Genomic DNA, 114,029 nt, shown 5'->3' with positions numbered 1-114,029 from the left:
AGGGCGCGGGAATTTAAACCTCGGGCGCGTCGAGCAGGTCGGTACCGTAGGAGTTATCCACGGTGCAGAGCCAGCGTTCGCCCTGCTGACGAAAGACATAGGTTGCGCGCCGCGTGACCTGTGTTATCCCGGCTTCCGTCGGGATATCCAGCCGGGTTTCCATAATCACCAGCGCATTGCCGCCGCCTTCGATGATCTCCATTTTTCCCTGCGTCACCACCAGCCGGTGCTGAAAATAGTCGGCAATGGCGATAAACGCGTTGCGGATATTTTCTTTGCCTCTGGCCACCATGCCTGGTTTGACGACCAGCGCGGCGTCTTCAGCGTAATACTCCATCAGTGTCGCGTAATCTTCCTGGGAGATAGCGCGATCGCAGGCTTCGATGGCGGCTTTAAGCTGTAGGTTGGGATTGTGCATTTGTGGCGATTCTCGCATTGTCGGGCTTGAATAAAAGCGTTTTGCTTACTTTGCCGTCAGCTTATCAAGGAACACCCATAGCTTCTCATTCATTTCGCGATAATCCCAGGCGCGCATCTCCTGTTCACTACGAATGAAACGCCTGCCTCTGGCGGCGCTAAGCTCCTGCTGTGAATGGGCGATAAGCAGCTCGATGACCTCAGCGTCAAACTCCATGTGGCACTGGAAGCCATAGACCCGGTCGCTGTATTTCACAATTTGCCGCGGGCAGCCTTCGCTGGAGGCCATCACTTCCGCCTCTGGCGTCAGGCCCGGCATATCGTTATGCCAGTGGCCGACGACCAGCGAGGGGCCAAAATGGGCCAGTTTGTCATCCTGCAGGCCCGCGGTGGTGAGCGTGATGGGATAGTGGCCGACCTCTTTTTCCGGGCTCTGCATGACCGGCGCGCCCAGCGCTTCACCGATAAGCTGCGAGCCGAGGCAAATCCCCACCACGATCCGTCCTGCGGCAATGGCCTGCGCAATCAAACGCTGCTCGGCGTGGCTATCAAACCAGGGGCACTCAGTTAATGTGGTGCGCGGCGACTGCGGGCCGCCGAGCACAACCAGCATATCAAAGGCGTTGGCGTTTTCCGGGAGCGCATCTCCCGCATATACCCGAGACCAGCTGATACCGTAGCCGCGCGCCTGCGCCCAGCGCAGGTAAGCTCCCGGCGCTTCAAAGACTTCATGGACGATAAAGTGGATCTGCATAGCGTTAACTCCCGTCACTGTTGTTGTAATATCTGGTATAAGTCATTGGCGAGCTTATTAATTTCATTCTCGCTTAGCGTCGCAAGCGACAGCCGTAGCCCGTGCGCTGGTTCGCGGATACCGAACGTTTCGCCTTCGCGAACCAGCCAGCCGGCGTGCGCCAGACGAAGCGCCACCGGCTGACTCGGCTCCTCCAGCGGGAACCAAAAATTAAGCCCGTCTCCTGGCGTCAGGTGGGTGATTCCGCGGCTGGCGAGGGCGGCAATCAGCTTTTCATGCTGTTGACGATAGTGGCGCCGGGTTTCCGCCAGAGAGGCCATAAAGGCGTTGTCGTTAAGGCAGGCGATGACCAGATCCTGCAACAGATGGCTGACCCACTGGCTACCGGAATTAAGCCTGAGGCGCAGCGCCGCCGACGTGTCGGCGTCGCTGGCGACGATGGCCAGACGTATATCCGGCCCCAGGGTTTTTGACAGGGAGCGTACCAGCGCCCAACGCTGGCTTTCCGCGGCGATAGGGGAGTACCAGGGCGTGGCGGAGAGCAGCGCGAAATGATCGTCAACAATCACCAGAACCTGCGGATAGCGGGCCAGTATTTCGCGTATTGCCCGGGCGCGGGATTCGCTGAGGCTACAGCCGGTCGGATTGTGCGCGCGCGGGGTGATAATGACCGCCCGGGCGCCGTTGCGCAGCGCCTCTTCAAGGGGCTCAGGCTGCATGCCTTCCCCGTCGACCGGCACCGGCGAAGGGTGAAAACCGGCATAGCGCAGCATATTGATGCTGCTGAGAAAGCAGGGATCTTCAATGGCCACGCTATCGCCGGGCAGCAACAGGGCGCATAGCAGGCGCTCAAGCGCATCGACGGCGCCGCTGGCGAGGTTAATCTCGGCGTCCATCTCCAGATCCGGGTTAACCCAGCGACTGGCCCACGCGGCCAGCCGGGGCTCAACCGCCGCATCGCCGTACAGACGTGGCGCTAAAGCAATCGCGCCGAGGGAGTGCTTGAGGTTCGCCAGGCGAGCGGGATCGGGATTGCCGCTGGAAATATCCTTCAGCGGGGAAGAGGGATCGCCCCCTTCAAGGGCGGGAAGAGTATTATGCGTTTTAATGGCGGTGCCATTACGCCCCTGACTGACGGCCAGACCGGAGGTTACCAGGCGCTTATAGGCGGCAGCGACGGTATTGCGGTTAACCGCCAGCTTGCCCGCCAGCTCGCGGACCGGCGGCAAAATATCGCCAGGCTTGAGCGCGCCGCTTTGTACCAGATGGCGGATATTATCGAAGATCTCACTGGCAGTTTTTCCAACGATCATTATTGACCTATGACAAAATGAATTTTAGCATAGGACGAATGATAATCAGAGTCTGACTCGCTGTCCAGCGGGAGGAGAAAGGATGGATCAGCAAGATGAAATACAATCGGTGCTCTTTAGCGATAAAAGCCGTGCGCTGCAGGTCGATATTGTGGCCGTGCAGTCGCAGGTGGTTTACGGCAGCGTAGGCAACAGTATTGCGATACCGGCGATAAAGCAGCACGGCCTGCGGGTGATGGCGGTGCCGACGGTGCTGTTTAGCAATACGCCGCATTACGATACCTACTACGGCGGGGTGATCCCGGAAGAGTGGTTTGCCGGTTATTTAAAGGCGCTGGAGGAGCGTGACGCGCTCCGCGAGCTGCGGGCGGTAACGACCGGCTATATGGGCAGCGCCGTGCAGATTAAGCGTCTGGCGCAATGGCTGCAGCGCATTCGCGAGCAGCGTCCTGAACTGTGTATTCTCGTTGATCCCGTCATTGGCGATGTGGATAGCGGTATCTACGTCAAGGCCGAGATCCCTGAAGCCTATCGTACGCATTTGCTCCCGCTGGCTCAGGGGATCACGCCCAATCTGTTTGAGCTGGAGACGCTAAGCGGCCTGCCTTGTCATCATCAGCAGGAGGCGATTATTGCCGCCCGTAGTCTGCTCTCTGATTCACTGCAATGGGTGGTTATTACCAGCGCGCCGGGAGCGGATAGCGCCACGATCAACGTGCTGGTGGTTAGCGCAGAGTCGGTCGAGGTGATCGAACATCCGCGTGTAGAAACCGACCTTAAGGGAACGGGCGACCTTTTTTGCGCCGAACTGGCGAGCGGCCTGGTTTGCGGGATACCGCTGGGCGATGCCGCTAAAGCCGCCGCGCAGCGGGTGCTGGCGGTCATGACATGGACCGAGGAACAGGGCTGCGATGAGCTCATTCTGCCGCCGCGAGGGGAGGGAGTATGAAGAGCTATCGCTTAGTGGTGCGCCAGCAGGGAAGAGTCGTCGGTCATTTTGAGACGACCGGCAGCGAAGCGCTGGAAGATGTTTGCGAAGTGGGGTCGCTATTTGGCGCCGTGGGCGGATATCAGTGTGATTTACAGGTTTCTGACAGCGAGAAGCGGATTCTGGAAAGCGGCCCTGAGGGGATGAAAATACTTTCGCGGGAGAAGTGCTATCGGCCGTTTAAAGCGGCGAGATAAAAAAATGGCGCCCTGAGAGGCGCCATTCTTCTGCGGCAAGAATTACTTCTTGATGCGGATAACCGGCGTTTCACCCACGGTTACGCTACCGGACAGTTTGATCAGCTCTTTGATCTCGTCCATGTTGGAGATAACAACCGGAGTCAGGGTAGACTTGGCTTTCTCTTCCAGCAGCGGCAGATCGAATTCGATAACCGGGTCGCCGACTTTCACACGCTGGCCTTCTTCAGCGATACGTTTGAAGCCTTCGCCTTTCAGTTCAACGGTATCAATACCGAAGTGAACGAACAGCTCGATGCCGCTATCAGATTCGATTGAAAAAGCATGGTTGGTTTCAAAAATTTTACCGATGGTACCATCTACCGGCGCAACCATTTTGTTGCCAGTAGGTTTGATAGCAATGCCATCACCCACAATTTTTTCCGCGAAAACTACATCCGGCACGTCTTCAATGTTGACGATCTCGCCAGAGAGCGGGGCAACAATCTCAATAGTTCCGGTGTCTTTTTTGTCATCAGAAACCAGAGATTTCAATTTATCGAACAAACCCATGATCTTCTCCTAAGCAGTAATTTGGGCCGCGCATCTCGTGAATTAGCAGATTGTTTTTTCTTCAATGAACTTGTTAACCAGCGTCATTAACTCGTCCGTTGTCGGTTGAGCAAGAGCCTGCTCTGCTAATACTTTCGCATCTTCGAAGTTCGTGTTACGGATAATCTTCTTGATGCGCGGGATGGAAATGGCGCTCATAGAGAACTCGTCCAGACCCATACCCAGCAACAGAAGTGTAGCACGTTCATCGCCCGCAAGCTCACCGCACATGCCAGTCCATTTGCCTTCAGCATGAGAAGCATCAATAACTTGCTTAATCAGCGTCAGCACGGACGGGGACATTGGCTGGTAAAGATGTGAAATCATATCATTACCACGGTCAACTGCCAGAGTATACTGCGTTAAATCATTAGTACCGATACTAAAGAAATCAACTTCTTTGGCTAAGTGACGAGCAATTGTCGCAGCGGCTGGGGTTTCCACCATCACGCCAATCTCAATGGACTCATCAAAAGCTTTACCTTCGTCGCGCAGTTCCTGTTTGTAGATTTCGATCTCTTTTTTCAGTGCACGCACTTCTTCAACAGAGATGATCATCGGGAACATGATGCGCAGTTTACCGAAAGCGGAAGCACGCAGGATTGCACGAACCTGGTCACGCAGAATCTCTTTGCGATCCATGGCGATGCGCACCGCGCGCCAGCCGAGGAACGGGTTCTCTTCTTTCGGGAAGTTCATGTACGGCAGCTCTTTGTCGCCGCCGATGTCCATGGTGCGAACGATAACCGCCTGCGAGCCGCACGCTTCGGCAACGGCTTTGTAAGCGGCGAACTGTTCTTCTTCAGTTGGCAGCGAGTCGCGGTCCATGAACAGGAATTCTGTACGATATAAGCCAACGCCTTCTGCACCGTTACGCTCGGCACCTTCAACGTCGCGTACGGTACCGATGTTGGCGCAGACTTCAACCTGATGGCCGTCCAGCGTGATGGCCGGCAGGTCTTTCAGCTTAGCCAGTTCCGCTTTTTCTTCAGCGACCTGAGCCTGCAGGTTGCGCAGTTCTTCGATTTGTTGGTCGCTCGGGTTAACCAGAACCTGATTATTCACCGCGTCGAGAACCAGATAGTCGCCGTTTTTCACCTGGCTGGTCACGCTGCCGGTGCCCACGATGGCCGGCAGTTCAAGGGAACGCGCCATGATGGAGGTGTGGGAAGTACGACCGCCCGCGTCGGTAATGAAACCCAGCACCTTGTTCAGGTTCAGCTGCGCGGTTTCAGACGGAGTGAGGTCAGCGGCAACCAGAATAACTTCATCCTGAATCGCGCTCAGATCGATGATGGCCAGACCGAGGATGTTGCGCAGCAGGCGCTTACCGATGTCGCGTACGTCAGCCGCACGCTCTTTCAGGTATTCGTCATCCAGTTCTTCCAGGGCAGTAGCCTGACCTTCGATAACTTCATTGGCTGCCGCATCGGCAGTCATATGCTTATCTTTAATCAGGGCTATGATTTCCTGCTCAAGCTCCTCATCTTCCAGCAGCATGATGTGCCCTTCGAAGATGGCTTCTTTTTCTTCACCGAAAGTTTCACCAGCTTTGGTTTTGATGACCTCCAGCTGGGCGGAGGCCTTGGTGCGGCCGTTCAGAAAACGTTCAACTTCCTGATCAACCTTATCGGCAGAAATTTTCTTCCGGTCGATGACAATTTCGTCTTCTTTCAGCAGAAGAGCTTTGCCGAAAGCGATACCCGGGGATGCTAAAATGCCTGAAATCATAACCCTACCTTACTTGTGACTGATATTAAAAAGAACCCGTGAACTTACTCGAGTTCAGCCATCAGTTTAACCAGATGCTCAACTGCTTTCTGCTCATCTTCGCCTTCGGCAGAGAGAGTCACAACGGTGCCCTGGGTCAGGCCCAGAGTCTGCAGTTTGAACAGGCTTTTGGCGCTGGCGCTTTTGCCGTTGGAGGTTACAGTGATCTCAGAAGTGAAGCCTTTTGCTTCTTTAACAAACTGAGCAGCAGGGCGGGTGTGCAGACCGTTCGGAGCGGTAATAGTAACTTCTTGCTGGAACATTATATTTCCCCAACTTATAGGTTTAGTGTTGTGGACCTAAAGTTTAGCCTAACGGCCAAACTTTAGCCTGTATCGTTAGCGCCGGCATCACGTATCCGGCTCCGGCACCAGCAGCAGCGAATCGCTGTGGAAACCTTCAGGCCGTTAACGTCTACCACGTCATTAAACATTATGCCGCTAAAGGAAGACTTGAACCAAATCATAAAATCGATTCAGCTTATGGAAATCCAAATCGGAATAATTTCGCGCATCGAAATAAATGTGCTGGTTAAATACCAGACCCAACGAAGTGAATCAATGCCAGGAGGGGTAAAAGTTTGATGTGCGCCACAAAAAAGCACCTGAAAAGGTGCTTTTTTACACGATATTAACAAGCTGGCATTACTGTTGCAGTTCTTTCTCAGTGAAAAGATCGGCAAACAATGCGGTGCTTAAATAGCGCTCACCTGAAGAAGGTAGGATAACCACAATATTCTTATTGGTAAAGGATTCATCCTGCTGCAGCTTCAGCGCAGCGGCAACGGCGGCGCCAGAAGAGATCCCGGCCAGAATGCCTTCCTCTTCCATCAGGCGGCGCGCGGTGGAAATGGCTTCTTCGTTGGTGATCGCAACCACTTTATCCACCAGCTTCAAATCCAGGTTGCCTGGGATAAAGCCTGCGCCAATACCCTGAATTTTATGCGGGCCGGGCTTCAGCTCAACGCCTGCCAGCGCCTGGGCGATAACCGGGGAATCGGTGGGTTCAACGGCAACGGTAATCAGATCTTTTTTACCCTTGGTGCCTTTGATATAGCGGCTCACGCCGGTCAGCGTACCGCCAGTACCGACGCCGGAGATGAAGACGTCAACCTGACCATCGGTATCTTCCCAGATTTCCGGGCCGGTGGTTTTTTCATGAATTTCCGGGTTGGCCGGGTTGCTGAACTGCTGCAGCAGCAGGAATTTCTCCGGATTGCTGGCGACAATCTCTTCGGCTTTCTGGATGGCGCCTTTCATGCCTTTAGCGCCTTCGGTCAGCACCAGATTGGCGCCCAGGGCCTTCAGCAGCTTGCGGCGTTCGATGCTCATGGTCTCCGGCATCGTCAGCGTCAGTTTATAACCGCGCGCCGCAGCCACGTAGGCCAGAGCGATACCGGTATTACCGCTGGTCGGTTCCACCAGCTCAACGCCGGGTTTCAGCACGCCGCGTTTTTCGGCATCCCAAATCATATTGGCACCGATACGGCATTTTACGCTAAAGCTCGGGTTACGAGATTCTACCTTTGCCAGGATGCGCCCGTTACCGATGCGGTTCAGTCGTACCAGCGGCGTATGGCCGATAGTCAGGGAGTTGTCTTCAAAAATCTTACTCATGGCCCGTCCTTAACTGTATGAAATTTGGGAGTACGGCTTCAGCATACCCGCTTAAAGAATATGCGGAAGTAAGGATTTAGCATATCTATATTCGGAAGAGAAATAATGACAAGCCAGAAGTAATAAGGAGCGGCATAAGCCGCTCCGAAAGCGATAGCGCTACTTCCACATCGCGTGTTTGTCGCGGTAGCAGTCGACCCACATTGCCGTCGCGCCGCAAATAGCGACGGGCAGTATCACCAGGTTCAGTATCGGGATCATGGTAAACAGGCTGGTTAAGGCGCCAAACTGCATATTGGTCACTTTACGCGTGCGCAGCGCCTGGCGCATCGTTTTAAACGGCACCTTATGGTTATCAAAAGGATAATCGCAGTACTGAATCGCCAGCATCCAGGCGCTGAACAGGAACCACAGCACGGGAGCTATGGTCTGGCCGATACCGGGAATGAAGTAAAGGATCAGCAGAACGATGGCCCGCGGGAGATACCAGGCGAACTTCTGCCACTCACGCTTCATGATGCGCGGCACATCTTTCATGATGCCGAAAATCCCGACGTCCGGCGGCGTCGCGCCCGTCAGGCGCGCTTCAAGCTGCTCGGCCAGCAGGCCGCTAAAGGGGGCGGCAATCCAGTTGGCGATTGTCGAGAAGAAGTAGCCGAAGACAAGCAGTATAGAAATGACCACCATGGGCCACAGCAGATAGTTAAGCCATTGCAGCCATTCAGGAACATGGCTCATCAAAGAGGGGATCCAACTGCCCAGACGCGTGAACAACCACCAGAATGCGCCGCCCATCAGAATAATGTTGACGAGCAAAGGGAGGAATACGTATCGACGGATCCCCGGCAGCCCGATCAGCTTCCAACCCTGCGAAAAGTAGTAGACGCCACTGCGCGGGGTCGTTACGGATGATGAAACCATAGTCAGGTAATGCTCCTTTTTTGACATCCAGGCTGAATGCCGGGCTATTTTATCGGGTTAGCAGACAATAACCAGTTAGGAAATGTTCGAAAAAACAGCAAAAAGCACGATTTAGTTCATCTTTATGTAGTGAAAGCCCCAGACGCACTTGCACTTGATGTAATCGGCAAATACTCTTAGTGAGTAAATGTTTGCCGTGGTGGCAAGGTGTTAGAACAACAGAGAATATAATGATGCAGGATTTGCGTCTGATATTAATCATTGTTGGCGCGATCGCCATAATCGCTTTACTGGTGCACGGTTTTTGGACCAGCCGTAAAGAGCGCTCCTCGATGTTTCGCGATCGCCCACTGAAACGTATGAAGTCACGCGACGATGAAGAGTCGGAAAGCGACGACTTTAATGACGATGTTGAAGGCGTTGGTGAAGTCCGGGTTCATCGGGCCAGTCATGCGCCGAATGGCGTTCATGGGGAGCATGAAGCACCTCGTCAGCCGCAGCACCAGTATCAGCCTCCTTATGAGCGTCAGGCGCAGCAGCCACCTGTGCGCCCGGAAGAGCCTGTCCGTGCAGCGCAGCCGCCGCAACAACAGCCTGTTCGCCCGCAGGCCCCGGTTCAGCAACCGCATCACGCCGTGCCGCCTCAGCAGCCGGTAATGCAGCCGGTACAGCCTCCGCAGCCACAGCAACCCGTTCAGCATGTGCAGCAGCCGGTTCAACAACCCGCCATCGCTCCAGAGCTTCAGCCGACGCCAGAACCTCAGGCCCCTGAGCCGCAGCAGGCCGCGCCGCAGCCTAAAGAGCGTAAGGAGACGGTCATCGTGATGAACGTCGCCGCGCACCACGGTTCGCAGCTTAACGGCGAGCTGTTAATCAACAGCATCCAGCAGGCGGGTTTCAAATTTGGCGATATGAATATCTTCCATCGCCACCTCAGCCCTGACGGCAGCGGTCAGGTGCTCTTCAGCCTGGCCAATATGGTTAAGCCCGGCACCTTCAATCCGGACAGCATGGCGGATATGATGACGCCTGGGGTAACTATCTTTATGCAGGTTCCGTCCTTTGGCGATGAACTGCAAAACTTTAAGCTGATGCTGCAGTCCGCGCAGTACATTGCCGATGAAGTCGGCGGCGTAGTGCTAGACGATCAGCGTCGGATGATGACGCCGCAAAAACTGCGCGAATATCAAGACCGTATTCGTGAAGTGAAAGAGGCTAACGCCTGATTCATCTTCTTGCGTTTCATCTACTCATCCTGAACCCCCGCCCGTCGGGGGTTTTTTATCATTGATGGTGTGATATGGAATCGAACGAACAAAAACTGACTGAACTGCGAACCACGCTTCGCCATCATGAATACCTGTACCACGTCATGGATACGCCGGAAATTCCTGATGCTGAATACGATCGGCTGATGCGTGAACTACGTGAACTGGAAGCTCAACATCCTGAATTGATTACGCCCGATTCACCTACCCAGCGCGTCGGCGCCGCACCGCTAGCCGCATTCAGCCAGATTCGCCATGAAGTGCCGATGCTGTCGCTGGATAACGTTTTCGATGAAGAGAGCTTCCTTGCGTTTAATAAGCGCGTTCAGGATCGGTTGAAAAATACCGATGATCTGACCTACTGCTGTGAGCTCAAGCTGGATGGCCTGGCGGTCAGTATCCTGTATGAAAACGGCTTGCTGGTACAGGCGGCGACCCGCGGCGATGGAACGACCGGTGAAGATATCACCTCCAACGTACGCACCATTCGCGCTATCCCTCTGAAGCTTCGCGGCGACAATATTCCGCAGCGGCTTGAGGTTCGTGGAGAGGTTTTCCTGCCGCAGGCGGGGTTCGAAAAAATCAATGAAGAGGCGCGGCGAACCGGCGGGAAGGTATTTGCTAACCCGCGAAACGCCGCTGCAGGTTCTTTACGCCAGCTCGATCCGCGGATTACCGCGAAGCGTCCACTCACTTTCTTTTGCTACGGCGTGGGCGTGCTGGAAGGCGGCGAGCTGCCGCGAAGCCACTCAGCGCGCTTGCAGCAGTTTAAGTTCTGGGGGCTGCCGGTCAGCGAGCGCGTAAAGCTCTGCCATTCTCCAGAGGAAGTGCTTACTTACTATCGCAAGGTTGAAGAAGATCGGCCGAATCTGGGGTTTGATATTGACGGTGTGGTTATCAAAGTGGATTCGCTTGCGCTTCAGGAACAGCTTGGCTTCGTGGCCCGCGCGCCGCGCTGGGCGGTGGCGTTTAAGTTTCCGGCCCAGGAGCAGATGACTTTCGTGCGCGATGTCGAGTTTCAGGTCGGGCGTACCGGCGCCATCACGCCGGTAGCGCGTCTGGAGCCGGTACAGGTCGCCGGCGTCCTGGTCAGCAACGCGACGCTGCATAATGCTGATGAAATCGAGCGTCTGGGGCTGCGCATCGGCGATAAGGTGGTTATTCGCCGCGCCGGTGATGTTATCCCTCAGGTCGTGAACGTCGTTCTCTCAGAACGCCCGGAGGAGACGCGTGAAATCGTGTTTCCCACCCATTGCCCGGTATGTCATTCCGACGTTGAACGCGTAGAAGGCGAAGTGGTGACCCGCTGTACCGGCGGTCTGATCTGCGGCGCCCAGCGTAAAGAAGCGCTCAAGCATTTTGTCTCCCGTCGCGCCCTGGACGTGGAGGGAATGGGCGATAAAATTATCGATCAGCTGGTTGAAAAAGAGTACGTGCATACGCCTGCCGATCTCTTTCAACTGACGCCGGGTAAGCTTACCGGGCTCGATCGCATGGGGCCAAAATCAGCGCAAAACGTGGTGGATGCGCTGGAGAAGTCAAAAGAGACCACCTTTGCCCGTTTCCTTTACGCGCTGGGGATCCGCGAAGTGGGTGAGGCGACGGCAGCCGGTTTAGCGGCCCACTTTGGCACCATTGAGGCGCTGGAGCAGGCTTCAATTGACGATCTGCAAAAAGTGCCCGATGTCGGGATTGTGGTCGCCACGCACGTGCGTAATTTCTTTGCCGAAGAGAGCAATCGCGAAGTGATTGCTCAGCTGCGTAAAGAAGGCGTCCGCTGGCCGGCGCCGGTGGTGGTCAATGCGGAAGAGATCGATAGCCCCTTTGCCGGCAAAACGGTGGTTCTGACCGGTAGCCTGAGTCAGCTCTCCCGTGATGATGCGAAAGCCCGGCTGGTTGCGCTCGGCGCGAAGGTGGCGGGCAGCGTGTCGAAGAAGACCGACCTGGTTATCGCCGGGGAGGCGGCGGGCTCTAAGCTCGCCAAAGCGCAGGAGCTAGGGATTGCGGTGATCGATGAAGACGAAATGCTGCGTCTGCTCGGAGAGTCGCGTGGATAAAGAGCAGCTTATTGAGATTGCCAATACGGAAATGCCGTTTGGTAAATACAAAGGGCGGCGCTTAATCGATGTGCCGGAAGAGTATTTGCTGTGGTTTGCCCGTAAGGATCAATTTCCCGCCGGGCATCTTGGCGAGCTGATGGCATTAACGCTATTGATTAAAACGGAGGGGCTGACCAGCCTGGTCGAGCCCCTTAAGCGTCCGCGTTAGGCTTCGGAGGCGCGATTTTTCTCCTGCGCCTGTAACGCTTCGGCCTGGCGCTTATAGCGCCGCGCCAGCACCGCACAGACCATAAGCTGAATCTGATGGAAGATCATCAGCGGCAGCACCATTATTCCCAGAATTGAGGTCGGGAAGAGAATATTGGCCATCGGAATGCCGTTCGCCAGGCTCTTCTTCGACCCGCAGAAGACAATCGTAATTTCATCCGCTTTATTGAACCCGCACCGGCGCGCCACAAACACGTTGATAGCAATGACAATCGCCAGCAGCACGATGCTGACAATAACGATAAACAGCAGCGAACCAACGCCGACTTTGTGCCAGATACCGTTAACCACCGCCTCGCTGAACGCCGAATAGACCACCAGCAGGATGGAGGTCTGGTCGGTTTTCGAGATCCACTTTTTATGTTTTGCCACCCAGTTGCCAATCCATGGACGCGAGAGATGTCCCAGCACAAACGGCAGCAACAGCTGCAGCATAATCTTGCCGACCTGCTCCAGACTCCCGCCCGCGCCGTGCAGATTCATCAACAGGCCGACCAGCAGTGGCGAAATGAAGATCCCCAGCAGGCTTGAGGCCGAAGCCGAGCATACCGCAGCCGCCACGTTGCCGCCCGCCAGAGAGGTAAACGCAATGGCCGACTGGACGGTGGCGGGAAGAATGCAGAGATAAATAAACCCGGTATAGAGCGCCGGATCGACGTTAACGGGCGCCCACCAGGCGAACAGCACGCCAAGCACGGGAAAAACGATAAACGTGCTGCACATAACCCAGAGATGCAGACGCCAGTGGCTGCCCCCGGCAACGATCGCCTCACGGGAGAGCTTGGCGCCGTGCATAAAGAACAGCAGCGCGATGGCGGCGGTGGTTAAATGTTCAAAGAAGGGGACAAATCCGCCGCGCGCAGGAAAAAAGGAGGCCAGCAGGACGACGGTGACTAACGTTAGGGTGAATGGATCAAGAATGCGGAAAAATTTCATAAACGCTCCTGAAAATCGATGTCGCTATTGTGCTTTCTTTAGTTTGAGAAATAAAATCGATTTATTGCATCTATTCATGAAAAAAAGAGATGAATTATTCGCTGCGTCAGTTAAAAGTTTTTGTGACCGTTGCCCGCGTTAAAAGCTTTAGCCGGGCAGGGGAGAGTATTGGTCTTAGCCAGTCTGCGGTCAGCCATAGCGTAAAAGAGCTGGAGTACCAGACCGGCGTACGCCTGCTTGACCGAACGACGCGTGAAGTGGTGCTCACGGAGGCAGGACAGCAGCTGGCGGCCCGGCTTGAGCGCTTGCTGGATGAACTCAATAGCACGCTGCGTGAGGCCGGTCGAGTCGGGCAGCAGCTGATGGGCACCGTGCGGGTGGCGGCCAGCCAGACCATTTCCGCCCATCTGATCCCGCAGTGCATTGCCTACAGCAACCGGCGCTATCCGGAGATAGATTTCGTTCTGCACGATCGCCCCCAGCAGTGGGTGCTGGAGAGCATTCGGCAGGGAGAAGTGGATTTTGGTATCGTTATCGATCCCGGCGCCGCGACCGATTTACAGTGCGAGACGGTTCTCGCTGAACCATTCCTGCTGCTTTGCCGCAGCGATCACCCTTTTGCCGGACGGGACGCGGTGAGCTGGCAGGACCTACAGCACCAGCGGCTGGTTTTGCAGGATTATGCTTCTGGCAGCCGTCCGCTGATTGATGCTGCGCTTTCAGGATTCGCCGTTACCGCGAACATCGTGCAGGAAATCGGGCATCCGGCCACGCTATTTCCGATGGTTGAGTCGGGGATAGGCATCAGTATATTACCCGCATTAGCGCTGCCGCTCCCGCAGGGGAGCCGTTTGCAGGTGAAGCGGCTGACGCCGGTAGTGGAACGCCAGCTGATGCTGGCGCGGCGTAAAAACCGCTCCCTATCGACAGCCGCAGAGGCGCTGTGGGAGGTGGTGCGGCTGCAGGCGGCCCGGCTTACCGCCTTACGCGAAAACGATCCCTTGTATCAGAAATGAAATCAATAGCTTTTTGATATCAAACGTCCGGGAAAACTGTATTGGTAATCGATTGCGTCGCATCGTTATAACAAGATGGTAGCCAATCATTTTATCCATTCTTCAGTTTTTAAGGACAGCTTATGAGCGACACGCTTTTCTCACAGAACCCCTGGTATAGCGCCGATATTATTCGCGGATATAAGCCGGATTTTACGCCGCGCGTGGCTTTTATTCTTGGTTCTGGTCTAGGGGCGCTGGCGGAACAAATTGAAGATGCGGTGGCGATATCTTACGAGAAGCTGCCCGGCTTCCCGGTGAGTACGGTTCACGGCCATGCCGGCGAGCTGGTGCTGGGAAATCTGGCCGGCGTACCTGTTGCCTGCATGAAAGGGCGCGGGCACTTCTATGAAGGACGGGGCATGCCGGTGATGACCGATGCTATCCGCACGCTAAAGCTGCTGGGGTGTGAACTACTGTTTTGTACTAACGCGGCCGGTTCGTTGCGCCCGGAGGTCGGGCCGGGTAGCCTGGTGGCGCTCAGCGATCACATTAATACGATGCCGGGCACGCCAATGGTTGGCCCGAATGATGAACGTTTCGGCGAGCGCTTTTTCTCTCTGGCCAACGCCTATGATGCGGATTATCGCGCCGTTCTGCAGAGCGTGGCGGCGGAGGAAGGGTTTCCGCTGACCGAAGGCGTATTTGTTTCCTATCCCGGGCCGAATTTTGAGACGGTGGCAGAGATTCGCATGATGCAGATTATCGGCGGCGATGTGGTGGGGATGTCCGTGGTGCCGGAAGTGATTACCGCCCGTCATTGCGGGTTAAAAGTGGTGGCAGTCTCAGCGATTACCAATCTGGCTGAAGGGCTGGGCGATGTGAAATTATCTCACGCGCAAACCCTGGCGGCGGCCGAACTCTCCCGGCAGAACTTTATCAACCTGATCTGCGGCTTCTTGCGCAAACTGGCCTGAAAAAAATAATAAATATGACCCCGCTTGCGGGGTTTTACTTTAATGGCAAGGAACGGAAAAATGGGTATCGCCTCTCGCTTAAAGCTCATGTCGTTTTTGCAATATTTTATCTGGGGAAGCTGGCTGGTCACCCTGGGTTCTTACATGATAAACACGTTGCATTTCACCGGCGCAAACGTCGGTATGGTCTATAGCTCCAAAGGGCTGGCGGCTATTATCATGCCCGGCGTTATGGGAATTATTGCCGATAAATGGCTACGTGCAGAACGGGCCTACATGCTCTGCCATCTGGTCTGCGCAGGAGTGCTTCTTTATGCGACGACCGTTACCGACCCGGATACCATGTTCTGGGTAATGCTGATTAACGCGATGGCCTACATGCCGACCATCTCCTTGTCTAATAGCGTCTCCTACTCCTGCCTGGCGCAGTCCGGTCAGGATCCGGCGACCGCGTTTCCGCCTGTTCGCGTGTTTGGCACGCTCGGCTTTATTGTCGCCATGTGGATGGTGAGCCTGATGGGGCTGGAGCTGAGCAGCGCTCAGCTGTATATCGCCTCTGCCGCGTCGTTATTGCTGGCGCTCTACGCGTTTACGCTACCGAAAATTCCCGTGACCGAGAAGAAAGCCAGCACCACATTGGCCGCGAGACTGGGGCTGGATGCATTCGTATTGTTTAAAAATCCGCGGATGGCCATTTTCTTTTTCTTCGCAATGATGCTCGGGGCGGTACTGCAAATCACCAACGTCTTCGGTAACCCCTTCCTGCATGATTTCGCCCGCAACCCGGCGTTTGCCGACAGCTTTGTCGTGCGCTATCCCTCTATTTTGCTTTCTGTTTCGCAGATGGCGGAAGTCGCCTTTATTCTCACTATTCCGTTCTTTCTGAAACGCTTTGGCATTAAAACGGTCATGCTGATGAGTATGCTGGCGTGGACGCTGCGCTTTGGCTTTTTTGCCTTTGGCGATCCGTCTCCGTTCGGTTTTGTACTGCTGTTGATGTCGATGATTGTTTACGGCTGCGCATTCGACTTCTTTAATATTTCAGGGTCGGTATTCGTTGAGCAACAGGTGGGAGCGAATATTCGCGCCAGCGCGCAGGGGCTGTTTATGACCATGGTGAACGGTGTCGGCGCGTGGGTTGGTTCGGTTCTCAGCGGCTTGGCCGTGGACTACTTTTCTCTGGACGGCGTAAAGGACTGGCAGACCATCTGGCTGGTGTTCGCAGCCTATTCATTAATGCTGGCGGTCATTTTTGCCCTGTTCTTCCGCTATAAACATGAACCTGAGCAGCGAATGGAGAAAGAGCTGGCCCATTAATCCTCTTCAGCGGCGGGGCATGTCCCGCCGTTTCATTTTCTCTGATGTAATGTGGTAACTTTGCGCATTATCCTTCGCCCCAGGAGCGCATGAGCCATGGAACGCACGCATCGTATCGATCTGAAGTTATTGCGCTATTTTCTGGCTGTCGCAGAAGAGCTGCATTTTGGTCGTGCGGCGGCGCGGCTGAATATGTCGCAGCCTCCGCTCAGCATTCACATCAAAGATCTGGAGCAGCAGCTCGGCACGCTACTGTTTGTTCGTCACTCCCGCAGCGTGGCCTTGACCCACGCAGGAAAAATCCTGATGGAGGAGTCCCGTCGTCTGCTTTCCAGCGCGAATCAGGCTCTGGCGCGCGTGGAACAGATTGGGCGGGGTGAGGCCGGGCGGGTGGAGTTGGGCGTGATAGGCACGGCAATGTGGGGAAAAATGCGTCCGGTGATGCGTCGTTTTTTGAAAGAGCATCCTAACGTGGAAGTGCTTTTCAGAGAGAATATGCCCGCGATGCAGATGGCGATGCTGGAACGACGCGAGCTGGACGCCGGCGTCTGGCGAATGGCGACGGCGCCTTCTCCTGGCTTTACCAGCCTGCGCTTGCATGAGTCCTCTTTTCTGGTGGCCATGCCGGAAGAGCATCCGCTAGCTGCGCGTAAGGCGATCCCGCTTGCGACGTTGCGTAACGAATATTTTGTCACTATGCCCTCAATACATACCGACTGGACGTTTTTACAACGCGTGTGCCAGAGTGCCGGATTCTCGCCGATGATTATCCGTGAGGTAATGGAGCCGCAAACGGTGCTGGCGATGGTCAGTATGGGGATCGGCATTACGCTCATCGCCGATAGCTACGCGCAGATGGCATGGCCGGGGGTTGCGTTTCGTCCGCTGGAAGAGCGGATACCCGCTGATTTGTATATCGTCTATGACCAGCATCAGGCGACGCCTGCGCTGGAGAAACTGGTTGCGGCGCTAGTGAATTAAGCGTCATTGCCGGATGGCAAGGTAAAAGGCTGCTCCGGCTTTGTGTATCGCAGATAGCAAAAAAGCGCCTTTAGGGCGCTTTTTTACATTGGTGGGTCGTGCAGGATTCGAACCTGCGACCAATTGATTAAAAGTCAACTGCTCTACCAACTGAGCTAACGACCCGAAGTGGTGGGTGATGACGGGATCGAACCGCCGACCCCCTCCTTGTAAGGGAGGTGCTCTCCCAGCTGAGCTAATCACCCACTTCGGTACTTCATTTTACGGCAAGAAATCCAGCTGGCGAGAAAATGGTGGGTGATGACGGGATCGAACCGCCGACCCCCTCCTTGTAAGGGAGGTGCTCTCCCAGCTGAGCTAATCACCCACTTCTCAATTTCTTGCTACACGGCGGAGACTACGTAAAGTAGTTGGTGGGTGATGACGGGATCGAACCGCCGACCCCCTCCTTGTAAGGGAGGTGCTCTCCCAGCTGAGCTAATCACCCCCGCTGTGTGGAGTCGCATTATAGGGAGAGTTGGAAATGAGTCAACGCCTTTTCTAAATAATTTGTTTGTTCGTCGTAAAATTAAACAAAACGATCGCAATGTCATCTGTGGCGCATGATTTATAAACAAAAAGGGGAAAGCGTGACGTTGAAACGGTAACAACATTGAGGAATCAGCCCACGGTGTTAGAATATTCCCCCATAAAATCTAACGAACGCTGCCGCGTGTCGGCACCTTTATCAAACGTAAGGCCACTTCATGAAAATCAAAACTCGCTTCGCGCCCAGCCCGACAGGCTATCTGCACGTTGGCGGCGCGCGTACTGCTCTCTATTCCTGGCTTTTTGCACGTAACCACGGCGGTGAGTTTGTGCTGCGTATTGAAGACACCGATCTCGAGCGCTCAACGCCGGAGGCCATTGAAGCCATCATGGATGGTATGAACTGGCTGAGCCTGGAATGGGATGAGGGTCCGTACTTCCAGACCAAGCGTTTTGATCGCTACAACGCCGTCATTGATGAAATGCTGCAGGCGGGCACGGCCTATAAATGCTACTGCTCCAAAGAGCGCCTGGAAGCGCTGCGTGAAGAACAGATGGCGAAAGGTGAAAAGCCGCGCTACGACGGTCGCTGCCGCCATGGCCACGAGCATCATGCTGACGACGAACCTTGCGTTGTCCGTTTTGCCAACCCGGAAGAGGGTTCCGTTGTTTTTGACGACCAGATCCGCGGTCCGATCGAATTCAGCAACCAGGAGCTGGACGATCTGATTATCCGTCGTACCGACGGTTCCCCGACCTACAACTTTTGCGTGGTGGTTGACGACTGGGATATGGAGATCACCCACGTTATCCGTGGCGAAGACCATATCAACAACACCCCGCGCCAGATTAACATCCTGAAAGCGCTGAATGCGCCGGTGCCGGTTTACGCCCACGTCTCGATGATTAACGGCGACGATGGTAAAAAACTCTCCAAGCGTCACGGCGCGGTCAGCGTTATGCAGTATCGCGACGACGGCTACCTGCCGGAAGCGCTGCTGAACTATCTGGTGCGTCTGGGATGGTCCAGCGGCGACCAGGAGATTTTCTCTCGCGAAGAGATGATTAAACTGTTCAGTCTGGGCGCGGTGAGCAAATCTGCCAGCGCGTTCAACACGGAAAAGCTGCAGTGGCTGAACCACCACTATATCAATTCGCTGGCCCCGGAATATGTGGCAACGCATTTACAGTGGCACATTGAGCAGGAAAATATCGACACCCGTAACGGGCCTCAGCTGGCTGAACTGGTGAAACTGCTGGGCGAACGTTGCAAAACGCTTAAAGAGATGGCGGCGAGCTGCCGCTATTTCTATGAAGATTTCGCCGAGTTTGATGCCGATGCGGCGAAAAAACATCTGCGTCCGGTTGCCCGCCAGCCGCTGGAAATGGTGCGCGACAAATTAGCCGCCATGAGTGACTGGACGGCCGAAAACGTCCACCACGCGATTCAGGCGACGGCCGATGAGCTGGAAGTGGGAATGGGAAAAGTGGGGATGCCGCTGCGCGTCGCGGTGACCGGTGCAGGCCAGTCTCCGGCGCTTGATGTCACCGTGCATGCAATCGGTAAGTCACGTAGCGTAGAACGAATCAATAAAGCGCTGGCCTTTATTGCTGAACGGGAAAGTCAACAATCCTGATAGTAATATCGGGATTTATAAAACGGTGGGGCAAGCTAACCCCGCCGTTTTTTTTGCCTATTTTTTAGCATCAGCAATACCCAGCCGGGATAGAAACCCGCTGATCCCTTCGCGGGCAAGAAGATCGCGCAGGTGCAACTGCTCTGCGGGGGTCATCAGGTGCATGGTCTCGACAATCTGGCGCCAGATCGTATCAGCATCATTCACAAAGTATTTAACGACTGGTTCCGCCAGCTGGTTATCAAGGGTTAAATGGCGCAGCGCCGGGATATTTGCCAGGAAATCGATTACCGCTTTGTCGATGACAATCACGCGAGCGCGCCCGCCTTTCACACCGGGTATGGCTTCCGTCCGCCAGTTTTGCTCTCTGGCCCAACGGTTAATGGTTTGCCGGGCGAGATTAAGGCACTCGGCAAGCTCCGCTGGCGTCATTTTTTCTTTGAGTTTCATCATGATTTCACCGATCGCGGATACCCAGTCGGTTGAGTAGCCCGGTGATCCCCTCGCGTAGCAACAGCGACATAAACAGCTTTTGCTCACCCGGCGTCATCTCTTTACATAGCGTAAGCAGCAGAGATTCCAGATCGTTATCCGTTGCGGAATAGGGGACGGGGTTTTCGGCCACGCGCTGTGCGCTGCGGATAAACTCGCGAACCTGCTCATTAACGTGTACGAGGCGCGCTTTACCGCCCTGTACGCCGGGTCGTGGGGAAGTTTGCCATCCCTCTTTGCGTACCCATTTGTTAATCGTTTGCCGACTGAAGCCAGTCAGATGCGCTATTTCTTCAGGTGTCATTCGTTCCTTGAGCATACTATTTCCTGAGTAAATATGTGGGAATTAGTTGCACATGTTATAGCATCCTTTTAAAGGAAAGCGTGACATGTTTAGCTTCTGGCTGCGATAAGGCTCGCAATGCCAGCCGTTTGCCTGCTTTTTCAGCGATCAAATAGCTGGGATTGATTTTGCCGTTGACACCTGGCGAAGGAATTCATATTATGCCGCCCGTCAACACGACACGCTTTACGTTACGGGGCTATAGCTCAGCTGGGAGAGCGCTTGCATGGCATGCAAGAGGTCAGCGGTTCGATCCCGCTTAGCTCCACCAAAACCTGCACCCATCAGGTTTGGTTCGTAAAGAGGTCCTGTGGGGCTATAGCTCAGCTGGGAGAGCGCTTGCATGGCATGCAAGAGGTCAGCGGTTCGATCCCGCTTAGCTCCACCAAATTCGGAACCCTCGCTACGGCGGGGGTTTTTTGTTTGTCTGCTGGAGGAAATGTAAAGCATTCTTTGAATAAGTCAGCAAACCTCTGCGTTAAGTAATTTCAGATTTTTTCACTATTTAAAATCTTGCCTGCCTTTATTAAGCAACATAATATCTGTTGCCTAAATATATTTATTGCAGCCGGAGTTTTAATTAACAATAATGATTGATCATCTTAACATTAAGATCAAAAAAACTCTGCTGGCTTTCCTGGTCTGCCTTATCGCAATTCCGCTGTCCCGATTTATTTCGCCGCAAACCATTATTGACGGAAATCAAATTTATTTGGCATGGTTACCGCTGAGCTTAATGTATTCGGTGCTTTTTATTTTTGGCCGCTACGCCGTTGCGCCATTGATAATCGCGTTTGCGATCACCAACGCCTGGATAATCGATCTGACGCTAGCCCAGGCGCTGATCCTGCTATTCTGCCAGCTCTTTTCGGTTTTCGTCTCCTGCGCTATTGTCCGCTTTCAGCTTGGAAGGCGCTGGCGCGCCGCGCTGACGGCAAAACATATGGGCGCGAGGATTTTTTGGGGAGGCTTTTTCGCTCCCCTCCTGTTGAAGGTCACTATGTACCTGGCGGGGCGTTTTTTTTCGTTTCCGCTGGCGATCTCCAGCTATTTCGGCAATATGTCAGTTATTTACACCATTATCGATATACAAAGCCTGATTAGCGCCGCATTAATTTTTACGACATTCTTTTATTATCCGTTGCGGATGATTATCAGTCCGCATTATGCGCGAGCATTCTGGCGCAATCTTTGTCACGCGTGGCGGACGCGCGAGCAGCGGGTATTTACGTTGTATTGGTTTGTGGCCCTGGCGACAATATTACTGGTGCTGTGTACGCCTTATGATTCTGTTTTTATTGCCGGTTATTTAGTCCCGCTTATTTTCATTTTATACTTCATTGGTATTAGCCGCCTGGGACATACGCTGATTCGCATTTCATGGTCCGTTTCCGCCTTTTTACTCGTGGCGTATAACCAGAATTTTTTACATGGGGTACAAACTGAATATTCACTATCATTTGTTCTTTCAGTACTAATTTGTTTCACTATCTGCCTGTTTTATATGGCGGATATCTATGCTCACAGTGAAAGAATGAAGCTCAGGTGGCGAGATCAGGCGGAAGAAGATCCGCTAACCGGTTTACCGAATCTACGCGCGCTGGAGAGCCACCTGCAGCGAAACCCTGCTGTTGCCATCAGCAGCCTGCGTATTCAGAATCTGGATTTTCTGAGTCGTCATTACGGCATGATGATGAGAGTAGAGAGCAAAAGGCAGATTGCCCGCAAACTACAGCCGCTATTGGCTCAGGGAGAGCGCATATATCAGCTCCCCGGCAGCGAGCTGTTGCTGGTGCTCAATGGCCCGGAGCCAGAGGCGCGTTTAAATCATATTGTTTCCACGCTTAACCATAAAAAGTTTAGCTGGAACAACCAGGCGTTGGATCTGGAATTTGGCGCATCATGGGGCGGCTACGGCGGTAAAGAATCCGAGCTTCATCCGATGCTCGGTCAGCTTAGCTGGTTATCGGAGCAGGCCGGGGCGGGGCGGCGCGTATTAGCGCTGGACGCGGCGCAAGAGCAGATATCCGATCAAACAAGCGAACAGGTACGGCTGCTGGCGAAAATTAAACAGGCGCTTAGCGAGCGTGGAGTGGTGCTGTACGCCCAGCCTATCCGGAATGCCTGCGGAGAAGGGTACTATGAGATACTTAGCCGTATGCGCTGCGGTAATACCATCATTACGCCCGATAGGTTTATTCCACTGATTGCGCAATTTAACCTGAGCCAGCGTTTTGATATGCAGGTACTGGAAACGCTGTTTAGTTCGCTCAAAAACCACCACGGTCGGCATTTCTCCGTTAACCTGCTGCCCTATACGCTGATGCAAAAGGATAGCGCGGCGCAAATCATCGCTCTGTTTAAACGCCATAACCTGTCGGCAGAGGCGATAACGATTGAGGTTACCGAGGAGCAGGCATTTTCCGATGTTGAGACCAGCATGCATAACATCCAGCTGCTGCGAGATTTCGGCTGCGGCATCGCGATTGATGACTTTGGTACCGGCTACGCTAACTACGAGCGCCTGAAAAGCCTGCAGGCCGATATCCTGAAAATTGACGGCTGCTTCGTGCGTGATATCGAGACCGATCCGCTGGATGCCATTATGGTCAAATCTATTATTGAAATGGCCAAGGTTAAGAAAATGAAGGTGGTGGCGGAATATGTTGAAACGCCTGAGCAGCGGGAAAAGCTTCTTGAGTTAGGCGTTGATTATTTGCAGGGGTATCTGATCGGTAAGCCGCTGCCGTTGAGCGAACTGCGGACATGAAAAAGCCGGGACTTGCCCGGCTTTCGCTAATTACAGTACCAGCGCGGCGATAGACGCAGAGAGCACGCTCACCAGCGTAGAACCGTACACCAGCTTCAGGCCGAAGCGGGAAACCACGTTACCTTGCTCTTCATTCAATCCTTTAATTGCCCCGGCGATAATACCGATAGAGGAGAAGTTAGCGAAGGAGACCAGGAAGATAGAGATGATGCCTTCCGCACGCGGAGAGAGCGTGGCGGCAACTTTCTGCAGATCCATCATGGCGACGAATTCATTAGAAACCAGTTTGGTGGCCATAATACTCCCTACCTGCAGCGCTTCACCCGCCGGTACGCCCATAACCCAGGCTACCGGATAGAAGATATAGCCGAGGATCCCCTGGAAGGAGATGCTATAGCCGAACCAGCCGGTGACGGTGGCGAACAGGGCGTTCAGCGCGGAAATCAGCGCGATGAAGCCAATCAGCATGGCGGCAACGATAATCGCCACTTTAAAGCCCGCCAGGATGTATTCACCCAGCATCTCGAAGAAGCTTTGGCCTTCATGCAGGTTGGACATCTGCAGGTTTTCTTCGCTTTCGTCGACGCGGTACGGGTTAATCAGCGACAGAACGATAAAGGTGCTGAACATGTTCAGTACCAGCGCCGCGACCACATATTTCGGCTGCAGCATGGTCATGTACGCGCCCACGATAGACATGGAGACGGTAGACATCGCGGTCGCCGCCATGGTGTACATGCGGTTGCGGGACATCTTGCCAAGAATATCTTTATAAGCGATAAAGTTTTCGGACTGGCCCAGAATCAGGGAGCTGACAGCGTTAAAGGATTCCAGCTTGCCCATGCCGTTGATTTTGGACAGTACGGTACCGATAGCGCGAATGACGATAGGCAGAATGCGAATATGCTGCAAAATACCGATCAGCGCGGAAATAAAGACGATCGGGCACAAAACTTTCAGGAAGAAGAACGCCAGACCTTTGTCGTTCATGTTGCCGAAGACGAAATTTGTCCCTTCATTAGCGAAACCGAGGAGTTTTTCAAACATCTCGGAGAAGCCCTTCACAAAACCCAGGCCAATGTCAGAGTTCAGGAAGAACCAGGCCAACAGCACTTCAATGACCAGCAGCTGAATGACATAACGAATACGAATCTGCTTACGGTTGTGGCTGACCAACAGGGCCAGAATGGCCACCACTACGATCGCGAGAATAAAGTGCAGGACGCGGTCCATATTTGCTCCAAATATGAGGCAGGTTAAATTTCTGTGCACATTCTATGTAACAAGCGCAAAGAAAACGAGAGCTAGCACACACTATTGTAAGGATATGTGACTAATGGCAAAAATAGTGATCAACCATGCATTTTTGTTATGTTACGTAAAGGTTTTAAAAGTTGCTCTCTTGTACTATTCTGGTGATTAATTAAAAGCGTTTATCAGTTCCCCCGGTTTTTCAGTTGCCGACCCGCTATCGTTCCCTCCTATCATAGCAATCATTATCACCATTCCAAATGAACTTGATAATCATTCGCATTTTGATAGCATGAAACATAGCAAAGGCTATATTTCCAGAGGCAGAAAATGACAAACAGTCGCGTTGAGAATAGCAGCGGTCGCGCAGCGCGCAAGATTAAGCTCGCCCTGATGGGGCCGGCGTTCATTGCTGCCATCGGCTATATCGATCCGGGTAACTTCGCCACCAACATCCAGGCCGGTGCCAGCTTTGGCTACCAGCTGCTGTGGGTGGTGGTATGGGCTAACCTGATGGCGATGCTGATTCAGGTGATGTCGGCGAAGCTGGGCATCGCCACCGGAAAAAATCTGGCGGAGCAAATTCGCGACCATTATCCGCGTCCTGTGGTGTGGTTTTACTGGGTGCAGGCCGAAATTATCGCGATGGCGACCGATCTTGCCGAGTTTATTGGCGCGGCTATCGGATTTAAGCTGGTTCTCGGCGTGTCATTGCTGCAGGGCGCGGTGCTGACGGGGATTGCGACGTTTCTGATTCTGATGCTCCAGCGTCGCGGTCAAAAGCCGCTGGAAAAAGTGATTGGCGGGCTACTGCTGTTCGTCGCGGCGGCGTATGTCGTAGAGCTTATCTTCTCTCAGCCCGCGCTGGCGCCGTTAGCGAAAGGGATGCTCGTTCCATCTCTGCCGACCAGCGAGGCGGTGTTTCTTGCCGCCGGGGTGCTGGGAGCGACCATTATGCCGCATGTCATCTATTTACACTCGTCGCTCACTCAGCACCTGCATGGAGGCACGCGCAAAGATCGCTATAACGCCACGCGCTGGGATGTGGCGATTGCCATGACCATTGCTGGTTTTGTCAACCTGGCAATGATGGCGACCGCCGCCGCGGCCTTCCATTTCAACGGCCACACCGGAGTTGCCGACCTCGATCAGGCCTATCTGACGCTTGAACCCTTGCTGAGCCACGCGGCAGCCACCATCTTTGGCCTGAGTCTGATTGCGGCGGGTTTATCTTCTACGGTTGTTGGGACCCTGGCGGGGCAGGTGGTGATGCAGGGCTTTATCCGCTTTCATATCCCGCTGTGGTTTCGTCGGGCGATCACCATGCTGCCGTCGTTTATCGTGATTTTAATGGGCCTGGATCCCACGCGTATTCTGGTGATGAGCCAGGTATTGCTGAGTTTCGGTATTGCCCTCGCGCTGGTGCCGCTGCTGATATTCACCAGCGACTCGCGCCTGATGGGCGATCTGGTCAATTCCCGGTGGGTAAAACTGCTGGGGTGGGCGATTGTCGCAGTCGTTGTGGCGCTTAACGGCTGGCTGATTGTTGGGACGATATTTAGTTAAACGCGACAACGAGAAAGGGAGCCGGATGGCTCCCTTTTACAATAAATATTAATGATGACCGTGGCCGTGGCCGTGGCCATGTCCGCGACCGCCTGGTCCACGACCCCAACCGCCGCGTCGGTCATCACGATCATTCCAGCCTTCACGATAGCCGCGCTCGTAGGCTTTACGTTTATCCCAGCCGCGATGCCAGCCGTTATCGTGACGACGCCAGCGGTTATCGCGCCATTCATAGTGTCTACGCCAATAATCACGGTCGCGCCAGCCGCCACCGTCCCAGTAGTTACCATAATTGTCGCGATCGCCAATTTGTAATTTTATTGATGGCAACAGGGTGATTTCACCAGCATTAGCGACCAATGGCGCTGAAGCCAGAAGCACTGCAGCCAAAATCAGTGACCTGAACATACTCTTCTCCTTCACGATCGGGGCCGTTGTCGGCCTGTTAACCTGATATTACGGGGCGGTAAAGCCCCGTCGTATCGGAGGAACTCCTAAATCGCCAGTGAGAGCACTTTTTGCTAAAGTAACAATGAATTTACACCGCAAGGATCGCGTCGATGGTTGCCCGCTCTTCGGCGCTGAAATGGCGGTTTTCCAGCATGCCAACCGCATCGTCGAGCTGCGAGGTTTTACTGGCGCCAATCAGTACCGAAGTGACTTTCTCATCGCGCAGCACCCAGGCCAGCGCCATCTGCGAAAGCTTCTGTCCGCGGGATTCGGCCAGCGCGTCCAGCTGGCGAACTTTTTCCAGTTTGCTTTCGGTAAGCTGATCCGGTTGCAGGAACCGGCTACCGCTGGCGGCGCGGGAGTCAGCCGGAATGCCGTGCAGGTAACGGTTGGTTAACTGGCCGCCCGCCAGCGGTGAAAACGCTATACTTCCCACCCCCGAGGTGTGCAGGAAATCCAGTAATCCCTCTTCGACCCAGCGTTCAAACATCGAATATTTTGGCTGATGAATCAGGCACGGCGTGCCGAGATCGTTAAGGATGTTGACGGCTTGCCGGGCCTGTTCGAGCGGATAATTAGACAAGCCGACGTACAGCGCCTTGCCCTGGCGGACGATGTGGTCCAGCGCGCGCATGGTTTCCAGCAGCGGCGTTTCGGGGTCAGGGCGGTGGTGGTAGAAAATGTCGATATAGTCCAGGCCCATTCGTTTAAGGCTTTGATCGAGGCTGGCGATCAGGTACTTGCGCGATCCCCAGTCGCCATAGGGGCCGTCCCACATGGTGTAACCGGCTTTGCTGGAGATGATCAGCTCATCGCGATAGGGCAAAAAATCCTCTTTCAGAATACGGCCAAAATTGCTCTCCGCCGATCCCGGCGGTGGCCCGTAGTTATTGGCTAAATCGAAATGGGTTATGCCGAGATCGAATGCGTGACGCAGAAGCTGACGGCTGGTTTCCACCCGCGTTTCATCGCCAAAATTATGCCAAAGCCCCAGAGAAACTGCCGGTAGCTTTAGTCCGCTATGACCGCAGCGGCGGTATTCCATCGTTTGATATCGCGTGGCGTTTGCCTGGTAAACCATACTTCCTCCGCAGATAAAACAGGGTTGTGTATACGTTTACACTAAAGAATCTTTGGCGCCGAGTATACTCCCTGAACGCGTAAATTTTACTTGCCACCGCATTTGTTGGGTGCAATGTGGACAGCGCAACTGCTTATTCAATACTCAACTTATCTGCATGAGAGGAGAGTGGGGATATGCAACCGACTTACACCATTGGCGATTATCTGCTGGATCGTCTCGTAGACTGCGGTATAGACCGCTTGTTTGGCGTACCTGGTGATTACAATTTACAGTTTCTCGACAGCGTTATTGCGCATCGGAATTTAGGGTGGGTGGGTTGTGCAAATGAGCTAAACGCGGCCTATGCCGCTGATGGCTATGCGCGTATCAAGGGCGCAGGCGCGCTGTTGACCACCTATGGCGTCGGCGAGCTGAGCGCGCTGAACGGCATCGCCGGGAGCTACGCTGAACATGTACCGGTCCTGCATATCGTCGGTGCTCCCTGTACCGGCGCCCAGCAGCGCGGCGAGCTGCTGCACCATACGCTTGGCGATGGCGATTTCAGCCATTTTTCGCGTATGAGTGAACAAATTACCTGCTCTCAGGCGGTGCTGGCGGCGGGAAATGCCTGCCATGAAATAGACCGGGTTCTGAGCGAAATGCTCACCCATCATCGTCCTGGTTATCTGATGCTGCCGGCCGATGTGGCGAAGGCAAAGACCACGCCGCCTGCTCATCGTTTGCTTATTCAGGGGCTGCCCGCCGATGAGAACCAGCTGGCGGGTTTCCGCGAGCACGCCGGACGGATGCTAAGAAGCAGCCGTCGCGTATCGCTGCTGGCCGATTTTCTCGCCCAGCGCTATGGGTTACAAAACGCTCTTCGAGAGTGGGTGGCGAAGGTACCCGTTGCTTACGCCACGATGCTCATGGGCAAAGGTCTTTTTGATGAGCAACAGAGCGGTTTTGTCGGGACGTATAGCGGGATAGCCAGTGCGGAGGAGACTCGCGATGCTATCGAAAACGCGGATACCATTATTTGTATCGGTACGCGTTTTACCGACACTATTACCGCCGGTTTTACCCAGCACCTTCCACTGGAAAAAACGATAGAAATACAGCCCTTTGCCGTTCGGGTTGCCGATCGCTGGTTCAGCCGGATTCCCATGGAAAAGGCGCTCGCCATTTTAATCGAGCTCTCTGCCAGCCTGGCGGCAGAATGGGTTTCGCCGAATATTCAGGCGCCCGGCGTGAGTGGCGCGCCAGAGGGGAGCCTGACGCAGAAAAACTTCTGGAATACGGTGCAGAAACAGCTCCGTCCTGGAGATATTATCCTTGCCGATCAGGGTACCGCCGCTTTTGGCGCCGCTGCGCTTAAGCTTCCGGTCGACGCGACGCTGATCGTCCAGCCGTTATGGGGATCGATAGGCTTTACCCTTCCTGCGGCCTACGGGGCGCAAATCGCGGCAGCGGAGAGAAGGGTGGTGCTGATTGTTGGCGATGGCGCTGCGCAGTTAACTATTCAGGAGCTGGGATCGATGCTCAGAGATAAGCAGCGTCCGCTGATTTTGTTGCTCAACAACGAAGGCTATACGGTCGAGCGCGCGATTCACGGTCCCGAGCAACGCTACAACGATATTGCGCTCTGGGACTGGAATCGTCTGCCTGACGCTTTCGCTCCGGACGTCCCCTCCCGCTGCTGGCGAGTGACGCGCACGCAGGAACTACAGGAAGCGATGAATAGCAGCGTCGCCTCAGACAGGCTGACGCTGGTGGAGGTGATACTGCCAAAAATGGATATCCCCGATTTTCTGCGTACGGTCACTCAGGCACTGGAAGAGAGAAACAGCCGCGTTTAATCGTTGGGGCGTTTGGCGATCATCAGCGGTTTCCCGGCAAGTAATAGCCAGGCGGGAAGCATAACGATGCACAGCAGCGGAAGTAACGTGGAGTCTGGCACCACGACCGCTGCCATAAACAGGCTCAACCAGCCATCGCGCGTCACCACCAGCGTCAGTCCGAGGATCGCGCAGGAAACGGTGATAGCGGCCGGGACGGCATCCACGTGCGCGTGAAGCATCAGTCCGAGCGCGACGCCGACGAACACCGCCGGGAAAATCCGCCCGCCGCGAAAGCCGCAGGCGGCAGCCAGCACCAGCGCCGCCATCTTCACCAAAGCAATAAGCATGAAATCGCTGGCGGTCAATGTCTGGCTAAAGGCTAATTGCTGCATTTCTTCGAGGCCTTTGAACAGGGTAATATGTCCACCGATGACGCCCAGGATCCCCAATAAAAATCCGCCAATACCGAGGGTTAAGATCGGATTTTTCAGCCGTTGCATCAGCGCGTGTAAACGCGGTAAGCACCAAACGCCAACCATGCCGACGGCAATAGCAATAAGCGTAACGATAGCCCCGCTAAAGATATCGACAAGCTGCCACTGATTGTACTGCGCGATAGGTAACGAAAAATTGGGGTGGAAAAATAGCCCGGTGGTCAAAGAGCCCGCCGCCGCGGCAAGCAATGGTGCGAAGAGCCGGTCCCAGAGCGGGACATCGTTACTGCTGTTCAGCGTTTGCGAAAAGATCAGCGCCGCAGCAACAGGCGTACCGAATAGCGCTCCGATGGTGCCGGAAGAGGCGAGGATCGTCCAGTCGAGCGCGCTGACGCGGGGGAAAATGCGTGAACCAAGGGCCACCGTCAGAGCGATATTAATTACCATAATAGGATGTTCCGGCCCCAGGCTAACGCCGCCTGCCAGGCCAATTATCAGCGCCGCGAGCAGGCCGGGCAGCGCGCTGGGGCTCACCGGGGCGCCAATGAGCGACTCGGTGGCCGGATCGGGTCCGGCGTGCCCTGGGCTAAAACGTACGACCAGACCTACGGCAATGCCGGTGCAGGTGAGAATAGCGATCGTCCAGAAAGGGCCGCTGGCGTTCATGCCCAGAGCTCCTGGCAGGTTACTCCAGAGAATCTTCTGCAACATGGCTGCCGTTTTCATCGCCACAATCAATACCAGGCTGGCAGCAATACCGATCACGATTGCGGGTATCGATAATAACAGCATCGTTCTGGCGCGCGGGTGCAGCATGAAAATATCCTTCTGAAAATTTCGAAGCACTACTTTGCCCGTACGCGTTTAGGACGTTGGCGCAAATGGTGCTGAAACGATAAAGTAACGAGGTAGCCTGACGATCGTGCCGCACAATATTTTCATAAATTACAGCCTAACTGTGACATAGGTCGCTAAACAAAGGGCACTTATACGTTGGTCGTTGTTGTTAGGTCGTCATGAATTTAGAGTGTGCCAAAGAATCATTTTGACTTTAGCGGAGCCGTAACGGAATGACAAAATTTGCTTTAGTAGGGGACGTTGGCGGAACGAATGCCCGTCTGGCGTTATGCGATCTTACAAGCGGGGAAATATCCCGTGCCAAGACCTATTCCGGGCTCGATTATCCCAGTCTTGAAGCCGTTGTTCAGGTCTATCTGGAAGAGCATAACGTCCAGGTAGAAGACGGCTGTATTGCCATCGCCTGTCCGATTACCGGCGACTGGGTGGCGATGACCAACCACACCTGGGCATTTTCTATCGCTGAGATGAAAAAGAACCTGGGTTTCTCGCATCTGGAAATCATTAACGATTTTACTGCGGTGTCGATGGCAATCCCCATGCTGAAAGCTGAACATCTGATTCAGTTTGGCGGCGCGAAGCCGGTGGAAGGTAAGCCGATTGCCGTCTATGGCGCAGGTACCGGGCTGGGCGTTGCTCATCTGGTACATGTTGATAAACGCTGGGTGAGTCTGCCGGGCGAGGGCGGCCATGTGGATTTCGCGCCCAATAGCGAAGAAGAAGGCATTATTCTGGAAGAGCTGCGTACCGAGCTGGGGCACGTCTCCGCCGAACGCGTATTATCTGGGCCCGGGTTGGTCAATCTTTATCATGCGATCGTTAAGTCTGATGGGCGTCTGCCGGAAAACCTGCAGCCTAAAGATGTCACCGAACGCGCGCTGGCCGATACCTGCATCGATTGTCGTCGCGCCCTGTCGCTGTTTTGCGTCATTATGGGGCGATTTGGCGGTAACCTGGCGCTGACGCTCGGTACCTTTGGCGGCGTGTATATTGCTGGCGGCATTGTGCCGCGTTTCCTCGAATTCTTTAAAGCGTCCGGTTTTCGCGGCGGATTTGAAGATAAAGGCCGGTTTAAAGCCTTCGTCCAGGATATTCCGGTGTATCTGATCGTTCACGACAATCCGGGACTGCTGGGCTCCGGCGCGCACCTGCGTCAGACGCTCGGGCAGGTTCTGTAAGCGCCGAATCTTACCCGAATAAAACGTTTATTTGGGTAAGAAATCCTACAGATGCATGAGCTGGCGAAACTCTTTCACCTTGCTGCGGCTCACCGGAACCTGAAACTCAAGGTCACGAAGCCGCAGAATATAGGTGTTGTTGAACCAGGGTTCGATTTCGCGAATTTTGTTCAGATTGACGCAGTACGAGCGGTGACAGCGAAAAAAGTGTGCGGGCGGCAGCTTGTTGCAGAATTCTGTGATATTCATCGGCATCACGAACGATTCCTTCCGGGTATAAACAAACGTCATCTTTTCATGTGCTTCCGCGTAGTAAATATCGTGGATGCTGGTGACGATAATCCGCTCATCTTTAATCAGATTAATCGTGTCGTTTTCCCGGGTCGGATTGGGCGCTGCTCCGGTAGCTGTGCTAGCCTGCTGCTGTTGCAGCCAGGCGCCGGTCAGCTTTTGCAGCATGTTGATAATGCGCGATTCCTGGTAGGGTTTAAGGATGTAATCGAACGCCTCCAGCTCAAAGGCTTCCACCGCATGCTCTTTCCACGCGGTAATAAAAACGATAAAGGGCTTATGCGCGAACTGGCTGATGTTTTGCGCCAGCAGTACGCCATCCAGCGACGGGATGTTGATATCGAGAAAAATAGCGTCGACTTTGTTGTGCTGTAAAAACTTCAGCACATCGAGTCCGTCGTCAAAGGTACCGACAATCTCCATTTCGCTATGGGTATTAATCAACCAGGTGAGCTCTTGCTGCGCGAGGAACTCATCTTCCACAATGATGACTTTCATTTTATCTCCGCTCATGACAGCAGCGACTCCGTAGCCACCTGAGGCGCGTATTGGGTTGGCACATAGAAAGCGATTTCGGTCCCCGGCGTCAGGCGTCGGATATGCAGGCCTTCTCCGTACAGTAGCTTGACCCGGTGATGAACGTTGAGTAAACCGATTTTATTTCCCGGCATTTCGTCAGCTTCTACCCTTGCTACCACCGCGGGGTCGATACCGTTCCCCGTATCGCGAACGCTAATCCGTACTCGATTCCCGCACTCATTAATGCCGATGGTCACCACGCCTTTTCCTTTGCAGGGCTGAATTCCGTGGACGATAGCATTCTCCACCAGCGGCTGAATAAGCAGGCTGGGGATCATAAAACTGACTTCATCATCAATATCATAAATCACCGTCAGCTTATCGCCGAAGCGAGCCTGTTCAATCGCAATATAATCCTTGATTTGATACAGCTCCCTTTTGATATCTATTTGTTCATCATCTTTTAATTCAATGTTGTAGCGTAAATAGCGCGACAAATTAAAAATTAGCTGACGCGCGGTGTCTGGATTCATGCGAATCGACGACGAAATGGCGTTCAGGGCATTAAATAAGAAATGGGGATTAATTTTACTCTGCAGCGCGCGCAGTTCGGCTTTATTGGCCATTTCTCGGAGCTGTTCAGCGCGGGAGACCTCCAGCTGCGTGGAGATGATTTGCGACAGGCCAATCGCCATTTCCTGCAATGAAGAGGTGATGCGGTGCGCGTGGCAGTAATAGATTTTTAGCGTACCGGTGACGACGCCTTTTTCCCACAGCGGAATGACCAGCATGGAGTGTATTTCCGGCGTCCGATGAGCTTCATCATTGTTTTTGATAATGATTTTTCCATAGCGGATCGCCTGCTGCGTCGTCGGGCTGATAACGTCGTCGTTATCGCGGTAGTTGATTTCCCCGACACCGACGTAGGCCATCACCTGCTGGGTATTGGTAATGGCGACAGCATCGGCATTGATATCGCGGCGGATAATATCGCATACCTGACGCAGGGACTCGCTATTGACGTGGCGAAACAGCGGTAGCGTTTTGTTGGCGATGTCGAGCGCCAGTTTTGCCTGGCGGGCGGCGCTGGCTTCCTTTTCTCCCTCAACGCTCTGCACCAGCAAAACGATAAAGCCGATACATACGCTGCCGAGGATCATCGGAATACCGATTTTTGACACGATATCGATCCCCAACGCCAACGAAGGCGCCCATACGACCACGAGGATCATGGTTAACGTCTCACATAGCATCCCGGCGAGGATCCCCGCTTTCCAGCGCTGCGCTTTCGGTACTTTACGACTGATAAAACCGGAGAGCAGACCGGCGACGATGCTGGTAATAAAACAGGGGACGGCGGTGACGCCATCGATATCGATCAGGTAGCGATGTATCCCGGCGATCGCGCCGACAATCGCCCCAACCCAGGGACCGAATAGGATCCCGCCGGACATGACTGCGATAATACGCACGTTGACCAGCGATCCTTCGACCGGTACGCCTGACCAGGTACTGAACAGGGCAAAGAGAGAGAAGATCGCGGTAACGGCCAGCAGCTCTTTTGGCGTATGCGCGGATTTATGCAGAAGTTCACGAAACAGGCGCAGGCGAATGAGGAAAAAGAGACAAATCAGCATTAATGCCGCACGGTCAAAAACCGCCAGCAGCATAGTAAATATTTCGTGCATGTGTGCGCCGTGTTAATCGCGAGAAAGCAATATGATAGAAAACCTCGCGGCAGAAGGCCAGCTGAAGGGATGAATAGGGAAAAGTATTACAAATAAAAGGGGATTAATGATAAAGGCCTGAGATTCAACAGCGTCTACCGATGAGAAATGATTCAAGTAAAATTATAGATATCAATATGTTAATTTTAATGAGTTAAGCGAGGTGGGTAAAGAACATTGCTGCCCTATTTTGCTGAATTGATGCCCGTTTTTAACGCCAGAATTTTTTTTTGCCTTTCCCCTCGACAGCGGGAATTTTTTCGGGTTATTTTCTAAACGTGCTGCACATGCAGCAGCGTCGCTCGGACGGTCCGGGCGCTAACGTTAATCCGAGGAATCTATGGCTGAATTCAGTCCTGAACGCCGTTTTACGCGTATCGATCGTCTCCCCCCGTACGTTTTTAATATCACCGCTGAACTGAAAATGGCTGCGCGACGCCGCGGCGAAGATATTATTGATTTCAGCATGGGTAACCCCGATGGCGCGACCCCGCCGCATATCGTCGAGAAGCTATGCACCGTTGCCCAGCGTCCCGATACGCACGGCTATTCCACCTCTCGCGGAATTCCGCGCCTGCGCCGGGCGATTTCACGTTGGTATCAAGAGCGTTATAACGTTGAGATCGATCCGGAATCAGAAGCGATAGTGACCATTGGTTCAAAAGAGGGCCTGGCGCATCTGATGCTGGCGACGCTTGACCATGGCGACACCGTACTGGTGCCCAATCCCAGCTATCCTATTCACATTTACGGTGCGGTGATCGCCGGAGCCCAGGTGCGCTCGGTACCTCTGGTTGAAGGCGTAGATTTCTTTAACGAGCTTGAGCGCGCCATTCGTGAGAGTTACCCGAAGCCGAAAATGATGATCCTCGGTTTCCCTTCCAACCCGACCGCGCAGTGCGTCGAACTGGAGTTCTTTGAGAAGGTCGTGGCGCTGGCGAAGCGTTATGACGTACTGGTTGTGCACGATCTGGCCTACGCCGATATTGTTTATGATGGCTGGAAAGCGCCCTCTATTATGCAGGTTCCCGGTGCGCGAGATGTCGCCGTCGAATTCTTTACGCTATCGAAAAGCTACAATATGGCGGGCTGGCGTATCGGCTTTATGGTTGGCAACAAAACGTTGGTTAATGCGCTGGCGCGTATTAAAAGCTACCACGACTACGGCACCTTCACCCCTCTACAGGTTGCAGCCATTGCGGCGCTTGAAGGCGATCAGCAGTGCGTTCGCGACATTGCCGAGCAGTATAAGCGCCGTCGCGATGTGCTGGTGAAAGGGCTGCATGAGGCCGGATGGATGGTGGAATGTCCGAAGGCGTCAATGTATGTATGGGCGAAGATCCCTGAACAGTATGCGGCGATGGGCTCGCTGGAGTTCGCTAAAAAGCTGCTGCAGGATGCTAAAGTCTGCGTTTCGCCGGGTATCGGCTTCGGGGATTATGGCGATACCCACGTACGCTTCGCTTTAATTGAGAATCGCGATCGTATCCGCCAGGCGGTGCGCGGTATTAAATCCATGTTCCGTGCAGACGGACTGCTGCCCGCATCGACGAAGCTAACCAGCGAAAGCAACGAATAAAAAAAGGAGCCGAGAGGCTCCTTTTTTTAACACCGTTACAGCTAGATCATCAGGGCGAAAGTCCCGGCCCAAACGATGACCATAAAAGAAATGCCCATTAAAAAATATTTCACGACTCATCACTCCGCGATCTCGGCGAGACGCCTTAAATGAATTTGACCTTCGTTGTTTGTTCAACTATCGCTCACAAAAAATTCACTTTTTCCGATGGCGATAGCTGTAAATTCTGAGCTCAAACTGCTCCAGATGGCGCTAATGTACGCCTAAAAAATGAGGGAAACAAGAGCCATTTTTTTATTAATTTTTAGTTACTTACGAGTGTCGTGATTCGACGACACATTAATTTCATTCGGTATTAAATTTTATTCTGGCGACGGCCATCAACGATGATTTTCGTATTGATATAGTTGTTTGATTTTGGGCTTTTTTCTGCCTGAAAGCGGGGGAGGGATAGCGGGCGGATTCAGGAAGTTAATCATTTCGAAAGGCGCTATTCGTACGAAGAGCGTGCGAGGGTGAAAAGTAATGCTAAGACACAAGCGCGAAATAAAACCGTAGAGCCGATAAGCGATTAGGCCAGTGCCTTTAAGCCTGGCCAGGATAGGTAACTGAAGCGCTCCGTTAGTTTGGCCGCTGCCCTCTGTACCAGCAGGATGCCGCTGACCAATACCCCTTCGCTTCGTCTGCGGAGTATGACGATGAAACAGGCAATGCTTGCTTCTTCCCGCAATAAGCGTACGCCAACTGAAGATTTGACGGCTTCTGAGCGACTGGAAAGATCCGTCTGGTTGATACAACGTTCAGGGAGTCGGAGGCCATGCTGGTATGCACGAATTTGCCGCTATCGCCAGGCAAAGCGCTATGCTAGTTGATACGAGATAATTTAACTGAAGTAGCTAAAGATCATAGTAAAACAGGGGAGTGAAGTATAAAGCCAGCGAGCAGATGAAAAGATACTCCTGTCCGCATTTTTAGCTATAAATTACCTTATCTTCGGCAGCAGAGCACGGACTATTCTAATTGACATTTTTGTAATATCAGAGGGCGGCTATGGATCATTTATTGTATTTTTCAGCGCCGCGTTAACACTATCTATCTCATTTTTACTCTTTTCGCAAACCTCATATTACACATCAAGATTCTCATTAACGTAGAGGGATTTCTTATCGAGCTCTGGGTTTAATTTCATGAATTCATCAATGAAGTCAGTAAGGGTTTTATTTTGTAAAGTGAATTGAGGTTCATTAATGATCTTTTTATTTAAAATAATCGTGGGCTCCCTGGCGAGCTCAAGGGGGCGACTGCTTATGGTATGCTCATAAATCTTCTCTACATCCTTGCTGATAATGTAAATTTTATTGATCGATATTGGCAGATTACTACTATTATCTGGAGAAAAATGGCAAAAAAGAGTGTTGTTAGCAGGATTTATTGCACTAACCTCTTTTGCTAAATGGTTGTGTTCGGGGCATTCTAGCAGTTCTCCAAGATTTTTTGAGGTAACATACCAAAGCCCAGAAACAATCGCTTTAAGCTGGATTTGTATTGCATGGTTACCTTGCTGCGTCTCTATAGCCGAAACGCTATCTTTCAGCTCTAAAACTCGATCTACCCTGGAATAATACGACCATGTCGCTTCGTTTTTTTTTAAAGTATCGCTTTGATTCACACTATAAAGAGAGCGTTTGTTTATGCTTTCTTTATTCTGAGTCAGAGCAATATTTAACGTTCCTGTGATGCTAGTTAATTTTACGCACAGGTTTATTGCACCGATATCATGCCAGTGGAGTAAATCTTCAATCTCACAATCTAGCAGCTTTTGCGCGCGGGAAATGGAACAATATTCTAACGGCGGGATATTGTTTTGTTTCCATATATTTCTTTCGGTTTTACTAATCATAATTACTTTCTTCTTACGAGATGGTTACTTTTGTGTTGTTGATGTTAATTTGGCAGTGAAAATATCTTATACGGTATTTGTTAGTAATGCTTTGATGAATTAGCACGATTCATATGATTTTTAGCTTGAATTCACATTAATTCGAAGTCCTATAATTTGATATGAGCTATATACTTATTATAATTCATATTATATATTTTTATTATGAATGATTTGTTTGTTATTTATTTGTTGAGGGCATTTAAATCTCATCAATAGCGCGTTCCTTGCTGGAACAACTCAATATTAGATGTTTATTTCCACTAACCGCTCTTACGGCCTGTGGCATGATAATATTCATCTGCCCTGAAGCATCAGGTCTGCAAGAATTTGTAGATCGGTTTCTTAAATCACCACCGGCCAGGCTTTGCTGGTGCGCTGAAAGCGAAAAATGAAGGGCGTTACCTGAAGGGCGTTAACTGTTGGTCTGGAAAAACTGATGAGAATGTCCCCTGCAGGAATCGAACCTGCAACTAGCCCTTAGGAGGGGCTCGTTATATCCATTTAACTAAGGGGACGACGCGCCGCATTATAGCGTTATTTTCGGCGCGCGTTAAGCTTGTGCGGGCCAACTGCTTAATCTATAGCCACTTAGCGTTTATTTCTCTCTTCAGCGGCACGCGCTTTCTTCTCATGGCTCATGTCATTGCGGATCTGCGCATGGCTTAATAAAGCGAAAATAAAGGTCCCGCCGCATATGTTGCCGGCAAGCGTTGGCAGAGCGAAAGGCCAGATAAATTCCTGCCACGGCAGCGCTCCGTTGAACACCAGATAGAAAATTTCGACACTGCCAACCACGATATGAGTGGTGTCTGCCAGGGCGATAAGCCACGTCATCAGGATGATGACGATAATCTTTGCGGAACCCGCGGCAGGAAACATCCATACCATGGTCGCGACCAGCCATCCGGAGATAATCGCATTGGCAAACATCTCCAGCGGCGGATTTTGCATCACCTTCAGGCTAATTTTGAGAAAAGCCTCGCGAGTGGGCTCATCAAAAACAGGCATGACATCGAACGCCCATGCTGCGATAGCGGTTCCGATTAAGTTACCCGCCAGTACGACTCCCCATAGACGCAACAGCAGGCCGATATTGCCGAGCGTGGGCTTATGCATAATCGGCAGGACGGCGGTCACGGTGTTCTCGGTAAACAGTTGTTGGCGAGCGAGGATGACGATTACAAAACCAAAGGTGTAGCCGAGATTTTCCAGCAAAAAACCACCGGGAAGTTCGCTAAGATGGACATGGAAGATACCTTTGGCGACCAGCGAAGCCCCCATTGAAAGTCCGGCGGCAATCGCTGACCATAGTAGCGCCATAGCATCGCGCTCAAGCTCTTTCTCACCTTCCTGGCGAATCACTTCATGGGTAGCCATTGCCTGTGAAGGCAGCCGTTCTTCATCAACCTCAATTTCTTCACCATTCTGTTTTTCATCACTTTCTACCTCAACATCTTCACTATCATGGTGAGTTTGCGGTTTCATCACTTTTCCTCAACGATGGGTCTTTATTATAATCGTAGAGCGGTTTCGGCTGTTCGGGTCGGATAAGCTCCTAAATTCTTCACAATGACAAGATTAGCAATACGGAAATTGCAAAATGTGTATAGAATCGGGACATCAACAATGATGCTAAAAAAGGCTATGCTGAAAGCAGGCACATGCTTACGGGCGATATCTTAATGGAGGCAGCTGTCCCCCGATAACCCCCAGCGATAGCTAAAATTAACAGGGAGACACCTATGAATTTTCGCCTGTCGGCGCTTGCGCTTGGCGCCACATTGCTGGTGGGATGCGCCAGTTCTAGTTCTGGCGATCAACCGCAGGGGCGTTCAGATCCGCTTGAAGGCTTTAACCGTACCATGTTCAACTTCAACTTTAATGTTGTCGATCCCTATGTCCTTCGCCCGGTCGCGGTGGCGTGGCGTGATTATGTTCCGCAGCCTGCGCGTAATGGTCTGAGTAATTTTACCAGCAACCTTGAAGAGCCGGCGGTAATGGTGAACTCCTTCCTGAAAGGCGATCCCTATAAAGGAATGGTGCACTTTACGCGTTTCTTCCTGAACACCATCCTTGGGATGGGGGGCCTGGTTGATGTGGCCGGGATGGCGAATCCGAAACTGCAGCGCGTTGAGCCTGCGCGCTTCGGTAGCACGCTGGGTCACTATGGCGTCGGTTATGGTCCATATGTGCAATTGCCTTTCTACGGCAGCTTCACCCTGCGTGATGAGGGGGGGGATATGGCGGATGACTTGTATCCGGTTCTTTCCTGGCTGACATGGCCGATGTCTATCGGTAAATGGATGGTTGAGGGCGTTGAAACGCGCGCGCAGCTGCTGGATTCAGACGGCTTGCTTCGTCAGTCCTCCGATCCGTATATCTTAATGCGTGAAGCCTACTTCCAGCGTCACGACTTTATCGCCAACGGCGGTAAACTTTCTCCGAATGAGAACCCCAACGCCCAGGCGATTGAGGGCGATCTTAAAGATATCGATTCACAGTAACCGACGGGTTGAAAGTAAAAAGGGTGAACATGATGTTCACCCTTTTTTGTTGCTGCTGAGGATCAGAAACGGTAGTTGAAGTTCGCGCCGTAGAGCCAGGCTTTACCTTCTGATTTAAAGGTATATGGCCCTTCTGTAAATTCAACGTGCTGACCGTGCATATAGGACACACCGACGTCGACTGAGGCATCTTTATTAAAGGCGTAAGTCGTACCGGCGCTGAGCCACAGGCGATCCTGGTCCGGAATAGAGATAGAGCGATTGGAAGCCGGTACCGGGCTATCATCAAAGGCGATACCGGTACGGAAGGTCCAGTTATCGTCATGATAATAGGTGGTACCCAGCGCGATACGGTAGGAATCTTTAAAACCTTCGTCTTTATAGAACAGTGTTTCGCCACCGCTGGTTTTGGTTGCTTTCAGCTCCTGGAACTGGCTCCAACTGGTGTAAGCCAGACTGTAGTGAACGGCCCATTTTGGCGCCACGCGGTTATACCCTGAAATTTCCCACATTTCTGGCAGATTCAACGTCAGAGAACCGCCAATCGTGGAGCCGCCGGTGCCGTACGGCAGGCCCAGGCCCAGAGCAGAGTTGATGGGGTTGAGGGAAGACGGCAGGCTGCTCTTATAATCCCCATCAAAATCAACTTTAATTTCAGAGCGATAGGTCAAACCGTAGCGGTTGTTTTTATCGACTTCATATAAAATACCGGCATTCCAGCCGAAGCCCCATTCATCCCCCTTCAGACGAGCAATTTGGGTGTCGCGGCTGATACCGCCGGCCTGTTGACCAATTGCCGCCGCCTGAGCCGGGGAGAGTTTGCCTGCTTTCACCATTCCCGGTAGCTGAGCGCCGATGATATCCGGTAAATCGCCCGCATAGCGCTCTAATTTCGCCCGCGCGTAGACGGCGTCAAAGCCCAAACCAAAACTCCAGTGGTCGTTGAGGCGATATGCGCCGCTCAGGTTCAGGTTGAGCGTTTCGAGATCGGTCGTACCGCCCATCGAGCCTGCGGCAAAATCGTTGTTGAACTCGGTGGCTAAACCATAGTTCGACGTGAGGGAGGCCCCCCAACCGAACTGGTCGTTAATCGGCGCCACGAAGTGCAGATTCGGCACCCATGCGGTTGGCGCGATATTGTCCTGGCTGGCATCATTACCGATAACTGAACTGCCGGTGACGTTGACATCAGGATCGACGAAAATGGCGCCGCCCGAGAAGGTTGGACGGTCGAACATCATAATTAACGCCGGGTTACGGCTGGCGTTGCCCGCATCATCAGCAATAGCGCCTTCACCTGAATAGGCGCGACCAAGGCCCGATGAAGAGAATTCGTTAAGCTGAAAGCCTGCTGACCAGGCCTGGGTTGAAACCATTGCTACAGCCACTGCAAGGGCAGATTGGGTAAGGCGGGTTTTCTGGCTCATGCCCATAACCTCATAGAGTTATTTTTTATTTAAACAATGTTACATGCTGTAACAGGAGCGCGAAGTGTAGGGTCTGCTTTACAACAGAGAAATCAGACCAGTGCGCTGAGTATAGGTCTGACCAGATGATATGTTGCAAGTTTGTTTATAAGTTTTTTCAATTGTGATCTAAGAAACGCGATCCAGTTGGCAATTTTGCTGGGGCAGCTGATACCCAAAGTGGGCGGTTTTTGTTTTGGATCATTTTTAAGTGTGATTTCGGTCACTTATCCCGTTTGTCGCCATTAACGACTGGAGGCTGGCATGCCCTGGGCGTAAAATAAGCACATTGTTTGTCTGGCACTTTGAGTGCATATACAGAGGAAATCTACGATGAGTAAATGCAGTGCTGATGAAACCCCGGTTTGCTGCTGTATGGATGTTGGCACCATTATGGACAACACCGATTGCACCGCATCCTATAGCCGCGTGTTTGCGAACCGTGCCGAGGCAGAAGAAACGCTCGCCGCATTAAGCGAAAGAGCGCGTAACGTTGAATCTGAGCCGTGCAAAATCACCCCGACCTTTACAGACGTAGAGGGTGGCGTGAAGCTGGATATCGATTTCGTGTTCAGCTGTGAAGCTGAAACCCTGATTTTCCAGCTCGGCCTGCGCTAATCCTTTCCCCGGACGCCCCTCATGGCAGGGGCGTTACCTTTTCTAATCAATGTGTTTTGGCTCCCACTTTTTCGCTTCCCCGATTGGCTTAATGTAAAATATTAGTTAAAACTGTTATCAGGTCAGACCACTTTGTTTTATCGGTTAACAGGGGAGCGTTATGAGTCAGGCATTACCGCTAGTCACCCGCCAGGGCGATCGTATCGCGATAGTCAGCGGTTTACGTACTCCGTTTGCCCGACAGGCGACGGCTTTCCACGGCGTGCCGGCCGTTGATTTAGGTAAACTGGTGGTCGGCGAAATGCTGGCTCGCAGTACTATCCCCGCGGACATAATAGAACAGCTGGTATTTGGTCAGGTGGTGCAGATGCCGGAAGCGCCGAATATTGCCCGGGAAATTGTACTGGGGACCGGTATGAGCGTGCATACTGATGCCTACAGCGTCAGCCGCGCCTGCGCGACCAGCTTTCAGGCGGTGGCCAACGTCGCGGAAAGCCTGATGGCAGGCACTATTCGCGCGGGTATCGCCGGCGGGGCCGACTCCTCTTCCGTATTACCCATTGGTGTCAGCAAAAAACTTGCCCGAACGCTGGTGGATGCCAATAAAGCCCGTACGCTGGGGCAGCGCCTTAAGCTATTTTCCCGTCTGCGTTTTCGCGACCTTTTGCCCGTACCGCCAGCCGTTGCCGAATACTCAACCGGCCTGCGAATGGGGGATACCGCCGAACAAATGGCGAAAACCTGGGGTATCACCCGCGAACGGCAGGATGCGCTGGCGCTTCGTTCGCACCAGCTTGCCGCCAAAGCCTGGGAGGAAGGGAAGCTATCGGCAGAAGTGATGACGGCGTATACGCCGCCGTTCCGTGAGCCGCTGGAACAGGATAATAATATTCGTAAAAATTCAACCCTGGCGGATTACCAAAAGTTACGCCCGGCCTTCGATCGCCAACACGGGAGCGTGACCGCCGCTAACAGTACGCCGTTGACCGATGGGGCAGCGGCGGTGATTCTGATGACCGAGTCCCGGGCGAAAGAGCTGGGTCTTGTCCCGTTGGGCTATCTGCGAAGCTACGCTTTTACCGCGATTGATGTTCGCCAGGATATGCTGCTGGGCCCGGCCTGGTCGACGCCGCTGGCGCTGGAAAGAGCGGGGCTGACGCTGGCTGATTTGACCCTGATTGATATGCACGAAGCTTTTGCCGCGCAAACGCTGGCTAACCTGCACTGTATGGCCAGCGATCGCTTTGCCCGCGAAGTGCTTGGCCGCTCTCAGGCGATCGGGGAAGTGGACGAGAGTAAATTTAACGTGCTAGGCGGCTCGATTGCCTACGGTCATCCGTTTGCCGCCACCGGCGCGCGGATGATTACCCAAACGCTGCATGAGCTGCGCCGTCGCGGCGGAGGATTTGGGCTGGTCACCGCCTGTGCGGCGGGTGGATTGGGTTCAGCGATGGTTCTGGAGGCCGAATAATGGAAACCGTATCGGCATTTACGCTTGAGGTTCGCCCGGACAATATCGCCGTCATCACCATTGACGCGCCCGGCGAAAAAATGAATACCCTGAAAGCTGAGTTCGCCAGCGAGGTTCGGGGGATCATCCGTCAGATCCGTGACAATAAAGAACTGCGCGGCGCGGTGTTTATCTCGGCAAAACCGGATAATTTTATCGCCGGGGCGGATATCAATATGATTGCCCGCTGCCATTCCGCTCAGGAAGCCGAAGCGCTGGCCCGCCAGGGTCAGCAAATCATGGCCGAGATCCACGGGCTGTCGATTCCGGTGATTGCCGCTATCCACGGCGCATGTCTGGGCGGCGGGCTTGAGCTGGCGCTGGCCTGCCACGGGCGGGTATGTAGCGATGACGATAAAACCCGGCTTGGTCTGCCGGAGGTTCAGCTAGGGCTGCTGCCCGGCTCCGGAGGAACTCAGCGCCTACCGCGATTAATTGGCGTCAGCGGCGCGCTGGAGATGATCCTCACCGGTAAGCAGCTTCGCCCGCGTCAGGCCCTGAAGGCGGGGCTGGTCGATGAGGTGGTGGCGCAGACTATCCTTCTGCAAACCGCGGTTGAACTGGCGCTCAAAGGTCGCCCGGCAAGCCGCGCTGTTCCGGCGCGCGAACGTATTCTCGCAGGCCCGCTTGGCCGCAGCCTGCTGTTTCGTCTGGTAGCGAAAAAGACGCATCACAAAACCCAGGGAAACTACCCGGCAACTGAGCGCATTCTGCAGGTGATGGAAACCGGGCTGGCGCAGGGCTGCAGCAGCGGCTATGCAGAGGAGGCTCGCGCTTTTGGCGAACTGGCGATGACGCCGCAATCGCAGGCGCTACGGTCGATTTTTTTCGCCAGCACCGATCTGAAAAAAGATCGTGGCGCGGATGCTGAGCCCGTCGCGCTGCGCAGCGTGGGCATCCTTGGCGGAGGACTGATGGGGGGCGGTATCGCTTACGTCACCGCATGCAAAGGCGGATTACCGGTACGCATTAAGGACATTCAGCCGCGCGGGATAAATCACGCGCTGAAGTACAGCTGGGATCTGCTCGACAAACAGGTGCGTCGCCGCTATCTGCGCGCCAGTGAGCGCGATCGCCAGATAGGATTAATTTCCGGCTCGTTAGATTACCAGGGATTCGCACATCGCGATGTGGTGATCGAGGCGGTATTTGAAGATCTTGCGCTCAAGCAAAAAATGGTCAGCGAAGTTGAACAGCACTGTCGTCCGGAGACGATCTTTGCTTCTAATACATCGTCTTTACCGATCGGCGAGATCGCGGCGCAGGCAAGCAGGCCGCAGCGGGTCATCGGGCTTCACTTCTTTAGTCCGGTAGACAAAATGCCGCTGGTGGAGGTGATTCCCCATATCGGTACGGATCGGCAGACAATTGCGACAGCGGTTAAGCTGGCGAAACTGCAGGGGAAAACGCCGATTGTCGTCGCCGATAAAGCGGGCTTTTATGTTAACCGCATTCTGGCCCCCTACATAAATGAAGCCATGCGCCTGTTGATGGAAGGCGAGCCGGTAGAGCATATTGATAACGCTTTGGTTAAATTCGGTTTTCCGGTTGGCCCGATTCAGCTCCTTGATGAAGTGGGGATCGATACCGGTACCAAAATTATCCCGGTGCTGGAAGCTGCGTGGGGAGAACGTTTCAGCCCGCCTGCAAACATCATTAGCTCGATTCTGAATGACGATCGCAAAGGGAGAAAAAATAACCGGGGTTTCTATCTTTATGCGGCAAAAGGGCGTAAAAGCAAAAAACGGCCCGACCCGGCTATCTACTCTTTACTGGGTATTTCCTCTCCGCAGGCGCGCTTGTCAGAACAGCAGGTGGCGGAACGTTGCGTGATGATGATGCTTAACGAAGCGGCGCGCTGCTTCGATGAGCGAGTGGTTCGCAGCGCCCGCGATGGCGACATCGGCGCCGTGTTTGGCATTGGTTTTCCGCCATTTCTTGGCGGCCCGTTCCGCTATATGGATACCCTGGGAGCGGGGGAGGTCGCGGCGATACTGCAGCGCCTGGCCGCTCAGTACGGCCCGCGTTTTACACCATGTGACACTTTGTTACACATGGCCGAGCAGGGGGCGACCTTTTGGCCCGCTGAGGAACGTAGGACCTAAGTTATGGTCAAAGAAGGTAAATCCGGCAACGTACGGCGCTGCGCTTTGGCGATTTTGTAAGCAATAGTTGACTATACTTACGCCATTGAGGTAAAAAACAGCGTTTCATTCGTTGAATGGATCAGGCACAATGCCCGGCCACCGGGTCACCTGCGTATCGTCTACGTCGGTAAGACCGCGGTGCTTCTGGTTAACAAAAGCGGTGCAATATGCAAGTTTTTATCATGCGTCACGGCGACGCTGCCCTCGATGCAGCCAGTGACTCGGTTCGTCCATTAACCGTCTGCGGTTGCGATGAGTCTCGTCAGATGGCAACCTGGCTGAAAGGTCAAAAAGTGGATATTGAGCGGGTTCTTGTGAGTCCCTTCCTGCGTGCAGAACAGACGCTGGAAATTGTTGGGGAGTGCATGAATCTGCCAAAAGATGTCGACGTGATGCCGGAACTCACGCCGTGCGGCGATGTTGGCATGGTTAGCGCTTATCTGCAGGCGCTGGCGAATGAAGGTGTGGCGACGGCGCTGGTCGTGTCCCACCTCCCTCTGGTGGGGTACCTCGTCTCAGAGCTGTGCCCGGGGGAAACGCCCCCGATGTTCACCACTTCGGCGATTGCCTGCGTTACGCTTGATGCCAGCGGCAAAGGCGAATTCAACTGGCAAATGAGCCCCTGCAATTTGAAGATGGCGAAAGCTATCTGATCCCCTCCGGGGCTGACGTTTTACGGAAGCTCCGGCGGTTGCCACTCTTCAACTTCAATCAGTACCAGCAGTGCGGCGTCGCCGCCGTACTCTTTTGGTGCCTGATGAAACGCCATAATATGCGGGTGCTGAGCCAGCCACAGCGGCGTCTGCTGTTTGAGAATATGCTTCCCGTGCCCGTGCATCACGCAAGCGCAGAATACATGCTCGCGACGACAGGCGGCAATCAAGGCTCCCAGCTCCTGCTTGGCCTGCTGCTGGGTTAACCCGTGCAGGTCGAGAAACAGCTCCGGCGAATAATCACCCCGACGCAGCTTCTTCAGCTCAAAGTGGCTGACGTCCGAGCGCACGTACTTCACCGAGCCTTCAGTATTCAGCAGCGGCTGAAACTCATCGGAAAAGTAGTGGCTATTGTCAGCCTGTTCCTGAAGCAGCCGCTTGGGTGGGACCTCAGCGATTTTTTTGCGTAGCGGGCGATGAACGATAGTGTCCTGCTTAATCTGACGCGTGCCGGTCATCAGCTGCCGGAACAATGCCTGATCCTCCTCGCTTAGCGATGTTTTCTTTTTCATTACCTGATCTCATTTTTTCTTTGTCGGTAGTTTACCCGACTCGCCACGCATCCAGGCAAGGAAAACCTATTTTTCCCCTTCAGCCTGACCTAAGAATGCTGATTTATCCCCGTCTTCGTGGCAAACTAGCCGCCGAATTTATAGCAGAGCGTGCCCTGGGGGATAGCGTGGATAAAATTTTTGTTGATGAAGCCGTTAATGAGCTTCATACCATTCAGGACATGCTGCGTTGGGCGGTAAGCCGCTTCAGCGCTGCAAATATCTGGTACGGACACGGCACTGATAACCCGTGGGATGAAGCCGTACAGCTGGTGATGCCGTCGCTGTATCTGCCGCTTGATATTCCGGAAGATATGCGTACCGCGCGTCTGACTTCCAGCGAAAAACATCGCATCGTTGAGCGCGTCATTCGCCGTATTAACGAGCGCATTCCGGTCGCTTATCTGACCAACAAAGCCTGGTTCTGCGGCCATGAGTTTTACGTTGATGAGCGCGTGCTGGTGCCGCGCTCGCCGATTGGCGAACTCATTAATAACCATTTTTCCGGCCTGATTGACCACTATCCGCAGCACATCCTCGATATGTGCACCGGCAGCGGCTGTATCGCCATCGCCTGCGCATACGCTTTCCCGGAAGCGGAAGTCGATGCGGTGGATATTTCTCTTGACGCGCTGGCCGTGACCGAGCAGAACGTGGAAGATCACGGCTTAATTCATAACGTGACGCCGATTCGCTCCGATCTATTCCGCGATCTGCCGAAGGTGCAATACGATCTGATCGTGACCAATCCACCGTACGTTGATGAAGAAGATATGTCCGACCTGCCGGGCGAATATCGCCATGAACCGGTTCTGGGATTGGCTTCCGGCAGCGATGGCCTGAAGTTGACCCGCCGGATCCTGGCCTGCGCGCCGGATTATCTCAGCGATGACGGTATCCTGATTTGTGAAGTCGGTAACAGCATGGTACATCTGATGGAGCAATATCCTGACGTGCCGTTTACCTGGCTGGAGTTTGAAAATGGCGGCGATGGCGTCTTTATGCTGACCAAACCGCAGCTGATTGCCGCCCGCGCGCATTTCGGCATCTATAAAGACTAAAACAACACGCAAACATAACGACAAAAACGGAGCCGTGATGGCAGGAAACACAATTGGACAACTCTTTCGCGTCACGACGTTCGGCGAATCGCATGGCCTGGCGCTGGGCTGCATCGTTGACGGCGTGCCGCCAGGCATTCCGCTAACCGAAGCCGATCTCCAGCACGATCTCGATCGCCGTCGTCCGGGAACCTCGCGCTATACCACCCAGCGCCGCGAGCCGGACCAGGTGAAGATCCTCTCCGGCGTATTCGAGGGCGTGACCACCGGGACCAGCATTGGCCTGCTGATTGAGAATACCGACCAGCGTTCTCAGGACTACGGCGCCATTAAGGACGTTTTCCGTCCGGGACACGCTGACTACACCTACGAGCAGAAATATGGTCTGCGCGACTATCGCGGCGGCGGTCGTTCCTCTGCGCGTGAAACCGCCATGCGCGTGGCCGCCGGGGCGATTGCCAAGAAATTCCTCGCCGCGAAATTCGGTATTGTGATTCGCGGTTGCCTGACCCAGATGGGCGATATCCCGCTGGCGATAAAAGCGTGGGATCAGGTAGAGCAGAACCCGTTCTTCTGCCCGGATCCGGACAAAATCGAAGCGCTTGATGAACTGATGCGCGGCCTGAAAAAAGAGGGCGACTCCATCGGGGCGAAGGTTACCGTGGTGGCCGATGGCGTACCGCCGGGGCTGGGCGAGCCGGTATTCGACCGCCTGGATGCCGATATCGCGCACGCGCTGATGAGCATCAATGCGGTGAAGGGCGTGGAAATTGGCGATGGTTTTGAGGTGGTGAAACTGCGCGGCAGCGAAAACCGCGATGAAATTACCAAAGCGGGCTTCCAGAGCAACCACGCGGGCGGCATTCTCGGCGGCATCAGCAGCGGTCAGCAGATCGTGGCGAATATCGCGCTGAAGCCGACCTCAAGCATCACCGTACCTGGACACACGATCAATCGCTTTGGCGAAGAAGTCGAGATGATCACCAAAGGGCGTCACGATCCATGCGTCGGTATTCGTGCGGTACCTATTGCCGAAGCGATGCTGGCGATCGTGTTAATGGATCACTTTATGCGTCAGCGCGCGCAAAACGGCGACGTGACGACATCAATTCCACGCTGGTAATAGATGAAAAAAACCGTTATCGCACTGCTGGCGCTCCTCGCCAGCGCTACCAGCCTGGCGGCAACGCCGTGGCAGAAAATCACGCAGCCCGTTAGCGGCAGCCCGCAGTCCATTGGCGCCTTTGCCAATGGCTGTATCGTTGGCGCCCAGGCGCTGCCGTTAAACGCCACCGGCTATCAGGTGATGCGTACCGATCAGAACCGCTACTTCGGCCATCCGGACCTCGTGCAGTTTATTCAACGTCTGAGCAATCAGGTGCACAATAAAGGCATGGGGACGGTGCTGATTGGCGACATGGGTATGCCGGCCGGGGGACGCTTTAACGGCGGCCACGCCAGCCATCAGTCCGGGCTGGACGTCGATATTTTTCTTCAGTTGCCGCAGGCGCGCTGGAGTTCAGCTCAGCTGCTGAAACCACAGGCTCTGGATCTGGTGGCCCGCGACGGCAAGCGCGTGGTACCGTCGCTATGGAGCCCGCAAATCAGCCAGCTGATTAAGATGGCGGCGGAAGATAGCGAAGTCACGCGTATTTTCGTCAACCCGGCGATTAAGCAGCAACTGTGCCTGGATGCCGGTAACGATCGCGACTGGCTACGCAAGGTCCGCCCGTGGTTCCAGCACCGCGCGCATATGCACGTACGCTTGCGCTGCCCGGCCGGCAGCCTCGAGTGTGAAGATCAGGCCCCGCCTCCGGCTGGCGATGGCTGCGGCGCGGAATTGCAAAGCTGGTTTGAACCCCCTAAACCCGGATCAACCCCTCCTGTGAAGAAGACGCCGCCTCCGCTGCCGCCTTCCTGCCAGGCGCTACTGGATGAGCATATTCTTTAATGGATAGTTTTATCGACGTTTTTATGGTGTCACCGACGGTACTGGTCGTACTGTTCTTCGTGGCCATTCTGGCGGGTTTCATCGATTCTCTGGCGGGCGGCGGCGGGTTATTGACCGTTCCGGCCCTGATGGCGGCGGGTCTTCCCCCTGCGCAGGCGCTGGCCACCAACAAGCTGCAGGCCTGCGGCGGGTCGCTGTCCGCTTCGCTGTATTTCATTCGCCGCAAGGTGGTGAATCTGGCCGATCAGAAGCTGAATATTCTGATGACCTTTCTCGGCTCGACCGGCGGCGCGCTGCTGGTTCAGCACGTTCAGTCCGACGTTCTTAAGCAAATACTGCCCATTCTGGTTATCGGTATCGGCCTCTATTTTCTGTTGATGCCGAAGCTCGGCGAAGAGGACCGGCAGCGCCGTCTGTATGGCCTGCCGTTTGCCCTGATCGCCGGCGGCTGCGTTGGCTTTTACGACGGTTTCTTTGGCCCGGGCGCCGGATCTTTTTACGCGCTGGCGTTCGTCACGCTGGCCGGGTTCAACCTGGCGAAATCGACCGCACATGCGAAATTGCTGAACGCGACGTCTAACGTTGGCGGCCTGCTGCTGTTCATCATCGGCGGCAAGGTCATTTGGGCTACCGGCTTTGTGATGATGGCCGGGCAATTTATCGGCGCTCGCGCGGGATCGCGGCTAGTGCTGAGCAAAGGACAGTCACTGATTCGACCGATGATCGTCGTGGTGTCGGCGGTGATGAGTGCAAAACTGCTTTATGACAGCCATGGACAGGAGATCCTCCACTGGCTGGGGATGAACTAATGAACAGCACGCATAAATACGAACAGCTGATCGCGATCTTCGACGGCTGTTTTGCTGACGATTTTAATACCCGTCTGATTAAAGGCGATGACGAACCGATCTATCTTCCGGCAGATGATGACGTGCCTTACAACCGCATCGTCTTTGCCCACGGCTTTTATGCCAGCGGACTGCACGAGATATCGCACTGGTGCATTGCCGGAAAGGCGCGCCGCGAGCAGGTTGATTTCGGTTACTGGTACTGCCCGGACGGTCGCGACGCGATGACTCAGTCTAAATTTGAAGACGTCGAGGTGAAGCCTCAGGCATTCGATTGGCTGTTTTGCGTGGCGGCGGGATATCCATTTAACGTCAGTTGCGACAACCTGGAGGGGGATTTTGAACCCGACCGCATCGCTTTTCAGCGGCGTGTGCATGCCCAGGTGATGACCTATCTGGAGCAGGGGATCCCCGAGCGTCCCGCGCGTTTCATTAAGGCGCTGCAAGAATATTACCAAACGCCGCCCTTGACGGCAGAACAGTTCCCGTGGCCGGAAGACCTGCACTAAGGCCACGCTTTACATACTATGAGGAAAGAAGATGATCGCGGAGTTTGAATCACGCATTCTGGCGTTAATTGATAATATGGTCGACCACGCCAGTGATGACGAACTGTTTGCCGGCGGTTATCTGCGCGGCCACCTGACGCTGGCGGTGGCCGAGCTGGAAGGAGAGGGCGAGCATACTGCGCAAGCGGTGCATGACAAAGTCGCCCAGAGCCTTGCAAAAGCCATCAGCGCGGGCGAACTGTCGCCGCCGGATCAGATTCTGGTGCAGGAAATGTGGAACAGTCTGTATCAGAAGGCGATGCAGAAATAGTTCTGCTTTCTGCCAAAGCCCGGCGATCGCTCCGCCGGGCCCGATTTTCCCTCGATTATTTCACCGCTTTCCCTTTCAGCAGCTTTCTGACCCATAGCCGGTTAGGGTTCAGCGCCGCCAGCGTTTCTTTATCCATCGGTAATGGCTCATTGCTCATTTGCGACGCCAGAATTTCAGCCGCCAGCGGCGCGGAGCACAGGCCGCGTGAACCCAGCGCGCCCAACATATACAGGTTGCGGTAAACCGGCGCTTCTCCGGCCTGCTCCTGGCGTTCAGCCAGCGAGGCATATGCGCTTAAGGTAGCGTCATAATCAGGCACGTTGCCGACCATCGGCAAATGATCGCGGGTTGCGCAGCGCACGCCGCTGCGTGACTGATTCGCGCTCACGTCTACTTCCCGCGTCCATTCCGCCTGCGGGAAGCAGTCAATCAGGCGCTGCCGATTCTGCTGCTGATCGTCGGCGCTAAACGCGGCATCTGCCTGTCCTCGGTGGTAGCTTGCGCCAATGCAGTGCTGCTGATTATGCGGGTTTTGCGGCGTCAGGTAGCCGTTGTAGCACAGGACCTGGCGCAATTTCGATAGCCCTGGCGTTGTCGGAATATGGCTGACCTGACCGGCAACCGGGTACATGGGAAGATGCTCCGTCTGGCTGAAGCGGGTCAACTGATGGCCGTTGGCCAGTATCACGACCTCGTGGTACTGGCGCTGGTTTAACTGCCAGCCGCTATTGTCTGCGCTGAGAGCCTCTACCGGGTAATCGTAGTGAACGCGGAGTCCGCGAGTCGCGGCGAGGGCCAGCAGCTCAGCGGTTAACTGCTGCGGACAAAGCCAGCCGCCTGCCGGATAGGCGATGCCCCCGCAGCCGGTTTCGACACCGGTTTGTTGCTCTGCGGCCTCGGTGTCCACGGCGACGGCGATTTCCGGCGGCAGATTAAGCTCAATCATCTGAGCGATTTTCTGCGCACTTTTGACATCCCAGCCCAGCTGCGTCACGCCGCACCATTCATGATCGAACATCACCGGCAGCGTGTCGTACAGACGGCGGGCGAAAGTAAACGCCGCCGGGAAGAAGCGGGCCAGGGCGGGATCGTGCTGGCTGAGCAGCGGATAGAGCGCGCCCTGGCGGTTTCCGGAGGCGCCTTCGGCCGGCGCGCTGTCGGCGCAGTATAACGTCACCTGCCATCCGCGGCGCAGCAGCGCCAGCGCGAGCAGGGCGCTGGCGATCCCCCCACCGATGATTGCCGCATCGCGCTGTTCCGTACCGCTGCGGGCAAACCACGGCGCGCGTGCGGGGATCTCCAGCGTCTGAAGCATTTCACCGGTGAGCATTTCGCGCTTGCGGCCAAAACCCTTGCGCTTGTGCATGCTGAAGCCGGCTTCCTGCAGCCCGCGGCGCACAAAACCGGCGGAGGTGAAGGTCGCCAGGGTGCCGCCGGGTCTGGCCAGACGGGCCATCGCCGCAAACAGCTCCGCCGTCCACATGTCCGGGTTTTTTGCGGGGGCAAAGCCGTCGAGAAACCAGGCATCCACCTGCCGATTAAGCGAATCATCGAGCCCGTTGGTCAGCTCATTAATATCGCCAAACCACAAGTCCAGCGTGACCCGGCCCTCGTCCAGCAGCAGACGATGGCAGCCCGCGATGGGCAGAGGCCACTGCGCCTGCAGCTGCTCGGCCCAGGTTGCAAGCTCCGGCCAGCGCTGGTGAGCGAGGCGCAGGTCGTCCGCTTTCAGCGGAAATTTTTCGAAACTGATGAAATGTAATCTTTGCAGGGTAGCTTGTGGATTCTCGCGGTGAAAAACGTCATACGCCTGCCACAGCGTGAGGAAATTGAGGCCGGTACCGAACCCGCTTTCGGCAACCACAAAAAACGGGCGGGGATGCCCTGGAAAGCGTTCATTGAGCCGATTGCCGCCGAGGAAGACGTAGCGCGTCTCTTCCAGACCGTTGTCATTGGAAAAGTACACATCATCAAAATCTCGGGAAACAGGTGTACCCTCAGCGTTGAATTCCAGGTTGGCAGGTTGTATGGCGTTTTGTTTCACGTAAGTTACTCGAATCACAAGGCGTAGAACGATCTTAACGATGTGTGCCTGAGGGCGCAAATTTATACACAAATTGGCTGATCGGACTTGTTCGGCGTACAAGTGTACGCTATTGTGCGACTCGAAACTTACTATAGTGCGACTTACAGAGGTATTGAATGAAACGTGCAGTGATTACTGGCCTGGGCATCGTTTCCAGTATTGGTAATAACCAGCAGGAAGTCCTGGCATCTCTGCGTGAAGGACGCTCCGGGATCACTTTCTCTGAAGAGTTTAAAGATTCGGGAATGCGCAGCCACGTATGGGGCAACGTCAAACTGGACACCACCGGCTTGATCGACCGTAAAGTGGTTCGTTTCATGAACGATGCCTCAATCTATTCCTATCTCTCTATGCAGCAGGCTATTGAAGATGCTGGCCTGAAAGATGAAGTCTATCAGCAAAACCCGCGCGTGGGTCTGATCGCCGGTTCCGGCGGTTCTTCTAAATCTCAGGTTTTCGGCGCTGACGCAATGCGTAGCCCGCGCGGCCTGAAAGCGGTTGGCCCTTACGTGGTGACCAAAGCGATGGCGTCAGCGGTATCCGCTTGCCTCGCAACACCGTTCAAAATCTACGGCGTGAACTACTCCATCAGCTCCGCCTGCGCGACTTCCGCCCACTGCATCGGTAACGCCGTTGAACAAATCCAGCTGGGCAAACAGGATATCGTGTTTGCCGGCGGCGGCGAAGAGCTGTGCTGGGAAATGGCGTGTGAATTCGACGCGATGGGCGCGCTGTCCACCAAATACAACGAAACGCCGGAAAAAGCGTCTCGTACCTATGACACCCACCGTGATGGTTTCGTTATCGCGGGCGGCGGCGGCATGGTTGTGGTTGAAGAACTGGAACATGCCCTGGCGCGCGGCGCGCACATCTATGCTGAAATCGTTGGCTACGGCGCAACGTCCGATGGCGCAGACATGGTTGCCCCGTCCGGTGAAGGCGCGGTTCGCTGCATGAAGATGGCGATGGACGGCGTTGATACGCCGATTGACTACCTGAACTCCCACGGCACCTCTACCCCGGTAGGCGATGTGAAGGAGCTGGGGGCGATTCGTGAAGTCTTTGGCGATAACAGCCCGGCTATCTCCGCGACCAAAGCGATGACCGGCCACTCCCTGGGCGCCGCTGGCGTACAGGAAGCTATCTACTCCCTGCTGATGCTGGAACACGGCTTTATTGCCCCGAGCATCAACATTGAAGAGATGGATGAGCAGGCGGCTGGCCTGAATATCGTGACCGAGCCGACTGAACGCGCGCTGAAGACCGTGATGTCTAACAGCTTCGGCTTTGGCGGGACTAACGCCACGCTGGTGATGCGCAAATACAGCGCATAACGAGCACGCTTTACCAGGGGAGCCCGTTGGCTCCCCTTTTTGTATTCTTGACAGACCCCTGCGCGAAAAGGCAAACTCCTGCCACAACATTAGTCTCTCAGATAATGCGTAAGCGTTTAACGTCATCCAACGCGCCTTAACCCTGATAATCAGGTGGAGGGGGCGTGGCTATCACCTCGCCTTACTCTGCGAACTGGAGTAAAGCATGTCCGCAGTCACTGAAACAAAACATACCCCTTCAGCGAATGGTTCGCTGTTTCGCATCACTTTCGCCGTTTTTCTGACCTATATGACCGTCGGCCTACCGCTACCGGTTATCCCCTTGTTTGTCCATCAGGAACTGGGATTCGGCAACACCATGGTTGGCATCGCTGTCGGTATTCAGTTTCTGGCGACCGTATTAACCCGCGGCTATGCCGGCCGCCTTGCCGACCAGTACGGCGCCAAACGCTCTGTCCTGCAGGGGATGCTGGCCTGCGCGCTGGCGGGGGGCGCCTGGCTGTGCGCCGCGCTGCTGCCAGTGCCGGTGATGGCGAAGTTTGGCCTGCTGGTGCTTGGCCGCCTGATCCTGGGGTTTGGGGAAAGCCAGCTGCTCACCGGGAATTTAAGCTGGGGGATGGGGCTGGTGGGTCCCATGCGATCCGGTAAAGTCATGTCATGGAACGGCATGGCGATCTACGGCTCGCTGGCGGCCGGGGCCCCGCTGGGGCTGCTAATCTACAGCCATTACGGCGTCGCGGCGCTGGCCTGCGTCACCATGGTACTGCCGTTAGTGGCCTGGGCGATTAACGGCACGGTGCGTAAAATTCCTGCTCACGGCGGCGAGCGCCCGTCGCTGTGGAGCGTGGTTGGGATGATCTGGCGGCCCGGTATCGGTCTTGGCCTTCAGGGCGTTGGCTTCGCGGTAATTGGCACCTTTGTCTCTTTGTATTTCGCCAGCAACGGCTGGGCGATGGCCGGCTTTACGCTGACCGCGTTTGGCGGGGCATTCGTGCTGATGCGCGTGCTGTTTGGCTGGATGCCGGATCGCTTCGGCGGGGTAAAAGTGGCCATCGTTTCGCTGCTGATTGAAGCGATAGGCCTGGCGCTGCTTTGGCAGGCGCCCGATGCCTGGATCGCGCTGGCTGGCGCGGCGCTAACTGGCTGCGGATGCTCGCTTATCTTCCCGGCGCTGGGCGTCGAGGTCGTGAAGCGGGTACCGCCGCAGGTACGGGGAACGGCGCTTGGCGGCTATGCCGCGTTTCAGGATATCTCCTACGGCGTCACCGGCCCGCTTACCGGGCTGCTCGCGACTTCGTTGGGCTACTCTTCGGTCTTCCTGGCCGCGGCAATATGCGCCGTACTGGGGATCCTGGTTACCCTGGTGTCGCTGCGTAAGTAGCGCTTTCATTCGGCCCGCCATGCGGGCCGATGAGATGTCTTTAAATCACCAGCCACAGCAGGCCAAGCGCCACGATAGCTGCCAGCGCGATAACCCACGGTTTTTTCAATGCCAGCCACGGTGAGGCGGAAGGCGCCTGAACCGGCGGGATCGCCAGCGTCTCCTGGGCTCTGGCGACCCTGAGCACGAAAATTTTGTTAAGCAGCGTCAGCAGCTGAGCCGCGCTGAGCGGCGTTTGCGCCGTCGCGTGCCAGTGGGTTTGGGCAAAATCCATCACTCTTTGCCATTCCGCGGCTTCAAGCGGCTGTTTTAATGCGGCCTGCAGCGAGGTCAGCGTCGGCGCAGCCTGAGAACTGAGCGTTTGCCGCGCGTGGAGCCAGTAGGAGAGGGGCGTAAAGTGGGTCGCCGGGATCAGCTCTCCGCTCTTGACGCCGCTTAGCTCCAGCATGGATTGCCAGATAAGCTTGCTGGACTCGCCGGTGGCCGCGGCGAGTTTGGTCACCTGCTGATTGAGCGTGTTGTGCTCCGCTGGCAGCAGCGGACGATGCGTTGGCGGGCGCTGCTGCGGCTGAGGAATCGACAGCTGGCCGCTTTGCAGGAGTTGCAGAACATTCTCCAGCTGCGGCTGGGTCAATGCATGCAGTGCGGTTTGACCGTCATGCTGACGAATATAATCGCTGACCGCCTGGCGATTGTTGCCCTGGTTCAGCAGTTCGCTCAGCTGCGCCAGGATTTGCCGACGGTGATGATTTTGCTGGGCGAGGATTAAGCGCTGGTTCAGGCTGTGCTCGGCGGCGGCAAAATGGCTTGCCAGCAGCGGCGCGTCGTTTTTCAGGCTAAGATCGTGTTTTACGCAGGCCCACACTTCCGCATTTTGCTGCGAGGTTAAGGCCACCAGGCGCGTAATGAGCCGCTCAAGCGCGGTACGCTGCTGAGTGGTGAGCGGAGGTTCGCCCGATCCCGGAGGGCGTTCGGACATACCTGAAACGGGTTGCGTCATGATTAATCCTTTGCGTATTGCTGTACTAAGGGCCGGGTGATGATGTTCCTGGCGGCCAGATTATGGCACACTTCCCCGGTTTACTCTCGCTCTCAGACAGGTACTGAACCGTGAAAATCCTCGTTGATGAAAATATGCCCTATGCGCGCGAGCTTTTTAGCCGCCTGGGGGAAGTCAAGGCCGTTGCTGGCCGCCCTGTCCCGGTCGATGCGTTGAATGACGCCGATGCGCTGATGGTGCGATCCGTCACCAAAGTTAACGAAGCGCTGCTTTCCGGCAAGGCGATCAAATTTGTTGGCACCGCGACGGCGGGTACCGATCATGTCGATCAGGCGTGGCTGCAGCAGGCGGGAATCGGCTTTTCCGCTGCCCCGGGCTGCAACGCTATCGCGGTGGTGGAATATGTGTTTTCGGCGCTGTTAATACTGGCCGAGCGCGATGGTTTTGCGCTTAGCGACCGTACCGTCGGGATCGTGGGCGTCGGTAACGTGGGCGGGCGCCTGCAAAAGCGCCTTGAGGCGCTGGGAATAAAAACCCTGCTTTGCGATCCGCCGCGCGCCGATCGTGGCGATGAGGGCGATTTTCACACCCTCGACGAGCTGGTGCAGGAAGCGGACATTCTGACTTTCCATACGCCGCTCTATAAGGAAGGGCAGTACAAAACGCTGCACCTGGCGAATGAGGCGCTGATTCGCCGCCTGAAGCCGGGGACGATTTTAATCAACGCCTGCCGTGGGCCTGTGGTGGATAACGCCGCGCTGCTGCAGCGGCTGCAGGCCAATCAGTCGTTAAGCGTGGTACTGGATGTCTGGGAGCCGGAGCCGGACCTGAATACCGAATTGCTCAAGCGGGTGGATATTGGTACGCCGCATATTGCCGGTTATACCCTTGAAGGAAAAGCGCGCGGCACGACGCAGGTTTTTGAGGCCTACAGCGCGTTTATTGGTCATCCGCAGCAGGTGGCGCTGGACACATTGCTGCCGGCGCCGGAATTTGGCCGCATTACGCTGCACGGGCCGCTCGATCAGGCAACGCTAAAACGGCTGGCGCATTTGGTGTATGATGTGCGCCGCGATGATGCGCCGCTGCGAAAAGTCGCGGGCGTTGCGGGCGAGTTCGACAAACTGCGCAAAAATTATCAGGAACGCCGTGAATGGTCTTCGCTGTACGTGCAGTGCAGCGATGTGCAGGCGGCGACGCTGTTGCGCCAGCTGGGCTTCAACGCCGTACATCATCCTGTTCGTTAATATCATCTTAATGCTCCTGCTGGATAATCCGGCAGGGCCGCTTTTTTCTGGAGTACACCACCATGTCTGAAGGCTGGAATATTGCCGTACTGGGCGCAACGGGCGCCGTAGGCGAAGCCCTGTTCGAAACGCTTGCCGATCGTCAGTTCCCGGTGGGGGATATTTATGCCCTGGCTCGAAGCGATAGCGCTGGGGAACATCTGCGCTTTTCGGGCAAGTCGGTTGTCGTACAGGATGCGACCGAATTCGACTGGACCCAGGTCCAACTGGCCTTTTTTGCCGCCGGCGTCGAAGCGACCGCGGCGTATATCGACGACGCCACAAACGCGGGCTGCCTGGTGATTGATTTAAGCGGTCTGTTTGCGCTGGAGCCGGACGTGCCGCTGGTGGTGCCGGATGTCAACCCGTTCGTGCTGGCGGATTACCGCAATCGTAACGTTATTGCGGTACCGAATAGCCTGACCAGCCAGCTGCTGTCGGCGTTAAAACCGCTGATCGATCAGGGCGGCCTGTCGCGCATCAGCGTGACCAACCTGCTGTCCGCCTCCGCCCACGGTAAAAAAGCGGTCGATGCGCTGGCGGGGCAGAGCGCCAAACTGCTTAACGGTGTTCCGATCGATGAGGACGACTTCTTCGGCCGCCAGCTGGCGTTCAATATGCTGCCGCTGCTGCCCGATCGGGAAGGAAGCGTGCGCGAAGAGCGTCGTATCGTCGATGAAGTCCGCAAAATTCTGCAGGATGACGGCCTGATGATCTCCGCAAGCGTCGTTCAGTCGCCGGTATTCTACGGTCATGCACAGATGGTCAGCTTTGAAGCGCAGCGCCCGCTGGCGGCGGAAGAGGCGCGCGATGCCCTTAGCCGCGGCGAAGATATCGAGCTGTCAGAAGAGGGCGAGTTCCCGACGCAGGTCGGCGATGCTTCCGGTAATGGCCGCCTTTCCGTCGGCTGCGTGCATAACGATTACGGGATGCCGGAGCAGGTGCAGTTCTGGTCCGTTGCCGATAACGTCCGTTTTGGCGGCGCGCTGATGGCGGTGAAAATCGCTGAGAAGCTGGTTCAGGAGTATCTGTACTGATGTCTGAGATGGAGCAGCCGCCGGTCTACAAAATTGCGCTGGGCATCGAATATGATGGCAGCAAGTACTACGGCTGGCAGCGGCAGAATGAAGTTCGCAGCGTGCAGGAGAAGCTGGAAAAGGCGCTTTCGCAGGTGGCGAACGAGCCTGTTAACGTTTTTTGCGCCGGCCGTACGGACGCCGGCGTTCACGGCACCGGTCAGGTGGTGCATTTTGAAACGCGCGCGCAGCGTCAGGATGCCGCATGGACGCTGGGCGTGAATGCCAATTTACCCGGCGACATTGCGGTGCGCTGGGTGAAGCCGGTTCCGCAAGATTTTCACGCCCGCTTCAGCGCCACGGCGCGTCGCTATCGTTATGTTATCTATAATCATCGTCTGCGGCCGGCGGTATTGAGCCGCGGCGTAACCCATTATTATCTGCCGCTGGATGCGGAGCGGATGCAGCGCGCCGCTCAGTGTCTGCTGGGAGAGAATGATTTCACCTCGTTTCGTGCGGTACAGTGCCAGTCGCGCACGCCGTGGCGCAACGTGATGCACATCAACGTCACCCGTTATGGTGCATATGTGGTGGTGGACATCAAAGCGAATGCCTTTGTACATCATATGGTAAGGAACATTGTCGGCAGTCTGATGGAAGTAGGTGCCGGTAACCAGCCAGAGAGCTGGATTGCAGAACTTCTGGCGGCAAAAGACAGGACGCTTGCCGCCGCAACGGCAAAGGCGGAAGGATTGTATCTGGTGTCGGTGGACTACCCGGCCCGCTACGACCTCCCGGTCATGCCGATGGGCCCGCTGTTTCTGGCGGACTAACCGGGTTATTAAGGGCTAACGCAAACTATGGACCTGATTCACTTTTTAATTGATTTTATCCTGCATATTGATGTGCATCTGGCTGAGCTGGTCGCGGAGTACGGTATTTGGGTATACGCGATTTTATTTTTGATTCTGTTCTGCGAAACCGGTCTGGTGGTCACGCCGTTCCTGCCGGGGGATTCTCTGCTGTTTGTGGCGGGCGCGCTCTCCGCGCTGCCGACCAACGATCTCAACGTGCATTTAATGGTGCTGCTGATGGTCATTGCCGCGATTGTTGGCGATGCGCTGAACTACACGATTGGCCGGCTGTTTGGTGAAAAGCTTTTCAGCAATCCCAATTCGAAAATTTTCCGCCGCAGCTACCTGGATAAGACCCATAGCTTCTACGAACGCCACGGCGGTAAAACTATCATTCTGGCGCGTTTCGTGCCGATCGTCCGAACGTTTGCGCCGTTTGTGGCGGGAATGGGGCATATGTCCTATCGTCATTTTGCGATGTATAACGTTGTTGGCGCGCTGCTGTGGGTGCTGTTATTTACCTATGCGGGTTATCTGTTCGGCGATTTGCCGATCGTACAGGAAAACCTTAAGCTGCTGATTGTGGCGATTATCGTCCTCTCCGTATTGCCTGGCGTGATTGAAGTCATCCGCCACAAGCGGGCGGCGGCGAAACAGGCGAAATAACGCGGCGACGATCTTCGGGCGGTATGCCGCCGTCCGTAGAGTGAAGTGTGAGCGGTTCGACCACTTTTTTATCCCATGTTACGGGATGTTATGATTTAATGTGCAACATTCATGGTCTGTAAGGGGCAAAAATGGCATTATGCGCCCCTTGCGACAAAACTGGCATCGACCAGGTTCAGGTAGAAAGGTTATCAATGAGCTGGATTGAACGAATTAAAAGCAATATAACCCCCACCCGTAAGGCAAGTATTCCTGAAGGTGTATGGACCAAGTGCGACAGCTGCGGACAGGTATTGTACCGCGCAGAGCTGGAGCGCAACCTGGAGGTTTGCCCTAAGTGCGATCACCACATGCGTATGTCGGCGCGCAACCGCCTGCATAGTCTGCTGGACGAAGGTTCCCTCGTGGAGCTGGGTAGCGAGCTCGAGCCGAAAGATGTGCTGAAGTTCCGCGATTCGAAAAAGTATAAAGACCGTCTGGCGTCCGCCCAGAAAGAGACCGGCGAAAAAGACGCGCTGGTGGTCATGAAAGGCACCCTGCACGATATGCCGGTTGTTGCCGCCGCTTTCGAATTCTCCTTTATGGGCGGGTCAATGGGCTCCGTGGTCGGTGCGCGCTTTGTTCGCGCGGTTGAGCAGGCTCTGGAAGACAACTGCCCGCTGATTTGCTTCTCCGCATCCGGCGGCGCGCGTATGCAGGAAGCGCTGATGTCGCTGATGCAGATGGCGAAAACCTCCGCTGCGCTGGCGAAAATGCAGGAGCGCGGCTTGCCGTATATCTCCGTGCTGACCGACCCAACCATGGGCGGCGTCTCGGCGAGTTTTGCAATGCTGGGCGATCTCAACATCGCTGAGCCAAAAGCGCTGATCGGCTTTGCCGGTCCCCGCGTTATCGAGCAGACCGTTCGCGAGAAGCTGCCGCCGGGGTTCCAGCGCAGCGAGTTCCTGATTGAGAAAGGGGCGATCGACATGATCGTACGCCGCCCGGAAATGCGTCTGAAGCTGGCCAGTATCCTGGCGAAGCTGATGAACCTTCCGGCGCCAAATCCGGAACCCGCTCACGAAGGCGAGGTGGTGCCGCCGGTACCGGATCAGGAACCAGAGGCCTGATAATGGAGAGGGCAGGCCTGACGGCGCTGCCCTTTTTTATACGCGTAGCGATCTTAACTCTTGCCGGACATCATGGAAAAACAACCTATTCCTCAGGCCGCGTCGCCCTTGGCTACGTGGCTTTCTTATCTGGAGCATCTGCACAGCAAAACTATCGATCTCGGCCTGGCGCGCGTCAGCGAGGTCGCGAAGCGGATGGCGGTATTAAAACCGGCGCCGTTTGTCTTCACGGTGGCGGGAACCAACGGTAAAGGCACTACCTGCCGTACCCTGGAGTCGGCGCTGATGGCGGCGGGCTACAAGGTTGGAGTTTACAGTTCGCCGCATCTGGTACGCTACACCGAGCGGGTGCGCGTGCAGGGCGAGGAGCTGACGGAGCTGGCGCACACTACCTCTTTTGCCGAAATTGAAGCCGCGCGCGGTGAGATTTCCCTGAGCTATTTTGAGTTCGGCACGCTTTCCGCGCTGTGGCTGTTTCAGCAGGCGCGGCTGGATGTGGTGATTCTTGAGGTGGGCCTGGGCGGCCGCCTGGATGCGACCAATATCGTCGATGCCGACGTGGCGGTGGTGACCAGTATCGCCCTCGATCATACTGACTGGCTGGGGCCGGATCGCGAAAGCATCGGCCGCGAAAAGGCGGGTATTTTCCGCGCCGGCAAAGCGGCCATCGTCGGTGAACCTGATATGCCGTTGACCATTGCTCAGGTGGCGGATGAAAAAGGGGCGCGGCTCCTGCGCCGTGACGTTGACTGGCGGTACGAGGCCGGGGAACAAGGCTGGTCTTTCTTCGATCGGCAGGGGGCGTTGACCGACCTGCCGCTGCCGCAGGTTCCGATGCCGAATGCGGCTACGGCGATTGCGGCCTTGCGCGCCAGCGGGCTTAAGGTTAGCGAGCAGGCGATTCGCGACGGCGTACAACGCGCGATGCTGCCGGGGCGATTCCAGATAATCAGCGAGGCTCCCCGGACGATCCTTGATGTTGCCCATAACCCGCATGCGGCGGCATATCTCGCGGGGCGTCTCAGAACCTTATCGAAAACGGGGCGCGTGCTGGCGGTTATTGGTATGCTGCATGACAAGGATATCGCAGGTACGCTGGCAAATCTGCAGACGGAAGTTGACGACTGGTACTGCGCGCCGCTGGAAGGGCCGCGTGGAGCCACGGCGGAGCAGCTGCTGGAACATTTGCGCACAGGCAAAGTCTATATTAGCGTCGCGCAGGCGTGGCATGCCGCGATGGCGGACGCCAGACCTGAAGATACGGTGCTGGTATGTGGTTCATTCCACACGGTGGCGCATGTAATGGAAGAAATAGACGCGGGGAGAATCGGTGGCGAGTAAGTTTCAGAACCGTTTAGTCGGGACGATTGTGCTGGTGGCGCTGGGGGTGATTATCCTGCCAGGGCTGCTGGATGGTCAGAAAAAACATTATCAGGATGAGTTTGCCGCGATCCCGCTGGTGCCAAAGCCGGGGGATCGCGATGAGCCGGATATGTTACCTGCAGCGACTCAGGCGCTGCCTTCGCAGCCTCCGGAAGGGGCGGCGGAAGAGGTGCGAGCAGGCGATGCCGCTGCGCCATCGCTGGATCCGTCGCGAATACCGGTGAACAACAACAGTTTTGATGTGGTCCAGGAGCCGGTTGTGACGCCGAAGCCGCAGCCGAAACCTCAGCCGAAGCCTCAGCCTAAGCCGGTAGAGAAACCGCAGACGCAGCAGGTTACGGCGCAGACGCCGCCGCCTAAACCGCAGCAGCAGGCTGAAATTCCGGCGCCGACCGGCAAAGCTTATGTTGTGCAGCTGGGCGCGCTGAAGAACGCCGATAAGGTCAACGAAATTGTTGGTAAGCTGCGCGCTTCCGGCTTTAAAGTTTACACGTCGCCTTCGACGCCGGTGCAGGGTAAAATCACTCGTATCCTCGTGGGGCCGGATACTTCGAAGGATAAGCTGAAAGGCCAGCTTGGCGAGCTGAAGCAGATTTCAGGACTTAGCGGCGTGGTCATGGGCTACAGCCCGAACTAACTCTCTCTTTTTTAAAGGAGTAGAGGGCCGGAACCCCTGTCTGACGCGCCCTGAAGAGGCGAAAGGCAGTATGGCGTTGAATGTTTTTTCAGCGCCATTTTTATTTCTGTAGGGCATGGAAATCCCTACGCAAACGTTTTCTTTTTCTGTTAGAATGCGCCCCGAACCGGACGACAGGGCGTAAAATCGTGGGACGTATATGGTCTGGATTGATTACGCCATAATTGCGGTGATTGGTTTTTCCTCACTGGTTAGCCTGATCCGCGGCTTTGTTCGTGAAGCTTTATCGCTGGTAACCTGGGGATGCGCTTTCTTTGTTGCCAGTCATTACTACACTTACCTGGCTGTCTGGTTCACGGGCTTTGAAGACGAACTGGTCCGAAATGGGATTGCTATCGCGATACTGTTTATCGCAACGCTTATCGTCGGCGCTATCGTTAACTTTGTGATAGGTCAGCTGGTGGAAAAAACCGGCCTGTCGGGAACCGACAGGGTGTTAGGGATCTGCTTTGGCGCCCTGCGCGGGGTGTTAATCGTCTCAGCGATTCTGTTCTTTCTCGATAGCTTTACCGGTATGGCGAAAAGCGAAGACTGGCAAAAGTCTGAGCTTATCCCGCAGTTCAGTTTCGTTATCAGATGGTTTTTTGACTATCTGCAGAGCTCGTCAAGTTTCTTGCCCAAAGCATAAGCGTTGGGATGTAGCTTAACGAGGAAAAGACGTATGTGCGGTATTGTCGGTATCGCCGGTGTTATGCCGGTAAACCAGTCGATTTATGACGCGTTAACGGTGCTTCAGCATCGTGGCCAGGATGCCGCAGGCATCATCACTATTGATGCGAACAACTGTTTCCGTTTGCGTAAGGCGAACGGACTGGTGAGCGACGTTTTTGAAGCTCGCCATATGCAGCGTATGCAGGGCAATATGGGTATTGGTCACGTTCGTTACCCGACGGCGGGCAGCTCCAGCGCCTCCGAGGCACAGCCTTTCTACGTCAACTCGCCGTACGGCATTACGTTGGCGCACAACGGTAACCTGACTAACGCTCACGAGCTGCGTAAAAAGCTGTTTGAAGAAAAACGCCGCCACATCAACACCACCTCTGATTCCGAAATTCTGCTCAATATCTTCGCCAGCGAGCTGGACAATTACCGCCACTATCCGCTGGAAGCAGACAACATTTTTGCGGCGATCGCTGCCACCAACCGCCAGATTCGCGGCGCTTACGCCTGCGTGGCGATGATTATCGGCCACGGCATGGTCGCCTTCCGCGACCCGAACGGCATCCGTCCGCTGGTGCTGGGCAAGCGCGATATCGGCGATGGCCGCACCGAGTATATGGTGGCTTCGGAAAGCGTGGCGCTGGATACGCTGGGCTTTGAGTTCCTGCGCGACGTGGCGCCTGGCGAAGCGGTGTACATCACCGAAAAAGGTCAGCTGTTCACTCGTCAATGCGCGGAGAACCCGGTCAGCAACCCGTGCCTGTTCGAATATGTCTACTTTGCGCGTCCGGACTCCTTCATCGATAAAATCTCCGTCTACAGCGCGCGCGTTAATATGGGCACGAAGCTGGGCGAGAAAATTGCCCGCGAGTGGGAAGATCTGGATATCGACGTGGTCATTCCTATCCCGGAAACCTCCTGCGATATCGCGCTGGAAATTGCCCGTATTCTCGACAAACCTTACCGCCAGGGGTTTGTTAAAAACCGCTACGTTGGCCGCACCTTTATCATGCCGGGCCAGCAGCTGCGCCGTAAGTCCGTGCGCCGTAAGCTTAACGCCAACCGCGCCGAGTTCCGCGATAAGAACGTGCTGCTGGTGGATGACTCCATCGTGCGCGGCACTACCTCAGAGCAGATTATCGAGATGGCGCGCGAAGCCGGGGCGAAGAAAGTGTATCTGGCCTCCGCGGCGCCGGAAATTCGCTTCCCGAACGTGTATGGCATCGATATGCCGACTGCCAATGAGCTGATCGCACACGGGCGTGAAGTGGATGAGATTCGCCAGATCATCGGCGCAGACGGCCTGATTTTCCAGGATCTGGACGATCTGATTGACGCGGTGCGCGCTGAGAATCCGGATATTCAGCAGTTCGAATGCTCGGTGTTCAACGGTATCTACGTCACCAAAGATGTTGATCAGACCTATCTGGATTTCCTTGACTCTCTGCGCAACGACGACGCAAAAGCGGTTCAGCTGCAGAACGAAGTGGAAAACCTGGAGATGCACAACGAAGGGTAATGCCTTGATTCACCAGAAGCCCGCGGTCCGGAGACTGCGGGCTTTTTTATTTTCTCGCGCCAATTGCGGGTCCGCGGTTGCGTCGGGGGCTATAATCCGGCAAAGTCTGCGCCATCGTGGGAAAGGGGCAATCATCGTGAAGCGACTCATTATCGGTATATCTGGCGCCAGCGGCGCAATCTACGGCGTGCGTTTGCTCCAGGTTTTGCGCGAGGTGCCTGATGTCGAAACCCATCTTATTTTAAGCCAGGCGGCGCGGCAGACGCTGGCGCTGGAGACGGATTTCTCCCTGCGGGAGGTGCAGGCGTTAGCCGATGTGGTGCACGATGCCCGCGATATCGCCGCCAGCATCTCTTCCGGCTCTTTTAAAACCGCGGGAATGGTCATTTTGCCGTGTTCGATGAAGACCCTTTCCGGCATTGTTCATAGCTATACCGATGGGCTATTGACCAGGGCGGCAGACGTGGTGCTCAAAGAGCGTCGCCCGCTGGTGCTGTGCGTAAGGGAAACGCCGTTCCACCTTGGCCACCTGCGTCTGCTGGTCCAGGCGGCGGAAATGGGCGCGGTGATTATGCCGCCGGTTCCCGCGTTTTATCATCGGCCAAAGACCCTTGATGACGTGATAAACCAAACGGTCAACCGCGTTATCGATCAGTTTGATATTTCTCTTCCTGAAGACCTCTTTACCCGCTGGCAGGGAGCGTAAAGCGCACTAAGATAGTGCGCTTTATTCACATCTGCATTGCCGCAGTGCAATTTTGTCGCCTCGATCAAATCCTCAACATTTAATTTGTTTTTTTGCGCTGTGACACTGCGGTTTATCCGTTATTGCTGGTATCTTCCCTTTTAAGACAAACTTGCAACCTTTATTTAACAAATTTAACGCCATTTCCAGCACGCACTGAGAAAATGGCATAAAACGTGCAAGATTTTGTCGGCAGCATAAATAACAAAATAACGCATCGCATAACAACATCACGACACTTAAGGGTAACCTATGAAGAAGACGGTCCTGGCTCTCTCTTTAATGATGGGCATTTGCAGCGCCTCCAGCGCGTTCGCCGCGCTGCCGCAGAGTATTCGCATTGGCACCGATGCCACCTACGCGCCTTTCTCTTCTAAGGATGCGAAAGGGGATTTCGTGGGTTTTGACATTGATTTGGGCAATGAGCTCTGTTCGCGTATCAAAGTAAAATGTACCTGGGTTGGCAGCGATTTCGACTCCCTGATCCCGTCGCTGAAGGCCAAGAAAATCGACGCTATCATCTCTTCGTTGTCGATTACGGAAAAACGCCAGCAGGAAATCGCCTTCTCTGACAAGCTCTACGCCGCCGACTCGCGCCTGATTGCCGCCAAAGGCTCGCCGATTCAGCCAACGCTGGAATCGCTGAAAGGCAAGCATGTCGGCGTGCTTCAGGGCTCTACCCAGGAGGCCTATGGTAATGAACGCTGGCGCAGCCACGGCGTCGATGTCGTGGCTTATCAGAACCAGGATTTGATTTACTCAGACCTCTCCGCTGGCCGCCTTGACGCCGCATTGCAGGATGAAGTGGCCGCGAGCGAAGGTTTCCTCAAGCAACCCGCCGGTAAAGATTTCGCGTTTGCCGGTCCTTCCGTTAAAGACAAAAAATTCTTCGGTGATGGTACCGGCATCGGCCTGCGTAAGGACGATAGCGAGCTGAAGGCCGCGTTTGATAAAGCGCTGGCTGACATGCGTAAAGACGGTACCTACGACAAAATGGCGAAGAAGTACTTCGACTTCAACGTTTACGGTGAGTAAGACGCCCGCTGGCCCGGACTCCGGGCCACGCGTATCTATTTCTGCCCATTATTGGTGCAACTGCGCTTTTTGCGGATCGCTTTGGTGCAAAGAATTCCGCACGGGATGTTAATAAGTGCATAGTTAAGCGTTTCTGATGCGAAAAAATTTGCTTCCTGGCGCGGAATGTTTTGCCTTACCGGGGCGAATAATGGCACGATAACTGCCGTAAGTACTTCTAATAAATCCGTTAGAATGACAGTCTGTTGAGGATAGTTATGAAAAAACTGGCGTTGTCTCTCTCTTTAGCGCTGGCCCTTTCCAGCGTTTCCACTGTATTCGCAGCCATTCCACAAAAAGTCCGCATCGGCACCGATCCTACTTATGCCCCGTTCGAATCCAAGAATGCACAGGGTGAATTGGTTGGTTTTGACATCGATCTGGCAAAAGAGCTCTGTAAGCGCATCAATACGCAATGTACCTTCATTGAGAACCCGCTGGACGCGCTGATCCCGTCTTTAAAAGCGAAGAAAATCGATGCCATTATGTCTTCGCTTTCAATCACCGAAAAACGTCAGCAGGAAATTGCCTTCACCGACAAGCTTTACGCGGCGGATTCGCGCCTGGTCGTGAAAAAAGGCAGCGATATTACGCCAGACCTCGCGAAGCTGAAAGGTAAACGCGTTGGCGTTCTGCAGGGTACCACTCAGGAAACCTACGGCAACGAGCACTGGGCGCCGAAGGGTATTGAAATCGTTTCCTACCAGGGGCAGGACAATATTTATTCTGACCTGACCGCTGGACGTATCGATGCTGCGTTCCAGGATGAAGTCGCCGCCAGCGAAGGCTTCCTCAAACAGCCTATCGGCAAGGATTATCAGTTCGGCGGCCCGTCGATTAAAGACGAGAAGCTGTTCGGCGTCGGCACCGGTATGGGGCTGCGTAAAGAGGACAACGAACTGCGTGAAGCATTGAATAAAGCCTTTGCCGAGATGCGCCAGGACGGCACCTACGACAAGCTGGCGAAGAAATATTTCGATTTTAACGTGTACGGCGACTAATCATCCCGCGTACCCCATCGCGCGTGATTTCACGCGCGATGGTTGATGACAGACAGGGCAGACAGCATGCTGTACGGGTTTTCACAGGTTATATTTCAGGGCGCGCTGGTCACCCTTGAGCTGGCGTTAAGCTCGGTCGTTCTGGCGGTGCTTATCGGCCTGGCGGGCGCTGGGGCGAAACTTTCTAACAATCGTCCATTAGCGCTGATTTTTGAAGGCTATACCACTTTAATCCGTGGTGTCCCCGATCTGGTGCTGATGCTGCTGATTTTCTACGGGCTGCAGATCGCGCTTAACAGCGTGACCGATGCGCTTGGCCTGGCGCAGTTTGATATTGACCCAATGGTGGCGGGTATCATCACGCTGGGCTTTATTTACGGCGCCTACTTCACCGAAACTTTTCGCGGCGCCTTCCTGGCGGTGCCGACGGGGCATATTGAAGCGGCGACGGCTTTCGGCTTTAGCGGCGGGCAAACCTTTCGTCGCATTCTGTTCCCGGCAATGATGCGCTATGCGCTGCCTGGAATAGGCAACAACTGGCAGGTGATCCTCAAAGCGACCGCGCTGGTCTCGCTGCTGGGGCTGGAGGATGTGGTCAAGGCAACCCAGCTGGCGGGTAAAAGCACCTGGGAGCCGTTCTACTTCGCCATCGTCTGCGGCCTGATTTATCTCGTATTTACAACGGTTTCCAATGGTGTGCTGCTGATGCTCGAACGCCGTTACTCTGTGGGCGTGAAGAGGGCTGACCTGTGATTGACATTATTCAGGAGTACTGGAAATCCCTGCTGTGGACCGACGGCTACCGCTTTACCGGCGTCGCGATTACGCTCTGGCTGCTGATCTCTTCCGTGGTGATGGGCGGCATCCTGGCGGTTTTCCTCGCAATAGGCCGAGTGTCGAGCAACAAATTTATCCAGTTCCCTATCTGGCTATTCACCTATATCTTTCGCGGCACGCCGCTGTACGTTCAACTGCTGGTGTTCTATTCCGGGATGTATACGCTGGAAATCGTCAAAGGCACTGAACTGCTGAACGCCTTCTTTCGCAGCGGGCTGAACTGTACGGTGCTGGCGCTGACGCTGAACACCTGCGCCTATACCACGGAGATTTTCGCCGGGGCGATTCGTTCAGTGCCGGCAGGCGAGATAGAGGCCGCCCGGGCGTACGGTTTTTCCTCGGTTAAAATGTATCGCTGCATTATCCTGCCTTCCGCGCTGCGTATCGCTCTGCCTGCGTACAGCAACGAAGTGATTCTGATGCTGCATTCCACCGCGCTGGCTTTTACCGCCACGGTGCCGGATCTGCTGAAAATTGCCCGCGATATTAACTCGGCAACCTACCAGCCGTTTACCGCCTTTGGTATTGCCGCAGTACTGTACTTAATTATCTCGTATGTGCTGATTAGCCTGTTCCGCAGAGCGGAAAAGCGCTGGCTCCAGCACATCAAACCTTCTTCGACGCACTGAGAACGCCATGTCCGACAATAAATTAAATGTAATCGATCTGCATAAACGTTACGGCGAGCATGAGGTACTGAAAGGCGTCTCACTGCGGGCGAAAGCCGGAGACGTGATCAGTATTATTGGCTCATCCGGTTCCGGTAAAAGTACCTTTTTGCGCTGCATTAACTTTCTTGAAAAGCCCAGCGAAGGGACGATCGTCGTTAACGGGCAAAACATTGGCCTGGTTCGCGATAAAGACGGTCAGTTAAAGGTGTCAGATAAGAACCAGCTGCGCCTGCTGCGTACCCGCCTGACGATGGTGTTCCAGCACTTCAATTTGTGGAGCCATATGACGGTGCTGGAAAATGTGATGGAAGCGCCGATTCAGGTGTTAGGCCTGAGCAAACAGGAAGCCCGCGATCGGGCGGTCAAATATCTGGCAAAAGTCGGTATTGACGAACGCCAGCAGATTAAATATCCGGTGCACCTCTCCGGCGGCCAGCAGCAGCGCGTTTCCATTGCCCGCGCGCTGGCGATGGAGCCCGACGTACTGCTGTTTGATGAACCGACTTCGGCGCTTGACCCTGAACTGGTGGGCGAAGTGCTGCGTATTATGCAGCAGCTGGCGGAAGAGGGGAAAACCATGGTCGTGGTAACGCATGAAATGGGCTTTGCGCGCCATGTCTCTTCGCACGTGATTTTCCTGCATCAGGGCAAGATTGAAGAAGAAGGGCACCCTGACGATGTTTTCGGCAATCCGAAAAGCCCGCGCCTGCAGCAGTTCCTGAAGGGCTCGTTAAAGTAATACTGCCTATGCCCCCGGCGGAATCCCCTCCGCCGGGACGGCTAGCGCTCCAGCCGATACACCCAGTCATCGTAGTCCATTCCGTTCAAATGATACGCTTTTTCGAGCACCTGAATGCGGATAAAACCGTGTTTTTCCAGCAGGCGGGAAGAGCCAGCGTTATTGCCCAGAACCCAGGCATTTATCGCGTGAACGCCGAGCTGGTTAAAGCCGTAGTCGCAAATTGCTTTTAACGCTTCGCTGGCGTATCCCTTTCCCTGAGCATCGGGCAGGAGAGCGTATCCGATATCCGCTTCGTGCGGATTTTTACCGCTGATGCGCAGGCCGATATCGCCAACCGCCGCGCCGCTGGCGTCGCGCAGTACGAATACGCCAGGGTCAGCGCAGCGGGATTCAAACAGCGTCCGCAGCGCTGGCTCTTCAAGAACCTCGCCCATATAGCGCATCACTTCCGGGTCTCGCCGTAAGCGCAGGAAAAATGGCCAGTCGGATGCGTGAAACGGCGAGAGGCGCAGGCGCGGCGTAGTGAGTATTATCATCATGCAGTCCATAGAGGTGGATTATTCCGCCACCTTAACATCATAAAGCGCTGAGTCTAACCGACCCTCGGTGAAGCCCGGCGCTGATTTTCGAGCCCGCCGAGATAGCGCAGCACGGTGTTGCTCTCTTGCGTCGCCCTCAACTGCAGCGCCAGGTTGAGGTTGTCCAGCACCTCGGCGTGGGCGACCAGCGGTGAATCCCCGGCAAGCCGTCCCTCCATCACCAGCCAGCCGACGACGGTTTTCCAGCGCCACAGCGGCGAATTGCCTTTCACCCGCTGTACCGGCCCTGGAAACTGGCCCGAGCCTCGTGCGCCATCTTTCAATAAGGCGATGGCCTGTCGCGTCAGGCCGGTGAGTTCAGCAATATCGCTTAATCCAACCAGCGCGGAATCGACGGATTCGACCCGCGCATTCAGGGCCGGGGCGGATTCGATATTGGCAATCGCTGACAAAATGGCCTGTTCGAGAGAATCGCATTCGCGGTCGAACTCCAGATAGACCGCCGTTCCGTAAAAGCAGACCAGGGCATCAGCGCAGCCTGCCGCATGCAGCGCATCCTCTAGTCCCACGGTATGCGCGGTGACGCCGGAGAGGGTGAGCGTAAAGTTATACAGCGCCATGGTTTAATCCTTCTTGTGGTTAATCTGACCCGATACGGGTACCAGACAGCGATCGACCATGCGGATGATTTGCCTGGCATGGTGCATGGGCGCCGCCGGCGTTGACCAGATGCTCATCATGTGTTCCCGATGGTGGGCTGTTCCGCACATCAGTCGCCCAAAACAGTGCGCGCTTTTGCCGCCAGGGAGAAAAATCCAGCCGCGCGCCAGCGCGTAGTCAATAGCGGCTCTGATATGTTTATCCGGATGTTCCTTCATCAATGTGTCCTGCTAATACTGAATATAATGTTGACGGATGTCAACGGTTGGGTAAAGTTAAATCACACGCAGGGGTTATGACAGAGTGAAGGGGAGATCGCTGGAATGAGATTCACAGTTAAGACGCGACAGACGCGGTGGTTTTTACGCGTTGCGAGGAGGGTTCCACAAATAACAGAGCAGGGAGATCGCCGAGACCTCCCTGAAGGCCCCTGAACTATTTCAGGACATCGGCAAGGGCCTCTTCCAGATCGTACCAACGAAAGCCAAATCCGGCGGCTTCCAGGCGTTTTGGCAGCGCGCGCTGGCCGCCGAGTACCAGAACGGAAGATTCTCCCATCAGCAGGCGAATCGCCGCCGCCGGGACGCGGAAAATGGCGGGCCGATTCAACGCATGGCCCAGCGCGTGGGCGAACTGCTCGTTACGCACCGGGTAAGGGGAAACCATATTAAACGGCCCCCGCAGGTCGTTATCCAGCAGCCAGAGGATACCGTTGACCATGTCGTCGATGTGGATCCACGCCAGATATTGCCTTCCGCTACCGATAGGGCCGCCGAGGCCAAGTTTAAAAGCCGGCGTCATTTTGGCCAGAATGCCGCCGCGCGGCGCCAGCACCACGCCGGTACGCAGCAGGCAGACGCGGGTGCGATCGCTCTGTGCTTCACAGGCGATTTGCTCCCAGCGGGCGCAAAGCTTATGGGTAAACTCGTTGTGCGGCGGCTCTTCTTCGGTAACCACGACTTCACCGAGGTCGCCATAGTAACCGGTGGCGGAACCGCTTATCAGCACCGTGGGTGGCGTATCGCTGGCGTTGCACAGCTTGACCAGCTTTTGCGTGATATCCCAGCGGCTGTGGCAGAGACGTTGTTTCTGCTCCGCCGTCCAGCGTTTATCGGCGATCGGCTCGCCTGCCAGATTAATGACGGCATCAATGCCGTTGAGGTTCGCCTGATGCTCGAAATCGCGCCACAGGGTGACGCGTGGGTCGAGGCGGCTTTTGGCCTTTTCCGGGCTGCGCGTTGAAACCGTTACGTGATGCCCCAGCTCCAGTAGCCGGGGGATCAGATGTCGGCCTATCAGGCCGGTACCGCCAGTAAGCAGAACGTTCATAGCGCCTCCCTAAGATGATGCGCCTAACGCCGCCAGCTCATCGTCATGGATACCGAATCGGCGTAGCGCAGCGCATGCAGTTTATCGATCTCTACTTCAGCATAAGTGACCCAGTGATGTTCGCGTGCGATATCGAGCACATCCTGAGTTAATTTTTCCAGCAGAGAGAAGCGGTTATTCTCAATATGGCTAATAATGCGCTTGGTGATGGTGCGGTAGTTCAGCGCATCGTTAATGTCTTCGCTGTTGCGTGATTTCTCCGCCGGATAATGGATAGCGACGTTAACCACCACGTCCTGGCGGTTGGCGATCTCTTCCTCTTTAATTCCGATAAAAGTACGCAGGCGCAGGTTCTTAATTCGAATAATGGCGTCTGGTTGAGACATTGCAGGCTTCCTCCGTGTAGTAATTTCCGCCATCATACATCAAAGCTTCCCGGGCGAGCAGGGGGTTAATGGGCTTCTGTTTTCAGCAGCGCTTCAACGGTGGCCGGGCGCTGGCGAATGCGCTCGAACCAGTTATGCACCGCCGGAAAACTGGCGAGGTCGATACGCTGGCGCTGATGGGCATTCACCCACGGCCAGCAGGCGATATCGGCGATGCTGTAGTGATTGCCGCCAAGCCAGGGGCTCTCGCCAAGGCGCCGATTGAGCACGCCATACAGACGCTGCGTTTCCACCTGATAGCGTTCAATGGCGTAGGGCACCGCCTGCGGAGCAAAGTGGTTGAAATGATGATTTTGCCCGAGCATCGGCCCTAACCCACCGACCTGCCAGAATAACCACTGTAGCGTAACGTGGCGTTCGCGGAGTTCGCCGCTCAGTAATTTGCCGGTTTTTTCAGCCAGATAAAGCAGGATCTCGCCGGACTCAAACAGGCTTAACGGGGCGCCGCCGTCGGCGGGAGCATCGTCAACGATCGCCGGGATCTTGTTGTTCGGTGAAATCGCCAGAAACGACGGTTGAAACTGCTCCCCCTTACTGATATCCACCCGGATCAGGCGGTAAGGCAGCTGCGCTTCTTCAAGGAAGAGCGTGATTTTGTGGCCATTGGGGGTGGGTGCGTAGTAAAGATCGATCATGAGAGTCCCTCGCCGTCACAGGTCGCAAACTTTTCGAGTATAGGTGAACTGGCATCATCCGGCAGGTTTGCCTCATTCTGGATGACTTTCGCCGATAGCGTACACCTCAGAGAAGTATGTAAGATCCTGAGGCTAGCGGTCAGTGACATCCTCTGAAAGACAGGATATGTTGGCGTATCGCCCCATTACATTAGCCATTGAGGATGCTATGAGCCAGCCCGCGATTACCCTGTGGTCCGACGCCGATTTTTTCTCGCCATATGTGATGTCCGTCTACGTTGCCCTGCAGGAAAAGAGCCTGCCTTTTACCCTAAAAACCGTCAACCTCGACAGCGGCGAGCATCTGCAAAGCGGCTGGAAAGGCTACAGCGCGACGCGACGCGTACCGCTGCTGGAGATCGGCGAGTTTTTTCTGAGCGAATCCTCCGCGATTACCGAATATCTGGACGAGCGCTTTGCGCCCCCGGAATGGGAGCGGCTTTATCCGCATGACCTGCAAAAGCGCGCGCGGGCGCGTCAGGTACAGGCCTGGCTGCGCAGCGATTTAATGCCGATCCGTGAAGAACGCTCAACGGACGTGGTCTTTGGCGGCGCAAAGAAGCCTCCGCTCAGCGACGCCGGGCAAAAAAGCGCCGCTAAGCTGTTTGAAACGGCTGGCGTACTGCTGTCCCACGGCGGGCAGAATCTATTTGGCGAGTGGTCCATTGCCGATACCGACCTGGCGCTGATGCTCAATCGACTGGTCCTTAACGGCGATGAGGTCCCCGCCGCGCTGGCGGATTACGCCGCCTTCCAGTGGCAGCGGGCGTCGGTACAGCGCTACGTCGCACTCTCAGCCAAACGCGCGGGCTGATAAGCTTCAGCGGTTCCGTTATCATAGACGCATCGTCATGCGTGGAGATAAATTGTATGAAGCTGATGTTTGCCTCGGATATCCACGGCTCTCTGCCTGCCGCTGAACGCGTGCTTGAGCTGTTCGCGCGCAGTGGGGCGCAGTGGCTGGTTATCCTCGGCGATGTGCTTAACCACGGGCCGCGTAACGCCCTTCCCGAAGGCTATGCTCCGGCCCAGGTCGCGGAGGCGCTCAATCGCGTGGCGGAGCGGGTGATTGCCGTACGCGGCAACTGCGACAGCGAAGTCGATCAGATGCTGCTCCATTTCCCCATTACCGCCCCCTGGCAGCAGGTTTTGAGCGAGCGAACCCGCCTGTTTCTGACCCACGGACATCTGTATAGCCCCGATAATTTGCCTCCCCTCGCCGCTGGCGATGTGCTGGCTTATGGTCATACTCATATTCCGGTTGCCGAGAAACGCGGTGAGATTTTCCTCTTCAACCCCGGCTCGGTCAGCATCCCTAAAGGGGGATTTACCGCCAGCTACGGTCTGCTGAACGAGGGGCAATTGCAGGTTTTAGCACTCGATGATAATCAGGTTATTGCAGAGGTCGCAATTTACCCGTAATTTACCCCTCAACCGTATAGACGCGCCGCAAGAGCGCTTTAAAAAGTAAGGTTTCCTGATGGCGGAACAGAATCATTTGGCAAGCACAGAATGGGTCGATATTGTTAATGAAAACAATGAGGTGATAGCACAGTCCAGCCGCGAACAAATGCGTGCGGAGTGTTTGCGTCATCGTGCGACCTACATTGTTGTTCATGATGGGATGGGCAAAATCCTGGTACAGCGCCGTACCGAAACAAAAGATTTCCAGCCTGGCATGCTGGACGCTACCGCCGGCGGCGTGGTGCAGGCTGACGAGCAAATGCTGGAGTCCGCGCGCCGGGAGGCGGAAGAAGAGCTCGGTATTGCCGGCGTGCCTTTTGCTGACCACGGGCAGTTTTACTACGAAGATAAACACTGCCGCGTCTGGGGCGGCCTGTTTAGCTGCGTCTCGCACGGGCCGTTCGCCCTGCAGGAAGAAGAAGTGAGCGAAGTGTGCTGGCTGACGCCGGAAGAGATCACCGCCCGCTGCGATGAGTTCACCCCGGATTCATTAAAAGCGCTGGCGCTGTGGATGACCCGCAATGCCAATAATGAGTCAGCAAAAAGCGAAAAGCAGGAAGAGGCCGAGTAGTTTTAACAGCTATCCCTCATGCATAAACTGGATGCGATGGGTCTTCTGTCGCTCCAGTTTCCCTCGCTAAGCCGCTCCAGAAGAGCACGGCCGGCTTCGATGCCAATCTTGTGATGCGGTACCGCCATCGTCGTTAACGGTGGCTGGCAGACCCGACTTACGTCACTATCCCCAAAGCCGACGACGGCTAAATCATCAGGAACTTTGATGCGCCGACGCTGGCATTCATACAGCGCTCCGCATGCCAGCTCATCGGAAACGCAGACCAGCGCATCGAGTTCCGGCCATGCCAGCAAAAACTCCGGCAGCTGTGAAGCGCCGGTGGAAAAGTTGGCGGGCAGCGCGGCGTTAATCACCCGGTTTGGCGACATGTGATGGCGCAGCATGGCTTTATACCATCCCTGTAAATGCTGCTGAAAAATCCACTGTTCCTGATTGGCGCACAGCAGACCGATATTCTGATAGCCGCGGTGGATAAGCATCTCCGTCAGCTCGAACATCGCCGCCACGTTATCAATGCCGATATTCATGTCGATAGGATCGGCGCGCATTGCGCCCATCTCCACCACCGGAATCGAGGCGTTCTGCAGCCAGTGGCGTACGGTATCGCTGTGCTCAACGCTCAGTAGAATGGCGGCGGCAATATTAGAAGCCAGCAGCGTTTCCAGTAGTTTCTCTTCCTGCTCCAGACGGTGCTGCGATTCCGCCAGCATGATTTGATATCCTGCCGGCTGTAATATCTGCTGAAGCCCGGCAAACATCGCCGAGCAGCCCGCTTCCGCAAGATTTGGCACCACCATGGCGATGGTTCGTGAGGAGGCTGACGCCAGCGCGCTGGCGGCAAGATTAGGCATGTACCCCAGCTCCTGCACCGCCGCTTCGATTTTTTCACGTAGCTTATCGGAAACTTGTTCCGGCGTGCGAAGGGCGCGGGACACGGTCATCGTTCCTACGCCAGCCAGTTGCGCAACGTCGGCGATCGTGACTTTACCGGTACTACGCCGTTTTCGGGTTAGAGACATACACATTCCTGCTAAACAGACGTTTTTTATTATCATCCATTACTTCACGTGTCAGGAGTATACGCCTTAAACGGGCCTTTTTGCTGCGTTTTGATGGGATGATTGCGAATTGATAGCGCTATCACAAATCTGAATGTTCAACGTTGGTAGCGCTATCTTTGTGATCGCTCTCGCAGATAACTCTTGGCGGCTTGCATAAAGTTTGCCCATCTTTTGCTAAAAGTGGGGGTGACAAAATGCTCAAAACATGGCTCTCGGATGCCACCATCATGCTGCGGCAGAGCGTGGAAACCTGGCCACAGGCGCTGGACATCTGTGCCCAACCGCTGCTCAAGGCCGGTGTGATAGAACCTGCGTACGTAAAGGCCATCGTGGAGCAGCATCAAAGGTTGGGGCCCTACTATGTACTGGCTCCGGGTCTGGCGATGCCGCACGCGCGACCGGAGGAGGGAGCGAAAGGCTTAGGTCTGTCGCTGCTGAAGCTGGGGCAGGGCGTGTCCTTTGGCTCGGAAGAGTTCGACCCGGTTGATATTGTCATTATGCTTGCGGCCCCGGATAAGCATAGCCATATCGAAACAATCTCTGCGCTGGCGGAATTATTTTCCAGCGATGAAGATATGAATAAATTACATCAGGCAACCAACCTGGAGGAGATAAAAACTATCATCGCGCGTTTCTGATTTAATTTTATTATCCGACTTATAACCCATTACGCACCTGCGTGATGCGGACGTACTCTACCCAAAAAAAGGTGATAACAATGAAAATTATGGCAATTTGCGGTTCTGGCCTGGGCAGTAGTTTTATGGTTGAGATGAATATTAAAAAGGTGCTGAAAAAGCTCGATATCGAGGCTGAGGTTGAGCACTCCGATCTGTCGTCGGCAACGCCGGGCGCGGCAGATTTATTCGTGATGGCAAAAGATATTGCCGCCAGCGCCAGCGTCCCGGAAAGCCAGCTGGTGGTGATTACCAACATCATCGATATTAACGAACTCGAAGCGCAGCTGCGCGCGTGGTTCGCCAGACAATAACTATTTATAGCGAGGTGGATATGTTTATCCTTGAAACGCTGAATTTTGTTGTTGATATACTCAAAGTACCCTCGGTACTGGTCGGTTTAATTGCCTTAATTGGTCTGGTAGCGCAAAAGAAATCTTTCTCCGATGTCGTCAAGGGAACCATTAAAACTATTCTGGGTTTTATTGTTCTCGGCGGCGGCGCGACGGTATTAGTCGGTTCGCTGAATCCGCTGGGGGGCATGTTTGAACACGCATTTAATATTCAGGGCATTATTCCTAATAACGAGGCGATTGTTTCTATTGCGCTGGAAAAATACGGTGCTTCAACCGCGCTTATAATGGCGTTCGGGATGGTAGCGAATATTGTAGTCGCCCGGTTTACGCGTCTGAAGTATATCTTCCTGACCGGCCACCACACCTTCTATATGGCCTGTATGATCGGCGTGATTCTTACCGTGGCGGGTTTTGAAGGTATCGGGCTGGTCTTTACCGGTTCCCTGATCCTCGGCCTGGTGATGGCGTTCTTCCCGGCGCTGGCCCAGCGCTATATGAAGCGTATTACCGGCACGGATGACATCGCTTTCGGCCACTTCGGCACCCTGGGCTATGTCCTTTCGGGATGGATCGGTAGCGTCTGCGGTAAAGGCTCGCGTTCAACCGAAGAGATGAACCTACCGAAAAACCTGAGCTTCCTGCGCGACAGCTCCATCTCCATTTCGCTGACCATGATGATTATCTATTTGATTATGGCGGTGAGCGCGGGGCGTGAATATGTTGAAAACACCTTCAGCGGCGGCCAGAACTACCTGGTATACGCCATCATCATGGCGATTACCTTCGCCGCCGGGGTGTTCATCATCCTGCAAGGGGTACGTCTGATCCTGGCGGAAATCGTCCCGGCCTTTACCGGATTTTCGGAGAAGCTGGTGCCTAATGCCCGTCCGGCGCTGGACTGCCCGGTGGTCTATCCCTATGCGCCCAATGCGGTACTGATTGGCTTCCTGTTCAGCTTCCTCGGCGGCCTGGTCGGGCTGTTCCTCTGCGGGCAGTTCAAGTGGGTGCTGATTCTGCCCGGCGTGGTGCCGCATTTCTTTACCGGCGCGACCGCCGGCGTATTTGGCAACGCCACCGGTGGGCGGCGCGGGGCGATGATCGGGGCGTTTGCCAACGGCCTGCTGATCACCTTCCTGCCGGTACTGCTGCTGCCGGTGCTGGGCGCGATTGGCTTTGCCAACACCACTTTCTCGGATGCGGATTTCGGCGCCGTCGGTATCGTGCTGGGTAACCTGGCCCGCTATTTGTCGCCGTTTGCCATTACCGGACTTGTGGTGGCGTTGTTCGTACTGCTGGTGGTGTACAACGTTTTTGCGAAAAAGAGATCTGTGGGCGGCGGCGCGCAGGAGAACAGCGGAGCTAAATCATGAATGTGAAAGAAGTGACCCAACTGGCGCGGGATATTCGCGTCGCCACCCTTAAATCGCTGACGGATCTCGGTTTCGGCCACTACGGCGGCAGTATGTCGGTTGTGGAGACGCTGGCGGTACTGTACGGCGCGGTGATGAAAATCGACCCCGCCGATCCGGACTGGCCCGAGCGCGACTACTTTGTGCTGTCGAAAGGTCATGCCGGCCCGGCGCTATACAGCACGTTAGCGATTAAGGGATATTTTCCGCTAGAAGAGCTGAGTACGCTAAACCAGAACGGTACGCGGCTGCCAAGCCACCCGGACCGGCTGAAAACGCGCGGGGTGGACGCCACTACCGGCTCGCTGGGACAGGGGATTTCCATCGCCGGCGGAATGGCGCTGTCGCATAAGCTGGCGGGGCGGGCGAATCGGGTATTCTGCATCGTTGGCGACGGCGAGCTGAATGAAGGCCAGTGCTGGGAAGCGTTCCAGTTTATTGCCCATCATTGCCTGAATAATCTGACCGTGTTTGTTGACTGGAACAAGCTACAGCTTGACGGCAGGCTGGACGAGATCATTCGCGCCTTCAATCTGGAAGATAAATTCCGCGCCTTTGGTTTTGACGTCGTTACCGTCAAAGGCGATGACATCCCCGGACTGCTGGCGGCGGTTCAGCCCGTTCCTCCCGTCGATGCGCGCCCGCGGGTAGTCATTCTCGATAGCGTGAAAGGCCAGGGCGTGCCGTATCTCGAGAATCTCAGTAATAACCATCACTTGCGCCTGACGGGCGAGATGAAAGAGACGCTAAACGAGACGATTCGCCAGCTGGAGGCCGAACATGATTAAAGTTGCACCTGCAGGACAAAAAGATGCCGTAGAGATGCGTAAAGTCTATGCCGGGTTTGTCGCGCAGCAGATTGAAGCCCATAGCCCGATTATCGCCCTGGAAGCGGATCTGATGAGCTCTATGGCGATGGACGGCGTTGCGCGGCAGCATCCACAGCACGTCATCAATTGCGGCATTATGGAAGCGAACGTGATCGGCACCGCCGCCGGGCTATCGTTGACCGGGCGCAAGCCGTTTGTCCATACCTTTACCGCTTTCGCCAGCCGCCGCTGCTTCGACCAGCTGTTTATGGCGCTGGACTATCAGCGGAATAACGTCAAAGTGATTGCCTCTGACGCGGGGGTGACCGCCTGTCATAACGGCGGAACCCATATGTCATTTGAAGATATGGGGATTGTGCGCGGCCTCGCGCATTCGGTGGTGCTGGAAGTGACCGATGCGGTGATGTTCGAGGATATCCTGCGGCAGCTTATCGATCTCGACGGTTTTTACTGGGTACGCACGATCCGCAAACAGGCGCCGAGCGTCTACGCGCCGGGTTCGACGTTCACGATTGGCAAAGGTAATGTGCTGCGCGAAGGTGACGACATCACCCTGATAGCCAACGGGATCATGGTGGCGGAAGCCCTTGAGGCAGCGCGTCAGCTTGAGCAGGAAGGGGTCAGCGCTGCGGTGATTGATATGTTTACCCTGAAGCCCATCGACCGCATGCTGGTGAAAAATTACGCCGAAAAAACCGGGCGTATCGTGACCTGTGAAAATCACAGTATTCATAACGGGCTGGGATCGGCGGTGGCGGAAGTGCTGGTGGAGACCTGCCCGGTTCCGATGCGTCGTGTGGGGGTGAAGGAGCGCTATGGCCAGGTGGGAACGCAGGACTTTCTGCAGAAGGAGTATGGCCTGACGGCGCATGATATAGTCTCGGCGGCGCGAGAGCTGCTGTAAATAAAAAGGCGACCGTGAGGTCGCCTTTTTTCATCCAGCGGGCAGATTATGCTTGCTGCTGGGACGACTGAATCGCGGTCAGGGCGATGGTATAGACGATATCGTCAACCAGCGCGCCACGGGACAGGTCGTTCACCGGCTTACGCATCCCCTGCAGCATCGGCCCGATAGAGATCAGGTCGGCAGAACGCTGTACGGCTTTGTAAGTGGTGTTACCGGTGTTCAGGTCCGGGAAGATGAACACGGTAGCGCGGCCGGCAACCGGAGAGTTCGGCGCTTTGGATTTCGCTACGTCAGCCATGACCGCAGCATCGTACTGCAGCGGGCCGTCGATCATCAGGTCAGGACGTTTTTCCTGCGCCAGACGCGTCGCTTCGCGTACTTTCTCTACATCGCTGCCGGCGCCAGAGGTACCGGTGGAGTAGGAGAGCATGGCTACGCGTGGTTCGATGCCGAAGGCAATCGCGGAGTCTGCGGACTGGATAGCGATTTCAGCCAGCTGTTCAGCGGTCGGATCCGGGTTGATCGCGCAGTCGCCGTAAACGTAAACCTGTTCCGGCAGCAGCATGAAGAATACGGAAGAGACCAGAGAGCTACCCGGCGCAGTTTTGATCAGCTGCAGCGGCGGACGGATGGTGTTGGCGGTGGTGTGAACCGCGCCGGATACCAGGCCGTCGACTTCGTCTTGTTCCAGCATCAGGGTGCCGAGAACCACGTTGTCTTCCAGCTGCTCGCGGGCAACCGCTTCGGTCATGCCTTTGCTCTTACGCAGCTCGACCAGGCGAGCAACGTAGCTTTCGCGAACCACTTCCGGGTCAACGATTTCAATACCGGCGCCCAGCTCTACGCCCTGAGAAGCGGCAACGCGGGTGATTTCATCCGGGTTACCCAGCAGTACGCAGGTCGCGATACCGCGCTCGGCGCAGATAGCCGCGGCTTTAACGGTACGCGGTTCGTTGCCTTCCGGCAGCACAACACGCTTGCCTGCTTTACGCGCCAGCTCGGTGAGCTGATAGCGGAAGGCTGGCGGAGAGAGACGACGGCTGCGCTCGGAAGTCGCGGTCAGGGATTCAATCCAGTCGGCGTTGATATAGTTAGCCACGTATTCCTGAACTTTCTCGATGCGCTCGTGATCGTCAACCGGCACTTCCAGGTTGAAGCTCTGCAGGCTCAGAGAGGTCTGCCAGGTGTTGGTGTTAACCATGAATACCGGCAGGCCGGTAGCAAATGCGCGTTCGCACAGCTTGCTGACGCGCGGGTCCATTTCATAGGCCCCGGTCAGCAGGATGGCGCCGATTTCCACGCCGTTCATCGCGGCCAGGCAGGCGGCGACCAGTACGTCAGGACGGTCCGCGGAAGTGACCAGCAGAGAACCTGCGCGGAAGTGTTCCAGCATGTGCGGAATGCTACGCGCACAGAAGGTGACGGACTTCACGCGGCGGGTATTGATGTCGCCTTCGTTGATGATGGTGGCGTTCAGGTGATGCGCCATATCAATCGCGCGGGTGGCGATCAGATCGAAGCTCCACGGCACCGCGCCCAGAACCGGTAATGGGCTACCGTTCTGCAGCTGAGCCGGATCGATCTTCACGACTTTTGCTTTGGAAGAGTCGTCGAAGATTTCCGACAGGTCCGGGCGAGTACGGCCCTGTTCGTCAACCGGCGCATTCAGCTTGTTGACGATGACGCCGGTGATGCTGGTGTTTTTCGCGCCGCCGAAGCTGCTGCGGGTGAGCTCAATGCGCTCTTTCAGCTGTTCCGGGGTATCGGTACCCTGGGACATCACAAAGACGATTTCAGCGTTCAGCGTTTTCGCGATTTCGTAGTTCAGAGACTGGGCAAACTGATGTTTGCGGGTCGGGACCAGACCTTCAACCAGCACCACTTCAGCATCCTGCGTGTTGGCGTGGTAGTTGGCGATGATCTCTTCCATCAGCACGTCTTTCTGGTTGCTGGAGAGCAGCGACTCAACGTGGCTCATTTTCAACGGCTCTGCGGCCGGAAGGTCGGAGTTCGCGCGAATGATGGTGGTGGTCTGGTCTGGCGCATCGCCACCGGCACGCGGTTGAGCGATAGGTTTAAAGACGCTCAGGCGAACGCCTTTACGTTCCATAGCACGGATAACACCGAGGCTGACGCTGGTCAGGCCTACGCTGGTTCCGGTAGGGATCAGCATGATTGTACGGGACACGATATATCCTCTTTCGTTACCGCCAGTATCAGGCGGGATACAAAACAGCACCGCCAGCTAGGCTGGCGGTGTGGAATCAGGCGGTCAGACGGTTGGCGTCCTGCGCGATGACCAGCTCTTCGTTGGTCGGAATGACGATAGCCGGGCGAGTGCCTTCTTTGTTGATGAAGCCAGACTTGCCGAAACGGGCAGCCAGGTTACGCTCGTGATCAACTTCAAAGCCCAGTACGCCCAGTTTGCCCAGAGACAGTTCGCGAACCATCGCGGCGTTTTCACCGATACCACCGGTGAACACAACGGCGTCCAGACGACCGTCCATCAGCGCGGTGTAGGAGCCGATGTATTTTGCCAGGCGGTGGCAGTAAACGTCCATTGCACGTTTAGCGTCAGCTTTTTCCTGGTAGTTGTCTTCAACATAGCGACAGTCGCTGGTCACTTCGGTCAAACCGAGCAGGCCGGACTCTTTAGTCAGCATTTTGTTGATGGCGTCTACGCTCATGCCCAGGGCATCGTGCAGATGGAAAATGATTGCCGGGTCGATATCGCCAGAACGCGTACCCATCACCAGGCCTTCCAGCGGAGTCAGACCCATGGAAGTGTCAACGCATTTACCGTTGCGGATAGCGGAAACGGAACCACCGTTGCCCAGATGGCAGGTGATGATGTTCAGCTCTTCAACCGGTTTGTTCAGAACTTTCGCGGCTTCCTGAGTCACATAGAAGTGGCTGGTGCCGTGCGCGCCGTAGCGACGTACGCCGTGTTCTTTGTACAGGCTGTACGGCAGGGCATAGAGGTAAGATTCTTCCGGCATAGTCTGATGGAACGCGGTGTCGAACACGGCAACGTTCTTGTCTTTCAGATTAGGGAAGGATTTCAGGGCTTCTGCGATACCGATCAGGTGCGCCGGGTTGTGCAGCGGGGCGAAAGACGCGGAGTCTTTAATTCCCTGAATAACGGAGTCATCGATAACGACGGAGCTGGTGTATTTTTCACCACCGTGAACGATGCGGTGGCCGATTGCGGTCAGCTGAGCAGACAGTTCTGGTTTTTGTGCCAGAATAGTGTTAACGATAAAGTTCAGCGCTTCACTGTGAGCAGCGCCAGCGCCTAATTCGGCTTCTTGCTTGCTGCCATCCATTTTCCATTTGATACGGGCTTCAGGAAGATGGAAACATTCTGCTAAACCAGACAGGTATTCGTCACCGTTGACGGCATCAAGGATAGCGAATTTCAGAGAGGAGCTACCGCAGTTCAGAACCAGTACTAACTTACTCGACATGGAAGTACCTTTTATGATACGTGGCTAAAAAAACGTCAGTGTGTCACAAAGCGTAGCGCAGGATGACATTGACATTTATGATTAACATCATGCCTTGTACTGTTTTCGGGCACGATGAGAGAAGTACATTTGATTTTATGTCATTTTGCATAATTTTCAGCCAGTGGCAGAATATGCGATAATTTGACTAACCTGGTAAAAGGGTCTAACCGCCCCTCAGGTGCGCACAGAATACCTGATTGAGTGCGCCATTGCCAAAATCTTTTGAACGTTGTCATACACAGTTGGTGTTTTGCACAAATTTTTTAAGTTTTATATGTAAAGTTGAGGTAAGCCATGTCCGGTCCCGAGAATCGCTCTGTGAGTTTTTTTGGCTTGTTTCGCCACGGGCAGCATTATGCAAAGACCTGGCCTCTGGATAAGCGCCTTGCTCCGGTGTTTATTGAAAACCGCATTATTCGCGCCACGCGTTATGCGATTCGTATCATGCCGCCGGTGGCGATTTTCACGCTGTGTTGGCAAATCGCCCTCGGTGGCCAGCTGGGCCCGGCCGTCGCCACCGCGCTGTTTGCGCTGAGCCTGCCGATGCAGGGTTTATGGTGGTTGGGCAAGCGTTCAGTGACGCCGCTGCCGCCGTCGATACTGAGCTGGTTTTATGAAGTGCGCGGTAAACTGCAGGAGGCCGGGCAGGCGTTAACGCCGGTAGACGGAAAGCCTGATTATCAGGCTTTAGCTGACACGCTTAAGCGCGCCTTCAAACAACTGGATAAAACTTTCCTTGATGATTTGTAATTGCATCGGGAAAACGCATATAAAAGAAGGCGCATAATTCATGCGCCTTCTTTTTTCACGCCGTAAAAGTGCAACAGGAGTCAAAAATGGAAATGACCAATGCGCAGCGTCTGATTCTGTCGAATCAATACAAAATGATGACGATGCTCGATCCGGACAACGCTGAACGCTACCGCCGCCTGCAGACCATCATTGAGCGTGGATACGGGCTGCAGATGCGCGAGCTGGACCGCGAGTTTGGCCAGCTTACCGAAGAAACGTGTCGCACCATCATTGATATCATGGAGATGTATCACGCGCTGCATGTCTCCTGGACGAACCTGAAGGACGCCAGCGGGATTGACGAGCGTCGGGTCACCTTCCTCGGATTTGACGTGGCGACCGAGGCCCGCTACCTCGGCTATGTCCGCTTTATGGTTAACGTTGAAGGGCGCTACAGCCACTTTGATGCCGGGACTCACGGCTTTAACTCCCAGACCCCAATGTGGGAAAAATACCAGCGCATGCTGAGCACCTGGCACTCCTGCCCGCGCCAGTATCATTTAAGCAGTAACGAAATTAATCAAATTATCAACGCCTGATGGAGGTTCCCGTGCAGTGTAAAGGTTTCCTGTTTGATCTTGACGGGACATTGGTCGATTCGTTGCCGGTTGTGGAGCGTTCGTGGTGCAAATGGGCGGATCGATTCAGTATCCCTCATGATGAAGTGTTGAACTTTATTCATGGCAAACAGGCGATAACCTCATTACGTCATTTTCTTCCCGGCCGCAGCGAAGAAGAGATTCAGTCCGAGTTCGTCTGGCTGGAAAAGGTCGAAGCAGCGGATACGGATGGCGTAACGGCGCTGCCGGGAGCGGTGGCGCTGCTCAGGACGCTTGATGACGCGGGGATCCCTTGGGCGATCGTGACGTCAGGTTCGATTCCCGTCGCCCACGCCCGTCACCGCGCCGCGGGGCTGCCTGAGGCGAAGGTTTTCGTCACCGCCGAGCGCGTAAAGCACGGGAAACCCGCTCCGGATGCCTATCTGCTTGGGGCCGAGCTGTTAGGGCTGGCGCCGGGAGATTGCGCCGTGGTGGAGGATGCCCCTGCCGGGTTGCTCTCTGGGCTGAATGCCGGTTGTCGGACCATCGCGGTCAATGTGCCCGCCGATGCGCCGCGTCTTGATGAAGCTGATTTGGTGTTAACAACGCTTGAAAATCTGCTGGTTGAGCGCCTGCCTGACGGCAATGTGAATGTTAGCCTTAAAGATTAATCTCATGATTTAGCCCCGCGCCGGCGGGGCTTTTTTATGCCAAACTTCCAACTCCATCTTCTGACAAGGATAAGTTGTGAACGGTGAACTGATTTGGGTGTTATCTCTTCTTGCCGTAGCCGTCGTACTCTTTGCCACCGGAAAAGTGCGCATGGATGCTATCGCATTGCTGGTGATTGTCGCTTTTGTCCTTAGCGGCACCTTAACGCTCAGCGAGGCCTTCTCGGGATTTAGCGATCCCAACGTTATCCTTATCGCCGCGCTTTTCATTATTGGCGATGGGCTGGTGCGCACCGGGGTCGCCACCAAAATGGGCTCCTGGCTGGTGAAGGTTGCCGGTAACAGCGAAACCAAAATGCTGGTCTATTTAATGCTAACCGTTGCCGGACTAGGCGCTTTTATGAGCTCGACCGGCGTGGTGGCCATTTTTATTCCCGTGGTGCTCAGCGTATCAATGCGCATGAACACGTCACCTTCGCGGTTGATGATGCCGCTCAGTTTTGCCGGACTTATTAGCGGAATGATGACTCTGGTGGCCACACCGCCCAATCTGGTCGTCAACAGCGAGCTATTACGCGAAGGGCTGCAAGGATTCAGCTTTTTTAGCGTCACGCCGATAGGCCTGGTGGTGCTGGTCCTGGGCGTTTTCTATATGCTGGTGATGCGCTTTATGCTTAAGGGAGACGAAGGCGAACAGGTCCGCGATGGCCGTAAGCGAAGCACCTTCCGCGATCTTATCAAAGATTATCACCTCACAGGGCGCGCGCGCCGCCTGGCCATTCGCCCTGGCTCGCCGATGATTGGCCAGCGCCTGGACGACCTGAAACTGCGCGAGCGCTATGGGGCGAACGTCATCGGCGTTGAGCGCTGGCGGCGCTTCCGGCGGGTTATCGTTAACGTTAACGGCGTATCGGAGTTCCGCGCCCGCGACGTTTTGCTGATCGATATGTCGGCCTCCGATGTGGATTTACGTCAGTTCTGCGGCGAGCAAATGCTGGAGCCCATGGTGCTGCGCGGCGAATACTTTTCCGATCAGGCGCTGGACGTAGGGATGGCGGAAGTCTCCCTGATCCCGGATTCCGAACTGATTGGCAAGACGGTGCGCGAAATCGCCTTTCGTACCCGTTTCGATTTGAACATCGTGGGTCTGAAACGCGATGGCAAAGCTCTTGACGGCGCGGTCACCGATGAAGCTTTGCAGCTTGGCGATATCATGCTGGTGGTGGGGAACTGGCGGCAGATAGCGCTGCTGGCCAAGCGGGGTCGTGACTTTGTGGTGCTGAATATGCCCATTGAGGTTAATGACGCCTCGCCGGCGCACAGCCAGGCGCCACACGCAATTTTCTGTCTGGTGTTGATGGTCGCGCTGATGCTGACTGACGAAATTCCGAACCCCATAGCGGCGATCGTTGCCTGCCTGCTGATGGGGAAATTCCGCTGTATTAACGCCGAAAGCGCCTATAAAGCCATTCACTGGCCGAGCATTATTTTGATCGTCGGGATGATGCCTTTTGCTCTGGCGCTGCAGAAAACCGGCGGCGTGGATCTGGTGGTGCAGGGATTAATGGACGTGGCGGGAAGTAAAGGACCGTACCTGATGCTTGGCTGCCTGTTTGTGATGTGCGCGGCTATCGGCCTGTTTATATCCAATACGGCCACCGCGGTACTGATGGCGCCCATTGCGCTGGCCGCGGCAAAGTCGATGGGCGTTTCGCCTTATCCTTTTGCGATGGTGGTCGCCATGGCGGCCTCGGCGGCGTTTATGACGCCGGTATCGTCGCCGGTGAACACCCTGGTACTGGGGCCGGGTAAATACTCATTCAGCGATTTTGTCAAAATCGGCGTGCCGTTTACTATCCTGGTGATGGTGGTGTGCGTTCTGCTGATCCCGGTGCTGTTTCCGTTCTGATTCAGCAGCGTTCTTTCCCCGGTCAGGCTGCGGCTGGCCGGGGAGCGGTTATTTTATAAAGGCGAATCCTGGCTGATTTCATCAAGCGAAAGGTGGAAACTCGGCACGAAAACCTGCATAAAGTAGTCCATCTCTGCGCTGCGGCGCGATTCCAGCGTTTTCTCAAGGCGGCCTTTGGCCAGCAGAAATTCATTATTCCCCGCCGATAGCTCTTCCAGACACTTCAGGTAGGCGCAAAGCGCATCTGCCTGCTTGACAAGGAATTTTTCCTCGTCGCTGTAGTGCTGTTCGTCGATGAGCGGCTCAAAAATATCGCGCAGTTCATCAGGAACCATATCGACCAGTTTCTGCTGGGCGATTTTCTCGATGGCCTTGTATTCTTGCGCGATCTGGGAGTTGAAATATTTTACCGGCGTCGGCAGGTCGCCGGTCAGAACTTCCGAGGCATCGTGATACATCGCCAGCAGGGCAATGCGCTCGGCGTTAACCTGACCGCCAAATTTACGATTTTTGATCGCCGCCAGCGCATGGGCCACCATCGCGACCTGTAAGCTGTGTTCGGAGACGTTTTCGGTGCGCACATTACGCATCAGCGGCCAGCGGTTGATCAGTTTCAGGCGGGAGAGGTGGGCAAAGAAATGACTCTGACTCATAGGAACCCTTAATCAGTTACGACGTCGGGTGACATTGTGCGCAGGGATTGCCGCCGGATGCAAATCCCGGCGGCTGGACAGGTGAAGTCAGAGCTGGTGGTAGCCGGAAAGGAAACGCCCGAAACGGGTAATCGCCATTTCAAGATCGTCTTCGCGCGGAAGGGTCACGATACGCACGTGATCCGGCCACGGCCAGTTAAAGGCGGTACCCTGAACCAGCAGGACTTTTTCCTGCAGCAGAAAATCGAGCACCATCTTCTGGTCATCGTGAATATTAAAGCGCTTAGCGTCGATTTTCGGGAACATATATAGCGCGCCTTTCGGCTTGGTGCACGATACGCCCGGAATGTCGTTAATCAGCTCCCAGGCGCGATTGCGCTGCTCATATAAGCGCCCGCCAGGAACAATAAATTCGCTGATGCTCTGATAGCCACCGAGAGCGGTTTGGATCGCATGCTGGGCCGGGACGTTGGCGCACAGGCGCATAGAGGCCAGCATCTCCAGACCTTCGATATAGCCTTTTGCGTGTTTCTTCGGCCCGTTAAGCACCATCCAGCCCTGGCGGAAGCCGGCAACGCGGTAGGTTTTTGACAGACCGTTGAAGGTGATCGTGAGGAGATCCGGGGCCAGCGGCGCAATAGAGTGGTGCTGCGCCTCATCGTAGAGGATTTTGTCGTAGATCTCATCGGCGAAAATAATCAGATTATGCTGGCGGGCGATCTCGACGATCTCCATCAGCAGCTCTTTTGAGTACACCGCGCCGGTTGGGTTATTCGGGTTGATAATCACGATGCCGCGGGTACGCGGGGTGATTTTCGCGCGGATATCGTCGAGGTCCGGGAACCAGTCGGACGACTCATCGCAGAGATAATGCACCGCTTTACCGCTGGAAAGCGCGACTGCGGCGGTCCAGAGCGGATAATCCGGCGCCGGAACCAGCATTTCATCGCCGCTATTCAGCAGCGCCTGCATGGCCTGAACGATAAGTTCGGAAACGCCGTTGCCGATATAAATATCTTCGACCGTCACATCACGCATGCCGCGAGCCTGGTAATGCTGCATGATGGCCTTACGTGCGGAATAGAGGCCCTTTGAATCGCTATAGCCCTGGGAAGTCGGGAGGTTGCGGATGACGTCAACGAGGATTTCGTCAGGCGCGTCAAAGCCAAACGGCGCTGGGTTGCCGATGTTCAGCTTCAGGACTTTGTTGCCTTCTTCTTCAAGGCGTTTCGCCTCTTTCAGAACCGGGCCGCGGATGTCGTAACAGACGTTATCTAACTTGCTGGATTTTTCGATGGGGGACATGAACCTTGACCTTTTAGCTGTTATCGCCACTCCCTGCCGTGGAAGTCAGCACGGAATAATGTACTCCGCATCCCCGCTGTTTTGAAGGGTTAACAGGAGAAGATTTTGCTATTCATGTTTTTTTGGTTTAATTGATTTCTCTGGTGGGTGGGTGTTTTGTTTATACAATAAACCTTTAATACTTTCATTGGTGGTCATATATTGTGTTATCCACTGATTCTGTAAACGTTTATCTGGCTTGTTCATTTAACGGAAATAAGTGCTTATTTTTTGCGCAAAAACCGCGTCGCTTTCATATGTACGTTTAATTCACAATACACAGAATGTTTTAACAACTTTGCCAGATATTTTTAATGAAAAGCATTTAATTGATAAATGAGTTTTATTTTATGCAAGGAATATTCTTAGATTTGTAATTTAATTAAAGCGCGGGTCAGCATTTAAAATTGCCTGAGATAATACTGATTAACGCTTATAAATATTGTGGTTTTCGGTTAGAATAACGTCGTTAATACCGATATGAGGCTATGCCAGGTAGCCTGTTTCTTTATTAATACATTGTTATTGCAGGTTTTTGTTATCTTCCTGAGCGCGATGGCAAAGTTTGTCGCTGGTGCGGATGCAGGCAATGGTCATTGACGGCTATTTTTTGCGTCTCATCACAAAAAAACAAAGCGCCGTAATTAAAAGTGCTCAGGCATACGAGCAAAATATTACTCTGAAATTCCGCGCATTTGCTGCGGATGAGTGCTTTCTAATGCAATAACGTTCGTCCAGTTGTTCATCCGTCTGCCCGTGGCGGGTCACGCGAAGCTTAAGGAATAGCCGGAAACCTGGAGCACAGCATCAACAAGGCAGGTCAGCATTAGCCGCCTGAATGTGAAGCAAATATGATAAATGAAAATCGTTCGATACTAAATTTAGACCTCGACCTCTTGAGAACCTTTGTTGCCGTCGCCGATCTCAATACATTTGCCGCTGCCGCCGTTGCGGTATGCCGGACTCAGTCAGCGGTAAGTCAGCAGATGCAGCGGCTGGAGCAGCTGGTCGGCAAAGAACTTTTTGCTCGCCAAGGACGCAATAAACTTCTGACCGAGCAGGGCATTCAGCTGTTGGGCTATGCGCGGAAAATTCTGCGTTTTAATGATGAAGCCTGCATGTCGCTCATGTTCGGTAGCCTGCAGGGAACGCTGACCGTTGGTGCGTCAGATGAGACAGCGGATACTATTTTACCGTGTTTATTAAATCGGATTGGCAGTTTTTATCCGCGGCTGACGCTTGAAATCAAAGTTCTCAATCATATTGATATCGTCGATCGGCTGAAGAAGGGAGCTATCGATCTTGCGCTGACCACCCGACCCACGAAGGGTTTTGACATGCTGACGCTACGCGCTTCGCCAACGTTGTGGTACTGCGCAGCGGACTACGTCCTCCCTCAGGGCGAGTCTGTCCCGCTTGTTCTGCTGGATGCCCCGGATCCGTTTCGGGAAGAGATCGTTGCGGTGCTCAACGCCGCTCGCGTCCCCTGGCATCTTTCCCACGCGGCAACCTCAATGGCCGGGGTGAAGGCGGCGGTGAAGGCCGGGCTTGGGGTGACCGCGCAGCCGGTAGAGATGATGAGCCCTGAATTCCGCGTTCCGGGGCGGTGTGACGGCTTACCCGTGCTGCCGGATACCCACTATATGCTGAACTGCGATTCTCAGCAGGCAAGCGAACTGACGCAGGCTATTTTTCAGTCGCTGAGCGCGGAGTACCAGCCGTGGTCCACGCAACGTGTTTATACCCCCGAAGGGGGAGATAATTCCCTTATTTCCTGAGTGGGAAAAGCTAACAAACATCACAAAAACTGGTAACAAAATGTAAGTGTAAAAACGAACCCCCGACGTGTGAAATCGCCGCTGCGGTTCGTTTTTTTCAAATTTTATTGATTAATAGAATGTTTTGTTGATTTGTTTTGATGTAAATCAGTGAGTTAGATCTGCTCTTCCTCTCATTTCTCGACTTTTCTCTGCACTTTCAATACTTCCTGCTAATGTTAAAAAACCGGATAGTTTGTTGCCGTTTTCTTGGTTGAATTAACAAAAGCGTGTCACAGATCAAGAAAATACCCCTCTTTAGGGGGAGGAATCGTGGCTAAATCCTGTCAAAATAGGCGGGTAATTTTGATTTACGGCGGAAACGGACACGATTCAACAGCACTAAATCCGAAGAGTATGCAAGGTTATTCCGCATAAAAGGGCATTTAATGTTAATGAAAAAAATCCAATGTAAATTAATGTTGTGAAAACTTTTGTTAAAGTTGACAAAAGGTTAATGAAAGGAGTAAAAAGCCACCGCAACTGGCCTTCCACATCACCCAGGGACGCTTTTTTGCACGGCTATTTTTTTATTCCTCCCCGTGAAACGCTGTGGCGTTCATCTGCCAGTAAGAGCAGAGGGTTTTAGCGCTACACTTTTTTGGTTAAGCAATGCGTATGTCAACATCCACTGAAGTCATCGCTCATCATTGGGCATTCGCTATATTTCTCATCATCGCTATCGGCCTGTGCTGCCTGATGCTTATCGGCGGTTGGTACCTTGGCGGACGCGCGCGCGCGCGTAGCAAGAACACGCCGTTTGAATCCGGGATCGACTCCGTCGGTTCGGCTCGCTTACGTCTTTCTGCGAAGTTTTATCTGGTTGCCATGTTCTTCGTTATCTTCGACGTGGAAGCCCTGTATCTCTACGCATGGTCGACTTCTATCCGTGAAAGCGGCTGGGTCGGCTTTGTGGAAGCCGCAATTTTCATTTTAGTGCTACTGGCTGGTCTGGTTTACCTCGTTCGTATTGGCGCTCTGGACTGGACGCCTGCGCGCTCCCGTCGCACGCTGGTTAACCCGGAAACAGACAGTCCCACTAACCGTCATACGCAGTAAAAGCGAGGCAATAAGATGGATTATACGCTCACCCGCATCGATCCTAACGGTGAGAACGACCGTTACCCCCTGCAAAAACAGGAGATCGTAACCGACCCCCTGGAGCAAGAAGTCAACAAAAGCGTGTATATGGGGAAACTCGAACACGCTTTGCATGACATGGTGAACTGGGGCCGTAAGAACTCAATCTGGCCTTACAACTTTGGCCTTTCTTGCTGCTACGTGGAAATGGTGACGTCATTCACTGCGGTGCATGACGTTGCGCGTTTTGGTGCAGAAGTATTGCGTGCCTCCCCGCGTCAGGCTGACCTGATGGTGGTCGCGGGCACCTGCTTTACCAAAATGGCGCCGGTCATTCAGCGTCTTTATGACCAGATGCTGGAGCCGAAGTGGGTTATCTCGATGGGCGCATGCGCCAACTCCGGCGGTATGTACGATATTTACTCTGTCGTGCAGGGCGTGGATAAGTTTATTCCGGTTGATGTTTACATCCCGGGCTGTCCGCCGCGTCCGGAAGCGTATATGCAGGCGCTGATGCTGCTGCAGGAATCCATTGGTAAAGAACGTCGTCCGCTCTCTTGGGTGGTAGGCGATCAGGGCGTTTATCGCGCCAATATGCAGTCGGAACGCGAGCGTAAACGCGGCGAACGTATTGCAGTGACCAATCTGCGGACTCCGGACGAGATTTAACTTGCGCCTGCGGGCGGGATGAAAACTTCGCAAATCAATCTACTACAGCGCGAAGTCTCGCCGGCAGTCACCACGGACCTTTTGCAATGGTGAACAATATGACCGATTTAACCGCGCATGACGCCGCACCAGCCTGGCAAACCCGCGATCACCTTGATGACCCGGTGATCGGCGAACTGCGCAACCGTTTTGGGCCGGATGCCTTTACCGTTCAGCCAACCCGCACCGGCGTTCCGGTGGTTTGGGTGAAGCGTGAACAGCTGCTTGAGGTGGGTGATTTCCTGAAGAAGTTGCCGAAGCCTTACGTGATGCTGTTTGACCTGCACGGCATGGACGAACGTCTGCGCACGCACCGCGACGGTTTACCTGCCGCGGATTTTTCCGTTTTCTATCACCTGATTTCAATCGACCGCAATCGCGACATCATGCTCAAGGTCGCATTGTCTGAAAACGATCTGCATCTGCCGACCTTCACCAAACTGTTCCCGAACGCCAACTGGTATGAGCGTGAAACCTGGGAGATGTTTGGCGTGACCTTCGATGGTCACCCGAATCTGCGCCGCATCATGATGCCGCCGACCTGGGAAGGCCACCCGCTGCGTAAAGACTACCCGGCGCGCGCAACCGAATTTGACCCGTTTGAGCTGACCAAAGCCAAACAGGATCTGGAAATGGAAGCGCTGACCTTCAAACCGGAAGAGTGGGGCATGAAGCGCGGGACCGAAAACGAGGACTTTATGTTCCTTAACCTCGGCCCTAACCACCCCTCCGCGCACGGTGCGTTCCGTATTATTTTGCAGCTTGATGGCGAAGAGATCATCGACTGCGTTCCTGATATCGGCTACCACCACCGCGGCGCTGAGAAGATGGGCGAGCGCCAGTCCTGGCACAGCTACATTCCGTATACCGACCGTATTGAGTACCTCGGCGGCTGCGTTAATGAGATGCCGTACGTGCTGGCGGTGGAGAAACTGGCGGGAATAACCGTGCCGGATCGCGTCAACGTCATCCGCGTAATGCTCTCCGAGCTGTTCCGTATCAACAGCCATCTGCTGTACATCTCCACCTTTATCCAGGACGTCGGGGCGATGACGCCGGTGTTCTTTGCCTTTACCGACCGCCAAAAGATCTACGATCTGGTGGAAGCAATTACCGGCTTCCGTATGCACCCGGCCTGGTTCCGTATCGGCGGCGTCGCGCACGACCTGCCCCGCGGTTGGGATCGCCTGCTGCGTGAATTCCTCGAGTGGATGCCGAAGCGTCTGGATTCCTATGAAAAGGCCGCGCTGCGCAACACCATCCTGATCGGTCGTTCGAAAGGGGTTGCCGCCTACAACGCCAAAGAAGCGCTGGAGTGGGGCACCACCGGCGCGGGCCTGCGCGCGACCGGCATCGGCTTCGACGTACGTAAATGGCGTCCTTATTCTGGCTATGAAAACTTCGACTTTGAAATCCCGACCGGCGGTGGCGTCTCCGACTGCTACACCCGCGTGATGCTGAAAGTGGAAGAGCTGCGCCAGAGCCTGCGCATTCTTCAGCAGTGCCTCGATAACATGCCGGAAGGCCCGTTCAAGGCGGATCACCCGCTGACGACGCCGCCGCCGAAAGAGCGCACGCTGCAGCATATCGAAACCCTGATTACGCACTTCCTGCAGGTTTCCTGGGGGCCGGTCATGCCGGCGCAAGAATCCTTCCAGATGATTGAAGCGACCAAGGGTATTAACAGTTACTACCTGACCAGCGACGGCAGCACTATGAGCTACCGTACCCGCGTGCGCACGCCAAGCTTCGCGCACCTGCAGCAGATCCCGGCCGCTATTCGCGGCAGTCTGGTCTCCGACCTGATTGTCTATCTGGGTAGTATCGATTTTGTTATGTCAGACGTGGACCGCTAATTATGCACGAGAATCAACAACCACAAACCGAGGCTTTTGAGCTGAGTGCGGCAGAGCGTGAGGCGATTGAGCACGAAAAGCACCACTACGAAGACCCGCGTGCGGCGTCCATTGAAGCGCTGAAAATCGTTCAGAAGCAGCGCGGTTGGGTGCCGGACGGCGCAATCTACGCTATCGCCGATGTGCTGGGGATCCCGGCCAGCGACGTAGAAGGCGTGGCGACCTTCTACAGCCAGATTTTCCGCCAGCCGGTGGGTCGTCACGTGATTCGCTACTGCGACAGCGTGGTGTGCCATATCACCGGGTTCCAGGGCATTCAGTCGGCGATCGAGAAGAAGCTGGATATCAAACCGGGTCAAACCACCTTTGATGGCCGCTTCACTCTGCTGCCGACCTGCTGCCTGGGCAACTGCGACAAGGGGCCGACCATGATGATTGATGAGGACACTCACAGTTATCTGACGCCGGAAGCGATTCCTGACCTCCTGGAGCGGTATAAATGAAAACCATTATTCGTACTGCCGAAACCCATCCGTTAACCTGGCGTCTGCGCGACGACAAACAGCCGGTATGGCTGGATGAATACCAGAGTAAAAACGGCTACGCCGGGGCGCGTAAAGCGCTCTCCGGCATGGCGCCGGATGAAATCGTCACTGCGGTAAAAGACGCCGGCCTGAAAGGGCGCGGCGGCGCGGGCTTTTCCACCGGTCTGAAGTGGAGCCTGATGCCGAAAGACGAGTCCATGAACATCCGTTACCTGCTGTGTAACGCCGATGAAATGGAGCCGGGCACCTATAAAGACCGCCTGCTGATGGAACAGCTGCCGCACCTGCTGGTGGAAGGCATGCTGATCTCCGCGTTCGCGCTGAAAGCCTACCGCGGCTATATCTTCCTGCGCGGCGAATATATCGAAGCGGCACAGCACCTGCGCCGGGCAATCGCCGAAGCGACCGAAGCGGGCCTGTTGGGGAAAAATATCCTTGGCACCGGTTTTGACTTCGAACTGTTTGTGCACACTGGGGCAGGGCGCTATATCTGCGGCGAAGAAACCGCGCTGATTAACTCCCTCGAAGGCCGCCGCGCCAATCCACGTTCGAAGCCGCCGTTCCCGGCCAGCTCCGGCGTATGGGGGAAACCGACCTGCGTGAACAACGTTGAAACCCTGTGCAACGTTCCGGCGATTCTGGCCAACGGCGTCGAGTGGTATCAGAACATTTCTACCAGTAAAGACGCCGGCACCAAGCTGATGGGCTTCTCTGGACGGGTGAAGAACCCGGGCGTCTGGGAACTGCCGTTCGGCACCACCGCGCGCGAGATCCTCGAAGATTACGCGGGCGGCATGCGCGATGGTCTGAAGTTTAAAGCCTGGCAGCCGGGCGGCGCGGGCACCGACTTCCTGACCGAAGCGCACCTCGATTTGCCGATGGAGTTCGAAAGCATTGGTAAAGCGGGTAGCCGTTTGGGTACCGCGCTGGCGATGGCCGTCGACCACGAGATCGGCATGGTTCCGCTGGTGCGCAACCTCGAAGAATTTTTTGCCCGCGAATCCTGCGGCTGGTGTACGCCCTGCCGCGACGGCCTGCCGTGGAGCGTGAAGATCCTGCGCGCCCTGGAGCGCGGCGAAGGCCAGCCGGGAGATATCGAGACGCTTGAGCAACTGTGTCGATTCCTCGGTCCGGGTAAAACCTTCTGCGCGCACGCGCCGGGCGCGGTTGAACCGCTGCAGAGCGCGATCAAATATTTCCGCGAAGAATTCGAGGCTGGCATTAAGCAGCAGTTCAGCAATACCCATGCAATTAACGGTATTCAGCCGAACCTGCTTAAGACGCGCTGGTAATCTAAAGGTTTTTTATTTTTGGAAGCACGCAAATGGCTACGATTCATGTAGACGGCAAAGAATACGAGGTCAACGGAGCGGACAACCTGCTAGAAGCTTGTCTCTCTCTGGGCCTTGATATTCCATACTTTTGCTGGCATCCGGCGCTAGGGAGCGTCGGTGCTTGCCGCCAGTGTGCGGTGAAGCAATATCAGAACGCGGAAGACACGCGTGGCCGCCTGGTGATGTCCTGTATGACTCCGGCATCCGACGGCACTTTTATTTCCATCGACGACGCAGAAGCGAAGCAGTTCCGCGAAAGCGTAGTTGAGTGGCTGATGACCAACCACCCGCATGACTGTCCGGTGTGCGAAGAGGGCGGCAACTGTCACTTGCAGGATATGACCGTGATGACCGGTCATAGCTTCCGTCGCTACCGCTTTACCAAGCGTACCCACCGCAACCAGGATCTGGGGCCGTTCATCTCGCACGAAATGAACCGCTGCATCGCCTGCTACCGCTGCGTCCGCTACTACAAAGATTATGCCGACGGCACCGACCTTGGCGTTTACGGCGCTCACGACAACGTCTACTTTGGGCGCCCGGAAGACGGCACGCTGGAAAGCGAGTTCTCCGGCAACCTGGTGGAAGTCTGTCCGACCGGCGTGTTTACCGATAAAACGCACTCCGAGCGCTATAACCGTAAATGGGACATGCAGTTTGCGCCAAGCATCTGTCAGCAGTGTTCCATCGGCTGTAACATCAGCCCCGGCGAACGCTATGGCGAACTGCGTCGTATCGAAAACCGCTATAACGGTACCGTTAACCGCTACTTCCTCTGCGACCGCGGTCGTTTCGGCTACGGCTATGTGAATCTCAAAGACCGTCCGCGTCAGCCGGTTCAACGCCGCGGTGACGATCTGATTACCCTTAACGCCGAGCAGGCGATGCAGGGGGCGGCGGATATTCTGCGCCAGTCGAAGAAAGTGATCGGTATCGGCTCCCCGCGCGCCAGCCTCGAAAGCAACTTCGCGCTGCGCGAACTGGTCGGCGCCGGGAACTTCTATACCGGCATCGCGAAGGGCGAACAAGAGCGCCTGCAGATGATGCTGAAAGTGCTGCGCGAAGGCGGTATCCATACCCCGGCGCTGCGCGAAATCGAATCCTACGATGCGGTGCTGATCCTCGGCGAAGACATCACCCAGACCGGCGCGCGTATCGCGCTGGCGGTGCGTCAGGCGGTGAAAGGCAAAGCGCGCGAAATGGCGGCGGTGCAGAAAGTCGCCGACTGGCAGATCGCCGCGATCCTTAACATCGGCCAGCGCGCGAAGCATCCGCTGTTTGTCACCAATATTGATGACACCCGCCTCGATGACATCGCCGCATGGACCTACCGCGCGCCGGTGGAAGATCAGGCGCGCCTCGGCTTTGCCATCGCCCATGCGCTGGATGAAAGCGCCCCGGCGGTCGAAGGGCTGAGCGGCGAGCTGAAAGGCAAAATCGACGTGATCGTTCAGGCGTTAGCCGGAGCGAAAAAACCGCTGATTGTCTCCGGAACCAACGCCGGCAGCATTGAAGTGATTCAGGCGGCGGCCAACGTGGCGAAAGCCCTGAAAGGCCGCGGCGCCGATGTCGGCGTGACGATGGTCGCCCGCGCGGTCAACAGCGTTGGCCTCGGCATGATCGGCGGCGGCTCGCTTGAAGAGGCGCTGAGCGAACTGGAAACCGGCGCAGCCGATGCGGTTATCGTGCTGGAAAACGACCTGCACCGCCACGCTTCAGCCGCCCGCGTTGATGCGGCGCTGGCGAAAGCGCCGCTGGTGATGGTGGTTGACCATCAGCGTACGGCGATTATGGAAAAAGCGCATCTGGTGCTCTCCGCGGCAAGCTTTGCGGAAAGCGACGGTACCGTGGTCAACAACGAAGGTCGCGCCCAGCGCTTCTTCCAGGTTTACGACCCGGCCTACTACGACGCGAAAACCGTAATGCTGGAGAGCTGGCGCTGGCTGCACTCATTGCACAGCACCGTGAACAATCGTCAGGTTGACTGGACCCAGCTGGACCACGTGATTGACGCTGCCGTTGCCGCACTGCCGCAGCTGGCTGGTATCAAAGACGCCGCGCCGGATGCGACCTTCCGCATTCGCGGCCAGAAGCTGGCCCGTGAACCGCACCGCTACAGCGGTCGTACGGCGATGCGCGCCAACATCAGCGTGCATGAACCGCGTCAGCCGCAGGATAAAGACACCATGTTCGCCTTCTCCATGGAAGGGAACAACCAGCCGTCCGCGCCGCGCTCGCAAATTCCATTTGCCTGGGCTCCGGGCTGGAACTCCCCGCAGGCGTGGAACAAGTTCCAGGATGAAGTGGGCGGTAAACTGCGCCACGGCGATCCGGGCGTGCGTCTGTTTGAAGCTTCCGCTAGCGGTCTTGAGTACTTTACCGCAGTACCGGCAAGCTTCCAGGCAGAGGACGGGAAATGGCGTATCGCGCCTTACTATCACCTGTTCGGCAGCGACGAGCTGTCGCAGCGTTCTCCGGTATTCCAGAGCCGCATGCCGCAGCCGTACGTTAAGCTGAACCCGGCAGATGCCGCGAAGCTTGGGGTGAACGAAGGCGCAATGGTCTCTTTGCGCGTTGATGGCCAGGCGCTTAGCCTGCCGCTGGTGATTTCGGCGGGGCTGACGGCAGGGCAGGTTGGCTTACCGATGGGCATGCCAGGGATTGCGCCGGTACTGACCGGAGCGCGTATTGATACTCTGCAGGAGGCGAAAGCATGAGTTGGTTAACTCCCGATCTCATCGACATTCTGTTAAGCATCCTTAAAGCGGTGGTGATTCTGCTGGTCGTGGTGACCTGCGGCGCGTTTATGAGCTTCGGCGAACGTCGTCTGCTGGGCCTGTTCCAGAACCGTTATGGACCTAACCGCGTGGGCTGGGGCGGTTCGCTGCAGCTCGTCGCCGACATGATCAAAATGTTCTTTAAAGAGGACTGGGTTCCGCGCTTCTCGGATCGCGTGATCTTTACTCTGGCGCCGGTTATCGCCTTTACTTCGCTGCTGCTGGCCTTCGCCATTGTGCCGGTCAGCCCGACGTGGGTAGTGGCCGATTTAAACATCGGGATTCTGTTCTTTCTGATGATGGCAGGCCTGGCGGTCTATGCGGTGCTGTTCGCCGGTTGGTCGAGCAACAACAAATACTCGCTGCTTGGCGCGATGCGTGCTTCTGCCCAGACCCTGAGCTACGAAGTATTCCTCGGGCTTTCCCTGATGGGCGTAGTGGCGCAGGCCGGTTCGTTCAACATGACCGATATCGTCAACAACCAGGCGCATCTGTGGAACGTTATTCCTCAGTTCTTTGGCTTTGTGACCTTTGCGATTGCGGGCGTAGCGGTATGTCACCGTCACCCGTTTGACCAACCGGAAGCGGAGCAGGAGCTGGCCGACGGTTACCACATCGAATATTCCGGCATGAAGTTCGGTCTGTTCTTCGTCGGTGAATATATCGGCATTGTTACCGTATCGGCGCTGATTGTGACGCTGTTCTTCGGCGGCTGGAATGGCCCATGGTTACCTCCTTTCATCTGGTTCGCGCTGAAAACCGCGTTCTTTATGATGATGTTCATTTTGATCCGCGCATCATTACCGCGTCCGCGCTATGACCAGGTAATGTCCTTTGGCTGGAAGGTATGCCTGCCGTTAACGCTGATCAACCTGTTGGTAACGGCGGCTGTCATTCTCTGGCAGGCGCAATAAGGGGTGAATTGACCATGACCTTAAAAGAATTATTGGTAGGGTTTGGCACCCAGGTCCGCAGTATCTGCATGATCGGGATGCACGCCTTTGCCAAACGAGAAACTCGGATGTACCCGGAAGAGCCGGTATATCTGCCGCCGCGCTACCGTGGCCGTATCGTGCTGACGCGCGATCCGGACGGCGAAGAGCGCTGCGTTGCCTGTAACCTGTGTGCGGTAGCCTGTCCGGTAGGCTGTATCTCTCTGCAAAAAGCGGAGACCAAAGACGGCCGCTGGTACCCGGAGTTTTTCCGCATCAACTTTTCACGCTGTATTTTCTGCGGCCTGTGCGAAGAAGCGTGCCCGACCACGGCGATTCAGTTGACCCCGGACTTTGAGCTGGGCGAATACAAACGTCAGGATCTGGTGTACGAAAAAGAGGATCTGCTGATTTCCGGTCCGGGTAAATACCCGGAATATAACTTCTACCGGATGGCGGGTATGGCAATCGACGGCAAAGATAAGGGCGAAGCAGAGAACGAAGCCAAGCCTATCGACGTCAAGAGCCTGTTACCGTAAGGAGAGGGCAATGGAATTCGCTTTTTATATCTGTGGCCTGATAGCCATCCTCGCAACCCTGCGGGTGATCACCCACACAAATCCGGTGCACGCGCTGCTGTACCTGATCATTTCGCTGTTGGCGATTGCCGGGGTGTTCTTCTCGCTGGGGGCTTACTTCGCCGGCGCGCTGGAAATTATCGTTTATGCGGGCGCCATTATGGTGCTGTTCGTGTTCGTGGTGATGATGCTCAACCTGGGCGGCAGCGAAATCGAACAGGAACGTCAGTGGCTGAAACCCGGGATCTGGATTGGTCCGGCCATTCTTTCCGCGGTGCTGCTGGTGGTGATCGTTTACGCCATTCTCGGCGTTAACGATCAGGGTATCGACGGCGCGGCGATTAACGCCAAAGAGGTGGGTATCGCGCTGTTTGGGCCGTACGTTCTGGCGGTGGAGCTGGCCTCCATGCTGCTGCTCGCGGGTCTGGTTGTCGCCTTCCATATCGGTCGCGAAGAACGCGCCGGGGAAGTGCTGAGCAATCGTCCGAACGACAGCGATAAAAGAAAAACGGAGGAACACGCATGATCCCTTTAACACATGGACTGATCCTCGCCTCTGTCCTGTTTGTCCTCGGCCTGACGGGGCTGGTTATCCGCCGCAATCTGCTGTTTATGCTGATTAGCCTGGAGATCATGATCAATGCCGCCGCGCTGGCTTTCGTGGTTGCAGGGAGCTACTGGGGCCAGACCGATGGCCAGATAATGTATATCCTCGCCATCACCCTCGCCGCCGCGGAAGCGAGTATCGGCCTGGCGCTGCTGCTGCAGCTCCATCGTCGTCGCCAGAACCTGAACATCGATTCAGTAAGTGAGTTGCGCGGATGAACATGCTTGCCTTAACCATTCTTTTGCCATTGATTGGCTTTGTTTTGCTGGCCTTCTCCCGCGGCCGCTGGTCGGAAAATTTATCCGCCACCGTAGGGGTTGGCTCGGTAGGCCTGGCGGCGCTGGTGACGGCGTTTGTCGGCGTCGACTTCTTTGCCAACGGCAAACAGGCGCTCAGCGTACCGCTGTGGACCTGGATGTCGGTCGGCGACTTCAACATTGGCTTCAACCTGGTGCTGGACGGCCTCTCTCTGACCATGCTCTCCGTGGTCACCGGCGTCGGCTTCCTGATCCACATGTTCGCCTCCTGGTATATGCGCGGTGAAGAGGGCTACTCCCGCTTCTTCGCCTATACCAACCTGTTTATCGCCAGCATGGTCGTTCTGGTGCTCGCGGATAACCTGCTGCTGATGTACCTCGGCTGGGAAGGCGTGGGCCTGTGCTCCTATCTGCTGATCGGCTTCTACTACACCGATCCGAAGAACGGCGCGGCGGCGATGAAAGCGTTTGTGGTGACCCGCGTCGGCGATGTGTTCCTGGCGTTCGCGCTGTTCATTCTCTACAACGAACTGGGCACCCTGAACTTCCGCGAAATGGTCGAACTGGCGCCTGCGCACTTTGAGGCCGGCAACAACATGCTGATGTGGGCTACCCTGATGCTGCTGGGCGGCGCGGTGGGTAAATCCGCGCAGCTGCCGTTGCAGACCTGGCTTGCGGACGCGATGGCGGGCCCAACGCCGGTTTCCGCGCTAATCCACGCCGCGACCATGGTCACCGCCGGTGTCTATCTGATTGCGCGCACGCATGGCCTGTTCCTGATGACCCCGGAAGTCCTGCATCTGGTGGGGATCGTCGGGGCGGTAACGCTGGTGCTGGCAGGCTTCGCCGCGCTGGTGCAGACCGATATCAAACGCGTGCTCGCTTACTCCACCATGAGCCAGATTGGCTATATGTTCCTCGCGCTCGGCGTGCAGGCGTGGGACGCGGCGATTTTCCATCTGATGACCCATGCGTTCTTTAAAGCGCTGCTGTTCCTGGCGTCCGGCTCGGTGATCCTCGCCTGCCACCACGAACAGAACATCTTCAAGATGGGCGGCCTGCGTAAGTCAATTCCGCTGGTATACGTCTGCTTCCTGGTCGGGGGCGCGGCGCTGTCCGCGCTGCCGCTGGTGACTGCCGGCTTCTTCAGTAAGGATGAGATTCTGGCGGGCGCGATGGCGAACGGTCATCTTAATCTGATGGTCGCCGGTCTGGTCGGGGCGTTTATGACCTCCCTGTACACCTTCCGTATGATTTTCATCGTGTTCCACGGTAAAGAACAAATTCACGCTCACGCAGGGAAGGGGATTACCCATCATCTGCCGCTGATTGTGCTGCTGGTGCTCTCGACCTTCGTTGGCGCGCTGATTGTGCCGCCGCTGGAAGGCGTGCTGCCGCAGACCACCGAGCTTGAACACGGACGCGTCATGACGCTGGAAATCGCCTCCGGGGTGATTGCCATCGCGGGCATTCTGATTGCCGCCTGGCTGTGGCTGGGTAAACGCACGCTGGTGACGTCGATTGCCAACAGCGCGCCGGGTCGTCTGCTCGGTACCTGGTGGTACAACGCCTGGGGCTTTGACTGGCTGTATGACAAAGTATTCGTCAAGCCGTTCCTCGGCGTGGCGTGGCTGCTGAAGAGCGATCCGCTGAATGCGCTGATGAACATTCCGGCAATCCTTTCCCGCTTCGCAGGCAAAGGCCTGGTGGTGAGTGAGAACGGCTATCTGCGCTGGTATGTGGCTTCAATGGGCATCGGCGCGGTCGTGGTGCTGGCGCTGCTGATGGTATTGCGTTGAGTTTGCGGAGGGCGGGCGTTGTCGGGTAGCGCTTACCCGTAGGCCCGGCGGGCAGAGCGCCGCCGGGCAACAAAACCCGCAATTCGAAGTGAATTTTCTGTGAGAATTCGTTGAAAATCGGTCCTGAACGGGACTTTAACAAGGAATAAAGATCGCCATGTTATTACCCTGGCTAATATTAATTCCCTTTATCGGCGGCTTCCTGTGCTGGCAGACTGAACGCTTTGGCGTGAAGATGCCGCGCTGGATCGCGCTGATCACTATGGGATTGACGTTTCTGCTTGGCCTGCAGTTGTGGATGCAGGGCGGCTATTCTCTCACGCAATCAACCGGTATTCCGCAGTGGCAGTCGGAATTCGTGATGCCGTGGATCCCGCGATTCGGTATCAGCATCCATCTGGCTATCGACGGCCTGTCGCTGCTAATGGTGGTGCTGACCGGGCTGCTCGGCGTGCTGGCGGTGCTCTGTTCATGGCGCGAAATCGAGAAATATCAGGGCTTTTTCCATCTTAACCTGATGTGGATCCTCGGTGGCGTGATCGGCGTATTCCTGGCTATCGACCTGTTCCTGTTCTTCTTCTTCTGGGAAATGATGCTGGTGCCGATGTACTTCCTGATCGCGCTGTGGGGCCATAAAGCCTCTGACGGTAAAACGCGTATCACGGCGGCAACCAAGTTCTTCATTTATACCCAGGCGAGCGGGCTGGTGATGCTGATTGCCATCCTGGCGCTGGCGTTTGTCCACTTCAACGCTACCGGCGTGTGGACCTTCAACTATGAAGAACTGCTGAAAACCCCGATGTCCCACGGCGTGGAATACATGCTAATGCTGGGCTTCTTTATCGCTTTCGCGGTAAAAATGCCGGTGGTTCCGCTGCACGGCTGGCTGCCGGACGCGCACTCTCAGGCGCCGACCGCCGGTTCCGTTGACCTCGCGGGGATTCTGTTGAAAACCGCGGCCTACGGCCTGCTGCGCTTTGCGCTGCCGCTGTTCCCGAACGCTTCCGCCGAATTTGCCCCTATCGCCATGTGGCTGGGCGTCATCGGTATTTTCTACGGCGCGTGGATGGCCTTCAGCCAGTACGATATCAAGCGTCTGATTGCTTACACCTCCGTTTCCCACATGGGCTTTGTGCTGATTGCTATCTATACCGGCAGCCAGCTGGCTTACCAGGGCGCGGTGATTCAGATGATTGCCCACGGCCTGTCCGCTGCCGGCCTGTTTATCCTTTGCGGCCAGCTGTACGAGCGCCTGCATACGCGCGATATGCGTCAGATGGGCGGTCTGTGGAGCAAAATCAAGTGGCTGCCGGCGCTGTCGATGTTCTTTGCGGTCGCGACCCTCGGGATGCCGGGTACCGGTAACTTCGTCGGCGAATTTATGATTCTGTTCGGCAGCTATAAAACCGTACCGGTGATTACGATTATTTCTACCTTCGGTCTGGTGTTCGCTTCCGTGTACTCGCTGTCGATGCTGCATCGCGCGTACTTTGGTAAAGCAAAAAGCGAAATCGCCGCGAAAGCATTGCCGGGAATGTCCCTGCGTGAACTGTCGATCATCCTGCTGCTGGTTGTTCTGCTGGTGCTGCTGGGCTTCTTCCCACAGCCGATTCTGGACACCTCGCACTCTGCGATGAGCAACATTCAGCAGTGGTTTGTTAATTCTGTTTCTACTACAAGGCCGTAATTCGCCATGACAATAACTCCACAACAACTGATCGCACTGCTACCGCTGCTGATCGTCGGCTTGACGGTGGTGGTTGTGATGCTCTCCATTGCGTGGCGACGCAATCATTTCCTCAATGCCACGCTGTCGGTTCTCGGCCTGAACGCCGCGCTGATATCACTCTGGTTCGTGGGTCAGAACGGAGCGATGGACGTCACGCCGATGATTCGCGTAGACGGCTATTCGATGCTCTACACCGGGCTGGTGCTGCTGGCGAGCCTCGCCACCTGTACTTTCGCCTACCCATGGCTTGAGGGTTACAAGGACAATAAAGAAGAGTTCTATCTGCTGGTGCTGATCGCCGCGCTGGGCGGCATTCTGCTGGCGGGCGCTAACCATCTGGCGGCGCTGTTCCTCGGTATCGAACTGATTTCGCTGCCGCTGTTCGGCCTGGTCGGCTACGCCTTCCGCCAGAAACGTTCGCTGGAAGCCAGCATCAAGTACACGATTCTGTCCGCCGTTGCCTCTTCGTTCCTGCTGTTCGGTATGGCGCTGGTATATGCCAATTCCGGCAACCTTTCGTTCCTGGCGCTCGGTAAGAGCCTGACGGATGGCATGCTGCACGAGCCGCTGCTGCTGGCCGGTCTCGGTTTGATGATTGTCGGCCTCGGCTTTAAGCTGTCGCTGGTGCCGTTCCACCTGTGGACGCCGGACGTTTACCAGGGGGCGCCTGCGCCGGTCTCCACCTTCCTGGCGACCGCCAGCAAGATCGCCATCTTCGGCGTGGTGATGCGTCTGTTCCTCTATATGCCGGTTGGCGGCAGTGAGGCGGTACGCGTGGTGCTGGGTCTTATCGCCTTTGCGTCGATTATCTTCGGTAACCTGATGGCGCTGAGCCAGACCAATATTAAACGTCTGCTCGGCTACTCATCCATTTCTCATCTTGGCTACCTGCTGGTGGCGCTGATTGCCCTGCAGAGCGGCGAGATGTCGATGGAAGCAGTGGGGGTTTACCTGGCGGGTTACCTGTTCAGCAGCCTCGGCGCGTTCGGCGTGGTGAGCCTGATGTCCAGCCCGTACCGCGGCCCTGATGCCGATTCGCTCTACTCCTACCGAGGCCTGTTCTGGCATCGTCCGATTCTGTCGGCGGTGATGACGGTGATGATGCTGTCTCTTGCCGGTATCCCAATGACGCTGGGCTTTATCGGTAAGTTTTACGTGCTGGCGGTAGGCGTGCACGCGCACCTGTGGTGGCTGGTCGGGGCGGTAGTGCTGGGTTCAGCGATTGGCCTCTACTACTATCTGCGCGTGGCGGTGAGCCTCTATCTGAGCGCGCCAGAGAAACTGAATCGCGATGCGCCGTCTAACTGGCAGTACAGCGCCGGGGGCATCGTGGTGCTGATCTCCGCGCTGCTGGTGCTGGTACTGGGCGTATGGCCGCAGCCGTTAATCAGCATCGTACAGTTGGCTACGCCGCTGATGTAATCATATCCGTCGTGGGTAAAAAGGATCGCTTCGGCGGTCCTTTTTTTATCTACGCGAAAGCGGTGGGACCTTTGCTTTAATATTTTTTGTAATATTCATGCTTTTTATCATATTAATCTCACTTTACATTTCCACTCATCCTCTTATTTTCCGTACTATTATTACTACGCACACTGTTGTGTTTTGTAGATGGAGAAAGTGAATGAAAACAAGGCGTAAGCATTTGACCATCGGGGAGGTTCAGCGTTTGGTTGAAGCGGCCAGGCGGGGGGCAAATCCGGAACGCGATGTCTGTTTACTGTGGATGTGTTTTAATCATGGGTGTCGGGTGAGCGAAATTCGTCACTGGAAGCTCTCTGATATCGATATTCAAAGCGGGGTCATTTATATTCGTCGGCTGAAAAATGGCTTTTCAACCACGCATCCTATTTATAAACAAGAGGTAAAGGTACTCAACGAGTGGCTGCGTGTGCGTAATAATTACCCCGGGAATAATTCCGGCTGGCTCTTTTTATCACGTAATGGCCAGCCTTTATCCCGCCAGAGAATATATCAAATGATGAAAAATCTGAGCCTTGTTGCCCAGTTGGAAATTAATGCGCATCCGCATATGCTGCGCCACGCGTGTGGTTTCGCGCTGGCGAATAACGGTGTGGATACGCGATTAATTCAGGATTTTCTTGGGCACCGGAATATTCAGCATACGGTTATTTATACGGCAAGTAATGATGCAAGATTTAGAGAGGTTTGGTAAATGAAATAGTCATTTTGTATCAAACTGACTCCTATGCTATCCACAGGTGGTAACAATGTCAATTTATGATTAACAATGTTTTTTGTTATTATTTTCATGTGGTTACATTAAATATAGACGTCATTTATTTTTCGGTTTTTTTAATTAGCTTCACGTATGGTTTGTACCTCTTCCCACTCTTTAGTTTTTTATCGTGTTTATTAGGCTTTTTCCTGGTAAATACGAAATAAAAAATGCCCTCCCTGGCAATATATATTTCAATTAATTGAAGTGGTCAAATTGATACAAAATGACCACTTCAGAATATTATATCCATTTCATGGGTCAATGTTTTGTTGTGTTATTAATATCAAACGTAAATAAAAGGATGCGCACGGTATTGCGCTTTTAAGTTAATGCATTGACTGCATTGAAAAGGACAAATCATGAAAAAAACATTACTTGCTGCTGTTGTTGCCGCCTGCGCGACGATCTCTGGTGCTGCGCTGGCAGATGACGGTCAGGTGAAGTTTATTGGCGACATCATTGATGCTGGTTGCGACGTGGTCAACGACCTGTCTAACCCGCTGGAAGTCCAAATGGGACAGATCGCCAAGACGGCGTTTACCGGTACCGGTTCTACTGCGGCTGAGCAAGGTTTTGATATCCAACTGAAAAACTGCCCGACTACGGTTACTAAAGCATCGGTACTGTTCTCCGGCACTAATGTCGGCGGCGACAATAGCAAACTGCAGCTGACCGCAGAACCTAATGTCGCTACAGGCGTGGCTCTGCAGCTGGTTGATGGCAGCACTAACAGTACCCTGCCGCTGTTCACCCGTTCTACCAGCCTGACCATCCCATCTACCGGTGATATCGATCTGCCGTTCCGCGTTCGTTATATCCAGACCGACACAACTGTTGTTGCTGGTAAAGCTAACGGTAGCGCTAACTTCACTATCAGCTACAACTGATCCTCCGTCTATTAGACCGTGCTAGCGAGCCGAAATCGGCTCGCTTTTCCAGGGAGCTGGAGATGAAACGATACCTGAAAGTGTTGATGGCTGGATGGCTGTTGGTGGGCGCTACGGCACATGCGGGCGTCGTGACCGGCGGTACTCGCCTGATTTATCCGGGCGGTAAAAAAGAGGCCACGCTGAGCGTAACCAACAATGATGCTACACCCTATCTTATTCAGAGCTGGGTGGAGAATGATAAAGGGGCCGCGCCCTTTCTGTTAACGCCGCCGTTATTTCGCCTGGACGGTGAGCAGCAGACCCGCCTGCGGGTGATTTATAGCGGCGGATTGCCCGAAAACAAAGAAAGTATGTTCTGGATGAATATCAAAGCGATTCCATCCTCACAGGCCAAAGCTGGCGCCAACACATTACAGATCGCTATTAAAACCCGTATCAAATTAATTTATCGGCCGAAATCCGTCGAGGGAACGCCGGAAACAGTGACGGATCAGCTTCGCTGGACGCGCAGCGGCAATACGCTACAGGTCACTAATCCCACCGCGTTTTATATGAATTTCGCCGAGGTGAAAATCGGTGGCGCGGAAGTCAAAGAAGCCAACTGGGTGGCGCCTGGCGCGACGGCGCGTTTTGATTTGCCGCGCGGCAGTACAGGCTCTTTGCAGTGGAAACTGATTAATGATTACGGCGGTATTGGCGCGCAGCACAGCGCTAATTTGTAAAGGCTATCAGGCCAGGGAGTTCCAGAGACAATGAACAATAATCATAACAAATGGCGGCTTAACCGGATAGCCGGAGCTCTGGCCGTTGCCTTGATACCGTGGTGTGATACTGCGCTGGCGCGGGATGTGTTTAACCCGGCGTTATTGGAAATGGATGGCCCGCAGACGGGGGTCAGGGATTTATCGGCTTACGAACACGCTGGAGGGCAGCAGCCGGGAACCTATCGGGTCGATATTTACCTCAACAATATCTTTATGGAAACCCGGGATGTCACTTTTCAGCAAAGCCGGATCCCGGGGGAAACGGCCCTGCAGCCGTGTCTGAACGTTGAAGAGCTTGCCGAATGGGGCGTGCGCGTTAAGCAATTCCCTGAATTAGGCCGTAAATCGGCGGACTGCGCGGACTTGGGCGTTATACCACAGGCAACGGCTGACTTTCGTTTTAGTCAGCAACGCCTGTTATTAAGTTTCCCTCAGGCGGCGGTTACCAGCGCGGCGCGGGGCTGGGTCGACCCGAAGCAGTGGGATGACGGCATAGCGGCCCTTCTGCTGAACTACTCCGTAAGCGGGGCGAATAACTGGTCGCGCAAGAATGACATGCCGGATAGTGACAACCAATACGTTAACCTGCGTCCCGGTATCAACATGGGTCCGTGGCGTTTGCGCAACTACACTACCTGGTCACGTAACAGCAGCGAAGGCGAGTCCAGTAACAGCTGGGATACGGTTTATACCTATGCCCAGCGTAATATTAATGCCCTGCAAGGGGTGATGACGTTGGGCGATAGCAGCACCGACGCCGACATTTTCGAAGGCATTCCTTTTCGCGGGGCGATGCTGGCTTCCGATGACGATATGCTGCCGGAAAGCCTGCGCGGCTATGCGCCGGTGGTACGCGGGATTGCGCGTACCAATGCCCAGGTCATTATTCGTCAGAACGGCTATGAGATTTACCAGACCTATGTCTCCCCCGGCGCGTTCGAAATCACCGATATGTATCCGACCGGTGGCTCGGGCGATTTATCGGTCACTATTAAAGAATCCGATGGCAGCGAGCAAAACCTGATCGTGCCTTATGCTTCACTGCCTGTCCTGCAGCGCGAGGGCCGCCTCAAATATAGCGTGACCTCCGGCGTATACCGGGCCTACGACAATAGCATTGATGAAACGCCCCTTACTCAGGGGACGGCTATTTACGGTCTACCGTTGGGGATAACCCTGTACGGCGGCGGTCAGTTTAGCAGCAAATATCAGTCCCTGGCGCTGGGGGTGGGGAAAAACCTTGGCGATCTTGGCGCCGTATCGACCGATGTCACCCAGGCCTGGTCGAACCGACAGGATCAAGACAAAGAGAGCGGGCAGTCGGTGCGTATTCGTTATAGCAAAGATCTTCCAGGCTTGGGGACTAACATTTCCCTGGCGGGATATCGCTATGCTACCAGCGGCTACTGGGATATGCAGGAGGTGCTGGATACCTATCGGGACGATAATTATACCCCTTCAATCGAACGGCGGCGCAATCGCGGGGAAGTGACGCTCAGCCAGAGCCTTGGCGAAGAAATGGGGTCTCTCTCGCTAAACTATATCCGCGAAGATTACTGGAACACCGGGCGCACGATGGAGTCCGTCGGCGTGGGATACAACAATAGCTGGCGCGGCGTCAGCTACAGCATGAACTACAGCTATAACCGTAATACCACCGACCAGAATACCGGAACGCGCAATGATGA

109 protein-coding genes, 7 tRNA genes and 1 pseudogene (2 of these 117 running past the window's edge) are annotated in these 114,029 nt (G+C 55.0%); 76 read left to right on the top strand and 41 right to left on the bottom strand.

Annotated elements, in window-relative coordinates; all coding sequences use genetic code 11:
- Positions 1-17, top strand: partial view of a cysteine synthase CysM gene (cysM, locus tag KOSB73_RS22350; protein ID WP_098141006.1) — the end only. 895 nt of this gene lie to the left of the window's left edge; the window shows 17 of its 912 coding nt (coding positions 896-912); the start codon falls outside the window, past its left edge; its stop codon occupies positions 15-17.
- Here cysM and KOSB73_RS22345 read toward each other — a convergent pair.
- Genes KOSB73_RS22345 through ptsJ form a run of 3 tightly spaced genes read right to left on the bottom strand, consistent with a single transcriptional unit; the run spans position 14 to position 2,484 of the window.
- On the bottom strand, positions 14-418 hold the full coding sequence (locus KOSB73_RS22345; protein WP_098141005.1) for a YybH family protein: 405 nt from the start codon (positions 416-418) through the stop codon (positions 14-16). The two genes, cysM and KOSB73_RS22345, sit on opposite strands and share 4 nt — an antisense overlap.
- Before the next feature lie 45 nt (positions 419-463).
- Positions 464-1,171, bottom strand: coding sequence for a type 1 glutamine amidotransferase (locus tag KOSB73_RS22340; RefSeq protein WP_004870773.1), 708 nt, complete (start codon positions 1,169-1,171; stop codon positions 464-466).
- A 14-nt stretch (positions 1,172-1,185) separates the two neighbouring features.
- On the bottom strand, positions 1,186-2,484 hold the full coding sequence (ptsJ, locus tag KOSB73_RS22335; RefSeq protein WP_049085971.1) for a MocR-like B6 salvage transcription factor PtsJ: 1,299 nt from the start codon (positions 2,482-2,484) through the stop codon (positions 1,186-1,188).
- Between the two features lie 82 nt (positions 2,485-2,566).
- On the opposite strand from ptsJ, the gene pdxK reads away from it, so the two are divergent.
- Positions 2,567-3,433 carry a pyridoxine/pyridoxal/pyridoxamine kinase gene (gene pdxK, locus KOSB73_RS22330; RefSeq protein WP_004870781.1) on the top strand — a complete coding sequence of 289 codons (867 nt, stop codon included), beginning with the start codon at positions 2,567-2,569 and terminating at the stop codon, positions 3,431-3,433.
- Positions 3,430-3,669, top strand: coding sequence for a hypothetical protein (locus KOSB73_RS22325; RefSeq protein ID WP_004104337.1), 240 nt, complete (start codon positions 3,430-3,432; stop codon positions 3,667-3,669). Before pdxK ends, KOSB73_RS22325 begins: the two co-directional genes overlap by 4 nt.
- A gap of 42 nt (positions 3,670-3,711) precedes the next feature.
- On the opposite strand, the gene crr is transcribed toward KOSB73_RS22325, so the two are convergent.
- From crr to cysZ, 5 genes are all read right to left on the bottom strand, one after another.
- Entirely contained in the window at positions 3,712-4,221 is a 510-nt protein-coding gene (gene crr / locus KOSB73_RS22320) for a PTS glucose transporter subunit IIA (protein ID WP_000522253.1), read from the bottom strand.
- A 42-nt stretch (positions 4,222-4,263) separates the two neighbouring features.
- The gene (ptsI, locus tag KOSB73_RS22315; protein ID WP_004870786.1) at positions 4,264-5,991 is read right to left on the bottom strand and encodes a phosphoenolpyruvate-protein phosphotransferase PtsI; all 1,728 of its coding nucleotides are present in this window, start codon (positions 5,989-5,991) and stop codon (positions 4,264-4,266) included.
- Between the two features lie 44 nt (positions 5,992-6,035).
- Complete coding sequence (gene ptsH, locus KOSB73_RS22310) at positions 6,036-6,293, bottom strand: phosphocarrier protein Hpr (protein ID WP_002913505.1); 258 nt, start codon at positions 6,291-6,293, stop codon at positions 6,036-6,038.
- 381 nt (positions 6,294-6,674) lie between these two features.
- Complete coding sequence (cysK, locus tag KOSB73_RS22305; protein WP_004870789.1) at positions 6,675-7,646, bottom strand: cysteine synthase A; 972 nt, start codon at positions 7,644-7,646, stop codon at positions 6,675-6,677.
- Between the two features lie 159 nt (positions 7,647-7,805).
- Positions 7,806-8,567 (bottom strand): sulfate transporter CysZ, encoded by a 762-nt coding sequence (gene cysZ, locus KOSB73_RS22300; protein WP_004870791.1) that lies wholly within the window; start codon positions 8,565-8,567, stop codon positions 7,806-7,808.
- Between the two features lie 230 nt (positions 8,568-8,797).
- Between cysZ and zipA the strand changes: the two genes are divergently transcribed.
- From zipA to KOSB73_RS22285, 3 genes are all read left to right on the top strand, one after another.
- Positions 8,798-9,793, top strand: coding sequence for a cell division protein ZipA (gene zipA / locus KOSB73_RS22295; RefSeq protein WP_004870793.1), 996 nt, complete (start codon positions 8,798-8,800; stop codon positions 9,791-9,793).
- A gap of 74 nt (positions 9,794-9,867) precedes the next feature.
- A complete protein-coding gene (gene ligA / locus KOSB73_RS22290; protein ID WP_049099598.1) occupies positions 9,868-11,892 on the top strand; it encodes an NAD-dependent DNA ligase LigA in 2,025 nt (674 codons plus the stop codon).
- Positions 11,885-12,103: a DUF3820 family protein gene (locus KOSB73_RS22285; protein ID WP_004870796.1), complete on the top strand. Its 219-nt coding sequence runs from the start codon at positions 11,885-11,887 to the stop codon at positions 12,101-12,103. The genes ligA and KOSB73_RS22285 overlap by 8 nt, the downstream gene beginning before the upstream one ends.
- Here the strand turns inward: KOSB73_RS22285 and KOSB73_RS22280 are convergent.
- Positions 12,100-13,098, bottom strand: a complete 999-nt coding sequence (locus tag KOSB73_RS22280; RefSeq protein WP_004870798.1) for a bile acid:sodium symporter family protein — start codon at positions 13,096-13,098, stop codon at positions 12,100-12,102. The two genes, KOSB73_RS22285 and KOSB73_RS22280, sit on opposite strands and share 4 nt — an antisense overlap.
- 89 nt (positions 13,099-13,187) lie before the next feature.
- On the opposite strand from KOSB73_RS22280, the gene KOSB73_RS22275 reads away from it, so the two are divergent.
- The 4 genes from KOSB73_RS22275 (at position 13,188) to KOSB73_RS22260 (ending at position 17,368) form a co-directional block, all read left to right on the top strand.
- The gene (locus KOSB73_RS22275) at positions 13,188-14,114 is read left to right on the top strand and encodes a LysR family transcriptional regulator (RefSeq protein WP_064410770.1); all 927 of its coding nucleotides are present in this window, start codon (positions 13,188-13,190) and stop codon (positions 14,112-14,114) included.
- A gap of 122 nt (positions 14,115-14,236) precedes the next feature.
- Complete coding sequence (xapA, locus tag KOSB73_RS22270; RefSeq protein ID WP_064410769.1) at positions 14,237-15,070, top strand: xanthosine phosphorylase; 834 nt, start codon at positions 14,237-14,239, stop codon at positions 15,068-15,070.
- 60 nt (positions 15,071-15,130) lie between these two features.
- Positions 15,131-16,387, top strand: a complete 1,257-nt coding sequence (locus KOSB73_RS22265; protein ID WP_004870802.1) for a nucleoside permease — start codon at positions 15,131-15,133, stop codon at positions 16,385-16,387.
- A gap of 96 nt (positions 16,388-16,483) precedes the next feature.
- Positions 16,484-17,368, top strand: coding sequence for a LysR family transcriptional regulator (locus KOSB73_RS22260; RefSeq protein ID WP_024359304.1), 885 nt, complete (start codon positions 16,484-16,486; stop codon positions 17,366-17,368).
- Between the two features lie 89 nt (positions 17,369-17,457).
- Here the strand turns inward: KOSB73_RS22260 and KOSB73_RS22255 are convergent.
- The 4 genes from KOSB73_RS22255 to KOSB73_RS22240 all read right to left on the bottom strand — a co-directional run bounded on the left by KOSB73_RS22255 (position 17,458) and on the right by KOSB73_RS22240 (position 17,855).
- Positions 17,458-17,533: transfer RNA gene (locus KOSB73_RS22255), tRNA-Lys, on the bottom strand.
- 4 nt (positions 17,534-17,537) lie between these two features.
- Positions 17,538-17,613, bottom strand: a tRNA-Val gene (locus KOSB73_RS22250).
- 46 nt (positions 17,614-17,659) lie between these two features.
- Positions 17,660-17,735, bottom strand: a tRNA-Val gene (locus KOSB73_RS22245).
- Positions 17,736-17,779: 44 nt separating this feature from the next.
- A tRNA-Val gene (locus KOSB73_RS22240) sits at positions 17,780-17,855 on the bottom strand.
- Positions 17,856-18,114: 259 nt separating this feature from the next.
- Here KOSB73_RS22240 and gltX point away from each other — a divergent pair.
- On the top strand, positions 18,115-19,533 hold the full coding sequence (gene gltX, locus KOSB73_RS22235; RefSeq protein ID WP_024359303.1) for a glutamate--tRNA ligase: 1,419 nt from the start codon (positions 18,115-18,117) through the stop codon (positions 19,531-19,533).
- A gap of 57 nt (positions 19,534-19,590) precedes the next feature.
- Here gltX and KOSB73_RS22230 read toward each other — a convergent pair whose 3' ends face one another.
- Positions 19,591-19,986 (bottom strand): YfeC-like transcriptional regulator, encoded by a 396-nt coding sequence (locus tag KOSB73_RS22230; protein WP_024359302.1) that lies wholly within the window; start codon positions 19,984-19,986, stop codon positions 19,591-19,593.
- A 4-nt stretch (positions 19,987-19,990) separates the two neighbouring features.
- A complete protein-coding gene (locus KOSB73_RS22225) occupies positions 19,991-20,344 on the bottom strand; it encodes a YfeC-like transcriptional regulator (RefSeq protein WP_004123321.1) in 354 nt (117 codons plus the stop codon).
- Between the two features lie 219 nt (positions 20,345-20,563).
- Between KOSB73_RS22225 and KOSB73_RS22220 the strand changes: the two genes are divergently transcribed.
- The 3 genes from KOSB73_RS22220 (at position 20,564) to KOSB73_RS22210 (ending at position 23,138) form a co-directional block, all read left to right on the top strand.
- Positions 20,564-20,639 (top strand) — tRNA-Ala (locus KOSB73_RS22220).
- 41 nt (positions 20,640-20,680) lie between these two features.
- Positions 20,681-20,756: transfer RNA gene (locus KOSB73_RS22215), tRNA-Ala, on the top strand.
- A gap of 201 nt (positions 20,757-20,957) precedes the next feature.
- Positions 20,958-23,138, top strand: a complete 2,181-nt coding sequence (locus KOSB73_RS22210; RefSeq protein WP_098141004.1) for an EAL domain-containing protein — start codon at positions 20,958-20,960, stop codon at positions 23,136-23,138.
- A gap of 30 nt (positions 23,139-23,168) precedes the next feature.
- On the opposite strand, the gene KOSB73_RS22205 is transcribed toward KOSB73_RS22210, so the two are convergent.
- Positions 23,169-24,371: a NupC/NupG family nucleoside CNT transporter gene (locus KOSB73_RS22205; protein WP_004104312.1), complete on the bottom strand. Its 1,203-nt coding sequence runs from the start codon at positions 24,369-24,371 to the stop codon at positions 23,169-23,171.
- Between the two features lie 348 nt (positions 24,372-24,719).
- On the opposite strand from KOSB73_RS22205, the gene KOSB73_RS22200 reads away from it, so the two are divergent.
- Positions 24,720-25,955 (top strand): Nramp family divalent metal transporter, encoded by a 1,236-nt coding sequence (locus KOSB73_RS22200; protein ID WP_004870823.1) that lies wholly within the window; start codon positions 24,720-24,722, stop codon positions 25,953-25,955.
- Between the two features lie 48 nt (positions 25,956-26,003).
- Here KOSB73_RS22200 and KOSB73_RS22195 read toward each other — a convergent pair whose 3' ends face one another.
- Both KOSB73_RS22195 and mgrA read right to left on the bottom strand, forming a co-directional pair.
- On the bottom strand, positions 26,004-26,363 hold the full coding sequence (locus KOSB73_RS22195; RefSeq protein WP_004870824.1) for a DUF2502 domain-containing protein: 360 nt from the start codon (positions 26,361-26,363) through the stop codon (positions 26,004-26,006).
- A 130-nt stretch (positions 26,364-26,493) separates the two neighbouring features.
- Complete coding sequence (gene mgrA / locus KOSB73_RS22190) at positions 26,494-27,486, bottom strand: L-glyceraldehyde 3-phosphate reductase (protein WP_024359299.1); 993 nt, start codon at positions 27,484-27,486, stop codon at positions 26,494-26,496.
- Between the two features lie 176 nt (positions 27,487-27,662).
- On the opposite strand from mgrA, the gene KOSB73_RS22185 reads away from it, so the two are divergent.
- Positions 27,663-29,324, top strand: coding sequence for an alpha-keto acid decarboxylase family protein (locus KOSB73_RS22185; protein ID WP_098066574.1), 1,662 nt, complete (start codon positions 27,663-27,665; stop codon positions 29,322-29,324).
- Here KOSB73_RS22185 and KOSB73_RS22180 read toward each other — a convergent pair.
- Positions 29,321-30,556: an ion channel protein gene (locus tag KOSB73_RS22180; protein WP_004870829.1), complete on the bottom strand. Its 1,236-nt coding sequence runs from the start codon at positions 30,554-30,556 to the stop codon at positions 29,321-29,323. The genes KOSB73_RS22185 and KOSB73_RS22180 overlap by 4 nt on opposite strands.
- A 254-nt stretch (positions 30,557-30,810) precedes the next feature.
- Here KOSB73_RS22180 and glk point away from each other — a divergent pair, with 254 nt between their 5' ends.
- The gene (glk, locus tag KOSB73_RS22175) at positions 30,811-31,776 is read left to right on the top strand and encodes a glucokinase (protein ID WP_004870830.1); all 966 of its coding nucleotides are present in this window, start codon (positions 30,811-30,813) and stop codon (positions 31,774-31,776) included.
- A gap of 45 nt (positions 31,777-31,821) precedes the next feature.
- Here glk and KOSB73_RS22170 read toward each other — a convergent pair whose 3' ends face one another.
- Positions 31,822-32,565: a LytR/AlgR family response regulator transcription factor gene (locus KOSB73_RS22170; protein WP_004870833.1), complete on the bottom strand. Its 744-nt coding sequence runs from the start codon at positions 32,563-32,565 to the stop codon at positions 31,822-31,824.
- Positions 32,566-32,576: 11 nt separating this feature from the next.
- Complete coding sequence (locus KOSB73_RS22165; protein ID WP_162685387.1) at positions 32,577-34,256, bottom strand: sensor histidine kinase; 1,680 nt, start codon at positions 34,254-34,256, stop codon at positions 32,577-32,579.
- Between the two features lie 397 nt (positions 34,257-34,653).
- Here KOSB73_RS22165 and alaC point away from each other — a divergent pair, with 397 nt between their 5' ends.
- Positions 34,654-35,892 carry an alanine transaminase gene (gene alaC, locus KOSB73_RS22160; RefSeq protein WP_004123291.1) on the top strand — a complete coding sequence of 413 codons (1,239 nt, stop codon included), beginning with the start codon at positions 34,654-34,656 and terminating at the stop codon, positions 35,890-35,892.
- 41 nt (positions 35,893-35,933) lie between these two features.
- On the opposite strand, the gene ypdK is transcribed toward alaC, so the two are convergent.
- From ypdK to KOSB73_RS22140, 4 genes are all read right to left on the bottom strand, one after another.
- Positions 35,934-36,005 (bottom strand): membrane protein YpdK, encoded by a 72-nt coding sequence (gene ypdK, locus KOSB73_RS22155; RefSeq protein WP_077777854.1) that lies wholly within the window; start codon positions 36,003-36,005, stop codon positions 35,934-35,936.
- A 1,013-nt stretch (positions 36,006-37,018) separates the two neighbouring features.
- Positions 37,019-37,792 carry a hypothetical protein gene (locus tag KOSB73_RS22150; protein WP_004870838.1) on the bottom strand — a complete coding sequence of 258 codons (774 nt, stop codon included), beginning with the start codon at positions 37,790-37,792 and terminating at the stop codon, positions 37,019-37,021.
- Between the two features lie 485 nt (positions 37,793-38,277).
- Positions 38,278-38,349 (bottom strand) — tRNA-Arg (locus KOSB73_RS22145).
- A gap of 73 nt (positions 38,350-38,422) precedes the next feature.
- Entirely contained in the window at positions 38,423-39,319 is an 897-nt protein-coding gene (locus tag KOSB73_RS22140; RefSeq protein ID WP_004870839.1) for a formate/nitrite transporter family protein, read from the bottom strand.
- 257 nt (positions 39,320-39,576) lie between these two features.
- On the opposite strand from KOSB73_RS22140, the gene mlaA reads away from it, so the two are divergent.
- The gene (gene mlaA / locus KOSB73_RS22135; RefSeq protein WP_004870841.1) at positions 39,577-40,338 is read left to right on the top strand and encodes a phospholipid-binding lipoprotein MlaA; all 762 of its coding nucleotides are present in this window, start codon (positions 39,577-39,579) and stop codon (positions 40,336-40,338) included.
- 62 nt (positions 40,339-40,400) lie between these two features.
- On the opposite strand, the gene fadL is transcribed toward mlaA, so the two are convergent.
- Positions 40,401-41,765: a long-chain fatty acid transporter FadL gene (gene fadL, locus KOSB73_RS22130; RefSeq protein ID WP_049249965.1), complete on the bottom strand. Its 1,365-nt coding sequence runs from the start codon at positions 41,763-41,765 to the stop codon at positions 40,401-40,403.
- A 372-nt stretch (positions 41,766-42,137) separates the two neighbouring features.
- On the opposite strand from fadL, the gene KOSB73_RS22125 reads away from it, so the two are divergent.
- The 4 genes from KOSB73_RS22125 (at position 42,138) to sixA (ending at position 46,732) form a co-directional block, all read left to right on the top strand.
- On the top strand, positions 42,138-42,422 hold the full coding sequence (locus KOSB73_RS22125) for a YfcZ/YiiS family protein (protein ID WP_004870845.1): 285 nt from the start codon (positions 42,138-42,140) through the stop codon (positions 42,420-42,422).
- 160 nt (positions 42,423-42,582) lie between these two features.
- Positions 42,583-43,893: an acetyl-CoA C-acyltransferase FadI gene (gene fadI / locus KOSB73_RS22120; protein WP_004123265.1), complete on the top strand. Its 1,311-nt coding sequence runs from the start codon at positions 42,583-42,585 to the stop codon at positions 43,891-43,893.
- Positions 43,893-46,037, top strand: a complete 2,145-nt coding sequence (gene fadJ / locus KOSB73_RS22115; RefSeq protein WP_024359295.1) for a fatty acid oxidation complex subunit alpha FadJ — start codon at positions 43,893-43,895, stop codon at positions 46,035-46,037. The genes fadI and fadJ overlap by 1 nt, the downstream gene beginning before the upstream one ends.
- Positions 46,038-46,246: 209 nt before the next feature.
- A complete protein-coding gene (gene sixA / locus KOSB73_RS22110; protein WP_004870849.1) occupies positions 46,247-46,732 on the top strand; it encodes a phosphohistidine phosphatase SixA in 486 nt (161 codons plus the stop codon).
- A gap of 20 nt (positions 46,733-46,752) precedes the next feature.
- Here the strand turns inward: sixA and smrB are convergent, their stop codons facing one another.
- Positions 46,753-47,304, bottom strand: a complete 552-nt coding sequence (smrB, locus tag KOSB73_RS22105) for an endonuclease SmrB (RefSeq protein WP_004870851.1) — start codon at positions 47,302-47,304, stop codon at positions 46,753-46,755.
- Positions 47,305-47,471: 167 nt separating this feature from the next.
- On the opposite strand from smrB, the gene prmB reads away from it, so the two are divergent.
- From prmB to KOSB73_RS22075, 6 genes are read left to right on the top strand one after another with little or no spacing between them, the layout of a single operon-like run.
- Positions 47,472-48,404 (top strand): 50S ribosomal protein L3 N(5)-glutamine methyltransferase, encoded by a 933-nt coding sequence (gene prmB, locus KOSB73_RS22100; protein WP_024359294.1) that lies wholly within the window; start codon positions 47,472-47,474, stop codon positions 48,402-48,404.
- A gap of 37 nt (positions 48,405-48,441) precedes the next feature.
- Positions 48,442-49,527: a chorismate synthase gene (gene aroC / locus KOSB73_RS22095; RefSeq protein WP_004852905.1), complete on the top strand. Its 1,086-nt coding sequence runs from the start codon at positions 48,442-48,444 to the stop codon at positions 49,525-49,527.
- 3 nt (positions 49,528-49,530) lie between these two features.
- Positions 49,531-50,355 carry a penicillin-insensitive murein endopeptidase gene (gene mepA / locus KOSB73_RS22090; RefSeq protein WP_098141001.1) on the top strand — a complete coding sequence of 275 codons (825 nt, stop codon included), beginning with the start codon at positions 49,531-49,533 and terminating at the stop codon, positions 50,353-50,355.
- Complete coding sequence (locus KOSB73_RS22085; RefSeq protein WP_024359293.1) at positions 50,355-51,164, top strand: sulfite exporter TauE/SafE family protein; 810 nt, start codon at positions 50,355-50,357, stop codon at positions 51,162-51,164. The genes mepA and KOSB73_RS22085 overlap by 1 nt, the downstream gene beginning before the upstream one ends.
- Complete coding sequence (locus KOSB73_RS22080; RefSeq protein WP_004870863.1) at positions 51,164-51,712, top strand: elongation factor P hydroxylase; 549 nt, start codon at positions 51,164-51,166, stop codon at positions 51,710-51,712. The genes KOSB73_RS22085 and KOSB73_RS22080 overlap by 1 nt, the downstream gene beginning before the upstream one ends.
- A gap of 31 nt (positions 51,713-51,743) precedes the next feature.
- Positions 51,744-52,022, top strand: a complete 279-nt coding sequence (locus KOSB73_RS22075) for a YfcL family protein (protein WP_024359292.1) — start codon at positions 51,744-51,746, stop codon at positions 52,020-52,022.
- Positions 52,023-52,077: 55 nt separating this feature from the next.
- Here KOSB73_RS22075 and mnmC read toward each other — a convergent pair whose 3' ends face one another.
- Positions 52,078-54,066 (bottom strand): bifunctional tRNA (5-methylaminomethyl-2-thiouridine)(34)-methyltransferase MnmC2/FAD-dependent 5-carboxymethylaminomethyl-2-thiouridine(34) oxidoreductase MnmC1, encoded by a 1,989-nt coding sequence (gene mnmC / locus KOSB73_RS22070; RefSeq protein WP_098141042.1) that lies wholly within the window; start codon positions 54,064-54,066, stop codon positions 52,078-52,080.
- A gap of 158 nt (positions 54,067-54,224) precedes the next feature.
- On the opposite strand from mnmC, the gene fabB reads away from it, so the two are divergent.
- On the top strand, positions 54,225-55,442 hold the full coding sequence (fabB, locus tag KOSB73_RS22065) for a beta-ketoacyl-ACP synthase I (protein ID WP_004123236.1): 1,218 nt from the start codon (positions 54,225-54,227) through the stop codon (positions 55,440-55,442).
- A 205-nt stretch (positions 55,443-55,647) separates the two neighbouring features.
- A complete protein-coding gene (locus tag KOSB73_RS22060) occupies positions 55,648-56,823 on the top strand; it encodes an MFS transporter (protein ID WP_049088433.1) in 1,176 nt (391 codons plus the stop codon).
- A gap of 40 nt (positions 56,824-56,863) precedes the next feature.
- On the opposite strand, the gene flk is transcribed toward KOSB73_RS22060, so the two are convergent.
- Complete coding sequence (gene flk / locus KOSB73_RS22055; protein WP_004870874.1) at positions 56,864-57,823, bottom strand: flagella biosynthesis regulator Flk; 960 nt, start codon at positions 57,821-57,823, stop codon at positions 56,864-56,866.
- A 110-nt stretch (positions 57,824-57,933) separates the two neighbouring features.
- On the opposite strand from flk, the gene pdxB reads away from it, so the two are divergent.
- The 10 genes from pdxB (at position 57,934) to KOSB73_RS22005 (ending at position 67,719) form a co-directional block, all read left to right on the top strand.
- A complete protein-coding gene (gene pdxB, locus KOSB73_RS22050) occupies positions 57,934-59,070 on the top strand; it encodes a 4-phosphoerythronate dehydrogenase PdxB (protein ID WP_098140999.1) in 1,137 nt (378 codons plus the stop codon).
- A 62-nt stretch (positions 59,071-59,132) separates the two neighbouring features.
- The gene (locus tag KOSB73_RS22045) at positions 59,133-60,146 is read left to right on the top strand and encodes an aspartate-semialdehyde dehydrogenase (protein WP_024359288.1); all 1,014 of its coding nucleotides are present in this window, start codon (positions 59,133-59,135) and stop codon (positions 60,144-60,146) included.
- Positions 60,146-60,958, top strand: coding sequence for a tRNA pseudouridine(38-40) synthase TruA (gene truA / locus KOSB73_RS22040; protein ID WP_004870879.1), 813 nt, complete (start codon positions 60,146-60,148; stop codon positions 60,956-60,958). Before KOSB73_RS22045 ends, truA begins: the two co-directional genes overlap by 1 nt.
- A 27-nt stretch (positions 60,959-60,985) precedes the next feature.
- Positions 60,986-61,645 (top strand): DedA family protein, encoded by a 660-nt coding sequence (locus tag KOSB73_RS22035; RefSeq protein WP_004123217.1) that lies wholly within the window; start codon positions 60,986-60,988, stop codon positions 61,643-61,645.
- Between the two features lie 194 nt (positions 61,646-61,839).
- Positions 61,840-62,754, top strand: a complete 915-nt coding sequence (gene accD, locus KOSB73_RS22030; protein ID WP_004870882.1) for an acetyl-CoA carboxylase, carboxyltransferase subunit beta — start codon at positions 61,840-61,842, stop codon at positions 62,752-62,754.
- Positions 62,755-62,826: 72 nt separating this feature from the next.
- Positions 62,827-64,095, top strand: coding sequence for a bifunctional tetrahydrofolate synthase/dihydrofolate synthase (gene folC, locus KOSB73_RS22025; protein ID WP_098140997.1), 1,269 nt, complete (start codon positions 62,827-62,829; stop codon positions 64,093-64,095).
- A complete protein-coding gene (gene dedD, locus KOSB73_RS22020) occupies positions 64,085-64,774 on the top strand; it encodes a cell division protein DedD (protein WP_004870885.1) in 690 nt (229 codons plus the stop codon). The genes folC and dedD overlap by 11 nt, the downstream gene beginning before the upstream one ends.
- Before the next feature lie 199 nt (positions 64,775-64,973).
- Positions 64,974-65,462, top strand: a complete 489-nt coding sequence (gene cvpA, locus KOSB73_RS22015; protein WP_004104143.1) for a colicin V production protein — start codon at positions 64,974-64,976, stop codon at positions 65,460-65,462.
- A gap of 33 nt (positions 65,463-65,495) precedes the next feature.
- Entirely contained in the window at positions 65,496-67,013 is a 1,518-nt protein-coding gene (gene purF, locus KOSB73_RS22010) for an amidophosphoribosyltransferase (RefSeq protein WP_098140995.1), read from the top strand.
- 136 nt (positions 67,014-67,149) lie between these two features.
- Complete coding sequence (locus KOSB73_RS22005; RefSeq protein ID WP_049088439.1) at positions 67,150-67,719, top strand: UbiX family flavin prenyltransferase; 570 nt, start codon at positions 67,150-67,152, stop codon at positions 67,717-67,719.
- Between the two features lie 112 nt (positions 67,720-67,831).
- On the opposite strand, the pseudogene KOSB73_RS31520 reads toward KOSB73_RS22005, so the two are convergent.
- Positions 67,832-67,957 (bottom strand): annotated as a pseudogene (locus KOSB73_RS31520) (hypothetical protein).
- Between the two features lie 53 nt (positions 67,958-68,010).
- On the opposite strand from KOSB73_RS31520, the gene argT reads away from it, so the two are divergent.
- The 5 genes from argT (at position 68,011) to hisP (ending at position 72,080) form a co-directional block, all read left to right on the top strand.
- A complete protein-coding gene (gene argT, locus KOSB73_RS22000; protein ID WP_024359280.1) occupies positions 68,011-68,793 on the top strand; it encodes a lysine/arginine/ornithine ABC transporter substrate-binding protein ArgT in 783 nt (260 codons plus the stop codon).
- Positions 68,794-69,050: 257 nt separating this feature from the next.
- A complete protein-coding gene (gene hisJ, locus KOSB73_RS21995) occupies positions 69,051-69,833 on the top strand; it encodes a histidine ABC transporter substrate-binding protein HisJ (RefSeq protein ID WP_004123203.1) in 783 nt (260 codons plus the stop codon).
- 66 nt (positions 69,834-69,899) lie between these two features.
- Positions 69,900-70,586: a histidine ABC transporter permease HisQ gene (locus KOSB73_RS21990; protein ID WP_004123199.1), complete on the top strand. Its 687-nt coding sequence runs from the start codon at positions 69,900-69,902 to the stop codon at positions 70,584-70,586.
- A complete protein-coding gene (gene hisM, locus KOSB73_RS21985; protein WP_004870894.1) occupies positions 70,583-71,299 on the top strand; it encodes a histidine ABC transporter permease HisM in 717 nt (238 codons plus the stop codon). The genes KOSB73_RS21990 and hisM overlap by 4 nt, the downstream gene beginning before the upstream one ends.
- A 7-nt stretch (positions 71,300-71,306) precedes the next feature.
- On the top strand, positions 71,307-72,080 hold the full coding sequence (hisP, locus tag KOSB73_RS21980; RefSeq protein WP_004123193.1) for a histidine ABC transporter ATP-binding protein HisP: 774 nt from the start codon (positions 71,307-71,309) through the stop codon (positions 72,078-72,080).
- A 41-nt stretch (positions 72,081-72,121) separates the two neighbouring features.
- On the opposite strand, the gene KOSB73_RS21975 is transcribed toward hisP, so the two are convergent.
- From KOSB73_RS21975 to yfcG, 6 genes are all read right to left on the bottom strand, one after another.
- The gene (locus KOSB73_RS21975; protein WP_024359278.1) at positions 72,122-72,619 is read right to left on the bottom strand and encodes a GNAT family N-acetyltransferase; all 498 of its coding nucleotides are present in this window, start codon (positions 72,617-72,619) and stop codon (positions 72,122-72,124) included.
- Between the two features lie 56 nt (positions 72,620-72,675).
- Positions 72,676-73,242 (bottom strand): hypothetical protein, encoded by a 567-nt coding sequence (locus KOSB73_RS21970; protein WP_049088443.1) that lies wholly within the window; start codon positions 73,240-73,242, stop codon positions 72,676-72,678.
- 3 nt (positions 73,243-73,245) lie between these two features.
- Complete coding sequence (locus KOSB73_RS21965) at positions 73,246-73,500, bottom strand: hypothetical protein (RefSeq protein WP_024359276.1); 255 nt, start codon at positions 73,498-73,500, stop codon at positions 73,246-73,248.
- A 217-nt stretch (positions 73,501-73,717) separates the two neighbouring features.
- A complete protein-coding gene (locus KOSB73_RS21960; protein WP_024359275.1) occupies positions 73,718-74,611 on the bottom strand; it encodes a TIGR01777 family oxidoreductase in 894 nt (297 codons plus the stop codon).
- A gap of 23 nt (positions 74,612-74,634) precedes the next feature.
- The gene (gene folX / locus KOSB73_RS21955; protein ID WP_004104107.1) at positions 74,635-74,997 is read right to left on the bottom strand and encodes a dihydroneopterin triphosphate 2'-epimerase; all 363 of its coding nucleotides are present in this window, start codon (positions 74,995-74,997) and stop codon (positions 74,635-74,637) included.
- A 65-nt stretch (positions 74,998-75,062) separates the two neighbouring features.
- Positions 75,063-75,692 carry a GSH-dependent disulfide bond oxidoreductase gene (yfcG, locus tag KOSB73_RS21950; RefSeq protein ID WP_049087139.1) on the bottom strand — a complete coding sequence of 210 codons (630 nt, stop codon included), beginning with the start codon at positions 75,690-75,692 and terminating at the stop codon, positions 75,063-75,065.
- Between the two features lie 208 nt (positions 75,693-75,900).
- Here yfcG and yfcF point away from each other — a divergent pair, with 208 nt between their 5' ends.
- The 3 genes from yfcF to yfcD are packed head-to-tail and all read left to right on the top strand — an operon-like array spanning position 75,901 to position 77,766.
- The gene (gene yfcF, locus KOSB73_RS21945; protein WP_024359273.1) at positions 75,901-76,545 is read left to right on the top strand and encodes a glutathione transferase; all 645 of its coding nucleotides are present in this window, start codon (positions 75,901-75,903) and stop codon (positions 76,543-76,545) included.
- A gap of 56 nt (positions 76,546-76,601) precedes the next feature.
- Positions 76,602-77,153, top strand: a complete 552-nt coding sequence (yfcE, locus tag KOSB73_RS21940; protein ID WP_004870910.1) for a phosphodiesterase — start codon at positions 76,602-76,604, stop codon at positions 77,151-77,153.
- 58 nt (positions 77,154-77,211) lie between these two features.
- Positions 77,212-77,766 carry an NUDIX hydrolase YfcD gene (gene yfcD / locus KOSB73_RS21935; RefSeq protein ID WP_004852867.1) on the top strand — a complete coding sequence of 185 codons (555 nt, stop codon included), beginning with the start codon at positions 77,212-77,214 and terminating at the stop codon, positions 77,764-77,766.
- 2 nt (positions 77,767-77,768) lie between these two features.
- Here yfcD and KOSB73_RS21930 read toward each other — a convergent pair whose 3' ends face one another.
- Entirely contained in the window at positions 77,769-78,788 is a 1,020-nt protein-coding gene (locus KOSB73_RS21930; protein ID WP_004870912.1) for a LacI family DNA-binding transcriptional regulator, read from the bottom strand.
- 236 nt (positions 78,789-79,024) lie between these two features.
- Between KOSB73_RS21930 and KOSB73_RS21925 the strand changes: the two genes are divergently transcribed.
- The 5 genes from KOSB73_RS21925 to KOSB73_RS21905 all read left to right on the top strand — a co-directional run bounded on the left by KOSB73_RS21925 (position 79,025) and on the right by KOSB73_RS21905 (position 83,006).
- The gene (locus tag KOSB73_RS21925) at positions 79,025-79,468 is read left to right on the top strand and encodes a PTS sugar transporter subunit IIA (protein ID WP_004870914.1); all 444 of its coding nucleotides are present in this window, start codon (positions 79,025-79,027) and stop codon (positions 79,466-79,468) included.
- An 80-nt stretch (positions 79,469-79,548) separates the two neighbouring features.
- Positions 79,549-79,821, top strand: a complete 273-nt coding sequence (locus KOSB73_RS21920) for a PTS sugar transporter subunit IIB (RefSeq protein ID WP_004870916.1) — start codon at positions 79,549-79,551, stop codon at positions 79,819-79,821.
- A gap of 20 nt (positions 79,822-79,841) precedes the next feature.
- On the top strand, positions 79,842-81,233 hold the full coding sequence (locus KOSB73_RS21915; protein WP_098140993.1) for a PTS ascorbate transporter subunit IIC: 1,392 nt from the start codon (positions 79,842-79,844) through the stop codon (positions 81,231-81,233).
- Positions 81,230-82,060 (top strand): transketolase, encoded by an 831-nt coding sequence (locus KOSB73_RS21910; protein WP_049088452.1) that lies wholly within the window; start codon positions 81,230-81,232, stop codon positions 82,058-82,060. Before KOSB73_RS21915 ends, KOSB73_RS21910 begins: the two co-directional genes overlap by 4 nt.
- Positions 82,053-83,006, top strand: coding sequence for a transketolase family protein (locus KOSB73_RS21905; RefSeq protein ID WP_004870922.1), 954 nt, complete (start codon positions 82,053-82,055; stop codon positions 83,004-83,006). Before KOSB73_RS21910 ends, KOSB73_RS21905 begins: the two co-directional genes overlap by 8 nt.
- Positions 83,007-83,052: 46 nt before the next feature.
- Here the strand turns inward: KOSB73_RS21905 and pta are convergent, their stop codons facing one another.
- Together pta and ackA are read right to left on the bottom strand one after the other, a co-directional pair.
- Positions 83,053-85,197, bottom strand: a complete 2,145-nt coding sequence (pta, locus tag KOSB73_RS21900) for a phosphate acetyltransferase (RefSeq protein ID WP_024359270.1) — start codon at positions 85,195-85,197, stop codon at positions 83,053-83,055.
- A 76-nt stretch (positions 85,198-85,273) separates the two neighbouring features.
- Complete coding sequence (ackA, locus tag KOSB73_RS21895; protein WP_004123156.1) at positions 85,274-86,476, bottom strand: acetate kinase; 1,203 nt, start codon at positions 86,474-86,476, stop codon at positions 85,274-85,276.
- 336 nt (positions 86,477-86,812) lie between these two features.
- Here ackA and yfbV point away from each other — a divergent pair, with 336 nt between their 5' ends.
- From yfbV to KOSB73_RS21875, 4 genes are all read left to right on the top strand, one after another.
- Complete coding sequence (gene yfbV / locus KOSB73_RS21890; protein ID WP_024359269.1) at positions 86,813-87,268, top strand: terminus macrodomain insulation protein YfbV; 456 nt, start codon at positions 86,813-86,815, stop codon at positions 87,266-87,268.
- An 86-nt stretch (positions 87,269-87,354) separates the two neighbouring features.
- Positions 87,355-87,849 (top strand): YfbU family protein, encoded by a 495-nt coding sequence (locus KOSB73_RS21885; RefSeq protein WP_004123152.1) that lies wholly within the window; start codon positions 87,355-87,357, stop codon positions 87,847-87,849.
- Between the two features lie 11 nt (positions 87,850-87,860).
- Positions 87,861-88,520: a sugar phosphatase gene (locus tag KOSB73_RS21880; RefSeq protein ID WP_024359268.1), complete on the top strand. Its 660-nt coding sequence runs from the start codon at positions 87,861-87,863 to the stop codon at positions 88,518-88,520.
- A 76-nt stretch (positions 88,521-88,596) separates the two neighbouring features.
- Positions 88,597-90,429 (top strand): SLC13 family permease, encoded by a 1,833-nt coding sequence (locus KOSB73_RS21875; protein ID WP_004870932.1) that lies wholly within the window; start codon positions 88,597-88,599, stop codon positions 90,427-90,429.
- 53 nt (positions 90,430-90,482) lie between these two features.
- On the opposite strand, the gene yfbR is transcribed toward KOSB73_RS21875, so the two are convergent.
- Entirely contained in the window at positions 90,483-91,082 is a 600-nt protein-coding gene (yfbR, locus tag KOSB73_RS21870; RefSeq protein WP_004870934.1) for a 5'-deoxynucleotidase, read from the bottom strand.
- Positions 91,083-91,169: 87 nt separating this feature from the next.
- Positions 91,170-92,387: an alanine transaminase AlaA gene (gene alaA / locus KOSB73_RS21865; RefSeq protein WP_024359267.1), complete on the bottom strand. Its 1,218-nt coding sequence runs from the start codon at positions 92,385-92,387 to the stop codon at positions 91,170-91,172.
- 890 nt (positions 92,388-93,277) lie between these two features.
- On the opposite strand from alaA, the gene KOSB73_RS21860 reads away from it, so the two are divergent.
- The 18 genes from KOSB73_RS21860 to KOSB73_RS21770 all read left to right on the top strand — a co-directional run.
- Positions 93,278-94,204, top strand: coding sequence for a LysR family transcriptional regulator (locus tag KOSB73_RS21860; RefSeq protein ID WP_004870937.1), 927 nt, complete (start codon positions 93,278-93,280; stop codon positions 94,202-94,204).
- Positions 94,205-94,855: 651 nt separating this feature from the next.
- The gene (gene nuoA, locus KOSB73_RS21850) at positions 94,856-95,302 is read left to right on the top strand and encodes an NADH-quinone oxidoreductase subunit NuoA (protein ID WP_004870939.1); all 447 of its coding nucleotides are present in this window, start codon (positions 94,856-94,858) and stop codon (positions 95,300-95,302) included.
- A 15-nt stretch (positions 95,303-95,317) separates the two neighbouring features.
- The gene (gene nuoB / locus KOSB73_RS21845; RefSeq protein WP_002913178.1) at positions 95,318-95,992 is read left to right on the top strand and encodes an NADH-quinone oxidoreductase subunit NuoB; all 675 of its coding nucleotides are present in this window, start codon (positions 95,318-95,320) and stop codon (positions 95,990-95,992) included.
- An 86-nt stretch (positions 95,993-96,078) separates the two neighbouring features.
- A complete protein-coding gene (gene nuoC, locus KOSB73_RS21840; protein WP_004104077.1) occupies positions 96,079-97,887 on the top strand; it encodes an NADH-quinone oxidoreductase subunit C/D in 1,809 nt (602 codons plus the stop codon).
- A gap of 2 nt (positions 97,888-97,889) precedes the next feature.
- Positions 97,890-98,390 (top strand): NADH-quinone oxidoreductase subunit NuoE, encoded by a 501-nt coding sequence (gene nuoE, locus KOSB73_RS21835; protein WP_004104075.1) that lies wholly within the window; start codon positions 97,890-97,892, stop codon positions 98,388-98,390.
- Positions 98,387-99,724, top strand: a complete 1,338-nt coding sequence (gene nuoF / locus KOSB73_RS21830) for an NADH-quinone oxidoreductase subunit NuoF (protein WP_004870941.1) — start codon at positions 98,387-98,389, stop codon at positions 99,722-99,724. The genes nuoE and nuoF overlap by 4 nt, the downstream gene beginning before the upstream one ends.
- Positions 99,725-99,756: 32 nt before the next feature.
- On the top strand, positions 99,757-102,483 hold the full coding sequence (gene nuoG, locus KOSB73_RS21825) for an NADH-quinone oxidoreductase subunit NuoG (protein ID WP_098140991.1): 2,727 nt from the start codon (positions 99,757-99,759) through the stop codon (positions 102,481-102,483).
- Entirely contained in the window at positions 102,480-103,457 is a 978-nt protein-coding gene (nuoH, locus tag KOSB73_RS21820) for an NADH-quinone oxidoreductase subunit NuoH (protein WP_004870946.1), read from the top strand. The genes nuoG and nuoH overlap by 4 nt, the downstream gene beginning before the upstream one ends.
- A gap of 14 nt (positions 103,458-103,471) precedes the next feature.
- A complete protein-coding gene (gene nuoI, locus KOSB73_RS21815; RefSeq protein WP_004104066.1) occupies positions 103,472-104,014 on the top strand; it encodes an NADH-quinone oxidoreductase subunit NuoI in 543 nt (180 codons plus the stop codon).
- A 10-nt stretch (positions 104,015-104,024) separates the two neighbouring features.
- A complete protein-coding gene (gene nuoJ, locus KOSB73_RS21810) occupies positions 104,025-104,579 on the top strand; it encodes an NADH-quinone oxidoreductase subunit J (protein ID WP_004123127.1) in 555 nt (184 codons plus the stop codon).
- On the top strand, positions 104,576-104,878 hold the full coding sequence (nuoK, locus tag KOSB73_RS21805) for an NADH-quinone oxidoreductase subunit NuoK (protein WP_004104062.1): 303 nt from the start codon (positions 104,576-104,578) through the stop codon (positions 104,876-104,878). Before nuoJ ends, nuoK begins: the two co-directional genes overlap by 4 nt.
- Positions 104,875-106,716, top strand: a complete 1,842-nt coding sequence (nuoL, locus tag KOSB73_RS21800; protein ID WP_004870951.1) for an NADH-quinone oxidoreductase subunit L — start codon at positions 104,875-104,877, stop codon at positions 106,714-106,716. Before nuoK ends, nuoL begins: the two co-directional genes overlap by 4 nt.
- Positions 106,717-106,873: 157 nt before the next feature.
- Positions 106,874-108,403, top strand: a complete 1,530-nt coding sequence (gene nuoM, locus KOSB73_RS21795; RefSeq protein WP_004870953.1) for an NADH-quinone oxidoreductase subunit M — start codon at positions 106,874-106,876, stop codon at positions 108,401-108,403.
- A 6-nt stretch (positions 108,404-108,409) separates the two neighbouring features.
- A complete protein-coding gene (gene nuoN / locus KOSB73_RS21790; RefSeq protein ID WP_024359263.1) occupies positions 108,410-109,867 on the top strand; it encodes an NADH-quinone oxidoreductase subunit NuoN in 1,458 nt (485 codons plus the stop codon).
- Between the two features lie 202 nt (positions 109,868-110,069).
- A complete protein-coding gene (locus KOSB73_RS21785) occupies positions 110,070-110,621 on the top strand; it encodes a tyrosine-type DNA invertase (RefSeq protein ID WP_024359262.1) in 552 nt (183 codons plus the stop codon).
- 425 nt (positions 110,622-111,046) lie between these two features.
- Positions 111,047-111,574: a fimbrial protein gene (locus KOSB73_RS21780; protein WP_024359261.1), complete on the top strand. Its 528-nt coding sequence runs from the start codon at positions 111,047-111,049 to the stop codon at positions 111,572-111,574.
- A 62-nt stretch (positions 111,575-111,636) separates the two neighbouring features.
- Positions 111,637-112,299, top strand: a complete 663-nt coding sequence (locus tag KOSB73_RS21775; RefSeq protein ID WP_024359260.1) for a fimbrial biogenesis chaperone — start codon at positions 111,637-111,639, stop codon at positions 112,297-112,299.
- A 30-nt stretch (positions 112,300-112,329) separates the two neighbouring features.
- On the top strand, positions 112,330-114,029 hold the 5' portion of the coding sequence (locus KOSB73_RS21770; RefSeq protein ID WP_084402807.1) for a fimbria/pilus outer membrane usher protein. It continues 850 nt past the right edge of the window; only the first 1,700 of its 2,550 coding nucleotides appear in the window; it begins with the start codon at positions 112,330-112,332; the stop codon falls past the right edge of the window.

The organism is Klebsiella grimontii, assembly GCF_900200035.1.
GTDB classification, from domain to species: domain Bacteria; phylum Pseudomonadota; class Gammaproteobacteria; order Enterobacterales; family Enterobacteriaceae; genus Klebsiella; species Klebsiella grimontii.
Note: the sequence above shows the minus strand (reverse complement) of the source record. Positions and strands in the feature narration are given on the sequence as shown.

Coding starts and splice junctions, on each gene's coding strand:
- folX (WP_004104107.1), bottom strand. CDS start 74,997: ATGTCTCAACCAGACGCCATTATTCGAATTAAGAACCTGCGCCTGCGT.
- purF (WP_098140995.1), top strand. CDS start 65,496: ATGTGCGGTATTGTCGGTATCGCCGGTGTTATGCCGGTAAACCAGTCG.
- KOSB73_RS22075 (WP_024359292.1), top strand. CDS start 51,744: ATGATCGCGGAGTTTGAATCACGCATTCTGGCGTTAATTGATAATATG.
- gltX (WP_024359303.1), top strand. CDS start 18,115: ATGAAAATCAAAACTCGCTTCGCGCCCAGCCCGACAGGCTATCTGCAC.
- KOSB73_RS21785 (WP_024359262.1), top strand. CDS start 110,070: ATGAAAACAAGGCGTAAGCATTTGACCATCGGGGAGGTTCAGCGTTTG.
- fabB (WP_004123236.1), top strand. CDS start 54,225: ATGAAACGTGCAGTGATTACTGGCCTGGGCATCGTTTCCAGTATTGGT.
- ptsJ (WP_049085971.1), bottom strand. CDS start 2,484: ATGATCGTTGGAAAAACTGCCAGTGAGATCTTCGATAATATCCGCCAT.
- KOSB73_RS22195 (WP_004870824.1), bottom strand. CDS start 26,363: ATGTTCAGGTCACTGATTTTGGCTGCAGTGCTTCTGGCTTCAGCGCCA.
- glk (WP_004870830.1), top strand. CDS start 30,811: ATGACAAAATTTGCTTTAGTAGGGGACGTTGGCGGAACGAATGCCCGT.
- KOSB73_RS21775 (WP_024359260.1), top strand. CDS start 111,637: ATGAAACGATACCTGAAAGTGTTGATGGCTGGATGGCTGTTGGTGGGC.
- argT (WP_024359280.1), top strand. CDS start 68,011: ATGAAGAAGACGGTCCTGGCTCTCTCTTTAATGATGGGCATTTGCAGC.
- ptsH (WP_002913505.1), bottom strand. CDS start 6,293: ATGTTCCAGCAAGAAGTTACTATTACCGCTCCGAACGGTCTGCACACC.
- KOSB73_RS22045 (WP_024359288.1), top strand. CDS start 59,133: ATGTCTGAAGGCTGGAATATTGCCGTACTGGGCGCAACGGGCGCCGTA.
- yfcD (WP_004852867.1), top strand. CDS start 77,212: ATGGCGGAACAGAATCATTTGGCAAGCACAGAATGGGTCGATATTGTT.
- nuoA (WP_004870939.1), top strand. CDS start 94,856: ATGCGTATGTCAACATCCACTGAAGTCATCGCTCATCATTGGGCATTC.
- fadI (WP_004123265.1), top strand. CDS start 42,583: ATGAGTCAGGCATTACCGCTAGTCACCCGCCAGGGCGATCGTATCGCG.
- KOSB73_RS22060 (WP_049088433.1), top strand. CDS start 55,648: ATGTCCGCAGTCACTGAAACAAAACATACCCCTTCAGCGAATGGTTCG.
- KOSB73_RS21920 (WP_004870916.1), top strand. CDS start 79,549: ATGAAAATTATGGCAATTTGCGGTTCTGGCCTGGGCAGTAGTTTTATG.
- KOSB73_RS22085 (WP_024359293.1), top strand. CDS start 50,355: ATGGATAGTTTTATCGACGTTTTTATGGTGTCACCGACGGTACTGGTC.
- sixA (WP_004870849.1), top strand. CDS start 46,247: ATGCAAGTTTTTATCATGCGTCACGGCGACGCTGCCCTCGATGCAGCC.
- KOSB73_RS22200 (WP_004870823.1), top strand. CDS start 24,720: ATGACAAACAGTCGCGTTGAGAATAGCAGCGGTCGCGCAGCGCGCAAG.
- KOSB73_RS21860 (WP_004870937.1), top strand. CDS start 93,278: ATGATAAATGAAAATCGTTCGATACTAAATTTAGACCTCGACCTCTTG.
- KOSB73_RS22340 (WP_004870773.1), bottom strand. CDS start 1,171: ATGCAGATCCACTTTATCGTCCATGAAGTCTTTGAAGCGCCGGGAGCT.
- flk (WP_004870874.1), bottom strand. CDS start 57,823: ATGACGCAACCCGTTTCAGGTATGTCCGAACGCCCTCCGGGATCGGGC.
- KOSB73_RS21910 (WP_049088452.1), top strand. CDS start 81,230: ATGAATGTGAAAGAAGTGACCCAACTGGCGCGGGATATTCGCGTCGCC.
- xapA (WP_064410769.1), top strand. CDS start 14,237: ATGAGCGACACGCTTTTCTCACAGAACCCCTGGTATAGCGCCGATATT.
- alaA (WP_024359267.1), bottom strand. CDS start 92,387: ATGTCCCCCATCGAAAAATCCAGCAAGTTAGATAACGTCTGTTACGAC.
- KOSB73_RS22170 (WP_004870833.1), bottom strand. CDS start 32,565: ATGAAAGTCATCATTGTGGAAGATGAGTTCCTCGCGCAGCAAGAGCTC.
- KOSB73_RS22325 (WP_004104337.1), top strand. CDS start 3,430: ATGAAGAGCTATCGCTTAGTGGTGCGCCAGCAGGGAAGAGTCGTCGGT.
- KOSB73_RS22140 (WP_004870839.1), bottom strand. CDS start 39,319: ATGAAACCGCAAACTCACCATGATAGTGAAGATGTTGAGGTAGAAAGT.
- KOSB73_RS21905 (WP_004870922.1), top strand. CDS start 82,053: ATGATTAAAGTTGCACCTGCAGGACAAAAAGATGCCGTAGAGATGCGT.
- nuoE (WP_004104075.1), top strand. CDS start 97,890: ATGCACGAGAATCAACAACCACAAACCGAGGCTTTTGAGCTGAGTGCG.
- KOSB73_RS22225 (WP_004123321.1), bottom strand. CDS start 20,344: ATGCTCAAGGAACGAATGACACCTGAAGAAATAGCGCATCTGACTGGC.
- nuoH (WP_004870946.1), top strand. CDS start 102,480: ATGAGTTGGTTAACTCCCGATCTCATCGACATTCTGTTAAGCATCCTT.
- folC (WP_098140997.1), top strand. CDS start 62,827: ATGGAAAAACAACCTATTCCTCAGGCCGCGTCGCCCTTGGCTACGTGG.
- KOSB73_RS22080 (WP_004870863.1), top strand. CDS start 51,164: ATGAACAGCACGCATAAATACGAACAGCTGATCGCGATCTTCGACGGC.
- KOSB73_RS22345 (WP_098141005.1), bottom strand. CDS start 418: ATGCACAATCCCAACCTACAGCTTAAAGCCGCCATCGAAGCCTGCGAT.
- KOSB73_RS21990 (WP_004123199.1), top strand. CDS start 69,900: ATGCTGTACGGGTTTTCACAGGTTATATTTCAGGGCGCGCTGGTCACC.
- KOSB73_RS22210 (WP_098141004.1), top strand. CDS start 20,958: ATGATTGATCATCTTAACATTAAGATCAAAAAAACTCTGCTGGCTTTC.
- pdxK (WP_004870781.1), top strand. CDS start 2,567: ATGGATCAGCAAGATGAAATACAATCGGTGCTCTTTAGCGATAAAAGC.
- KOSB73_RS21970 (WP_049088443.1), bottom strand. CDS start 73,242: ATGGCGCTGTATAACTTTACGCTCACCCTCTCCGGCGTCACCGCGCAT.
- KOSB73_RS21930 (WP_004870912.1), bottom strand. CDS start 78,788: ATGTCTCTAACCCGAAAACGGCGTAGTACCGGTAAAGTCACGATCGCC.
- fadJ (WP_024359295.1), top strand. CDS start 43,893: ATGGAAACCGTATCGGCATTTACGCTTGAGGTTCGCCCGGACAATATC.
- KOSB73_RS21960 (WP_024359275.1), bottom strand. CDS start 74,611: ATGAACGTTCTGCTTACTGGCGGTACCGGCCTGATAGGCCGACATCTG.
- ligA (WP_049099598.1), top strand. CDS start 9,868: ATGGAATCGAACGAACAAAAACTGACTGAACTGCGAACCACGCTTCGC.
- yfbR (WP_004870934.1), bottom strand. CDS start 91,082: ATGAGTCAGAGTCATTTCTTTGCCCACCTCTCCCGCCTGAAACTGATC.
- KOSB73_RS22265 (WP_004870802.1), top strand. CDS start 15,131: ATGGGTATCGCCTCTCGCTTAAAGCTCATGTCGTTTTTGCAATATTTT.
- KOSB73_RS22165 (WP_162685387.1), bottom strand. CDS start 34,256: ATGCTGCTGGCGGTTTTTGACCGTGCGGCATTAATGCTGATTTGTCTC.
- KOSB73_RS22275 (WP_064410770.1), top strand. CDS start 13,188: ATGAATTATTCGCTGCGTCAGTTAAAAGTTTTTGTGACCGTTGCCCGC.
- fadL (WP_049249965.1), bottom strand. CDS start 41,765: ATGAGCCAGAAAACCCGCCTTACCCAATCTGCCCTTGCAGTGGCTGTA.
- crr (WP_000522253.1), bottom strand. CDS start 4,221: ATGGGTTTGTTCGATAAATTGAAATCTCTGGTTTCTGATGACAAAAAA.
- hisJ (WP_004123203.1), top strand. CDS start 69,051: ATGAAAAAACTGGCGTTGTCTCTCTCTTTAGCGCTGGCCCTTTCCAGC.
- nuoJ (WP_004123127.1), top strand. CDS start 104,025: ATGGAATTCGCTTTTTATATCTGTGGCCTGATAGCCATCCTCGCAACC.
- alaC (WP_004123291.1), top strand. CDS start 34,654: ATGGCTGAATTCAGTCCTGAACGCCGTTTTACGCGTATCGATCGTCTC.
- ackA (WP_004123156.1), bottom strand. CDS start 86,476: ATGTCGAGTAAGTTAGTACTGGTTCTGAACTGCGGTAGCTCCTCTCTG.
- KOSB73_RS22125 (WP_004870845.1), top strand. CDS start 42,138: ATGAGTAAATGCAGTGCTGATGAAACCCCGGTTTGCTGCTGTATGGAT.
- nuoL (WP_004870951.1), top strand. CDS start 104,875: ATGAACATGCTTGCCTTAACCATTCTTTTGCCATTGATTGGCTTTGTT.
- mepA (WP_098141001.1), top strand. CDS start 49,531: ATGAAAAAAACCGTTATCGCACTGCTGGCGCTCCTCGCCAGCGCTACC.
- nuoG (WP_098140991.1), top strand. CDS start 99,757: ATGGCTACGATTCATGTAGACGGCAAAGAATACGAGGTCAACGGAGCG.
- KOSB73_RS21975 (WP_024359278.1), bottom strand. CDS start 72,619: ATGATAATACTCACTACGCCGCGCCTGCGCCTCTCGCCGTTTCACGCA.
- accD (WP_004870882.1), top strand. CDS start 61,840: ATGAGCTGGATTGAACGAATTAAAAGCAATATAACCCCCACCCGTAAG.
- cysK (WP_004870789.1), bottom strand. CDS start 7,646: ATGAGTAAGATTTTTGAAGACAACTCCCTGACTATCGGCCATACGCCG.
- zipA (WP_004870793.1), top strand. CDS start 8,798: ATGATGCAGGATTTGCGTCTGATATTAATCATTGTTGGCGCGATCGCC.
- smrB (WP_004870851.1), bottom strand. CDS start 47,304: ATGAAAAAGAAAACATCGCTAAGCGAGGAGGATCAGGCATTGTTCCGG.
- nuoB (WP_002913178.1), top strand. CDS start 95,318: ATGGATTATACGCTCACCCGCATCGATCCTAACGGTGAGAACGACCGT.
- mgrA (WP_024359299.1), bottom strand. CDS start 27,486: ATGGTTTACCAGGCAAACGCCACGCGATATCAAACGATGGAATACCGC.
- yfcF (WP_024359273.1), top strand. CDS start 75,901: ATGAGCCAGCCCGCGATTACCCTGTGGTCCGACGCCGATTTTTTCTCG.
- cvpA (WP_004104143.1), top strand. CDS start 64,974: ATGGTCTGGATTGATTACGCCATAATTGCGGTGATTGGTTTTTCCTCA.
- KOSB73_RS22150 (WP_004870838.1), bottom strand. CDS start 37,792: ATGATTAGTAAAACCGAAAGAAATATATGGAAACAAAACAATATCCCG.
- nuoC (WP_004104077.1), top strand. CDS start 96,079: ATGGTGAACAATATGACCGATTTAACCGCGCATGACGCCGCACCAGCC.
- yfbV (WP_024359269.1), top strand. CDS start 86,813: ATGTCCGGTCCCGAGAATCGCTCTGTGAGTTTTTTTGGCTTGTTTCGC.
- KOSB73_RS22035 (WP_004123217.1), top strand. CDS start 60,986: ATGGACCTGATTCACTTTTTAATTGATTTTATCCTGCATATTGATGTG.
- hisP (WP_004123193.1), top strand. CDS start 71,307: ATGTCCGACAATAAATTAAATGTAATCGATCTGCATAAACGTTACGGC.
- yfcG (WP_049087139.1), bottom strand. CDS start 75,692: ATGATCGATCTTTACTACGCACCCACCCCCAATGGCCACAAAATCACG.
- mlaA (WP_004870841.1), top strand. CDS start 39,577: ATGAATTTTCGCCTGTCGGCGCTTGCGCTTGGCGCCACATTGCTGGTG.
- nuoK (WP_004104062.1), top strand. CDS start 104,576: ATGATCCCTTTAACACATGGACTGATCCTCGCCTCTGTCCTGTTTGTC.
- yfcE (WP_004870910.1), top strand. CDS start 76,602: ATGAAGCTGATGTTTGCCTCGGATATCCACGGCTCTCTGCCTGCCGCT.
- nuoF (WP_004870941.1), top strand. CDS start 98,387: ATGAAAACCATTATTCGTACTGCCGAAACCCATCCGTTAACCTGGCGT.
- KOSB73_RS21925 (WP_004870914.1), top strand. CDS start 79,025: ATGCTCAAAACATGGCTCTCGGATGCCACCATCATGCTGCGGCAGAGC.
- KOSB73_RS22185 (WP_098066574.1), top strand. CDS start 27,663: ATGCAACCGACTTACACCATTGGCGATTATCTGCTGGATCGTCTCGTA.
- KOSB73_RS22205 (WP_004104312.1), bottom strand. CDS start 24,371: ATGGACCGCGTCCTGCACTTTATTCTCGCGATCGTAGTGGTGGCCATT.
- KOSB73_RS21965 (WP_024359276.1), bottom strand. CDS start 73,500: ATGAAGGAACATCCGGATAAACATATCAGAGCCGCTATTGACTACGCG.
- KOSB73_RS22260 (WP_024359304.1), top strand. CDS start 16,484: ATGGAACGCACGCATCGTATCGATCTGAAGTTATTGCGCTATTTTCTG.
- KOSB73_RS22230 (WP_024359302.1), bottom strand. CDS start 19,986: ATGATGAAACTCAAAGAAAAAATGACGCCAGCGGAGCTTGCCGAGTGC.
- KOSB73_RS21885 (WP_004123152.1), top strand. CDS start 87,355: ATGGAAATGACCAATGCGCAGCGTCTGATTCTGTCGAATCAATACAAA.
- aroC (WP_004852905.1), top strand. CDS start 48,442: ATGGCAGGAAACACAATTGGACAACTCTTTCGCGTCACGACGTTCGGC.
- nuoI (WP_004104066.1), top strand. CDS start 103,472: ATGACCTTAAAAGAATTATTGGTAGGGTTTGGCACCCAGGTCCGCAGT.
- nuoN (WP_024359263.1), top strand. CDS start 108,410: ATGACAATAACTCCACAACAACTGATCGCACTGCTACCGCTGCTGATC.
- truA (WP_004870879.1), top strand. CDS start 60,146: ATGTCTGAGATGGAGCAGCCGCCGGTCTACAAAATTGCGCTGGGCATC.
- KOSB73_RS21780 (WP_024359261.1), top strand. CDS start 111,047: ATGAAAAAAACATTACTTGCTGCTGTTGTTGCCGCCTGCGCGACGATC.
- nuoM (WP_004870953.1), top strand. CDS start 106,874: ATGTTATTACCCTGGCTAATATTAATTCCCTTTATCGGCGGCTTCCTG.
- KOSB73_RS21915 (WP_098140993.1), top strand. CDS start 79,842: ATGTTTATCCTTGAAACGCTGAATTTTGTTGTTGATATACTCAAAGTA.
- cysZ (WP_004870791.1), bottom strand. CDS start 8,567: ATGGTTTCATCATCCGTAACGACCCCGCGCAGTGGCGTCTACTACTTT.
- KOSB73_RS22280 (WP_004870798.1), bottom strand. CDS start 13,098: ATGAAATTTTTCCGCATTCTTGATCCATTCACCCTAACGTTAGTCACC.
- ptsI (WP_004870786.1), bottom strand. CDS start 5,991: ATGATTTCAGGCATTTTAGCATCCCCGGGTATCGCTTTCGGCAAAGCT.
- KOSB73_RS22180 (WP_004870829.1), bottom strand. CDS start 30,556: ATGCTGCACCCGCGCGCCAGAACGATGCTGTTATTATCGATACCCGCA.